Below are 115343 nucleotides of genomic sequence, written 5' to 3' on the forward strand. Positions count from 1 at the left end.
ATACGTAACGATTATACAAAAGGAAGTTTAAACAGAGATGATTTAGACTTAAATCCGTTTAAGCAATTTAATAAATGGATGAAGGAAGCTATAGATGCTCAATGTAATGAACCGACTGCAGTGACTTTGGCTACTGTGGATGAGGTGAATATGCCGAATTGTCGAATCGTTCTTCTAAAGGATGTTTGCGATGATGGTTTTGTGTTTTTTACTAATTATAACAGTACCAAAGGACAAGAGATGAGACATAAAGCCAATGCAGCTTTAAACTTTTTCTGGCCTGAACTGGAACGACAGGTACGTGTTCGTGGGACCATTGAAAAAGTTTCATCGCATAAATCGGATGCTTATTTTCAATCGCGACCACGCGAGAGTCAATTAGGAGCCTGGGCATCTAATCAAAGTGAACCACTTGAGAGTAAAGCGGAATTATTAAGCAATTATTCTGAGTTGGAGCAAAAATACCAAGACAAAAAAATTCCCCGCCCTGACCACTGGGGTGGCTATATAGTAAAAGCATACTCTATTGAGTTTTGGCAAGGGCGATCTAATCGCATGCACGACCGTTTTCAGTATGTTCAAAAGGCTGAAAAATGGGAAATCAATCAGTTAGCTCCGTAACGATTAAGTTAATGCATTAATTAGTCGATCGAATATTATTTTGTTAAGCCATGGAATACGCTTTCCAGATTTTGCTCCTGGCGCGTCATTGTCAGTATCGTTAAATCATTTTCAACCGCATATTTGAAGATGGCTTTTCTGACATCTTCTTTAGCATCAACATTAATTTCAGTTTTAGAAAGTTGGTCGACAGAATGTATACCACTCAATTTCTGAAGTGATTCGATAGTTGGTTCTTTATCAAATTCTACAAAAATGCTTGAATTGCCAGATTTTTGCAAAGCCGATAAATCAGTTGAAGGGTGGTCAACCACTACTTCACCACGGTTAAGAATAATGACGCGTTCGCAGATTGCTTCCACCTCTTGCATGATGTGGGTACTGAGCATAACTGTTTTTTCTTTGCCGATTGATTTAATCAGGTTACGGATTTCAAGTATCTGATTAGGATCGAGTCCCGTGGTTGGTTCATCCAGAATTAGCACTTCAGGATCGTGAATTAATGCCTGTGCCAAACCTACGCGTTGGCGATAGCCTTTTGAGAGGGTTCCTATTTTTTTATTTTGCTCAAGAGTTAAGCCAGTCAACTCAACCATTTCAGCCACCCGCTCTTTTTTATTGGGTAGTTTATACAATTCGGCCACCATTAAAAGGTATTCCTTTACATACATATCCAGGTACAATGGATTATGCTCTGGCAGATAGCCTATCTTTCGTCTAAAAGTATCGGTATAGTCACTATTGTTGATGCCACACACTTCTACTTCGCCAGCCGATTGTGGCAATAAGCCCGAAATAATTTTCATCATGGTTGATTTACCAGCTCCGTTAGGCCCCAGAAAACCTACTATTTCACCTGATGAGATCGTGAAGGACACGCCTTTTAAAGCTTTTTGTTGACCAAATTGTTTGATGACCTCTTTAACTACAATCGACATATTCAATGGTTTTAAAATTCAAAAATATTAAAAAAAGCTATAAGCTGATAGCTACTTGCTGATAGCCTCACGGCAATCGCATTTAAGAAACTCTTTTCTCAACTCAAGTCGTTGAGGCTTCTCCTTTTTGCCTTCAGCCCAAAAAGGGGAGAAAAAGGCCGCCGACTTAATCACTCGTTTACCCATTATGACATCACTACGGGAAAAATATAAAGACTGACAGCTTGGTATCAAATTTTTCTCCCCTCCGTTTATGCCAATGGGTCCCAAACTGCGTTGATTATGTCGGTATAGCGCGAGCAAAACACTTCTTTAAGGGATTGCCATGGCTGATAGCCTCTAAATAAACATTATTCTTTATTTTTGCATTTATTCCTTGAACTTAGAGAACGAGCAATGTCAAAAGAGTATTTGTACTGCGAAGATTTATTCAATTATCATCGTAACCCAACCCGCACGGTGAAAGTGGGTGTTACTGCCATTGGTGGCGATAGCCCCATTCAGATTCAGTCGATGACGACCACCAATTCAATGGATGCCGATGCAACGGCTGCCCAGGTGATGAGCATTTTAGATGAAGGTGCAGATATTGTTCGTATTACTACTCAGGGAAGAAGTGAAGCGCATAACTTGGAAAATGTAAAACGTATTATACGTGAAAAGGGCTACGATGCTCCTTTGGTGGCCGATATCCATTTTAATCCCAATGCTGCTAAAGTAGCGGCTTCCAATGTTGAAAAGGTGCGCATTAATCCTGGTAACTTTGCTGGTGGAGCTAAGAAGTTTAAATTGGATTACACCGATGAACAGTACAATGAAGAGCTTCAGCTGGCCAAAGAAAAGCTGAGTTCATTCCTTGATGTTTGTAAACAATATGGTACGGCTATTCGGGTAGGAACTAACCATGGTTCATTGTCCGATCGTATTATGAGTCGCTTTGGCGACACACCTCAAGGCATGGTGGAGGCTTGTATGGAGTATCTGCGAATGTGCGAAGAGCTTGATTTTAAAGATATCGTGTTGAGCATTAAAGCCAGTAATACGCGTATCATGGTTCATACAGTTCGTCTGCTTGTTGTAGCCATGAAAAAGGAAGGTATGAATTATCCGCTTCACCTCGGGGTAACAGAAGCAGGTAGCGAGGATGAAGGACGCATTAAATCAGCTGTTGGAACTGGAGCTCTATTAGTCGATGGCCTGGGCGATACCATTCGGGTGTCATTAACTGAAGATCCTGAGAAAGAAGTGCCGGTAGCGGACAAATTGGTTAATTATATCAGTGCTCGCAACAGCCATGAAGCTATCAAACCGGTTCAAAAGTTTAATTTCACACCCTTTGAATATAACCGGAGAAAAACCCATAAGGTATTAAATATTGGTGGTGACAATACAGCTGTGGTTATAGCTGATGCCACGGATGAATTCGTAAAAGGAGAAAAGCTAAAGGCCGACTACCAATTCATCGAGTTGCCCGAAGATGTTAAGAATCATTATCAAAATTACCTGATACCCTATGCAGGATGGAAAACCGGTAATACATCGAGTAAAACACATCCGGCTTTAACGGCTGATGAGTTTATACAAACAGAAGAACTGCCTTCGCCGTGCTTCTTATCAATTTGTTATCCTCAATTGAGTGATGAGCTAATTAGCCGGTTAAAAGCTGAAAGAGATGTGGTTATTTTACTACACTCTAATCATATTAATGCGCCGGTTGAGCAACGTGCTTTTGTTTTTAAAATGGATGAAGCAGGCTTGACTCATCCTGTAGTATTGCACAATTGCTATAACGAAGATAAGGCAGAAGATTTTCAGATTAAATCAGCAGCCGACGCCGGCATACTTTTTCTTGATGGTTTGGCCGATGGGCTTTACCTCGAAAACGATGGCCGATTATCTAATGCCGAGATCATAAGCACTGCATTTGAAATATTGCAATCATCGCGCGTACGTTTTACCAAAACAGAGTTTATCTCTTGTCCTGGTTGTGGTCGTACTTTATTTGATTTACAGGAGACAACAAAGCAGGTTAAAGCACGCACATCGCACCTGATAGGTCTTAAAGTAGCCGTGATGGGTTGTGTGGTAAATGGCGTTGGTGAGATGGCCGATGCTGATTATGGCTATATTGGCTCGGGGCCAGCAATAGTAAGCCTATTTAAGAAGCGTGAATTGATAAAACGAAATCTGCCACGTGAAGAAGCTGTTGAAGAGTTAATTAAGCTCATAAAAGAGCATGGCGATTGGGTGGATCCCACCTAGAAATGATTTTTAATCAAAGAAATACGAACAGTCGTGGATTTTTTTGGCCGTTCGGAATGATTTTTTTGCTATGTGTGTCTAATTTTATAAATTGCGTTTCTCAAAAATTAACTAATTGAGTCTAGCCTAAATGAAACGGATATTTCTACTTTTCTTTGCGACGGTTTTAACCATTATGAGCACTCACGCTGGTGAGATGGAGCTGAAAGGGACATTTCAGGGGGAAAACCTGTATGTGAAGAATCCATTTGCCGCTTCTGGTGTGGGTTTCTGTGTTTATGAAGTGACAGTAAACGGACAAACTACCACCGATGAGATAAACTCCAGTGCTTTTGAAATTGACTTAGGTGTATACCAGTTCGTTATTGGTGAAGCGCTTATTGTTGGTATTAAATATAAAGATGGATGTGAACCTAAAGTACTTAATCCTGAAGTGCTAAATCCACGTGCAACATTTGAAATTACCAGTATTAATGTTGATAATGATGAACTAAGCTGGGAAACATCAAAAGAATCAGGTGCTTTACCATTTGTTGTTGAGCAATATCGCTGGAACAAGTGGGTGAAAGTAGGTGAAGTAGAAGGCAAAGGTTCTATTCAGTCAAACAATTATTCTGTGACAGTCAGAAAGCACAGTGGAGAAAACAAGTTCCGTATCAAGCAGATTGATTATCGCAACAAGCCACGTTATTCCGATGAGGTGAAGAGTATTTCAACCAAAGCTGAAGTAACGTTTGGTCCTAATAAAGTAGATGATAAAATAACCTTCTCATCCCCAACTTTGTATGAAATATATGATGAGTATGGTGGTATCGTATTTAAAGGTTATGGAGCAGAGGTTAATGTAGCTGGTATCGAAAAAGGACGCTACTACATTAATTATGACAATAAAATGGAGCGATTCACAAAAAAATAAACTGAATATATCGGTTAAAGAAAGGTGATTCGCTACGAGTCACCTTTTTTTGTATATATTCAGACTTGTCCTAAAATTATTTGAGATGCTATTAATGACTGTTTGAAGTAATGTAATGAAGTGTGGTTGGATGGCCTCTTTTAAAATAAATTTTAATTTGAAGAATGATTTAGTAAGACCGGGAAGCTGAGAGCTTGCTCGAAGATCACCCGGCCGCACTTAATCTTTCAAAAAAGGAAAATGCCATTTTAAAAATAGCCTTGATTTTCTTTGCTTACTTTCTTTCATCAAGGAAAGAAAAGTAAGTTGGGTTTGGGCGAAGCGCCAATATTTTAGGGTAATAATGGTATAAATTGATAGAAAATCAAGTATTTCACTTGCATTTAACCAATGACTTAGCGGTCAATAAAAACAAATCATTAATTTTGCAATCCTGAAATAAAATAGAAATAAAATGGAACAGATTCGTCGAACAAAAATTGTAGAGCTGTTGAAAAGTACCGAATATGGTACTCAGGCCAATGTAAAAGGTTGGGTAAGAACCAAGCGAGGTAATAAACAAGTGAATTTTATTGCTTTAAATGACGGGTCATGCATTCATAATATACAGATAGTGGTTGATGTGCCTAATTTCGATGAGGAAATGTTGAAACGCATTACCACGGGTGCAGCAGTATCCATCAACGGAATAATTACTGAATCTGCAGGAAGCGGGCAAAGCGTTGAGATTCAAGCTAAGGAAATTGAGGTGATGGGCGATTGTGATCCTGAGAAGTATCCGATTCAGCCAAAGAAACATACTTTAGAGTTCTTGCGTGAGAATGCTCACCTTCGCTACAGAACCAATACTTTTGGAGCTATTGCACGTATTCGTCATGCCATGATTTTTGCGGTGCATGAATTCTATACCAAGAAAGGATTTATCAATATTCACACACCAATCATTACAGCGTCTGATGCAGAGGGAGCCGGTGAAATGTTTAAAGTAACCACTTTGGACTATGATAATATGCCACGTACCGAAGAAGGCGCGATTGATTACGCACAAGATTTCTTTGGTAAAGCCACTAACCTGACTGTATCGGGTCAGTTAGAGGGTGAGTTGGCAGCATTAGCCATGGGTGAGATTTACACTTTCGGACCAACATTCCGTGCTGAGAACTCCAATACATCGCGTCACTTGGCTGAGTTCTGGATGATTGAACCTGAGATGGCCTTCTATGACCTGGATGACAACATGGATTTAGCTGAGGAATTCCTGAAGTACCTTATCAAATATGCATTGGATAATTGCATGGATGACCTACAATTCTTAAGCAAGCGTTTGCAGGAGGAAGAGAAGAATAAAAAAGCTGATGAGCGTTCAATGGAGCTGATTGAAAAACTTCAGTTTGTATTAGCGAATGACTTTATCCGCTTGCCATATACTGAGGCTATTGAGGTGTTAAAGAATTCGAAACCAAACAAAAAAGGTAAATTCAAATATCCTATTGATGGGTTCGGAAGTGACTTGCAATCGGAGCACGAGCGTTACTTAGTTGAGAAGCACTATAAAAAGCCAGTGATTTTGACCGATTATCCAAAAGACATCAAAGCTTTCTACATGAAACAGAACGATGATGGTAAAACGGTTCGTGCAATGGACGTATTGTTCCCACAGATTGGTGAGATTATTGGTGGTTCGCAACGTGAAGAAAACTACGATAAGTTAGTAACTCGTATGAAAGAGATGGATGTGCCAGCCGAAGAGATGTGGTGGTATCTTGATACCCGCCGTTTCGGAACTGTTGTACACAGTGGTTTTGGTCTTGGTTTTGAGCGATTAATGTTGTTTGTGACCGGTATGGGTAATATCCGCGACGTCATTCCGTTCCCTCGTGCGCCAAAAACAGCAGAGTTTTAAAAATAGAGATTGATAGATTTAAGACTTAAGACAAAAGATAATGTCTTAAGAAAAAATATAAATGCCGGTTTTCAATGAGAGCCGGCATTTTTTTATCACATACCACTGATTAAAAAACTAACTTTCTAAGTTGATTATTCGTCAAAAAACTGCCCACTCCTATCGGTTTTGATGAATTAATCTTAATTTTGTTGAGGCTCACTCGTTTTGTAGGCAAGCAGTGAAGTTGATACAGGAATGTTAAGATTGAAGCAAGTAGGATGTTAAAACAGAGTTTACAACAAAAGTTACTTCAAAAATTATCGCCTCTTCAAATACAGGTGATTAAGCTGTTGGAAATACCAACCGCTCAGTTGGAGCAGCGTATCAAAAAGGAATTGGAAGAAAATCCGATTTTAGAACTCGAACGCGAACAGCAGGATCCGGATAAGGATGACCAAGATACTCCTGAGCCGGAAACAGAACGAGACGAGTTGTCTATTGATGAGTACATCAATAACGAAGATATCCCTGCGTATAAACTTCAGGCGCGTAACTTCTCAAAGGATGATAAACACGAAGATATTCCGTTTTCAACAGGTGCCACATTTCATGAACATTTAATAGGGCAGCTTGGCTTACGCATACTAACCGATAGACAGCGTAATATTGCCGAGTACATTATTGGTAACGTCGACGAAGACGGTTATTTGCGTCGCGAAGTAGATGAGATAATCGATGATTTAGCTTTTGCTCAGAATATTGAAGTTGATGAGCGAGAGGCCTTGGACGTACTGGAAATAGTTCAGGATTTTGATCCGGCCGGGGTGGCTGCGCGCGACTTGCAAGAGTGTTTGTTATTACAGATTCAGCGTAAAGACCGCTCATTCCCTGATATTGAAAACGCCTTCCAGGTGTTGAAATATCATTTTGATGAGTTCACCCGTAAGCACTACGATAAAATCACCAAGCGCCTTCATATCGATGAAGATGAGTTAAAAGATGCTTTAGCTGAGATTTTGAAGTTAAATCCAAAACCGGGAAGCTCCTATAGCAATCCGATGAGTAAGACGGTACAGCACATTATACCGGACTTTATTCTGGAGATAGAAGATGAGCAGTTTCAGTTGAGTTTGAACAATCGCAATGTGCCCGAGTTACGCATCAGCAATACCTATTCTGATATGTTGGAAGATTACAGTGCCAACAAAAAGAACCAGACGCAGGATAAGAAAGATGCAGTGATGTTTGTGAAGCAAAAGCTCGACTCGGCCAAGTGGTTTATCGATGCCATCAAACAGCGTCAGAACACCTTAATGACGGTGATGAACTCCATCCTTGACTATCAGCACGATTACTTTATCGAAGGTGATGAAACCAGAATGAAGCCAATGATTTTGAAAGATATTGCAGAGCGAACAAATCTTGATATATCAACTATTTCTCGCGTGTCAAACAGTAAATATATTCAAACGCACTTTGGAATTTTTGCCTTAAAATATTTCTTCTCAGAAGGTATGCAAACTGAATCGGGAGAGGAAGTGAGTACGCGCGAGATTAAAAAGATATTGGAAGAATGCATCTCCAATGAGGACAAACGTAAGCCTCTGACTGACGACAAACTGGCTGTCATTCTGAAAGAGAAATCATACAATATTGCACGTCGTACGGTGGCTAAATACCGTGAGCAGTTAAATATCCCTGTCGCCCGATTAAGAAAAGAACTATAAATAACAGCCGGAGTTGAAGAACCCTGAAAAGCATCCTGAGTTGTTCCGCAGGGTGGAGTCGAGGGGGGCAAGGGACAGTTGAAATGTAATACTCCCTGATAACAAATAATCACTTCGACTTCGCTCAGTGAACGAATGTTTTGAATCATACCATGCAGATAGTTTCCAAAGTTTTATCCACCGTTTTTCATCCAATGCTCATTCCTACATTGGGTTTGTTTTTAATATTTAATATGGGAGGACATTTCACCTATCTGCCTATCGACCATCAGCGCGTGGTGTATCTTATTGTCTTCTTGAGCACTTGTGTATTACCTTTAACATTGATGCCGCTTTTTATGCTTTTGGGTGTGATTAAAACCGTGTACATGAAGGAGAGACGAGAGCGCATTATCCCCACAGTTTTTACCGGTTTCTTTTATTTGCTGGGTTTCTTTTTATTAAACCGCATTCCTGTTGTTCCGTCATTTATAAAGGGTTTTATGTTGGCTACCATTATTGCTATTTCTATTGCCCTTGCCATTACATTTTTCTGGAAAATAAGTATGCATATGATTGGTATCGGTGGCTTAACAGGTGCTATTCTGGCACTTTCGCTTCGCTTTGGTATCGATGCCTGGATGATTTTCACTGTAGTTCTTCTTATATCAGGCCTATTAGGAAGTTCGCGTTTGTTCCTTAATGCGCATACGCCTGCTCAAGTGCATACAGGTTATTTGTTAGGTACTGTTGTGGTTTTTTTTGGTGTGCTGCTATAAAATAAAAAATCATATTGTAAACATATTGGCTATTCGTTATTGAATGTTGTAAATTGGAGGTTCTGTAACAATTTGCATGGTTAATCCATGCGAATCCTTAAACGATTACTTATGAGAACAATCAATTTATGGCTTGTATTGGTGTTGATACTGGCAGCTTGCCAACCTAATACAACGGATAAACAAGTTAAAAATGCTGTTTTATGACGAGGCACGAAAGAATGATGAACTGCCTATCGACAACAGCAAGGTTGAACGCCTCGATGTGCGTAACCGCCCAAGCAATATACGTGGTAAAAAAGATTTTACTTATTACGATGACATGATTCGTATTCCTGAAGGCTCGGCCCCTGACCTTAAAAATAAATCATTTGGTATTGCGGCAGAGGTTGTGATACCTAAAGGAGGCGCTGAAGGATTACTGATGACACAGGGTGGACGTTTTGCCGGTTTAGGACTTTTTGTACAAAACAATCGCCTGGTATTCCATTACAATTTAGTTGGTGTAAAACGTTATCAGGTGGTGAGTAATAAAACCCTGACACCAGGTAAGCATGTTTTGGGTGTTGACTTTAAATACGATGGCGGTGGCATTGGTAAAGGTGGTGTTGCTACTTTGACCATTGATGGCAATGTGGTTGGACAAACAAAAATAGACCAAACCATTGGTTATCGTATGTCGTTGGATGAAACGCTTGATATTGGACAAGATACTGGTACACCTGTGTGTGAAGACTATAAAGTACCGTTTGACTTTACAGGCGAACTTAAAAAGGTCAATATAAAAATAACAGAGCTCGATCTTACCCAGGAACAAATAGATGCCTATCGTAAGAAATTGGCCGAACAATCATTGACCTACTAAGATACTTCGTTATTTCATGTGTATGATGGCCGCCTGTCGGGCGGCCATTTTTTTTCGTTACTTACATAATTTGCGCACAACGAAGTAACAAAACAAGTAGCCAGATTAGATTGTTGTATTAGAATGTTATACATTCAACGTTAAATTATCTATGTAATCGTATGTTAAACATGATTCGATTTTATCATGATTCATATATGTCAAATAGTAACTCTATAATTGAAGAAAAATGAAAAAGACTTTTTTATTAATGCTGGTTTGCTTTTTTGCTCTATCGGCAATGGGGCAATCGAAACAACCTAATATTTTAGTAATAATGGTGGACGACGTTGCACCCAACTCATTAAGCTGTTATACCTTGGGGATGCAATACAACACGCCCAATATCGACCGCATCGCTAAAGAAGGCGCGATATTCACTGATCACTATGCACAGCCCAGCTGTACGGCCGGCCGTGCCGCCTTTATTACAGGACAAAAGCCTGTGCGTACCGGACTGACAACAGTGGGACAACCCGGTAATCCGCTGGGGATTAAAAAAGAGGACCCAACATTGGCAGAATTGCTAAAACCACTGGGTTATATGACCGCACAATACGGTAAAAACCATTTGGGCGACCGTAATGAGCACCTTCCAACGGTGCATGGTTTCGACGAATTCTTTGGCAACCTTTATCACTTAAACGTATCGGAAGAAGAGGAACAGGCCGATTATCCTAAAAGTGAAGAATTCTATCAGAAATTTGGACCACGCGGCATTATTGAATCCTATGCGAGTGATGAATTTGATAATACCGAAGACCCGCGCTTTGGTGTAATAGGAAAGCAAAAAGTGAAAGATGTGGGAAAACTGACTTCTGAACGCATGAAGACCTTTGATGAGGAGCTGGTTAAAAAGAGTAAGAAGTTTATGAAACGTGCGAAGAAGGAGGGTAAACCATTTTTTATCTGGCATGCCACCAGCCGTATGCACGTTTATACGCACCTGAAAAAAGAATCGCAAAATCTGGCGACCAAGGTGAGTACTGATATGGATTTATTCGGACATGGTTTGCTGGAACACGATGGTCATGTGGGGCAACTGTTAGATTATCTGAAAGAATTAGGAGTTGATGACAACACGATTGTTATTTACACTACTGACAATGGGCCAGAAGCCGGTTCATGGCCACATGCCGGGGTAACCATGTTTAGAGGCGAAAAAATGACGACTTACGAAGGTGGTGTGCGCGCTCCGTTTATGGTACGTTGGCCAGCCCGAATCCCATCAGGATTGGTTAGAAACGGTATCTCAGCACACGAAGATGTGCTACCGACGCTAATGGCAGCAGTGGGTAATAGCAACATTCATGAAGAGTTGGAGAATGGGAAGAAAGTTGGAGATATGGAGTACAAGGTTTATATCGATGGCTATAACAACCTGGATTACTGGACTGGTAAAACCGATGAGTCGGCCCGCAATCACTTCTTCTATTATTATGAATCCAGTTTAACAGCCATGCGCGTGGGGCCATGGAAAATGCATTTTGCCACCAAAGAACGTTATTTCGATGATATGGTGTTTCATACCATGCCTCAATTATTTAATTTGCGCAAAGATCCGTTCGAGTACTACGACGACATTACTGGTTTTCACCAGATTATGCACAAATCGTGGGTGATGCAGCCTGCTATTAGCTTATTAAACGAACATTTGATGACCTTTAAGGCCTTCCCGCCTCGTCAGGCAGCCGCTTCACTGGATATTAACAAAGCCATTGATAAAATATTGAAATCAGATACAAGACAATAACTAAGTTTTGAACCGTCATACATAAAATGGCTGCCTGTCGGGCGGCCATTTTAGTTATATTCATTCAATACTGCGCACCTTTGGTGCTTGATTCCCATACGTGTTAGCCCCAACGGGGCGTAGTAAAAAAGAGGCCATTCAAGCCCCTTTTCCCGTCTCCGGTCTTCCATCCTTAATTCCTCACCACTACATCCAGCTTTTCAAGCAGCTGTGGTCTGTCGGCCAGTGCCACTTTAGCTATTTGCATATAATCGCTTATCCATTCCGCCAGGGCTTCAATGGCAGCATCACGTTCTACAGTGGCCTGTTGTGCCTCACCTTTCTCGCGTAATACAGAAGAGGCATGATTTTCCAGTTGCTTAATAATTTCTAATTCGGCCGTAAAGTGTTCAGTAGTGCGACCAAATTCAGCCATTTTGGCTAACCAGCTTTCGTTGCCCAATAAGTTGGTGTAGAAGTTGCTCTGCTGCTTAATAATTGTGTTAAACGTTTTGGCTCTTCTGCCATTGAGCTGAAGGGTTACCGTAGCATCCATATCATTTTTAAAGGCTACACGTGCCACACTTATGTTTGCCTGGTAATTTTTCTGGCAAGTCTCAAGGCTAACGCGTTTGTTTTCAAAAGCCTGTGCCAATTCACCTTGTTCCTTGCTAAATCTACTGTTTGCGTTGTTGGCGGCCTCATACAAAGCCTCGCCTTCAGCAAACTTAGCTTCATTGTAACCAAAAGCACCGACAGCTGTGCTAATATCCGCATCATTCTTTGAATTGTTTAGGCGAATTTGTGCCTGATTCAGGATTTTACTAACCTCTTTGTTTGTTGTTAACATGTTTATTTAGGTTTAATTAATGAACCGGTATTATTCCGGCCCTTCTGTTATTTTCTTCTTTGGCTTGTCATATTTTTCATTTGAACCTCGGGGTTTTGTATTATCCCGCAATATTTCGCGTGCGCACCGTTAGGTTTTACATTCTCCCGTTGTTTTTTGCGAATGAACCGCAAAGTTTTACATGTTCCCGCGCAGATTTGCTCGTGTCCCACTTATTTTTCCATAAGAACCAGGGATATTGCAAAACTAATCGGGAAATTATGGTTTCAGGTGGTTACCGGGCTTCCTGTTGCGGTTAGTGAACGTTCATAACCTTTGGTGGTGAATAGTAGTTGTGTCTGAGCTGTAACAGATGGCTTTGCAGATATAATTGTTACGTTATGTCACTGTGCTGCATGGAATCGGTAATGATTAGGAGATTTAATTGGAGAAAATTGTCGAATAAAGCCGTCCGACAAACCCTTTGGGGAGATGGGTAGGTAGTCATAATGGGTTAACTGTTTAAGTTTATTATAAAACAAGTATACAAATATTTTGTTAAAGTATTGGAATTTAGATTGAATTATTTCGAACTTGGGTTACCGAATGAATACGATATGGCAATCTAATTGGTTTTTACTTTAAATACCTTAACATGAGTATTAAAACGCTTTTTACATTTGCAGCATTGGCACTCGTTGTGTCGTGCGCGCCGCCCACTCAAAAAACGGAGGAAGGGCCAACACTTCCTCGTCCCTTATCCGAATTTAATGGTGTATTAGGAAAAACATTTGAAGATTCGAAAGAAGATTATCCGCAGCCATACCGGGCCGCTGAAGGAACACCCAACGTTATACTAGTTTTATTGGATGATGTCGGTTTCGGTCAGCCGGGAACAACTGGAGGGCCTATTCCAACACCAACCATGGATAAATTAGCCGATGAAGGATTAACCTATACCCGTTTTCATACAACAGGTATCTGTAGTCCTACAAGGGCAGCCCTCTTAACCGGTCGTAACCATCATCAAACAGGTTTTGGTACTATTTCCGAACTCTCTACCGGCTATCCGGGCTATCATAGTGTGTGGGGTGCCGATGCTGCGTGTATGGCCGAAGTGCTTCGCCAGAATGGTTACAATACGGCTGCCTGGGGTAAATGGCACAATACACCCGACTGGGAGACCAGCCCCATTGGGCCTTTTAATCGATGGCCTACAGGTTTTGGATTTGAATATTTTTACGGATTTCAGGGTGGTGAAACAAGTCAATGGGAACCGCAGCTATTCCGCAACACCCTGCCTGTTGAACCAGAAAAAACACCTGAGGAAGGTTATCATTTAACCGAAGACCTCACTGAAGATGCCATTGAGTGGATTCAAAGGCAAAAGTCGCTCGACCCCGATAGGCCGTATTTCGTGTATTTTGCCACCGGAGCTGCGCATGCGCCATTGCACGTGCCTCAAAAATGGATTGACAAATTTAAAGGTCAGTTTGACGAAGGATGGGAAGCCATGCGTGAGCATACCTTAGAGCGTCAGATTCAAATGGGCATTGTGCCTCCGGATACAAAGCTGACACCACGTCCCGAATCGATTCCTTCGTGGGATGAGCAAAGCGCGGAAGCCAAAAAATTATATGCCCGCCAGATGGAGGTTTTTGCTGCCTTTTTGGCCCATACCGACCACTATGTTGGTAAACTGGTGGATGCCGCCAGAGCATTGCCCGGAGGCGATAACACTATGGTTATATACATTGCCGGCGATAACGGTTCAAGCGCCGAGGGTAGCCTTACCGGTACGCTTAATAATATGATGACCCAAAACGGATTCCCCGATAACGTTGAGCGACAGCTGGCTGTTTTGGACGAAATAGGCGGTCCTAATCATGAAAACCACTTTGCTGTGGCCTGGGCCTGGGCCGGATGTGCTCCTTTCCAATGGATGAAACGTGTGCCTTCGCACTTTGGAGGAACCCGTAATGGAATGGTCATTTCGTGGCCAGCCGGTATCAAGTCCAAAGGTGAAGTGCGCACGCAGTTCCATCATGCCGTTGATATTGCACCAACGATCTATCAGGCTGCCGGTATTGACATACCAACAAGTGTCAATGGAGTTAAACAAGTGCCAATGGCTGGGGTGAGTATGAACTATACCTTTGAGGATACTAATGCAAAAGATACACGTTCAACACAATATTTCGAAACGGGCGGACACCGCGCCCTTTATCACGATGGATGGGTGGCGGCCTCTTTCCATGGTGTACCGTGGGAGTTAATGGGTTCCATTGGTTTCAAGGATAATAAATGGGAGTTATACAACATTAACGAAGACTTTTCGGAAGCCAACGATTTGGCAGCCAGTGAGCCCGAAAAACTGGAAGAGCTCAAAGCGATATTCGATAAGGAAGCGCAGAAATACAACGTTTATCCGCTTGACGATCGCTTTGCTGAAAGAGCATCCAATCCAAATCGTCCGTCATTAACAAAGGGCAAAACCACTTTTAAGTATATGCCCGGAACAGTGCGTGTCCCTGAAGGTAGTGCCGCGCCGGTGTATATGCGAAGTCATGTACTCACTGCTCATGTTAATTTCAAACCGGGTGACGAAGGCGTGTTGCTTGCTTGTGGCGGAGGCTCGGCAGGTTATACCCTCTTTATTAAGAATAACAAACTGCATTACACCTACAATTTCTTCCACGAATCGCATTATGATGTTTCGTCGTCTACTTTGCCAAAAGGAGCTTTAGAACTCAAAATGGTTTATACCCAGGAATCGAATGAATGGGGCGGTGGAGGAACAGCTGAGTTATTTATCAATGGTAAAAGTGCGGGAAAAGCACAAATAGGAAAACAAGTTCCGGCACGTTTTTCAGCTACAGAAACCCTGGATGTAGGAATGGACTTGGGCTCTGTCGTTAGCAATAAGTACAAAGGGCCTTTTGCATACACCGGTGATTTAAAATATGTGCAGGTGGATTTGAAGTAGAAAAAAGTTCTGCGGGCAACGATTTGCCCGCTTTCTTATTGGGGATAGTATTAAATCGTAGCCATTAGAGGCATGAATCCTTCTAAAGATGAAAGATATGATAAGAAAATCAATGCTATTATACTCTCTGTTATTGTTGATTGGGGGTAATGGGCAGGCACAAAAAGATACGACTAAAGTAACACAGGATGCCAAAAAGGAAAAGAACCTGTCAATAATTCCGCTTCCTGTAATTGGAGCAAATCCTACCAATGGTTTTTTGTATGGTTTTGCACCAGGCGCTAGTTGGTTTATGGGAGATGCCTCTAATACGAGTATATCATCAGGTTTGGGCACGATTGTATATACTACTAATAAACAGTTGTTGCTGACCGCTAAAACCAATGTTTTTTTAAAGGGCGACAGATGGAATCTTTTAGGTGACTGGCGCTATTTTATAACCTCACAGCCCACCTATGGTTTGGGTACGGGACCGAACTCCAATAAAGCAGTATCTGGTGGCATAGAATTTCCAGATGGCGTATTTTCAGATAAAATCGACAAAGCCCAAATGATGGAGTTTAATTATTTCCGTTTTCATCAAACAGCCTTGAAGCGCTACCAGGATTCACGTTTGTTCTTAGGGGTAGGCTATCATCTCGACTATCATAGTGATATACAGGATAATTTACTTGATTTTGATGCCGATCCGCAGGTGTTAACCAGCCATTATATTTACCAAACGTATCATGGTATGCCAATAGACCAATACACTTTATCGGGTTTATCCTTAAATGTGTTATATGATAGTCGTGATAATGCTGTAAACCCTTATAGTGGGCGTTATGCTTTTGCTAACATACGGATTAATCCTAAGTTTATGGGAAGCACAGAAAGCTCATCAATACTTTGGTTGGAATATCGTGATTACATACATGTTAATCCGGAAAGACCCCGCCATATGATAGGTTTTTGGACTTATGGGTGGTTCGTTACATCAGGTAAGGTGCCCTATCTCGACCTGCCAGCTGTTGGCTGGGATCAGTTTGGCCGCTCTGGACGAGCCTACACGCAGGGGCGTTTTCGAGGAGAAGATATTTGGTATGGAGAAGTAGAATATCGTGTGCCACTTCAGCAAAATAAAGAAACGTTTGGCGCTGTCGTCTTTCTCAATGGAACAACAGCTAGTAGTCGAACAAATGATATTGCACTGTTTGAATGGCTTGATTTAGGTTATGGTGCCGGCTTGAGGATCATGATCAACAAAAAGTCGCGCATGAACTTAAACCTTGACTATGCATTTGGCAAATATGGTTCTAGTGGATTTTACCTGGGATTAAACGAAGTTTTTTAAAAGCCGGTGGGTTGATAACCTGGCTAGCTTCCTTCGCCGGTTATACAGTATTCAACTTGTTTATTAAACCGCAATATTCAATGTTGCACAAAGGCACAACAGATATTAATCTTCAGTTTTTAGGCCAGTGATAAGATGGTGGCGTTTATATGGACATTAACACAATAAATAATCCTAATAATTACATTTTATAAAAGTAGAATATGAGAAAATTAGTAATGTTATTATGCGTTTTACTTTTTGCTGCAGCGGTGAGTGCACAAAAAAGTAAAAAACCCAATATTGTTGTAATAATGGGTGACGACATCGGTTTTTGGAATCTCAGTTACAATAACAAAGGCATGATGGGGTATAAAACACCCAATATCGACCGGCTTGCCCATGAAGGGATGCAGTTTACTGATTATTATGCCGAGCAATCGTGCACGGCAGGAAGGTCAGCCTTCATTACCGGACAAATGCCAATCCGAACAGGATTAACCAAAGTAGGTCTTCCGGGTTCAACCCTTGGTATACAGCCTGAAGATCCAACACTGGCTGAATTATTGAAACCTCTTGGGTATGCCACAGGGCAGTTTGGTAAAAATCATTTGGGTGATTTAGATGAGTTTCTACCAACCAATCATGGTTTTGATGAATTCTATGGGAATCTGTATCACTTGAATGCTGAAGAAACACCCGAAGAGCCTGATTATCCTAAAAACCCGGAATTTAAAAAGAATTATGGCCCCAGAGGAGTTATACGAAGCTATGCTGACGGTAAAGTTGAAGATACAGGTCCATTGACCAGCAAACGCATGGAAATGATCGACCAGGAATTTGCTGATGCAGCTATCGATTTTATTGAAAAGAAAGCAAAAGATAAGACACCGTTTTTCTGCTGGTTTAATTCATCACGGATGCATTACAATACACATGTGCCCAAAGAATATGAGGGCAAGTCAGGCCTGAATTTTTACGCCGATGGAATGATGCAACACGATGACCATGTAGGACAAATACTGGATAAACTAGATGAATTGGGAATTAGCAAGAATACGATTGTGATTTATACAACCGATAATGGTCCGCATTTTAATATGTGGCCCGATGGTGCTATTACCCCTTTTCGTGGAGAAAAGAATACAAACTGGGAAGGTGGTTACCGTGTGCCTTGTCTCATTCGTTGGCCGGGTAAAATTGAACCCAATAGTGTCGTTAATGAAATTGTAACCGGAACAGATTGGGTGCCTACAATTATGGCAGCAGTTGGTGAATCCGACATTATTAATAAGTTGAAGAAAGGTTATAAAGGGGTTGACAGAACTTATAATGTGCATTTGGATGGTTATAACTTATTACCTTATTTAACAGGTGAAAAGAAATATGGAAAGGATGAGTACGGGTGGACAACCTGGCCGCGCAGAGAGTTCTACTATTGGAGTGATGATGGAGATTTGGTAGCAATGCGCTACGAAAAATGGAAAATTGTTTTTATGGAGCAACAATCTGAAAAATTTGGAGTTTGGATGTATCCATTCGTAAAACTAAGAATCCCTTTAATATTTGACCTGCGTATGGATCCATTTGAGAAGGCACAGCATAATTCCAATACCTATTACGAATGGCTTGAACATAAAGCTCAGTTTGTTGCGGTTGGAGCGCAAGTGATTGCAGCAAATATGCTAACTACCTTTAAGGATTATCCTCCACGTCAGAAGCCTGCATCTTTTAACCTGGAGCAGGTGATGGAAGGATTTATGAGAGCTTCTGAAGGTAAGTAAGCAGGTGATGAGTGTTTTGAGTTGTGATTAAGTATTTGGCCGTAATAGTTGGTTGAAGCTTAAGAAAAATACAAAATAAAAGCCACCCGTTTGGGTGGCTTTGTTCTTATTGCCATTGAGGATGTTTTTTTAATTCTTTTTCCAGTGTAGCCTTTATGTTTTGTTCGTTGTTAGAGAGCGAATCGAGGCATAGCGGATTTTTTTCCAATCGATCATTGGTGAGATTATAAAAACTACTGTCAGGATAGAGTTTATACTCAAGCGTTCGAATAAATTGGTTTCTGTATTGATTGACATACTTGCCCCATTGCGGATCATAATGAATAAAGGCGGTCTGTCTTGGTTGATAGTCTTCGCCATTTAGTAAAGGGTAAAAACTTTTGCCATCAGACTGAACATCAGTGTCTGTTAGCTCTGCCAGTGTAGGGAAAAAATCACTAAACTCAATCAAATCTTCAAATACAGCTTTCTCTTTTATTTTAGAAGGCCATTTAACAACTAATGGCACATGTGTTCCTGCATCCGTTGTCTTTCCTTTTCCTCCAACGATGACCTCCTTTGCCAAATGCGATTGAATAGTAGGGTGTGTACCATTATCACCTGTGAAAATGACTATGGTGTTGTCATCCAGGTTTAACTCTTCAAGTTTATTAACAATCTTACCAACTATTTTATCGGTATAAGCAACCATATCTTTAAAATAGGTGGTGTCATTTTTATATCTTATTTCCTGATTAGACCACTCAGGCGATTCCGGCGTTGGAACAAATGGATCATGAACCAGAACCATTGGGTAGTAAACAAAAAATGGTTCATCTTTTTTTCTCTCAATAAAATTCAGTACAAAATTGGAGAAAATATCCGGTCCATAGTCATCACGGTTTCTTTCCAGACTTTTTCCGTTTTGTTCAATTAATGGATTTCCATACCTCTCACCTTTATCTCTTGTTTGGGTGAGTTGCCATAAGCAGTATTCTTCAAATCCGAATTTATTGGGGCGTGTGTTATCATTCCAATCGGCAATAGTATCTTGATAGGCTAGTCCGTTTAATTGCCACTTTCCAGCTATGCAGGTGGCGTAACCGGCATCCTGCATCAAATTTCCAAATGTATATTCCGAAAGGTTCAGGTGTCCAAAGAAATCATAGTTTTTGTAGTTGTATTTACCGGTCATTATTTTAACCCTTGAAGGGGTACACAAAGGTTGCGAAACACAGTTTGAGAAGAGGATTCCCTGATTGGCTATTTTGTCAATGTTGGGTGTTTGATACGATGTAGAGCCATAAGCACCAACGCATTCATAACCCATGTCATCAGCCATTATCAGGATAACATTAGGTTTGTTTTTTTCCACATTTGTTGAGCAGGAATAGATGAAGCTAGTCAATAATACCAGTGATATTCTATATAAAGTATTCATTTCTTTTCTTTTTAGCGAGTGACACTTACTGGATTATAATCATCTAAAAATATTAATAAAGATTGAATCTTTATAAAATAAAAAAAGCCATCCGATTGGATGGCTTTCTTATCTTTTGAAAAAGATCGGACTGAATTACTCAGCAGCCGGAGCTTCAGGAGCTTCCTCAGTTCCTTCAGTAGCTTCTTCTTCAGCTTCCTCACCTGCAGCTTCTGCAGCAGCAGCTTTGGCAGCAGCCTCAGCTTCAGCAGCCAATTCAGCTTTCTTAGCAGCAAGAGCTTCTGCTCTTTCAGTGTTGATCTTAGCTTCCTGCTCTAAACGCTCTTTAGTAGCGTCAGCTTTAGCACCTGCTAATTGATCTTTCTTAGCTTGAACCTTACCTTCTTTTTCAGCTAACCAAGCGTTGAAACGCTTCTCAGCTTCTGCCTCATCAAAAGCACCTTTCTTAACACCTTCCAATAAGTGCTTCTTCATCATCACACCTTTGTACGATAAAATCGCACGAGCAGTGTCAGTTGGCTGAGCACCTTTGTCAAGCCATGTAAGAGCTTTGTCAAAGTTTAAATTGATTGTAGCAGGGTTTGTGTTCGGGTTGTAAGAACCAATTCTTTCAATGAACTTACCATCGCGTGGTGATCTGCTATCAGCTACTACAATGTGGTAGTAAGCATACCTTTTACGTCCGTGACGTGCCAGTCTAATTTTTACAGGCATAGTATTCGTTTTAATAATTAAACAATTGCAAAAACTCGTTTTGCGGCTGCAAAGATAGAGCTTTAATTGTTATCTAACAATAGGTTGCATCTTAATATTTCGATTAAATCACTAAAAGAATAACGAATTGTAAATATGCAAAATAATAAACGCAGAGACACAAAGGCACAGAGTTATTCAAGAATGTGTTAAAAAAACTCTGCGTCTCAGCGCCTCTGTGTTGAGTTTTATTTTCTGATACTGTGCTTTTATCCGCCATCAGCAGAAAACAAAGCATTAACATTTTTCTCCTCGGCATTCCCCTTTTAATTCGTTAAATTCGCCAACCGGAACTATATAAGTTCGCTAAATTCGATAATACTGATTCTGAGATGTTTTTAATATTTGATACCGAAACCACCGGATTACCCAAGAAGTGGAAAGCACCATTAACTGACTTTGAAAACTGGCCACGCATGGTTCAGTTGGCCTGGCAAGTGCACGATGTGGAGGGTAATTTCCTGTTTGCCAAAAACCATGTAATCACACCCGATGGATTTGTGGTGCCCGAAGATGTGGTGGCGGTGCATGGTATATCAACCGAAATAGCTCAGGAAAAAGGTATTCCGCTCAAAGAGGCCTTGCTCGATTTTATGGAAGATGTTAAAAACGCGAAGTTTATCATCGGCCATAATGTATCCTTTGACATCAATATTGTTGGTTGCGAATTGCTTCGCAGCGAGATGGATGAAACCGACCTGACGACCGCCCCTGTTATTGATACCATGACGGGCAGTAAAGAGTATTGTGACCTGAAGCGCAAAGGTCAGCTGAAGAATCCAACACTGACCGAACTTCACCTGAAGTTGTTTGGTGTTCCTTTTGCTGAAGCGCACAATGCTGCTGCCGATGTGGAAGCGACTTCGCGTTGTTTCCTGGAGTTGATTCGTGTTGATGGATTAAGTGCAGATCTGCATAAGCTATCGCCTAAACAGATTCAGGCCTTTAAAGCCAATAACCCGACGACCATTCAATTGGTGGGTATCGAATACGAATCCTTTAAAGTGGCGTCGGCTTTTGATGAGGTATCCATTGAAGAGGAAGAGCGGAAATGGGAGGAAGCCAAAAAGAATATTGACCCTCAACCTTTTGTGCACCTGCACGTGCATTCACAATATTCTATTTTAGATGGTGCTGCTAAAACGGCTGATATTGCTGCTAAAGCAAAAGAAGATGGAATGTCAGCTGTGGCCATTACAGACCATGGTAGTATGTTTGGAGCCAAAGAGTTTCATGTGGCCTGTTCAAAAGTGGATATAAAACCCATTATTGGCGTGGAGGCTTATGTGGCTAAGCGAGGTCATTTGCGCAAAGACGATAAAACAGATTCAGGCGGTCATCATATTATTTTACTGGCAAAAAACTATACAGGTTATCAAAACCTGATGAAGTTGACCTCCATAGCGCATACGCATGGTATGTATTACAAGCCGCGTATCGATAAAGATTTATTGGAGCAGTATAGCGAAGGCGTGATTGTGAGCAGTGCCTGCCTGGGCGGTGAAGTGGCTCAACACATTATGGCTGGTAATATTGATAAAGCTAAAGAGACGATTCTTTGGTATAAAGATGTGTTTGGAGAGGATTATTACCTGGAAATCATGCGACACCGCAATAACGATCCACGCCTGCGAGCGGATGTGTATGAAAATCAGGTGAGGGTGAATAAAGTGATTCGTCGATTGGCAGCCGAATTGAGCGTGAAGGTGATTGCCACCAACGACTCGCATTTTATGAATCCCGAAGATGCAGAGGCACACGATGTTCTTGTGTGTTTGAGCACCGGGCGCGATTACGATGATCCGACGCGCATGCGATACACCAAGCAAGAGTGGTTTAAAACCACCGAGGAGATGAACGAGTTGTTTGCCGATGTGCCCGAAGCATTAGCCAATACCGCTGAAATTGCTGATAAGGTTGAAGCATTTAAGTTGGATGCGAACCCTATTATGCCACCTTTTGATATTCCGGAGGAGTTTGGTACAATGGACTCGTATCGCGAGAAATTTAATGAAGCCAAATTAATTGAAGAATTTGGTGAAGACAGATATGAGAAGCTGGGAGGCTATGATAAAGTATTGCCCATTAAACTGGAAAGCGATTACCTTGAACACCTCACCTTTGAAGGTGCTAAAAAGCGTTATCCGGGCGATGAACTAACCGGTGATAAAAAAGAACGTCTGGAGTTCGAGTTAGAAACAATTAAAACCATGGGTTTCCCGGGGTACTTCCTGATAGTTCAGGATTTTATCAACTGGGCCAAAGATAACGGGGTTCTGGTAGGACCCGGTCGTGGTTCGGCTGCCGGTGCTGCAGTGGCCTATTGTGTGGGTATTACGGATGTGGATCCGATTAAATACGATTTGCTGTTTGAGCGATTTCTGAATCCCGACCGTATCTCCATGCCCGATGTCGATATCGATTTTGATGATGATGGACGACAAGAAGTATTGGATTATGTGACACATAAATATGGGCAAAAGAAAGTAGCACACATCTGTACCTTTGGTACGATGGCTACCAAGAGTTCCATCAAGGATGTGGCGCGAGTATTGCGTCTTGATTTGGCTGAAGCCAACCGCCTGGCCAAGATGGTGCCCGAAGCACCTAAGATGAGTTTTAAAAAGGCCTATAAGGAAGAACCGGCCTTGCTTGAAGAAAAAGAATCATCGAATCCGCTTATTGCCCAAACGATTCGGTTTGCCGAGGCTTTAGAGGGATCGGTACGACAAACAGGTGTTCACGCCTGTGGTGTATTGATTGGTAAAAATGCGCTTGACGAGCACGTACCCGTTATGCCAACCAAAGGAGAGGAGCTGCTCACCACCCAATACGATGGTCGTTTTGTAGAAGATATTGGTTTGTTGAAGATGGACTTCCTGGGGCTGAAAACACTATCTATTATTAAAGAAGTGCTGGATAACGTAAAGCTCTCAAAAGGCATTGATGTAGACATCAATAATGTGAACCTTGAAGATGAGGAGACCTTTCAGCTCTTTAGCCGCGGTGAAACAACAGCCATCTTCCAGTTTGAGTCGCCGGGAATGAAAAAACACCTTAAGGCGTTAAAGCCAAACCGTTTCGAAGACCTGGTAGCCATGAACGCCTTGTATCGTCCAGGACCAATGGAATACATCCCTTCTTTTATTGCCCGTAAGCATGGGCGCGAAGAGATAGAATATGATCACCCGATGATGGAGCCCTACCTGAAAGATACCTATGGTATTACTGTTTATCAGGAGCAGGTGATGCTTCAGTCGAGGGCCTTGGGTGGTTTTACCCGTGGTGACTCCGATTCGTTGCGTAAGGCCATGGGTAAGAAGATTATGGCCATGATGGATAAGTTAAAAGAAAAGTTCATCAAAGGCTGTTTGGCCAGTGAAGAGTTTGTGAGTGCTTGTAAAGATGGCAAAACCTCTATTCCCAAACCAGAGGATCTGATTGAGAAAATTTGGAAAGACTGGGAAGCCTTTGCCAGTTATGCCTTCAATAAGTCGCACTCGGTGTGTTATGCCTATATTGCTTATCAAACCGGTTACCTGAAAGCACATTACCCTGCTGAATTTATGGCAGGTGTATTAAGTCGTAACCTGAGCGATATTACCAAGATCACCAACTTCATGGAAGAGTGTAAGAACATGGGGATGGATGTATTGGGACCTGATGTCAATGAATCGTACCGTAAGTTTACGGTAAATAAAGAAGGGGCGATTCGTTTTGGAATGGCGGGTATTAAAGGTGTTGGTGAAGGTGCCGTGGAAGCCATCATTCAGGAACGTGAAAAGAATGGGCCATTTAAAACGGTTTACGATTTCGTGGAGCGGTTACCGCTAACCACCGTTAACAAAAAGAACATTGAAGCGTTGGCCTTTTCCGGAGCTTTCGATACGATGGGCGACTATCATCGTGCACAATTCTTTGGCAAGCACGAAAATGATGATATGAACTTTATTGAGCATCTGATTCGATACGGTAACCGCTATCAGGCCGATAAAGCCTCATCGCAAAACTCGTTGTTTGGTGCCATGGGGGGCGATATTGCCATTAAAACACCTGATATGCCCAATTGTATTGAGTATTCAATCATCGAAAAACTCAATCACGAGAAGGAATACATTGGGATCTATCTGTCAGCTCATCCGCTTGATCAATATAAGTTGGAGATGAATCATTTTATCCACCATCGCTTAAAGCAGTTGGATGATTTGGAGGCCATGAGAGGTCGTGATATTACAGTGGCGGGTAGTGTGGTTAATGTACGTCGCGGAACAACTAAAAAAGGAAACCCGTATGGCATTATGACAATGGAAGATTATACAGGTTCCTTTGAATTCGCCTTTTTTGGGAATGATTTTACAGAATATCTGCCCTATTTGGAAATAGGCTATTTTATTATGGTGAAAGGCCGTGTTCAACCAAGGCGATATAACCAGGAAGAACTGGAGTTCAAAATTAACAATATCAAGTTCCTAAGTGAACTGCGTGATACCATGGTTAACACGGTCACTTTAACGGTGCCGCTAAACGCTATAAAGCAAGAGCTGATTACTGAACTGGCCAACATTCTTCAGAGTAATGAAGGCAATGTAACACTAAAGTTTATGGTTAGGGACCCGGAAACAAAAAATGCGGTGCAGTTTCTGTCAAGGAGCATGCGGGTGGATTTAAACGATGATTTGATAAAATATATAGATGAACATCAGGATATAGAAATGAGTATTGCTTAGTACTTGATGAGAATCAGTTATTATTCTTATTTCTATATATTAAAAAATGTGTATTTTTGAACATGCCCAATTAAAAATATTTAACTTTGGGCAATCACTTTTAAGTTAGGAAGTTAAAATTTTAAATAATAATAAAGTAAAACAGATTTGCTATGTTGATCGAAGTTACTGATGCCAATTTTGAAGAGTTAGTATTAAATTCAGACAAGCCAGTATTGGTTGATTTTTGGGCTGAATGGTGTGGGCCATGTCGTATGGTTACGCCTATTGTTAAAGAATTGGCGGAAGAATATGGTGATAAAGCCGTAATCACAAAAATGGATGTGGACAGTAATCCTGGTACTTCAGTTAAGTTTGGTATTCGTAACATCCCAACCATTTTATTCTTTAAAAATGGTGAAGTAGTTGACAAACAAGTTGGAGCCGTTCCAAAAACTATATTGGCATCAAAAATTGATGCTCTATTATAGTAACAAAATACTTATAATGAGGGCTGTCAAATTTTTGACAGCCTTTTTTTAATCCTTAAATTTAAACTACCCCCTTATTTTAATTTATTATGAAACAATTACATGTATTGATGGCTGTGATGGTTATTGCACTTAGCAGTTGTCAGTTTTTTGGGCCACAAAAAGAAGTGGTAAAAACAGGTTCTAAAAATGCAGATGGAACTTTTATTAAAAAGCGTCATTTCAATGATGATCCACACTCGCCTGTTGAGTGGGAGATATCAATGAAATTTCAGGAAGGTAGCAAATCAGCTATTCGTCATGGTGTTTCAAAGCGCTTTTCAAAGTCCGGAAAGCTGTTGGAAACGATTACTTATAAAGAAAATAAAAAAGATGGTATCCGATTAACCTACCATTCAACAGGTAAAGTATATAAAGAACAGCCGTATATAGATGGGCGGTTAAATGGTATTTGTAAACGCTACGATCGTGATGGTGAGTTAACGGCCGAGTATGAATACAAAAATGGTTTGCCAGGTATTGGTTTGAAGCGATACACCAACCTGGGTAAACTACGTCCCGATCCTGTAATAAAGATTACTAAAAACGATAATATTCGTACAACGGGCACTTACGTTCTAGGTTTGTCTTTGGCAGGTGAAGGAGTAAAAAGCATTAAATCTGTTGAGTATTATGAAGGTCAGCTAATCGAAGGTAAATACTACCACAAAAACTTATCGCCTGCTAAAAAGTTATCATCTAAAAAAGGTGAGATAAGCATTAAGCTTCCTAAGGGTAGTTCTATCAACAAAACGCTTAACATTGTAGCAGTTTGTAAAACAACGGATGGTTTGCAGTTGATTATGCAAAAGCCAGTTAAAGTTGATGCGCGTGGAATATAATTGTTAGTACGATATAAAATGAAAGGCTCGGAATTGATTTTCCGAGCCTTTTTTATTTTCTGACTGTCTAGTCCAATAATCTGTAACGGTTATTTAGGACTAGTCAGACTATTCAATAGTGTTTATCCCATCATCATTCCTACGATTGTGGCCGACATAAGGGAGGCTAATGTACCAGCTAATAATGCTCTGAATCCAAACTTTGAAAGGAATTCTCGTTTGTTTGGAGCTAAACCACCGATTCCTCCAATCTGTATGCCAATGGATGCAAAGTTGGCAAAGCCACAAAGCATATAAGTGGCCATAATCACCGACTTACTATGCATCAGAGCACCGGTCGATTTAAATTCAGCCAGGCTGGTGTATCCAACAAATTCACTGGCAATAATCTTCTCACCCAATAGCTGACCAACTAAAGCAATATCCTGTGAAGGAACACCAATCAGCCACATCAGTGGTGCTAGGCAGTAGCCTAAAATAAATTCAAGATTAAAATGTTCGTACTGGCCGTTGGTCCATTGTGCAATGGAGTCATTTAAAGTAGTCCATTCGCCCACTTTATCAAAACCATAGTTGATAAGCGCAATAAAGGCGAAGAATACCAATAGCATGGCACCAACATTAGCTGCCAGCTTTAAACCTTCAGTTGTTCCGTTACTCATGGCATCCAAAATGTTGCTGCCAATTTTGTCCATCGATATTTTAATCTCCGATTTAATTTCTTCTGTTTGAGGAACCAATACTTTAGAAATAACAATAGCGCCCGGAGCTGCCATAACCGAGGCCGTCAATAAGTGTTTGGCAAACATCAGGCGTTGAACCGGGTCATCGCCGCCCAAAAAACCAATATAAGCTGCCAGTACTCCACCGGCAACTGTTGCCATTCCGCCTACCATCACTAAAAACATTTCCGAGGCATTCATCTTAGGCAAGTAAGCCTTAATCATTAAGGGAGCTTCGGTTTGACCAAGGAAAATATTACCGGCAACGGATAAACTTTCAGCTCCAGATAGTTTAAGTGCTTTGGTTAAGGCCCAAGCCAGTGCCCAAACAATCTTCTGAATAATGCCTAAGTAGAATAGCACACTGGTCAGCGCCGAGAAGAATATAATGGTTGGTAAGATTTGGAATGCAAAAATGTAACCGAATGTAGATGAATCTAAGAGGTCGCCAAGCAGAAATTCACTACCTACTTTTGTAAAATCCAGTACAAGTGTGAATAGCTTACCTAAAAATTCAAAAATGCTTTGTACGAAAGGAATGTAAAGCACGGAAACAGCTAATAATAGCTGGATAGTCAGGCCAATGCCAACCACTTTCCAGGAGATGCCTTTGCGGTTTAAACTAAATAACCAGGCAATGCCAATTAATATGGCCATGCCAAACAGTCCGCGGAGAATTCCCATAAAGTTAAAAGACGTAGCCGTGTTAATTTCTACAACTGCATTATGGTTTTGGGCAAATAAAGTCGTCGTGAATATTAAGCAAATTAATGCCAGAAGATATTTCTTCATAAGGTTTAGGAATTTAAATAAATGATAGTTGGAGTAGAGAACAAACTATTGGTTCTCTCTGCGGTTGATTTCATCTCTGATTTTTGAGGCTTTTTCATAGTCCTCAGCCAGGATGGCTTCCTCCAATAGTTTTTTTAAGTCATCCAATGATTTGGATTGATATTTTGTGCTCTCCTTTTTCTTCGTTTCTGTTTTTTCAATAGGGGTAATAGTATGCCCTTCTTCCTTTTTATCAAAATCAAGTACAATACCTGCTTTTTCTATAATATCATCATAGGTATATATTGGGCAGCCAAAGCGTAAGGCTAAAGCAACAGCATCGGATGTGCGTGAGTCGATGTGAAGCTTCTCATTTTCTCTCTGACAAACTAACTCAGAATAAAAAATGCCTTCTTCCAGTTTGTACACAACTACCTCCTGGATATCAATATTAAATGATTTTGAAAAGTTAAGGAATAAATCGTGTGTTAACGGGCGGGGTGGTTCTAATCCTTCAAGCTTTATGGCGATTGATTGTGCTTCTACTCCTCCAATGATTATTGGAATTCGTCTTTCTCCATCTTCTTCGGCCAAAACCAGAGCGTAAGCGCCTGACTGAGTTTGGCTATACGATAAACCAAGAATGTTTAACTTGATTTTTTTTCTGCTCATAATCGCTGCTTAGATCATTGTCTCTTATGCTTCTGATGCAAGAAATTGCTTCAAAAGAAGAGAGGATTAGTGTTAATAATGCATTGAAACAAATATAGTAATTACTTTTTAACATTTTTAGATAAAGGCTTTTTAATAAGCGATTCATTATCTTTAGAGGGCATAAAAAACTAATTTTCAGCAAAGAGAACGTTTTTTTATTTGTGTTGGAAAGTAATTTTATATACTTTTGCACTCCATTAGAATCTTGTGGGGTAGAAAAAGTGGCTTTTAAAGTAAGTCCACCTCCTGGATAAAACCATAAATAATTGGTGACATGTACGCAATTGTTGATATTGCTGGACAGCAATTCAAAGTAGAGAAAGAAAGAAAAATCTTTGTGCATCGATTGAGTGCCGAGGAAGGTGCTACAGTTGAATTTGAAAAAGTACTTTTAACAGACAACGAAGGAGACGTTAAGATTGGTGCTCCTGTTGTAGAAGGTGCTAAAGTAACTGCGAAAGTTCTATCACACGTTAAAGGTGATAAAGTAATCGTTTTCAAGAAGAAAAGAAGAAAAGGTTACCAGAAGAAGAATGGACATCGTCAGTGCTTCACTCAAATTCAAATTGAAGAAATCGTAGGTTAGTAACTCAAAAAAATTAGAATAAGATGGCACATAAGAAAGGCGTCGGTAGTTCGAAGAACGGTAGAGAGTCGGAAAGTAAACGACTTGGCGTAAAAATTTATGGCGGTCAGGCTGCCAAAGCTGGAAACATCCTTGTAAGACAACGAGGAACACAGCACCATCCAGGTGAGAACGTTGGTATGGGTAAAGACCACACTTTGTTCGCATTGATTAATGGTACTGTTGCTTTCCGCAAGAAAAAAGACAACAAATCTTATGTATCAGTAGTTCCTTTTACTGCTGAATAATAAGATTACTGAAAGCATTATTAAATCTCCTGTTTTTATTACTTTCGTAATGAATTCAGGAGATTTTTTTTACTCGAAAACGAAATAACGGTATGTTGACGTTAAAATTTATACAGGATAACAAAGATTTAGTTGTTGAACGTCTTAAAATCAAGAACTTCGACGCATCAGGGATTGTTAATGCAATCATCGATTTAGATAATAAACGAAAAGCGACTCAGGTTGAAGCAGAATCATTTCAGCAGGAGATGAATGCGCTGTCTAAAGAAATTGGTCAACTATTTAAATCGGGTAAAGCAGAAGAAGCCAACCAGGCTAAGGCTCGCACAGGCGAATTAAAAGATAAGATTAAGGAACTAAATACTTCATTAGATGAGATTACCGCTCAGCTAAATGAGCAGTTGGTTGCATTACCAAACATTCCAAATGAGATTGTTCCTCCCGGGAAAGGTGAAGAAGACAATGTGGAAGTGAAAGCGGGTGGTGCTATGCCACAGCTGGAAGCGAAAGAACCGCATTGGGATCTGATTAAAAAGTACGATCTGATTGATTTTGAATTGGGTACTAAAATCACTGGAGCAGGATTCCCTGTATATAAAGGAAAAGGTGCTCGTTTGCAGCGTGCTTTAATTAATTTCTTCCTGGATGAAGCTGAGAAAGCTGGTTACAGCGAGGTGATTCCGCCGTTAGTGGTGAATGAAGACTCTGGTTTTGGCACTGGTCAGTTACCTGATAAAGAAGGGCAGATGTACCATGTAACAGCTGACAACCTGTATTTAATTCCAACGGCAGAAGTACCGGTAACGAATATTTTCCGAGATGTAATTTTAAAAGCTTCAGAAATGCCGGTGAAGCATTGTGCTTACTCAGCTTGTTTCCGTCGCGAGGCAGGTTCATGGGGAGCTCACGTACGGGGTTTGAATCGCTTACACCAGTTCGATAAGGTAGAGATCGTACAAGTGGCTCATCCTGATCAGTCGTATGAGATTTTGGATAAGATGGTGGCTCATGTACAAACTTTGGTCGAAAAATTAGAATTGCCATGGCGTATCTTGCGTTTATGTGGTGGCGATTTAAGTTTTACATCGGCATTAACATATGACTTTGAGGTGTACTCAGCCGCTCAGGAGCGTTGGTTAGAAGTTAGTTCGGTATCAAATTTTGAGAGTTACCAGGCTAATCGTTTAAAGCTGCGTTACAAAGAAGACGGTGAGAAGAAAGCCCAGTTAGCGCACACTTTAAATGGTAGTGCTTTGGCCTTACCGCGTATTGTTGCAGCTATTTTAGAAAATAACCAAACGCCTGAAGGTATCAAGGTGCCTGAGGTATTGGTTCCTTATTGCGGATTTGATATTATTAAGTAAGATTTACTTTATACTACACCTCGACATCGTTCACCGAGCGGTGTCGGGGTTATTTTTTTTCTACTGACTACAGTTTAAATAATATTATTACTAAATACTTATGTATATATTCAACACCACTTTTATGATTGATGATGCCATTGTTGATGATTGGAAACAGTGGATGAACCGCAACTATGTTCCTACGATGAAGGACTTGGTAAAAAGTATTCGTGTTGAGTTATACGAAGTAATGGCTGTGGTTGAGGAAGGAAACACCAATTTTTCGTGTCAGATGCAGGTAACTAACCCCGCTGATTTGGATACGATTAATAAATATAACGCCATTCTAGTCAATAATGTGAAAGAAAAGTTAGGCGAAAAGTGTCTGACCTTCAGTTCTATCCTTAACGAAGTAAAGCTTGGCTAAGGAGCGCATTATACTCGGTATTGACCCAGGTACTACTGTGATGGGCTACGGTATTATTCGGTGTGTGGGTAATAAAGCTGACATGGTGACAATGGGTGTGCTTGAGCTGCATAAGTACGGAGATCATTACCTGAAGTTGCAAAAGATTTTTGAGCGTGTGGTGCAGTTGGTTGATACCTATCATCCGGATGAGCTGGCTATTGAAGCTCCGTTCTATGGCAAAAACGTTCAGTCGATGTTGAAATTAGGACGAGCACAAGGTGTGGCTATGGCAGCAGCTTTGACGCGTTCTCTGCCTATTTTTGAATATGCTCCGTTACGTATCAAGCAAGCTATAACCGGCAATGGTCGTGCATCAAAAGAGCAAGTGGCTATGTTGCTTCAAAACCTGTTGAAGATTAAAGAACTACCCAAATACCTGGATGCTACCGATGGATTAGCTGCCGCGTATTGCCATTTTCTGCAAAATCAACGCGTGAATATTTCCGGTGGAGCGAAGAGCTGGAAAGAGTTTATGAGTAAAAATCCTGGACGCGTTAAAAAGTAAGCTAAGCAGGATCCACATCTATCTGAAAGGTGACATAACGAAATTCCTGCTGTGCCTGTAAGTTAAAAATAGCTTCGCGCATTAAATCTTTCACTTTGGCTGGCGATGCTTTCTTCTCCATCTTAATTAAAATCTTCTTAATAAACAGGTTTTGAATCCGGTTGATAACCGGTGCCTGAGGACCTAATACACGATTGCCAAAAATTACTCGTAGTTGCTCGGCCAGGAGGTGTGAAGCTTTGTTTGTTACCCGCTGATCTTTGTGCTTAACGGTGATGTTAATCAGGCGGTAAAAAGGTGGATATTTAAACAGTTGACGTTCTTCCAGCTGACCATTGTAATGATTGCTGAAGTTATGGTTGATGACATCCATAATAACCGGATGTTTAGGATTAGAAGTTTGTAACACCACTAAACCTCGCTTGTTTTTACGACCGGCACGGCCACTTACTTGTGTCATTAGTTGGTAGCTGCGCTCAAAAGCCCTGAAGTCGGGATAATTCAACATGTTATCGGCATTGAGGATACCAACCACGCTTACATTATCAAAGTCGAGCCCTTTGGATATCATTTGTGTACCAATAAGGATGTGCACTTCGCCCTCTTCAAATTTCTTGATTATTTTATCGTAACCCGACTTGCTGCGTGTCGTGTCTAAATCCATTCGCGCCACCTTATGGTCTGGATAAAGCAGGCTCATTTCTTCCTCAATCTTTTCTGTGCCAAAGCCACGCGTCTCAATGGCCGGACTATGACAAGCCGGACAAACAGTAGGCAACTGCATGGCGTGGTTGCAATAATGGCAAACCAACTGGTTGAGGTGCTTATGATAGGTCATGGACACATCGCAGTTAACGCATTTGACTACATGAGCGCATTGTCCGCATTCGATAAAGGGACTAAATCCACGACGGTTTTGAAACAAGATGACTTGTTCACCTTTTAGTAAAGCGTTATCAATCTTCTCTAGAAGAACCGGCGAGAAATGTGAATTCATCTGCTTCTTTCGCTTGGCTTCACGCACGTCTACAGCAATTACTTCAGGCATCTCAATGCCTTCGTAGCGTTGAGTTAATTCTACCAATGCATACTTTCCTTGTTGTGCATTGTAATACGATTCGATAGAAGGCGTGGCTGTCCCCAGAAGTGTTTTAGCTCCAAAGAAATTGCCCAACACAATAGCCGCATCGCGTGCATGATACCTAGGTGCCGGGTCAAACTGTTTATAGGTATTTTCGTGTTCCTCATCAACAATGATCAGTCCCAGGTTGGAGAAGGGCAAAAACACCGAAGAGCGAACACCTACAATCAATTGGTAATCTTTTTGTTGCAATAGGTTATTCCATACTTCAACACGTTCGGCATCGGCAAATTTACTGTGGTAAATACCCATTTTATTGCCAAAATGCTTTTGCAGGCGTGAAGTAATTTGCGTGGTTAAGGCAATTTCGGGCAAAAGATATAGCACCTGTTTGCCTTGCTGGAGCTGCTCTTCAATCAAATGAATATAAATCTCAGTTTTTCCACCTGAAGTGACACCATGTAGTAACGTGACGTCATGTGTTTCAAAGCCCGTTTTTATTTCATCAAAAGCAGTTTGCTGAACCTCACTTAGGGCATTTGCTATTTGTACTTCTTTATCGTCTAAATCAAGTCGATCGATGGCACGTACCTGTTCGAGCAGTATATTTTTTTTACATAACTCTTTAATGGCAGGCTGGCTGGCATTGGCATTTTTTAGTAATTGGGTTTTGCCAACCGATTGGTTCGTTATGGCACCTGTTAAGCCACCCACCTGCGACAATAAGGTCATCAGTAACTCTTGCTGCCTGGGGGCTCTCGACAACTTATCAAAAACCTGCTGAAGTGCCTCTTCCGACTGACAATCAGGGTGAAGAGAAATGACCTTCTCAGTTTTGGCTTTATAACTTTCTTTTAAATGCTCATTGACAAAAACGGCGTTATACTCCAATAAGCGTTTTACAACAGGCAAGCTATTTTTTAAACCGCTTGATTGATTAATGTCGTTGATGGAGCATACCTTTTTGCCGGCAATGATATCGAGTACTTTGTTTTCTCGATCTGAAAGTGGAAATTCGGCTTCAAAATCGGCATTGTAGATAATGCGTGTTTCGCTTTCCATTTTCAAGCCCGATGGCAAAGCTGCTTTGTACACTTCGCCTAAAGTGCATTGGTAGTAATCAGCCAGCCAATTCCAGAACATGAGTTGATAAGCATTCACCACTGGTTTATCATCTAAAACTGAGATGATATCCTTCGTTTCGTATTCTTCAGGCTGGTTATGATGTAGTTGGCACACAATGCCCGAGTACACCTTCTTCTTTCCAAAAGGTACTGCTACACGCTTTCCAATACTTGACAGATGTGTTAAATCATCAGGCACAGCATAGGTAAACAGCCTGGGCAGAGGCACAGGTAAAATGATATCGGCAAAAAGAGGCTTGTTACTCATTCATGAAATTTGAATGTGTAAAGATAAAAATTAGAAATCAGAGAAAAGACAAAAGATTCAAGATGGCGAAGGTTTTATTAGTATCTATGTTTTTATCAAGATAAAACTAGACGTTTTGTTAACTTCGTCTTTTTAATGGATGAATGATGCTAAAACTAACCACTTTACTAGACAATAAGCAACATAAAAAACAGCTACTTTGCGAACATGGTTTGTCGTTCTTGCTGCAAACAGATAATCATACAATTCTTTTTGATACCGGGCAAACAGATAAGTTTATTGTTAATGCTCAAAAACTTGGCATTGATTTAGCTGAGGTAGACTATGTGGTACTAAGTCATGGGCATTATGATCATACTGGCGGTTTAATCGATTTTTTTGAATATAACTCAACAGCCAAAGTCATTATTCACAATAAGGCTTTCAAGCAACGCTTTTCTCGTTCATCAGCAATGATTAAAGAGAATGGTATTCGTTGGCGAGATCAATATGAAAAGTTTGCTTCCCGGTTTATTTTGTTGGATGAAGATTATCAACTCACTGATGATATATGGATTTTAAGTGATATCAAACCCCAAGCAGATTTTGAAGTGGTGAACGAACGTTTGGTTGTTAAAGAGAACGAACAATTTATTCCGGATACTTTTACTGATGAGTTGATATTGGTTGCTAAAACCAACAATAAACCTGCTGTTTTATGTGGTTGTGCGCATACAGGTATTGTTAATATTTTGCACCAGGTAAAAGAGCGGCTACAGTTTAGTTCGTTTTCAGTAGTGGCTGGTGGCTTGCACTTAAACGGAGCCAATGAGCAGCAAGTTGAACATGTCATTAGTGGTTTGTCGGCATTTGAAGTTGAGCAATGGGCTTTAAATCATTGTACCGGCGATTGTGCTTTTGAATTATTTGAAAAAGCATATTCTGAGAGAGTTACATATGCTGGAGCAGGATTGGTGTTAAGCATGTAGGGGCTTCCATCACGAATTTTATATCATTGAGCAATAAATTAAACCTTTCTGTCAAAACTTCTTACACAAGTCAAATACTGTTAAATATATTTTACTTATCTTACTTGTAAAATACTTTTAACCATGCTCGTAAAAACCTTTGGCTCTGCTGTTAGTGGCATAGATGCCTATACTATAACCATTGAAGTAAATATCTCAAAAGGTATTCGTTTTTATTTGGTTGGCTTGCCCGATAATGCCGTGAAAGAGAGTCAGCAACGCATAGAGTCGGCTTTAAAGGTGAGTAACTATAAATGGCCGGGGCATAAGATTGTTATCAATATGGCACCTGCTGATATACGCAAAGAAGGCGCTGCCTACGATTTACCTTTAGCCATTGGGATATTGGCTGCCTCTTCACAAATCGTTAATCATAAACTCAAGGATTACATCATTATGGGCGAATTATCGCTCGATGGCAGTCTGCAAGCTATCAAAGGCGTGCTGCCAATGGCATTGCGAGCCAAAGAAGAAGGTTTTAAGGGCTGTGTCTTACCACTTGAAAATGCCCGCGAAGCAGCTGTTGTGAAAGGGATTGATATTTTTGGCTTTGAAAACATCACGCAAGTCATTCGTTTTTTGGAAGATGATGATTCTTTTGAGCCGGTTAAAGTAGATACCGATCAGGAATTTGAAAGAGGCATACAAGCCGTTGATTTTGATTTTTCGGAAGTAAAAGGACAGGAGAGTGTCAAGCGTTCGCTTGAGATTGCAGCCGCCGGTGGTCACAACCTGATTATGATTGGCCCGCCCGGTGCAGGAAAATCGATGTTGGCCAAACGGCTGGCCAGTATACTACCTCCTTTAACACTGGATGAAGCCCTTGAAACCACTAAGATTCATTCGGTAGCTGGTAAAACAGGAAACGAAACCGCCTTGATTACGCAACGTCCTTTCCGAAGTCCTCATCACACTATTAGCGATGTCGCCCTCGTTGGGGGTGGCTCTTTCCCGCAGCCAGGCGAAATATCATTGGCGCACAATGGGGTGTTGTTTCTGGATGAATTACCGGAGTTTAAACGAACTGTATTAGAAGTGATGCGCCAGCCATTAGAAGATCGTCGTATCAGTATTTCGCGAGCTCGCTTTACCATCGATTATCCGGCCAGTTTTATGCTGGTATCGTCGATGAATCCTTGTCCGTGTGGCTATTTTAATCATCCTGATAAGAAATGTGTGTGCAGCCCTGGTGTTGTGCAAAAATATTTAAGTAAGATATCGGGACCGTTACTAGACCGCATCGATTTGCACATCGAAGTGGTGCCCGTACCCTTTAACAAACTGGCCGAGGCACCGCCTTCGGAGAATAGTATTTCGGTGAGAGAGCGGGTGATAAAAGCGCGTAAAACACAAAACCAGCGCTTTAATGGTGATGATAAAGTGCATTGCAATGCCCAAATGAGCAGTCGTTTGCTGGCCAAACATGCCACACCCGATGAGGCTGGTATGAATATATTAAAGACAGCCATGGAGAAGCTGGATTTATCGGCCAGGGCCTACGACCGTATCCTGAAAGTATCGCGTACCATTGCCGATTTGGAAGATTGTGAAACAGTTCAGGCACACCATGTAGCCGAAGCTGTTCAATACCGTAGTTTAGATAGAAGTAATTGGGGGGCGTAGTCTTTACCCAGACATCATGAACGAATAACTAATCGGGAATATTTGTGCAAAACGTCGGGACTATTTTTAAATGGCCTCGACGTTTTACCTTTTTCTTAGAGTCTGCGCTAGCGGGGTTTCTCTATATCATGTATGTTTTAATCACTGTCTTTAGAAAGTGGATAACTGTCTAATAATAAAAAAGAAAGGGTGATTTAATTAAGCCTTCGAAACGATTTTAAAAAACATAGGGAAGATTTTGCAAAAACGTCGTTACGTTTTACTAAAAACATGCTTACGTTTTTGTGAAAACATAAGCACGTTTTTTAAGCCTTATCGTTATGCCAAAGATATCAAACATATAATCCTATCTTTGCTATAGTAAATGCTCAGGTTTATAGTTGCAACAATCATCGAAGTATGCTAAAACATTCTTTTACTTCGTGTTGTTGTATAACTAATCCAAAATCAACTAAAAAGGAACGTATGACATCGAATAGCTTAATGGATCCTATCGGTCGCCTGATGGGCCTAAGATATAAATCGCATCCCTGGCATGGGGTTGACATTGGCGACAAATGCCCGGAGATACTAACGTGTTTTATTGAGGTAGTACCAACGGATACCATTAAATACGAAGTGGATAAAGAAAGCGGTTACCTGCGTATTGATCGTCCTCAGAAATACTCCAACGTGGTGCCGGCGCCTTATGGTTTTATTCCGCAAACCTATTGCGGTAAGCTGGTTGGGAAATACTGTGCCGAAAAATCGGGTAAAAAAGACATAATTGGTGATGGCGACCCATTGGATATTCTGGTTCTGACCGAAAAGGATATTCCGCACGGCGATGTGTTGGCACAGGCTATTCCTATTGGCGGTTTCCGCATGTTGGATGGTAATCAGGCCGACGATAAAATTATATCGGTGCTGAAGAATGATGTGGTGTATGGCGAATACAAGGATATCAATGACATGCCAGAAATGGTGATTAAGCGATTAAAGCACTATTTTCTGACTTATAAAGATATGCCGGGTTTAAGCAATGATTCGGAGATTACACACGTGTATGGTGCCGAAGAAGCCAAGGAAGTGATTAAACTGTCGATTAAAGATTACGAGAATCGTTTTGAGGGTTTGCGTAAAGCTTTATCGACTTACTAAGCATATGCTGCTGAATCCCCCTCTCCCTTCGGGTTTCTCCCCCTAGGGAGAATGGTAAAGTGTCTGAATTTTTATTCGACTAATATTGAAAGTTTTTGGTCTAGAATTTTAGTTCAAAAATATGCTCACTACCCTCTTGCTGATAACTGATGGAGATGCCGGAAATATCGCAGATGCGTTTAACGATAGAAAGGCCAATGCCCAACGATTGCGGGTGTTGGCTGTTTTTTTGAAAGCGGCCAAAGAGTTTCTCAGGCTCGTATGTTACTGCCAAACCACTGTTGCTGATTTTCAGTGAGTTGTTATCGATTAACACTTTGATGAAGCCATTCTTAATATTGTGTCGGATGGCATTTTTAAGCAGGTTAAGTATTAAGGTATGCGCCAGCGACATATTCATTGTTGAACTGAGCTGACTTCTTGAAATAATGTCAACTTTCAAATCTGCTTCATCAATGAGTGGTTCTAAATTCTCCAGCTGTTTGCGAATGAGTTCATTGAAGTTAACCATTTCGGCATCGGCAAAGACACGGTTATCCAGTTTGGCCAGAAATATTAAGGCCTGATTGGTTTTCGACAGTCGATTGGTTGTTTCGATTAAGCCGGCAATGGTTTTAATCTGCTCTTCCGTTAAGTTATCGGCTTGTATCAGTTCATCCAGTTTGGCGTTGATGATGGCTAAAGGTGTCTGCAATTCATGCGATGTGTTGCCCGTGTATTCTTTCAGACGGATATAATCTTCCTTAATCTTTTTATCCATCGCATTAAATACCTCATTCAGCTGCTCAAACTCATCTATGTCTGAGGTCATCAGGTCTAAGCGATTGTCTTTGTTAACATCAAAGGCTTTTAGCTTGTTGATGGTGTCGTAAAAAACTGACAGCGAATATTTAGTGGAAGCACGGTTAACCAGGTATAGAATTAAAAAGAAAATAACCGGAAAAACCGTTAACATCAGTGTAAACTTCATCACCATTAAGTCCGACGGCGCCGTAGAACGTACGATAGTGTAGCGAATGGTTTGTTTATCAGTTGGTTTTAAATAGGTTAGTTTTCGATAAAACTCATAGTTAGAAGTTGTTTTATCCTGGATAATGGTATCAGTAAAAGCATGCTGGGTTTTATTAATCTGAATCTGTAAAGTATCAATGCTGACATCGGCATAGGTAAGACATGAATTATTGTGATGATCAACCTGACTTTGTGCTTCTAACAGCTCGTTGTTAAACATTTTATTAACCGCAAAACGGATAAAATAATAACCGCCCAGACTTCCGATAAAAAAGAAGAAAATACTGGCTGAGATAAAATTAAGTCCGGTTTTGGTTAGTAATTTCATGTTTGTGTCTTCCGTTTTGTGTTCCCAGTTTGGATTTTCTGTTTTGAGTTTATTAGTTCTAATGAACTAGCGACCTAATGCTCTAATACGCTATTGAACCCATTATGCATCCGTAAATTTATAGCCCACACCATACACGTTTTTGATGTAATCGTTGCAGCCGGCTTTAATCAGTTTCTTGCGCAAGTTTTTGATGTGCGAATAAATTAAATCATCGGTAAAACCATAGTCCATAAAGTCTTTCGACATGTGCTCGCCAATACCTGTTTTGGTTAGAACACGGTTTTTGTTAGCAATAAAATACACTAATAAGTCAAATTCTTTTTTAGTAAGGTCTAAAGGTGTATTGTTAATCTTCACCAGAAGTTCGCTTGGTGTTATTTCCAGCTCATTGAACACAATGTTCTCTTCTCCTTTAAAATGGACACGGCGCACCAGCGATTTTAAGCGGGCATTCAACTCTGCCATTTGGAATGGCTTGGTCAGGTAATCATCAGCTCCAAGTTCCAGTCCTTCTATTTTGTTTTCTAAACTATCGCGCGCCGAAAGAATAATGACGCCTGTTTGCATGCCTTCGTTTTTTACCTTTTTAACGACTTCAAGACCATTGCCATCGGGCAGGTTGAGGTCGAGAATGATAATGTCGAAGAGGTTATCAACCAGGTAAAGTGCGGAAGCCAAATCGCCAGCCACCTCACACGTATGACCTTCAGAAATGATAAAATGCTGAACGCTTTGTGCCAGTTGAGGTTCGTCTTCTACAATTAGTATTTTCATTTTTTTAAGCTCGAAGACCGAAGACCGAAGTCCGAAGTCGGGATTCAGAATCTAAATAGCATACCTGATAATGTTCATTGCCATTGAAATCATAATCATAGCGCACGCAATACCAAAATAAAGAAAATTCTTTTTAAAGATAAGCTTAGGTGTATGATTACTTTTGGCGAATATCCAACCAATATGACTAATAACTAAGGTAAACACCATCAGGATGAAGTGCTCAACCGCCCAGAATCGTCCTTTTACCATTTGGTTTTGATACACGTTCATCTCTCCGCTGGCAAATTCAATCATATACATAACAAACAAAATGGTACCCAGAATAAATTGTAGATATAGCAACATGGTGGCTATAAATGGCAGTTGTACCTCCCACTTTGTCAACTTGAATTTACCCAATAAACCGCCAATAGCCCGAATAAGAATAATACCAGTGAGGATGCAGGCAACAACACTGGTTACTATGTGTAATATCAAAATCAGTTCTCTCATTCGATAATTTGCTTTGCAATTTCAGTTGCTTGCTTAATGCGATCGGCCATGCCAATGCCATCGCGCAGGTTGCCGGCAACGATTAATCCAGGATATTGTTGTTGAACTTCGTCAATGGCTTTGTAGCGCTCACCTGTGTTGGCTCCATACTGAGGAATGGCGTATGAGTAACGCTTTATCTTCACCATGGATGGATTGAATTCAGGCACTTTCATCAGGGTGGTAAATTCTTTTTCTAAGACTTGCATCAGCACCTCGTCGTTTAAATCGCACAGTGCTTCGTTGCGGATACCTCCCATGAAAATGGTCAGCAAAGCACCGTCTTTAGGTGCACGGCCCTTAAAAAGTGATGACATAAACAAGACACCCAATAAATCCCTCTTTTCCTTATGCGGAATGAGTCCGCCAAAACCATCTAATGGTCGGCCTTTCCATTTATCAAAACCCAAGGAAACTTCGACGACTCTTGCATATTTAAGATTCGTCAGGTGATTCATTTGTGCTTGTTCAATAAAGGGCAATGTTTCTTCAAGGCCCACCGAGCCAAAGGTGGTTACTACCTTTTCTGCTGTAATAACTTCTGTTTTTCCTTCTTTAGAATAGGATATTTTGAAGCCATTCTCCACTGCGTCAACACTTACATCGTTCGCGCCAAAATTGAAATTTTCTTCGCCAGAACTTTCCAACAGAGCCTTTGTCAAGCCGCTTAATCCACCTTCGATGGAAAAAACCGCGCGGTCGGTTCGCTTCTCCAGTTCTGTTTTGGGCTCTTTAGCTTTCTTGCGGGCACCACCAATAAAACTGCCATATTTTTGTTCCAGGTTATAGAGTTTAGGCAAAGCATAGCGCGTAACCAGTTGAGCGGGATCGCCGGCATAAATGCCGAGTATAAAAGGATCGATGGCATAATCTAAAAAGCTATACCCCATACGGCGCTTCACCAGTTCGGCTAATGTCTCATCCGGGTTGTCGCCTTTCTTTCGGAAGGGTTCGCCTAATATTCTGAATTTATCTTTTAATTTGAAAAGAGGTGTTGTGATGGCTGATATTGGACTGTGAGGCAATGCATTCCATTCACCATCTTTCAGCACATAACGAATCTTCACCAGGTCATTGCCTTTTTCCACTTTAATGGCATCGCCCAGTTCATCAAACAAAGCGACTACTTCAGGATGTGAAATAACCCCGGAGTTGGGGCCAGATTCAAATACGAATCCATTTTCTGATTGTGTATGAACAACCCCTCCAGGGCGTTCCAGTTTCTCAATAACCCTAAAGCGAATGCCCTTTTTGTTGAGATGATGTGCCAGTGTTAAACCCGTTACACCAGCTCCTAATATAACAACCGGATAGTGTTCTTTATTCATTGACGACCCGTTTTAAAGTTTCGATAAATAATGGATGAGCCACCGGAATCTCTACCCTGGAAATGTGTTCGATGCGCATATCTTTTTTATAGATGTCCACCAACTTTATATTGAGGTCATAGACTGTTTCGAGACATTCGGTGGTGAAGCTGACAGGAATAAGCACAACCTTCTTCTCACCTGAAGTGACCAGTTCTTCCAGATGATCATCTGTGTCTGGTCCAACCCATTTTACCGGCCCCACGCGCGATTGGAAAGCGACTTCATAAGGGCGATTCATCAAATCGGCCAGTCTTTTAGCCATATGACGGACGGTATCGGGGTATTTGTCGCCCCGTTTAACTCCATACATAGGTATGGCATGGGCAGTAAACAGCAGAAGAGGGTTTTCCACACCTTCTTTCGCAATGTGTTCTTCAATTAGTGTTTTCCAGTATTCCAGAAAAGTTGGATGATTACTATAATCGCATATTTCGCGGTATGAGACCCCCAGCTTGTTTTTAACTGCTTTTTGTACATCGGAGAAAACCGATGTGGTTGTGGTATCGCTTGCCTGAGGGTACATGGTCAGGACATCAATTCGCTCAATGCCATCGTTTATCATCTGCTGAACCACATCGCCAATAAAAGGAGGAGTATATGAATAGGCTGTGTAAACAGGTAGTTTGGAACTTTTAGCCAGTGCTTTACCTGTTGCTTCGGTGTGCTTGATAATGGGTGTTCCTCCAATCAGCTGGTATTTTTCCCACGAAGCAGGATGACGTTTTTTAGCGATCATATTGGCCACAAACTGCCTTAAACCTGCTGGTAAAGGAAGTATGTATTTATCGCTAAACATATTTTTAAGAAACACACGCATTTCACTCAAGGACTGAGGTCCGCCCATATTCACTAATAAAATCCCCTTCATATAAACTGTGCGAATTAGTTATTCTTTTCTATCAAAAGATGTAACACAATATAGGCAGAAAGGTTGAGAAAACCGCAATAGAGGGCGACTTATAAGTATTTAATGTAACCCAGTTGCAGAGCTTGCAATATTGTTAAATTCTACTATGAACTGAACTTTATCAACCAAAAAAGAGATTAACAGGATGAAGTGTTAATCTCTCATTTTTGTGTCAAATATTTACCCTAAGTAGTAATTATCAGTTTTTTTTCTTAAAATGTGAAACTTAGCTCTAATTCAAATAGTTCTAAATCAAGTTCTATTTGTTGGCCCGGATCCATTGGATTAATACCAGTTAAAGCATTGGATGGCGCATAGGTAACAGCCAGGTTCAAAGCATTGTCTTTGTTGCCAACTTGTTTGGTTGCACCTAATGTAAAATGCTGATTATTCACCATTGGGGCCATAATATTAAAGTATACTTCAGAATCACGCACTGGCTCCTCGGTAAATGCGTAACCAGCTCTTAATGCCAGGGACTCATTCAACTGGTATTCGGTACCAAATTTAAATACTGTCATATCTTCCCAGCCAAAACCAGCACCATTATCGGCGCCTAATGCTCCCGTTGATGCAAAAGGATTGCTTAACGATTTAATTTCGCTATAGTTAATTTGCTGAACATCGAACAAAGCTCTCCAATTGTCAGTAATAGCGTAGTTAACACCAATGGTCCATGTGGAAGGAGCATCCATACTGCCTTGTTCAGCTAATAAGCCCTTATAGTTATCAAACTCACTTGTGAACGCCCGGGTCTGATAGGTAGCACCTAAGTGAAAACCCTCAAAAAGTTCGCCGAGGTAACCAATTTTAGCGCCGATACCAATACTTAAGTCAGAGCCATTGCCCGATACATTTTTGGGGGACGAGGACAGTGCACTAAATGAGTTTAAACCATTGATTTCGAATAACTGGCTTACGATCATGGCAGAGATCCCAAACGAATGCTTTTCATTTATTTTATAGGAGTAAGTAGGGTCGATGTAAACCTGATAATAAGTGATGTTTGTAGTTTTGCTACTCGCGTCACCAAATGTTTGAGTTGGATATTCACACGACAATCCGTTGCCATGAACTGATACGCCAAAAGCACTTTTCTCATTCAATTGCCAATTGGCACCGAGATTAGGGATAAACAATATTTTAACATCGCTCTCTATTTTTCCCGGAGCTAGGGGTAATGTCCCTGCTGCGCCACTGGGGGCACTAACCTTGTAGCTTGTTGTTGGAAACAAAAGTGTGGCCGACACATTAAATTGTTTGCCCAGATAAGCTCGCCCTGCCGGGTTATTACCAATTAATGACGTCTTGTAATAGGCCACACCGGCGCCGCCCATGCCTTTGCTAGTGGTGCCGAATCCAATGAAATAATAACCATTTGTTGCATTTACTGATATGGACAGGATGCTAATTAGCATTAAGGTTAGTAATTTTACTTTATTCATAGTATTTGCTTCTGTTTAGTTTATTGCAAATAATACAATAAACATAAATAATAAATATATTTAATTAAGATAACAGAATCTCTCTACGTATTATTTGATATATAGTTAGAGTTTTGATGCTTTATTTTTGTTTTTTATTTGTGTAAATAGAGTTAGTAGTAAACGAAATTATTTTAATTAACTCTTATTAAGTCACCTAGAATTGTAACTTGATATTTATGCTAGTGATAAATTATTCGCTTTAAAGATAGACTTATTGCCAGGTTATAAGGACTAAAAAAGCTCTCACAATAAATGGAGAGCTTTAAAACATCTATTAAAAAATAATTCTTTTAGACAGTTTTTGAATATTGTCCTTTGCCTTTTTTCAAAGCGGGGTCAAAAGCCATTGCAATGTTTCTAATCACATAACGGCCTTGACCAATAACAGTAAAGGCATCGTTTTCAATGGTCAGTAATTCATCGTCGATAAAAGACTGTACTTTCTCTTCAGCAAACTCAACAGCTGCATACACATCATCAATGGCTACTGAAAAGTCTTTGGCAATTTGCTTGAAATCGGCGTAATAATTACACATCAATTCGTTTATCACCTGGCGAACAATCTGTTCTTTCTGATTGAGTCGGTAACCGCGAACCACGGCTCTGCCATCAGCTTCCACCCGTTCCATGTACTTCTTGATGGTTTTCTCGTTCTGGCTGTAGGCATTAAACAACTGGCTAATGCTTGATGTGCCAAAACCATAGACCTGACCGGTGGTTTCGCGGGTGCAATAGCCCTGGAAATTACGGTGCAGTTTCTTTTCTGCCAGCGCAATGGCAAACTCATCGTCAGGTCGGGCAAAGTGATCCATACCGATGGCTACATAGCCGGCTTCGATGGCCATGTTATAGGCATCTTCCAGCATTGAAATCTTTTCATCAGGCGTAGGTAAACCGTACTGTTCCAGCATGCGCTGACGGCTGATGACTTGTGGAATATGTGCATATGAGAAGGTTACCAGTCTGTCCGGATTAGCGTCCAATGCTTCTGCTACCGTTTCTTTAAAGCTTTCACGTGTCTGGAACGGCAGGCCATAGACCAAATCAAGGTTGATGCCTGAGAAACCAATTTTCTTCAGGTACGCAATCATGTCTTTGACAGGCACTTTTGCCGGACGTCGATTGATGGCTGTCAGTACTTCTTTTTTAAAGTCCTGAATACCCAGACTAATACGGTTAAAACCCATGTCACGCAACTGATCCACCATATCATAGTCGAGGTAGGCCGGGCTACATTCCATGGCCATCTCGTATTCATCGGCAAAATTGAAGTTAGCCTTAATGGTATCGGTGACTTTACGTATTAAGTCGGCCGATATGGCATTTGGTGTTCCTCCGCCCCAGTGAACCTGGGTGAGTTGACGGTCTTTCGAAACATCCTTTGATACCAGTTCAATTTCTTTAATGAGTACATCAATGTATTTCTCTATGGTGCTTTGTCCCATGCCTGTGTAGGTGGTACATCCGCAAAAGGTACACAACTGTGGACAAAAGGGGATGTGGACATACACTGATACATTTTCAGGCTTCTCGCCATTTGATAGAATCACACTCTCCTTGTAATTCTCATTCCCATACTCCTCGTGGAAAAACGTTGCCGGTGGATAACTTGTATATCGTGGACCTGCTATATTGTATTTTTCCAGCAGATTTCTATCAAATTGTAACATCTCTTTTAATGATTAATTGTTAGTGATTAATGATTAGTGCTTCTATAGGTAAACAACAGTTAATGCGTTTTGCTCATTACTCATTAACCATTTATCACTAATCATTAATAATTACTTTCTTCCCCAATCAACTGATTTCACCCAGTCAATCACAAACTTCACATTTTCAACAGGTAAGTCGGGTAAGATGCCATGGCCCAGGTTGAAAATCCACTTTTGGTTATTGCGACCAAATGGCAGGTATTTCTCATTCAGTACTTTCTCAATCTCTGCTTGTGAAGCGTATAACAGGCGCGGGTCTAGATTGCCTTGCAAACCTACTTCCGGGTCAACAATCTCGCGGGCATGGTTCAGGTTCATGCGCCAGTCGATGCCTACAAAATCAGCGACATCTTTGTTGATTTCTTTGATGCCGTTGCCCAAATCTTTTGGGAAGTAGATGGTTGGTACACCCTTATCGCGCACTGCGTTTAATATCTTTTTAGAGGCTGGCAAGAATAGCTCCAGGTACAAATCCTCAGGCAACAAGCCTCCATAGGTTTCGAATAACTGGAAAGCTTCAACACCATGTTCCACCTGTGTTAATGCATATTCGATGGATACTTCAGCGAGAGCATCAATAATTTTCTCACTGGTTTTTCTGTCTTTATACAGAAATTCGGTGGCATTCTTGAAGGTAATGTCACGCACATTATCGCGGAACATAAAACAGAATGTGGTCAATAAACCACCACAGAAGCCAATCAAAGGCTTACCCTCAGGTCGTGTTTCAATAATTTTGTCGATGGCAGCATACACATGTGATAACTTACTCATGTCTTTATTGAGCTGCTTCACCGGGTCGTCGAAGGTATGCAGAGGAGCGCCAAATTCAGGACCTGCTTTTGTAAACTTTAGTTTCATACCCAGGGCTTCGGGTACCACCAAAATGTCAGAAAACAAAATAGCCGCATCAACGCCCAAATCATAAATTGGCATCAATGTGACTTCGGCTGCGAGCTTGGGGTCTTCCATTAACTCTGAGAAGGAATAATTCTCTTTGAGTGCTCTGTAGTTTGGTAACACGCGACCTGCCTGGCGCATAAACCACACCGGAGGACGCTCGGTATTTTTACCGTGTATTGTATCTAGAAAAATGTTATTCATAACAAAAAAAGTATCAAGTATTAAGATATCAGTATCAAGACGATTTACAGCTTGGGTGTAGCCTATTGGTAATCATCTTGTGTATTGATACTTATGTCTATTTTATAGCTTCTAACGCTTTACGATTTCCTTTTATCAGCTTCTCCAAATCTTCCTCGGTGTGCGCCATCGAAATAAACAGGCACTCAAACTGTGAGGGGGCGATGTACAAGCCATTTTCAACTGCATTTTTGAAATACTCGGCATATTTACCGGTATCCGAAGTCATGGCTTCGTCGAAGGACGTCACTTGCTTAGCCTCTGTAAAGAATGCGGTCATCATTGAACCCACGCGGTTTAAGACCACATTCAGGCCTAGCTCTTCGGCGTTTAGGCGGAAACCCGCTTCTACAAAAGCAGCTTTCTTTTCCAAATCTTCGTAGGCGTTTGGCGTTTCATCCAACTTCTTGAGAGCCGTTAAACCAGCTGCCATTGCTAATGGGTTACCCGACAAGGTACCAGCTTGGTAAACAGGGCCGATAGGAGCCAGAATGTCCATAATTTCTTTACGACCGCCGTAGGCACCAACGGGCAGACCTCCACCAATGATTTTACCCATGGTTGTTAAGTCAGGCATCACACCAAAGTATTCCTGTGCACCTCCTTTAGCCAGACGGAAACCGGTGATGACTTCGTCGAAAATCAATAAGGCACCATGCTTTTCTGTTAGTTCTTTTAAGCCTTGTAAGAAGCCTTCAGCCGGGGGTACTACGCCCATATTACCGGCAACCGGTTCAACAATAACGGCTGCTATTTGCTCCGGATGCTTATCAAACAATTGACATACAGAGTCCAGGTTGTTGTAATCGGCGGTTAAAGTATCTTTGGCAGTGCTTTTCGTTACACCTGGACTATCGGGCAAGCCAAGTGTAATGGCACCTGAACCTGCTTTAATTAAAAAACTATCACCATGTCCGTGGTAGCAACCGGCAAACTTAATTATTAACTCGCGCTTAGTATATCCACGCGCCAGACGGATGGCACTCATGGTGGCTTCCGTACCGGAATTCACCATACGAACTTTCTCCACCGAAGGCACCATCTTAACGATTTGTTCTGCCATCTCGGTTTCTATCTGAGTGGGCGCACCATAACTCGTTCCATTGGCTGCCGCCTCTGCTACAGCTTTCAAAACATCATCATGTGCATGGCCTAAAATAAGTGGCCCCCATGAGGCAACAAAGTCAGTATATTCGTTACCATCAATATCCCAGATGGTGGTTCCTTTGGCTTTCTTTACAAAAATGGGGTCGATACCTACACTTTTAAAGGCACGTACCGGTGAGTTAACGCCTCCGGGAATTACTTCCTGTGCTTGTTTAAAGGCGTTTTTACTATTGTTGTTATTCATTGTTTTTTAGATGTAAGATTTAAGACAAAAGACTCAAGACAAAAAGAAGCTAGAGGCTAATAGCTAGCTTCTGGTCTCTTTCTGTTACTTCTGTCCGTTTAAAATATCGGCCGCATCCAATGCATGATAGGTAATGATGATGTCGGCACCAGCTCGTTTTATCGATAGCAATACCTCCATCATAACGCGGTCTTCATCAATCCAATCGTTGGCACCGGCTGCTTTCACCATGCTAAACTCGCCACTCACGTTGTAAGCTGCTGTAGGCATTTCAAATTCAGTCTTGGTGCGATAGATAATGTCTAAATAACTGAGTGCAGGCTTAACCATCACCATGTCGGCACCTTCTTCAATGTCGGCAGCAATTTCGCGCATGGCTTCGTCGCTGTTGGCCGGATTCATCTGGTAGGTGCTACGATCGCCAAACTGGGGTGCGCTTTCTGCAGCCTCGCGGAAAGGACCATAAAAACCTGATGCATATTTAGCAGCATATGACATGATAGGAATTTTTTCAAAATCAGCTAAGTCCAATGCTTCGCGGATACGCAATACTCTTCCATCCATCATATCACTGGGTGCAATAACATCGGCACCGGCTTCGGCTAATGACACCGATTGGTCAGCTAATGTTTTTAGCGTACTGTCGTTGTCTACATCGCCGTCGATAATGGTTCCGCAATGTCCGTGCGTCGTGTATTCGCAGTTACATACATCGGCGATGATCAGGATATCATCAATCTCGGCTTTAATGGCGCGAATAGCTTTTTGTACAATACCATTGTGCTGGCAGGCTACATGACCGTGCTCGTCCTTGCTTTCAGGAATGCCGAAAAGCAAAACACTTTTCACGCCTTTTGATACGGCCAGTTTGCATTCTTCAACCAAAACGTCGACTGACATCTGGTAATTACCAGGCATTGAACTAATAGGATTTTTAACGCCTTTGCCAGGACAAACAAATAATGGGTAAACCAAATCTTCAACACGTAAGTGCGTTTCGGTTACCATGTTGCGTAATATCTTGTTGTATCTTAATCTTCTGAGACGGGTATCAGGAAATGCCATAGTATTATTTTTTATTAACGATATTGAGGTTTTAATTGTAATTTAATTTCTTGCCAAAGCCCTTCGTAAGTAGATAAACGAGCAATAACTGCCGGTACTATTTCTCTCTTACGCATGGATTTTGTGGTGGCCGGTCCAATGGAAGCAAAGCCTACTTCGCTGTGTAGGTATTCTCCATATAAGTTCATAAAGCCGGTGAAGCATGATGGACTGGTACAGACAACCAACATCGGTTTTTGTGACTTAAGTAGCTCGACGGTTTTTTCGTTTTGCTTATCTGCTATAATGGTTCGATATACATTGTAACGTTTATAGTCGCATACATTTTTCAGTCCATCAGCCAATGTGTTTTCAGCCAGTTCACCAAGCATACCTACCCATTTTTCGCCTGGACGAACATGTGCTTGCTGTAATTCTTTAACCAAGTCAGATGCTGTTCGTCCGCCTGACACCCACCAGGGTTTCATTCCATGTTTTTCAAGTACCTGGGCTGTTTTTTTGCCAATGCATATAAAGCTTTTGTCAAGTACATCAGCAGGCTTAACCTGTTGAAAAAAGTATTCAACGCCCCGTTTGCTGGTAAATATTATTCGTCGGCTTTGATACAAATGTTTTTTGCATTCATCTTCAAGCGTGACTTGCTCGGTATCAATCATTGGGTCACATATCACCTCTACACCTTCACTCATCAACCCATTGTACAATAAATCATCATTACCAATCGGGTGGGTCAGCACAACTGTTGTTTGTCGCGAATAAGGATCCATGCTACTGATTATTTAATGTCCTAACTTTTTCAAGAATTTCAACTCCACCCGACTGGGCGATTTGTTGAGCCAATTTACGACCAATTTCTTCAGCATCACAAGCTTTTCCACTCAATTCTGCACGTAATTCTTTTGTGCCATCAGGCATGGCCACCAAGCCAAGCAAGTGAAGCTGTTCATCCTCAACTTTAGCATAGGCACCAATTGGTATCTGGCAGCCTCCTTCCAGTTCATTAAGGAAACTCCGTTCGGCTGTTATTTGTTGGTAACTGGTTTCGCAATGCAGTTTTTTTACGATAGCATCAATTGTTGCATCGTTTTCTCTTATTTCGATGGCAATAGCCCCTTGACCGCAAGCTGAAACAAAATAATCAGCTTCAAATAATTGGGTGATTATCTCGTTGTATCCTAGGCGAATCAATCCGGCACCAGCCATCACCATGGCATCGCAGTGACCATTGTTCATCTTATTAAGACGAGTATCCACATTACCACGGATATCGACTACCTTCACCTTTGGATTAAGTCGATGCACTTGCGCTTTACGACGAAGGCTTGAAGTGGCTACAGTATGTTCCTCAGTCATGTCTTCCAGCGCAAGGCCGTCTTTACTCACCCAGGCATCTTTATATTCGGCTCGTTTAAGAATAGCTCCTAACTGAGCACCTTCCGGGAAGATGGTAGGTAAATCCTTTAAACTATGGACACACATATCCACTTCATTGGCAAACAGGGCGTGTTCCAATTCTTTTGTAAACAAGCCTTTGTCGCCTATTTTCGATAGCGCAACATCCAGTATTTTATCTCCTTTTGTTGAGATAATGACTGTTTCAAATGATTTATCAGGAAATGCTTCTTCAAGCTTCGATTTAACCAGGTTGGCTTGATAAAGGGCGAGTTTACTTCCTCGTGTTCCTATGCGGATAGTGGATTTATTCATATATAATTCTGGAGCTGTGAAATAAAAATACAGATGAAAAACATCTGTATAATTCTCTATGAGTTAAAGTTAAAAAATTCTTCGAGTATTTTAACTTTTTCTGAATCACGACCATCATTTGTCACTTCTTTCATCTGCTTTATTAACATGCGTGTTAACTTAGCACTAAGGTGGTCGCCGTACTCATTTATTTTTTGAGACGCTTCAGCATCATCTTTTACTTTCTTATAGTTTTTAGCTTCAAGTGCATGAACGTCTTTAAAAGTAGATGTGATAGCACCAATGGCAGAACTCATGCGGCGAATGTTTAACCAATCATCAAACTCAGCCAGCACCTCTTCAATAATAGCCTCAGCTTCTTGTAGCTTGCCTTTGCGTTTTTCGAAATTGGTCTTAACCACTTCTTCCAGGTGGTCTAAGTCATATATGCAAACGTTATCCACGTTCTTTGCTTCTGGTTCTACGTTGCGAGGACTGCACAAGTCAAGAATCATCAATGGCTTGTTGCTTCTCTTCTGCATCACCTCTTCCAACATTTCTTTGGTTAGCAAGGCTCGCGATGAGCCTGTAGTGTATGTTACCATATCAACGGCTAACAACTGCTCAATATGTGATTCAAATGGGAATGCAACACCATGTACGCGGTCGGCCAACTGCTCTGCTTTACCTAATGTGCGGTTGGTAATCCAGTTGTTGATGCATCCTTTTTTCGACAAGTTTAGCGCAACAATGGTTCCTGTTTCGCCGGCACCTACAGTTAAAGCTTTAATATTTGGGAAATCACCTAATTTATTGCTGGCTAATTCTACTGCTGCCGAGCTTACAGATACGGCTCCTTTGTTAAGCGCAGTTTTTGTTCTTACCAATTTACCAGCTTCAAAGGCCTTATGAACCATGCGTGTTAACTCAGGCCCAACTAAAGCGGTGTTGTCCACCCACGAAAAAGCTTCTTTTAATTGCGACACAATTTGGTATTCGCCCAATATTAATGAATCCAAACCTGTAGCGACTCTGAACAAATGGCGGGCACATTCTAAACCTTTGTGTGAATAAAGGTATTTTTTAACACTTTGGTCTTTCTTGAAATAGGAGATATAGGCGGTGGTTACTTCGTCAATATACTTGTTAGTGTTGGCAATAAGTGCTGAGTTAGCTTCAAAATATAATTCGGTACGATTACAAGTGCTCAGTGCCATAATGCCTTCCACATCGCACTTTTGATTGAGGTATTCGTATAGTCCGTTAATCTCTTCCTTTGTGATAACGAGTTGTTCGCGAATCTCGAGCAAAGCAGTTTGATGACTAATTCCAATTAAACCAACCATATTTCAATTCAGAATTACTTGTTCATTTGTTAGCGAAAGCTACTCCTGGCAGCTTATGAATCAAAAGTAAGATACAAATCTGTAGCAAATCTGAAGAAATGACAATTTTGGTAACTGACTACTTGTTTAGAATGTTTTTAGATAAAATCGATTTTGTTTTTGGGACGGATTATGCTTTGATAGTACTCGATTTTCGACACATTTCGCTTATAAAACGTGATAATGAGTGCGGCGCATTTGTTGGCAGCAGGTGCGATTCTCCGTTTTTAAGATGTAGCTCAATAAGGTTGAATCCCGAAAATAAAAATGATTTAAAATAACGATGGCGAAACCACTTATTGGGAGGAAGGTTATCCATAACTTTGCAGTTAGCAACATCAGTAATAGCATAACGTCCTATTACTATGCCAATACCAATCGAATATTCGATCCATTCTTCGTCAACAATAACGGTAAACCGGAAAAAAAGTAACAAAAGTGAAAAGGTAAACACACTGATGGGTAATAGGAATTGCCTTCCAAAATTAAGACTTAAGAAGAGAAACAGGAAGGAGGCCAGGACAAAGGAAAGCCAACAGATTTTTACAGTTTTAAACATAATGGTCTTATTAAAAGCACTCGCAATTTCATGCTTTTTACAGCTATTGTCAATATGTTAACTATTTAATTAATTGACCTGATGCCTCGATGATGCGCACAAAACCGTCAACACCAAGCATATCGCCATCGGCAATTACTTTAGCCTGGTTGTAGAATGGTTCCCGTTCAGTCAATTTTTCTGTAATGTATGCTATCAGTTCATCGCCGCTTTTACCGGCTACTAATGGGCGAACTTGTTTTGGGCTGCTTAAACGATTGGCCAGGGTGTTAACCGATAATTTAATGTAAATGGTTAAGCCATGCTTGTTCATTACCTGCATATTATCAAAATAGCAAGGAGCACCACCACCTGTGGCAATGATGGTTTTCTCTTTGTGTACCACTTCTGAAACCATTTTTCGTTCTGCTTCACGAAAGGCGGTTTCACCATTTTCGGCAAAAAACTGCTTGATAGTGGTTTGGTAGCGCATTTCAAAATAGTCATCCAGGTCGATAAAATCCCAGCCAAGCTCCGTTTTTAGTCGCCTGCCTAATGTGGATTTTCCACTTCCCATAAATCCAATTAAGAAAATGCGCTTTATCTCCATCGTCAATTATTCGAAAAGTGACATTTGGTTTTTATCATCTTCTTCGAGATGTTCACCCGTTTCTGTTTCTAAACTCTCTGGTTTTGGCTCTTCTTTAATGATGGGTTCCAGCTCATGAATCTTAGAAACCTGGTATGTCGTCAAGCGTTTACCTTTAGCTTTGAGACTTTTTACACCGATGAACTCAGCGACTTCAACAATCAGTTTTTCACGAAGTTTGTCTTCACCTCCAAATTTCACCTCCAAACGTGGATAATCGACATGCATCACCTTAACCATTCGTGATTTGGGATTATCACCAATAAACGATTGTTTTTTGTTTGAGTTCTCAAACTGGAATCGCTTGATGTAGTAAAAATCCTGATCGGCATCAAAGTAAACGGCTGACCACACAATATCGTTTCTAAACTTTTCGATTAAGAAGATATTGTCTTCGTAATGGTTGCTTAAGTCGTAGGTTGTCAGGTAATATTGTCCATCTTTAGTGATGACCAAAACCTGGTCGCCACCGTGGAACTCGCCCAGGAATTGACCACGTCCATCGGCATTTAGGCGCAAGGTTTCGTGTTCAAACCAAATTTTTCGTCCTCCCAATGTCGATTCGCCTTTCTTTTTCAACGAGATGGATTTAACCTCATATTTTGTGAGGATATTCCCCATAGCAGCCCGACCTTTAATGGCTAAATCGCCCAGGTTGACATCGAAAACAAGGTTGCGAATACGTGCTTTGGGGCGAAGTACTACTTTTAATATTTCCGATTCACCATTGGGGTTGGCGCTGAAATACATCAACTTAGAACCTGGTGTCTCTTTGGTGATATGGTATTCTTTGTCGCGGGTAACACCCGTTACAGCAAAGCGTTTCATGTACACATTACCGGCTTTTCCATCGCGATAAACAGCATTATAAATAGTGCGTTTATCATTTTTCTTAAACACGGCAATATGAATGATATCCTTACCAACGAAGGCTTTGTCCGATACTTTTGTGATGGTGTATTTTCCATCTTTGTAGAAGATGATAATGTCATCAATATCAGAACAGTCACAAACAAATTCATCTTTTCGTAAAGAGGTTCCAATAAATCCATCTTCACGATTGATGTAAAGTTTTTCGTTCTTAACAACTACCTTGGTCGCTTCAATGTTAGCAAAACTTCTAATCTCTGTTTTACGCGGGAAATTCTTGCCAAATTGTTTCTTGATGCGTTTATAATAATCAATCGCATAGGTAATCAGATTGGCTAGATGATACGCGATCTGCTCCATTTCCTCTTCAAGTGAGGCAATGTATTCATCCGCTTTTTTCGCATCAAACTTAGAGATACGAATCATTCGTATTTGCGTTAACTTAACGATGTCTTCGCGGGTTACTTCGCGCCTTAGCAGTTGCTTAAATGGTTCCAGGCCATGGTCGATGGTTTGAACAACCGCTTCCATGGTCTCGCAATCCTCCATGCGCTGGTAAATCTTATTCTCGATAAAGATGCGCTCTAACGATGACATGTGCCAGGCTTCTTCCAGTTCGCTTTTGCGTATTTCCAGCTCGCGCTTCAAAAGCTTAACTGTGTTGTCTGTGTTTTCTTTCAGAATTTCACTTACACCAATGAAGTAAGGCTTGTTATCCTGAATCACACAGGCATTGGGTGAAATCGATACTTCGCAGTCGGTAAAAGCATACAAAGCATCAATCATTTTATCTGGCGATGAACCGGCTGGCAGGTATATCAGAATCTCTACATTCTCCGCCGTGTTATCATCAATCTTTTTAATCTTAATTTTTCCTTTATCGTTGGCTTTCAGAATCGATTCAATCAACGACGTCGTATTCTTGCCATAAGGAATATCGGAGATCATTAAGGTCTTGCTGTCAACCTTGCTGATTTTAGCGCGTACCTTAACCGCTCCACCTCTTAATCCATCGTTGTAGCGCGAGACATCAATCATACCTCCCGTCGGAAAGTCGGGGAATATCTCAAACGGTTTCTCTTGCAGGTATAAGATGGAAGCATCAATTAACTCATTGAAGTTGTGAGGCAGTAGCTTTGATGCCAGACCCACCGCGATACCTTCAACACCTTGTGCCAAGAGTAGTGGAAACTTAACCGGAAGTGTTATTGGCTCGTTGTTACGGCCATCGTAACTCAATTTCCATTCTGTTGTTTTGGGGTTAAACACCACCTCTTGCGCAAACTTAGTTAAGCGTGCTTCAATATAACGCGGAGCTGCTGCGCTATCGCCAGTGTAAACGTTACCCCAGTTACCCTGGCAATCAATTAATAAATCTTTTTGCCCCAGCTGCACCAGTGCGTCACCAATGGAAGCGTCGCCGTGGGGGTGAAACTGCATGGTGTTACCAATGATGTTGGCCACTTTGTTGTATCGTCCATCATCCATACGGCGCATGGAGTGAAGGATACGACGCTGCACAGGTTTTAATCCATCGTTAATGTGCGGCACCGCGCGTTCCAGAATCACGTATGAGGCATAATCAAGGAACCACTCGCGGTACATACCCGGCAAATGGCTGATAGTAGTCGAGTCAGCATCCCACAGGTGCTGCTCTTCTTTATGCTGATTTTCTGATGATTCCGAAGGTGTTTCCTCCGGCAGATTTGGGGTGTTAGTATCGTCGAAACTCATTCTTCCTTAATTATTTATTCTTGGGTAACAAGGTCTTCTTCAATTACCAGGTTATCAATAATGAAATTCTGTCGGTCGGGTGTGTTCTTACCCATGTAGAACTCTAACAAATCTTTAACTGGCACATCTTTCTTTAAGCGCACAGGCTCTAGACGAATATCTTTACCGATGAAGTGCTTAAACTCATCCGGCGAAATTTCACCCAATCCTTTAAATCGGGTTATCTCCGGTTTTGGTCCACATTTTTTAATAGCTGAAAATTTCTCTTCATCGGAGTAGCAATAGAATGTTTTCTTTTTATTGCGAACACGGAAAAGAGGTGTTTGCAAAATATATAAGTGGCCGTTCTTCACCAACTCAGGGAAGAACTGCAAAAAGAAAGTCAGCAATAGCAGGCGAATGTGCATCCCGTCAACATCAGCATCGGTGGCGATAATCACATGGTTGTAACGCAAGGTTTCTAAACCATCTTCAATATCCAGAGCAGCCTGAAGTAAGTTAAATTCTTCATTTTCGTACACCACTTTGCGGGTTAAGCCATAGCTGTTCAGTGGTTTACCTTTTAAGCTAAAGACTGCTTGCGAGTTAACATTACGTGCTTTGGTAATGGAGCCACTGGCCGAGTCTCCCTCGGTAATGAAAATAGAGCTATTGCCGTTTTCATCATTTTTAATATCGGTATAGTGGATGCGGCAATCACGTAATTTCTTATTGTGCAGGCTCACTTTTTTAGCCCGTTCACGAGCCAGTTTTTTAATGCCCGAAATGGCTTTGCGCTCTTTCTCCGACTCCAGAATTTTCTTTTGCAGCGCTTCGGCTATCGGTGCATTTTTATGCAGGAAGTTATCCAGATGTTCCGTTACAAAATCGAGTATGAAGTTACGCACCGATGGACCATTAGGACCAATGTCTTTTGAACCAAGCTTTGTTTTTGTTTGTGATTCGAAGACTGGTTCTTCTACTTTAATACTGACAGCAGCAATGATGCCGGTTCTGATATCCGAAACATCAAAACTCTTGTTGTAAAAATCACGAATGGTTTTTACATAAGCTTCGCGAAAAGCCACTAAGTGCGTTCCACCTTGTGTGGTGTGCTGTCCGTTTACAAAGGTGTAATAATCTTCGCCATACTGGTTGCCGTGCGTGATGGCAATCTCCAGGTCTTCGCCTTCCAAATGAATAATTGGATACAAACCTTCGGCATCCATGTTTTCATTCAGCAGGTCGAGTAATCCGTTTTTACTCTGGAAGGTCTTGCCATTATATACAATGGCCAATCCTTTGTTGAGGTAAGTATAGTTACGAAGAAGTGTTTCTATATATTCGTCTCTAAACTGATAATTTTCAAATATTTCGCTATCAGGAGTAAAGGCGATGTAAGTTCCGTTTTTATCCGTTGTCGTGCTTAGTTCATGGTCGGTTACCACTTCGCCACGACTAAACTCTACCAACTTGGTTTCGCCTTCGCGATAGGCCTGAACTGTAAAATTTGTACTTAAAGCGTTGACGGCTTTGATACCAACTCCATTCAGTCCAACTGATTTTTTAAATGCTTTGGAGTCGTATTTAGCACCGGTATTCATTTTCGATGCCACATCAATCACTTTTCCAAGTGGAATACCACGACCGTAATCACGCACGGTCACACGTCCTTCCTGCACGGTTACTTCAATCTTTTTACCGTTGCCCATCATAAACTCATCGATGGAGTTATCCATTACTTCTTTGAGTAACACATAAATACCATCATCGGCAAAAGTTCCATCTCCCAGCTTACCAATGTACATACCCGGACGTCGGCGGATGTGCTCTTTCCAGTCCAGTGTTCGGATCGCATCTTCGGAATAGTTCTGTGTATTTTGACTACTCATACTTAAAAATCAACTAAATATTCGGAAAAGTGAAGGCTTCCTTCTTGTGGAAAACCATCCAAATATAATTAAAACAAGGATTGTTTCGTAATTTCTTTATTAACAATCGCAGTTCAAAAAGTCTTTAAAGCCTTATGTTTTCACTTGGTATCAGTCCCATTTTCTCCATCAACCAGGTTGCATTATGACTTTCGGTAATGCCTGTTCGGAGTTTATAATCAAAACTTAATCCTTCGTCATTGAAGCTTACTTCAAAGCAGTTGTTGAAAACTTGTCCATCGGTTTGCTTCGCTAATTCTCCCAGCTCTAAATCGTGTGTGGCCACAAGGCCCGTTCCATTGTGATTTAATAATTGCTTGATTAATGCCATTGAGCCCTGGTACTTATCCAGCGAGTTGGTGCCTTTTAAAATTTCATCCAATATGAAAAATAGTTCGCCCTCTTCTTTTAAACACTCTAAAATCATTTGCAATCGACTGAGTTCGGCAAAGAAATAGGATTCGTGTTTGAGTAAATTGTCGATGGCCCGCATGTTGGTGATAAAGGGCAGTGGTTTGTATTGGAATGTATTGGCCGCCACCACACTGCCGTTTCCTGCCAGTACCAGCGCCACCCCAACGGTGCGCAGGAAGGTGCTTTTGCCGGCCATGTTGGCTCCGGTTACCACACAGATGCGCTGCTGTTTGCTGAAAGAGAAGTCATTGCTGATGCGTTCTTCGCCAGGAATTAAAGGGTGACCTAATTCAGATGCTTTAAAAATTATTGTATCGGAGGTGGTGGGATAAACGAAATGTGGATGATTGTAGGCAAAAGTGGCCAGGCTGTTTAGCGCTTCCACTTCATGAAGCGTCTCCAGCCATTGGTGTAGTTGATGCCCATATTTATCGCACCACGATTGCAGGCGAATGCAAATCAATAAATCCCATAATAAAAAACCATTGAGAACGACTCCTAATAACATATTCAAGCGTTGGTCGAAGCGTTTGATATGCCCGGCTAGCTGTGAGGTGATTTCACTGGCAGTCTTGCCTTCGCTTTTGAGTTGGCTTTGGAGCGACACCAGGTAATCGGCTTGCCAATCGCCCTCTTCGACATGCTTAATTATCTGCGAATAACGTTGCAGATAATTGCCCAGTGATGCTACTTCGCTGTGTACCTTATTAATCTTTTTTAGGCGGGTTCCAACAATGGTTAGGCCTACAAAAAACAGGTAAGCAATGATTTCACTGTTGATGATGCCAAACGATATTAGAAGGATGGAGATGCCTACAGCTGCCAAAAATAGGGCGATAATTATTTTACCTGATTGGGTGATGAAGTTTAAGTCAGGCTGCTGGTTCAAATCGAGTTGACGATTCTTTTTATTGCTTTCAGCCACCAAGGCGCCTAAAGCATAAAAATGTTGCCTGAACTCATTTTGCCTGGCTAGTTCTTTAATGGCGGTTTGTTTCGATTGGATATCATCCGATGAAAGCGAAATGTTTTTGAGTTTGTAAGCTAATTGCTTTAGTCCCCCAAGGGTGGAAGTGCGGTTGATGAACTGAAATAAGGAACCTTTGCCAAATAAATCGAGGTCATGGGCATAGTTGTGCTCTGGTTCAATGAATTGTGCGCCATCTTCTTCATTCAGCCATTGTTGTGAATGCCGGTTGAGTTCTTTTGATAATAAATCGAGGCGATGGCCAATATAAGCTCTGGCTGAGCTGATTTTGTTAGCGCGCCATATCAACCATAAAAAGCATGAGAAACACAGGGTAAAGTTGAAAAAGAATTCACTTGACCAGTGTGTAAAAAAAGTAAAAGGAAAGGCAAAAGCACACACAAATGCAATCAGGCGAAGCCAGGCATTTAATACGAATTGCTTTTTTAATTGATCGGCTTTCTGTTGCCAGTCGGTTTTGCTTTGCTGATATTCTTTCTGAAGTTCCTTTATTCGTTGGCGGCCATCAATTGCTCCCATATCATATCTTTCAGTTCGGTGATGCCTTTATTGGCAACCGAAGATATAAAAATAGAAGGCAGATCGGGTAAATCTTTTTCAATTTCCTCCATCAGTTCATCATCCAGCATGTCAGCTTTTGAGATGGCCAGCATGCGACCTTTGTCCAGTAATTCCGGATTATACTGTTTCAACTCGTTCAGTAAAATCTGGTACTCCTTTTTTATGTCTTCAGCGTCGGCTGGTACTAAAAACAGAAGAATGGAATTGCGCTCGATGTGTCGCAGAAAACGAATTCCCAGTCCTTTACCTTCGCTGGCACCTTCAATGATACCAGGGATATCGGCCATGGCAAATGACTGGTGGTCACGATAAGAAACGATGCCCAGGTTAGGAACCAATGTTGTAAAAGGATAATCAGCGATTTCAGGTTTGGCAGCCGACATAACCGACAATAATGTTGATTTACCGGCATTGGGAAAGCCTACCAAACCAACATCGGCCAAGACTTTAAGTTCTAAAATGGCTGCCATTTCAATGCCATCTTCACCCGGCTGCGCATAGCGGGGCGTTTGGTTGGTAGCTGATTTAAAATTCCAGTTGCCCAGTCCTCCACGTCCACCTTTTACCAGGATGATTTCCTGGTTGTGCTCAGTGATTTCGCAAAGCACTTCACCTGTTTCGGCATCTTTGGCAATGGTTCCCAATGGCACTTCAATAATGCGGTCTTCGCCATCGGCACCTGTCGAACGTTGCTTGCTGCCATTTTCGCCATGCCCGGCAAAGACGTGGCGTTTGTATTTCAGGTGTAATAAAGTCCAGGTATTGCGGTTGCCACGCACAATAATGTGTCCACCACGACCGCCATCGCCACCATCAGGTCCGCCCATGGCAACAAATTTTTCGCGTCGCAAGTGCGTTGATCCTGCACCTCCTTTACCAGAGCGGCAGAATATTTTTACGTAATCAACAAAGTTTGAACTTGCCATACCTAAATCTTTATAACACAATAAGCCACGGCAAAAACTTACCGTGGCTCTAATATCGTCAATTTATACTACTTCAGACTATTTAATACTTCAGAAATACGACCAAAAATATCGTCAATATTTCCAACGCCCTTGATTGGTTTGTATAAGCGCTTCTTTCTGTAGAACTCAATCACCGGTAGTGTTTGTTCTTCATAAACCTCTAAGCGCTTTTTGATGGTTTCCATATTATCGTCTGAGCGATCTTCTGTCTCTGCACGTTTCAATAGGCGAGCCATTAGCTCATCTTTTTCTACCTCAAGATTTAGTAAAACAGACACTTTTGTGCCGTGCTCTTTCATAATCTCGATAAGTGCTTCAGCCTGAGCTACTGTTCGTGGAAAGCCATCGAAGATAATGCCTTTGTCAATCGGCAATTTTTCCAAAAAAGCATCTAACATATCGATAATGGTTTCGTCAGGAACCAACTCGCCTTTATCAATATAGCTTTTAGCAATTACACCTTCGTGCGTGTTATTATGAATAGCTCTTCTACATAACTCCCCGGTAGAAACATGAGCTAAATTAAATTTTTCTGCAATTAATTTGCTTTGCGTACCCTTTCCAGAACCGGGTGCGCCAAAGATGACAACATTGAGCATGTTTATTACTCCTTAAAAATGAATAAATAGATGTTATTCTACTACTGTATATATGTCTTTCAGATTTCTTCCGTATCCGTCGTAATCTAAACCGTAACCCACGATAAAATCGTTTGGAATGTCCATGCCGACGTAATCCAATTTTACATCACGTTTGCAGGCATCAGGTTTAAACAACATGGTTGCTACTTTAACATCTGCAGGGCCCATTTGTTTTACTTGTTCCACAGTGTTGATGATGGTTAAGCCTGTATCAACAATGTCTTCCAATAATACAATGGTACGACCGGCGATGTCTTCATTCAAACCAATTAGTTCTTTTACTTTTCCTGTAGAACCAGTTCCTGAGTAGGATGATAACTTTACAAAACTGATTTCACAAGGAATGGTCAGGCGCTTCATTAGGTCAGATGCGAACATAAACGAGCCATTCAACACACATACCATTAAAGGATTTTTTCCTTCAAGGTCTTTATTCATCTGTTCAGCCACTTTATCAACCGCCTTTAAAAGCTTTTCTTCAGGGATTGATAACTCAAATTCTCTATCTAACAACTTAACTCGGCTCATTGTTTCTTTTTTTATTTTGGTTTGAAAAATACCAATTGCTTATGTTATCAGCTGAAATAAAGATGATTACATTTGCAAATTATTCAATAATTAAATAAAAATCTGGATTTTAAGCTGCAAAAGTATAAAAAATAAAGATAACCACATGATTATAATGCTTTCTTAACTATTTTTGTGGCGGGAAAAAATTAACGAAAGGTTCTTGCAGAGAATTTCATAACTAAAATAAATTAATGACTATGCAACCAAAAGTTAGTATTATTATGGGTAGCACGTCTGATCTTCCTGTGATGAAGAAGGCGGCTGATTTTTTAAATGATCTGAAGATTCCGTTCGAAATTAATGCTTTATCAGCACACAGAACACCTGCCCAGGTTGAGACTTTTGCTAAAAGTGCAGAAGATCGTGGTGTTAAAGTAATTATTGCAGCGGCTGGTATGGCTGCTCATCTTCCAGGCGTAATTGCTTCAATGGTTAAAATTCCCGTGATTGGTGTGCCTATCAACGCGAGCCTTGATGGCATGGATGCCTTGTTGTCAATTGCTCAGATGCCTCCAGGAATTCCTGTGGCAACGGTTGGTATTAACGGCGCTCAGAATGCTGGTATTTTAGCAGCTCAAATGATTGCTACCGGTGATGCTGAGATTTCAGAAAAGCTGGCTGCTTTTAAAGAAAGCTTGAAAGATAAGATTGTTAAGGCTAACGAAGAGCTAAAAGAAGTTAAGTACGAGTACAAAACAAATTAATATTGTATTCCAGGATAAAAAAGAAGAGCTTGCCACGGCAAGCTCTTCTTTTTTATATTTCATACTTTCTTATTTCTTTACCAGTAACCAAACATCGTCGCGGCCTTCGTTGTTACGAGCTGTGCGCAGTTCAGCATAAGCTTCATTGCGATCGTAAAACGATTTGTAGGCTACTTTGTAAAACTCACCATTGGGGCCACCTGGTCGTTCAATCACTTTGGCATCAAATCCATCAGCTACGAGTTTAGCTTTGAATATTTCAGCATTTTGCTGCTTTTCGAAGCTGCCGGCAATTAAAAAGTATTTGTCGGCTGGCTTAGGAGGTTCGGGTTGTACCTCTTTTACCTCGGGTGTTTTTACTTCTTGTTTAACTGTATCTTTTTCAACTTTTTTCTGAACCACTGCTGTTTTAACAGGTTTTTGTGGTTTTTTAGCTGGTTTATCTTTACAGCCAACCGCCATTAACAAAGCAGTAATGGCAAGAAGTGTTGTTAATTTCCTCATAAAAGCTAGTTTGCGTTTTATTAATGAGCAGCAAATGCTCAACTACTTATTGCAAGCATAAATGTAAGGAAATTGAATTGTCCTAGCAATTTTTATGACAAGTATGTTGCTTAAACAACATACTTGTAGCCTACACCTTTGATGGTTTTAATATGGTCTTGCCCGATTTTCTCTCGCAGTTTGCGGATGTGAACATCAATCGTGCGGTCGCCTACAATAATGTTATCGCCCCACACCGAGTTGTATATTTCATCGCGCGTAAATACTTTTTCGGGCTTAGAAGCTAGCAGCACCAATAATTCGAATTCTTTCTTTGGCAGAATCAATTCTTCACCGGCATTAATGATCAGGTATCTTTCACGGTCGATAACCAAATCACCGATTTTAATGATGTTGGTTTCTTCCGGCTCGGCCACGACACCTTCTGAACGGTATCGTTTCAACAAAGCCTTTGCACGCGAAATGAGTACTTTAGGCTTAACAGGCTTGGTGATGTAGTCGTCGGCACCTGCCTCAAAACCGGCTATTTGCGAATAGTCTTCGCCGCGAGCTGTTAGAAAAGCGACAATTGAATTTTTAAGGGCTGGTATCTTTTTAATTTCTTCACATGTTTCGATGCCATCCATTTCGGGCATCATCACATCCAGGATAATTAGCTCCGGCACCTCGGCCTGGGCAATGCCTATGGCTTCCTGTCCGTTAGAGGCGGTTAATACCTGGAAGCCTTCTTTTTTCATGTTGTAACTTATAAACTCCAGAATGTCAGGCTCGTCATCGACTAAAAGAACTTTGTAATTTTCTACATTCATTATAAAAAGTTTTACGCGAAAGTAAGTAATGAGATTAACAAATAGTTTCGTATAGGTTATAGTTGCATTAATTAAATGTTAAGTGGCCTTTTCGAGAGTAAATGAAAAAACAGTGCCTTGTCCCAAAGTACTTCGAACATTAATGCGCTGACCGTGTGCCTCAATCAGATGTTTTACAATGGCTAAGCCAAGACCTGTACCACCTTGCTCACGACTTCGGCTTTTGTCGGCACGATAAAAACGCTCAAATATACGGGGAAGACTATCTTCGGCTATTCCAATACCTGTATCCTTAACTTCCACCAAAAGGCGGTTATCCATGTTAAAAAAGCTGATTTCGGTTTTACCACCGTCTTTGCCATAATTAATTGAGTTGACTACTAAATTACTAACAACTTGAAAGATACGTTGTTTATCAGCGATGACAAAATGTTGCTGACCAGCACCTTCGCCATATTGTAATTTTATATTTCTTTTATTAGCTCTTATCTCTTGTAATTCAATAACATCGTCGGTGAGCTGACGCAGGTCAAATGTTTCGGGATGCAGTTGCAATTCGCCCGCTTCTAATTTGGAGATAGCCTCCAGATCTTCGATGATTGAGATCATGCGGTCGATACTTTTCTCGGTGCGGGTTAAGTAGCGCATGTTGATATTGGGGTCTTCAATGCCGCCATCGAGCAAGGTCAATATATAACCTTGTATATTAAAGATGGGTGTTTTTAACTCGTGCGAAACATTACCCAAATATTCTTTGCGGTACTTCTCCATCTTCTTCAGCTCTTCAATTTCAACCGTGCGGTCGTGCATCCAGGTTACCACCTCACGGTTGACAGTCGATAATATGTCGTCGGAATTACTGTTTGGCAGTTGTATTTGCTCTTGGTTTTCGTGCCCGTAAATGGTCTGATATAATGGCTTAATTTTACTGTAAATAAAGGAATTGATAAAGTAATTGACCAGTGCAAATGATACGGCAAAAAAAACGGGAACCGATATGGCTAACGAGTAGTATAAATTGGGACTGTAATAGTTGACGCCAAAAAAGATAAAAGCTAATACCAAAAAGCCGATGGCCACAAAACCGGCTATTTTTTGTGGTTCTAATGATTTCATAATTGTAATGCTTTAAATTGCTTTTTTGCTCATTTGCTTAATTGTTAATCGGGTTTGGACTATTAAATTACATTAACAGATAGACAAATCAGCCATTAAACAAAAAAAGTTGCTCTCTGGCAAACAAAGTTATTGTATTTATTGCCTTATCATCCAAATTATTGGATTATTGCATATGTTAAGACATTGTTAAGCACATATTTCGTTACATGACTGATATTAGATACATTTGTATACCTTCCTTAATTAAGGATAGTAACATAAACTTAACATTGGCTTACTCGTTACACGGTCGCATCCGCGTATCTTTGGCATAATCAAAAGGATAATATGACGTTTATTTGGATAGCAGTTATTTTATTAGGAGTATTGGCTGTTGTGGATTTGGTAGTAGGTGTTTCTAATGACGCCGTTAATTTTTTAAATGCTGCAATTGGCTCGCGCGCAGCCCGGCGTAAGTTAGTTTATTGGGTGGCAGCTATTGGTTTGCTGATAGGCTCAATGTTGTCGGTCAATATGATGGAGGTCGCGCGTAAAGGCGTTATTTATCCTTCGAGTTTTACATTTATTGAAATAATTGTGGTGTTCGTGGCTGTTATGCTGGTCGATATTATTCTGATTGACGGTTTTAATACGCTCGGCTTTCCTACGTCTACGACTATAGCTATCGTTTTTGAATTACTTGGTGGCGCTATGGCGTTATCTATTATAAAAAATAGAGAGGCCCGCATCGACGGTTTGGAAATCGATCAGATGATTAATACCGATAAGGCGTTTATAATACTGGCCGGAATACTGTTATCTATTTTTCTGGCTTTTGTTGTTGGTATAGTGGTGCAGTTTGTAACACGGGTCATCTTTAGCTTTAATTATCATCGACGCTTTAAATATCTTTTTGCTTTGGTAGGCGGTTTTGCCATTACTGCCATTGTATTTATGATTTTTAAAAAAGGAATGGGCGATACCAGCATCTTTCATTCTTATGCCTGGTTCGAACCTGTGGTACGGTTGCAGGCTGAGATTTTGTTCGGTGTCTTTGCTTTATCCACCTTTGTATTTCTCTTTTTAGGTTTATCATTTAATGTGGATATCCCCAGGGTGGTCGTGCTGTTCGGTACTTTTGCGCTTGCCATGTCTTTTGCTGCTAATGACTTAGTTAATTTTATAGGTATTCCATTAACCGCTGTTGAGAGTTTTAAAACTTTTCTGGCTTCTGGCTCCTTGGCACCTGACGAATTTTCGATGGGCTTCATAAGTAATAATGTGATTCGAAAAGATGTGTTTAGCGATTATGTCTATACGATTATATTTACGCTATCTGCCGTTGTGATGACGATCACGCTTTTTAAATCGAAAAAAGCCCGGAGTGTAACCGAAACGGAAGTGTATTTAGGGCGTCAGTCGAGTGGTTACGAAAGGTTTGAACCATCTTATTTATCGAGGGTTGTGGTTCGTAATTTTTTACATATACATAGTCTGGCTGTAGGCATTTTGCCCAAAAAGGTTGTTAACTTTTTCGACCGACGTTATAAAAAGGCAGAAAATGTTGAGGGAGCAACAGTCGATGGAGTTATTTATTTTGATACGGTACGGGCATCTGTTAACCTGGTAGTTGCCAGTATTCTTATTTCACTTGGTACTTATATGCGGTTTCCTTTATCAACCACTTTTGTGGTTTTTATGGTGGCAATGGGAACCTCATTGGCTGATCAGGCCTGGGGACGTGAAAGTGCCGTTTATCGTGTGTCGGGTGTGTTATCTATCTTAGGCGGATGGTTTTTTACGGCTTGCATGGCCTTTATTGGCGCCTTTATATTTACCTACTTAATATGGTATGGAAGCTGGGTGGCTACAATATTACTGGCAGGTACAGTGGTAACCACATTAATATTAACTAAGAAATACCATTCGCGAAAACAGGAAGAAAAACGCATGCTCAAAGAAGAGTTTCAGGATGAAATTGATAATAACCTCGATCACCTAAAAGAATCGGGTAGTGAGCAGATTCGTCGTCATCTTCAGGAAGCTTCCAAAGTATTCTATCTAAGTCTGCAAGGTTTTATCGATGAAGATATTCGTCAGTTGCACGAAGCCCATAACAAAGCCCAGTTGCTCGATAAATATACGCGCAGCAGTAAATCAAAGTTTTTCTATGCCTATGCCAGGGTGACGGAAGAGGGCATTGATTCGGGGCATTATTTTGTGCAGGCATTTGATTACCTGACTGAATTAGTTGGTTGCCTGACAAATATTACCCAACCTTTATTTGAGCATATTGAAAACCAGCATAAGGGGATGACCAAATCGCAACGGAATGACCTGCAAGAGTTATTGGAAGAAATGTCGGGGTACTTTAATCACATCATTCATGTTGAAAAAGAACAGAAGTTTGAACTGGTGAATGAGATGATTAGTAAGCAAAATTTCCTCATTAGTTTTCAGGACAGCATCCGGCGTAACCAGATTAAACGCATTCAAAAGGGCGAGGGACGCACGCGTGTTAGTATTTTGTTTATGGATGTGCTGGCTGAGACAAAAAATGTGCTCTTGTATTCCATTAATTGCTTAAAAGCACACCGCGATTTTATAATATCCTCGCGATCAAATAACTAGTTCAATGTTAAGTTTTGCTTTGAGGCTTGATATTTTGTCGTTTTTAGCAATAAAAATTAACGATTTTATTCTGTAATCAGCCTCAAAACGGCTTAATGTTAAGCGTCTGTTAATCGTATCTTAATAGCTTTTCAGGATTTCTTCTATCCGCATCACTTTTAAGCTTGTAAGTGACACAAAATGAGCGGCTAAAGTCTAATTTGCACTTAACATACATTTAAAGTTCAATTAATTATCTCTTATCAGGCATCCTATGACCTTGCCATACATTTGCTCTCGAAATATTTGAATTATTGCGAGGAAAAAATGAAAAAACAAGTATTAGGAATTGTAATTCTATGTCTTGTAAGTCTTACACAGGGATTTGCACAAACAGGGATTCTTAAAGGGAAAATAACCGACAGAAAAACAGGAGAAGAGCTCATCGGAGCTGCTATTGTTATTGAAGGAACCACTACCGGTACTACTACCGATTTTATGGGTGACTATACAATGCCTCCTCTGGAACCAGGTACTTACACCATCCGTTGCCAGTACATTTCATACGAAGCGCAGGTAAAGGAAGGTGTTGTTATTAAAGACGGTGAAGAAACTGTTTTAGACTTTTTAATGGGTGAATCGGAATTAGATATTGCCGAAGTACAAGTGGTAGCTAAAGCTAACCGCGAATCGGAGAATTTTTTGATGTTGGAGCAGAAGAAGGCAGCTATTGCGGTTGAAAGTATTGGTGCTGCTCAGTTATCAGCTCAAGGTGTTGGTGATGCAGCAGCTGCTGTTACAAAAGTTTCTGGTATTGTGAAGCAAGAGGGATCGCAATCGCTGAATGTGCGAGGTTTGGGTGACCGTTATAATACAACTACTTATAATGGCTTGCCGTTGCCATCGAATAACTCAGAGCTTAAAAATATCGACTTAGGTTTATTTAGCACTGATGTTATTTCTCACATTAACATTGAGAAAACATACTCGGTACCATTATATGGTGATTTTGGTGGCGCTAACATTAATATTGTATCGAAGCGGTTGACTGGTGATTCATTCCTTACTTTGAGTGTAAAGGGATCACAAAACTCAAGTTTATTCGATTTAGATAATTTTTATCTAAATGATGGACCAAGCAAAACAGGTTTCTCTACTACAGATTTGCCTGACATTGATGCTATCAAAAATAAAGAAGCATATGGGTTCGAAAAATCATGGAATCCCGTTGAAAGCAGTGTTGTACCTGCTATTGGTTTGGGGATTTCAGGCGGTAAGTCATTTAAAATAAATGAAGTATCGAAGTTGAATACATTCTTTACGTTTTCATTTGATAACGACAGAACTTATACTGAAAAAATTGAACGCGTTGTAAATGCAGGAGGTAATGCCTGGGATGATTTAGAGGGTGATGAGTATAACTACTCAACTCAAACAAGCGGGATGATTAATCTGAATTATTCGCGTCCAAATACTGAGATTTATTTTAACAGCTTACTACTTAATTCATCGGAACAGGAGCTAACGACTATGGCTGGTCACATTCGTGATGTAAATGATGACCCAAATGTTCCGGGATTAAAGCGTCGTGGTGATTTTCAACGAAACTTTGTGTTGGTAAATCAGTTGCTTGGTGAGCACAAGCTAAACGAAACAACAAATCTGGATTGGGGGGTAGCTTATAATTACGTTTGGAACAGTGTACCAGACCGTATTGAAAATACTTACTTATTCTATTACGAGGATACCAATTTAGGTGAGTTAGATACGGAAGCAGTAGGTCGTAATTATCGCTATGCTCAGGAGTTTGATGATAACGAAATTGCAGCGAACCTTTCTATTTCAAAGCAGTTTGGTGAAGCACTAACTGATGATGCTGACTACCGTAGCAAGGTAACTGCGGGTTATTCAGGTCGTATGAAAGTAAGAAATTTCGAAAACTACCAGTTTAACCACCAGGTGCTTGGTGCAGGTACAATGGTTAATATCGATGAGGTTGATAATTTCTTCAATGAACAGAACTTTATAGATGGCTTATTCCGAATTGATACACCAACAGCCGGAGATGAAAATGGTGAACAAAAATATGGTGAGAGCTATGAGGGTAAAGTGAATATTCACTCGGGTTTCTTGATGTATGAGTATAATGTATCGCCTAAGTTCCTTGTTCTGGCTGGTGTACGCGCCGAAAGTGTGTTTCAGGAAATGAAAACACGTTCGCGTCAGAATATTTCGGGTCGTACTGAAACAATTGACTTCAATGAGTTTAAGGTATTGCCAAGCTTATCGATGAAATATGCCGCAACGCAGAAGTCTAACTTTCGTTTTGCAGCTTCACAAACCTATACACTACCTCAGTTACAGGAGATGCCGTTTATTGCCTTTGCCGGTTTAACGGATGTGATTTGGGGTAACCCATGGTTAAAGCCATCAACGGTTTATAATGCGGATTTAAAGTGGGAATTCTTCCCTAAAAACGGTGAAGCATTAAGTGCAACTGTTTTTGGGAAGTATATCAACGAGCCAATCAATAAATTCACTATTGCCGGTACATTTAACGAGTTTGTGAATGCCAACACAGGTGATGCAGCTCATGTATATGGTATTGAGATAGATGCCAAGAAAGATCTTATCAACTTCAGTACAGACGAGCAGATTAGAAAGGTTTATGCAACTGGTAATATTACATTAATGGCCTCTGAAACTGATATTGATGCTGATAAGATTAGAACCGAAACAAACTACAACTTCAACGCCAACTTTAATAAAGAAACATCAGAATTACAAGGTGCAGCTCCTTTATTGGCTAATGTAACCATTGGTTATAAGAAGAAGTGGGACGAGAATAATAAAACGATTAACGTAGCAGGTGTTTATAACTATACATCAGAGCGCTTGTACTCAATTGGACACTCGAATATGGGCGATCAGGTTGACCAGGCGGTTAACACTTTCGATTTTATCGTGAAAACTAATTTCAACAGGTTTGGTGTTGATTTCTCAGCTAAAAACTTATTGAATCCAAATATTGAACGCATACAGGAAAATATGGATGGCGACCATTTAGTTCGCCAGTATAAACTAGGAACAACTTTCAGTTTATCACTAAAGTACAATTTCTAATAAGACTATATTTAACTTAACATTTTAAAAGATGAAAAAGCTATCTTTTTTCTTTCTATCATTAATGGTGCTTGTTTTAGCAAGCTGTAACGATGACGATGATCCGGTAAACCCAATTGATCCGGATAACATTGCCGGAACAATTACGAAAGATGTTGAATTTGATGCAGCTACTGCTTACAAATTAGACGGTGCCTTAATTGTTGCAGAAGGTGGTTCATTAACTATTCCTGCAGGAACAAAGATTACTGCTAAAGGAGGAAGTACTTCTTACATTGCAGTTGCTCAAGGAGGTAAGATTTTTGTTGAAGGTACTGCTAGCAACCCTGTTGTAATGACTTCTGATGTATCAGAAGCTGGAAGCTGGGGTGGTTTAGTAATATGTGGTAAAGCGCCTGTTAATACTGGTGATGGAGGTGTTTCTGAGGTTGGTAATCTTCCTTATGGTGGATCGGATGCTTCTGATAACTCTGGTTCTATTGAGTACTTACGTGTTGAGTATACTGGTTATGTATTTACAAACGAAAAACAATTTAACGGTGTCTCTTTTTTCGGAGTAGGTGCTGGTACAACTATTGATTATGTATCTTCATACATGGGTAACGATGATGGTATCGAGTTCTTTGGTGGTACAGTGAATGCTGATCACTTAGTATCTATCGGTTCTAACGATGATGGTATTGATTTCGCTGACGGATGGTCAGGTACAGGTAACTACTGGTATTCATTGAACTCTGCTAAATCTGGCATCGAAGGTTCTAACAATGGTACTGACGGTGCGGCTACACCAATGACGACTGCTACTATCAACAACATCACAGTTTACGGAATGGGTGAAAAGCCATGGTTCCTAAAAGAAGGTGCTGGTTCACAAACCATTGATAACATCGTAATAGGTGGTTTGGTAGCAGGTAAAGGTCAGGAGTATTTCTATGCTTCTAGTTCCGATACTGACTTTGACGCATCAAAAATCACTATCACGAAAGCTAAATTTGTTGATATGGGTATTGGTAACACTGTAAAAGCTGTTGAAGGAGTATCCATTACTGAAGACGAAACGGCAACAGGTGCCGGTAACGGCATTGACATGCCTACATGGGCTGACGGATGGGCTGCTCCAGGAGCTGTTAAACCAATGGATCCTTCAACTAATATTGCAGGCGAATACTCCGATGACCAAGTATTAGCCGCTGGTAAAACTTATACTTTAAATGGTGCCATGGTTATTAAAGAAGGCGGTTCTTTAACTATTGAAGCAGGTGCTACTATTATTGCTAAAGCTGCATCAACCACATATATTGCAATTTCACAAGGTGCTAAAATCTTTGTTGAAGGTACAGAAGATGCTCCGGTTGTAATGACTTGCGAAGAAAAAGTAGCTGGTAAATGGGGTGGTCTAGTAGTTTGTGGTAAAGCACCAATCAATACTGGAGCAGGTAGTATTTCAGAAGTTGGAAACCTTCCATATGGTGGTGATGTGACTGATGATGATTCAGGCTCTATCGAGTATCTACGTGTAGAGTATACAGGTTATGTATTTACAGATGAAAAGCAGTTTAACGGCGTTTCTTTCTTCGGAGTAGGTTCTAAAACTAAAGTAAGCTATCTTTCTTCATACATGGGTAACGATGATGGTATTGAGTTCTTCGGAGGAACAGTAAATGCTGATCACCTTGTTTCTATTGGCTCTAACGATGATGGTATTGACTTTGCTGACGGATGGTCAGGAACTGGTAACTATTGGTATGCATATGATTCAGCTAAGTCTGGTATCGAAGGTTCTAACAACGGTACTGATGGTGCAGCTACTCCAATGACAACTGCAACCATTAACAATGTTACAGTTTACAAAATGGGTGAAAAGCCTTGGTTCCTAAAAGAAGGTGCTGGTAAGCAAACTATCGATAATGTTGTTATTGGAGGTTTGGTTGCAGCAAAAGAACAAGCTTACTTCTATACTTCTAGCGATGATACAGATGCAACTGCTCGCATTGCTGCAAATGATATCAAAATTACTAATGCAAAATTTGTTGATGTATCAGCTAATCAGCCAAAAGCAGTGGATGGATTAACATTCACAGAAAACGCTGATGCTACAGGTGCTGGTAACGGTAAAGACATGCCAGATTGGGCTGCTATGTGGGCACAGCCAGCTGAGTAATCGAAGGGATTAGGATTAACAATATATATGAGCGGCAGGATTTTTCCTGCCGCTTTTTTTTAACTTGTCATCTACGGATGTCATCTATATGGGCAGTTTAATTGTAAAGATGACATCCGTTCTCATGGAAGTAATGGTTTATAAATGCGAGCTATCCAAACCATCAAACCTTATGTGTCCAAGATGTTTGGGGTAATGGTTCCAGGTTACTATAGGAACTCATTCGTTTTTCAATCGTTTGCAGAAATAGTTTAGGTTTAGATGAATGTGCTATTAAGCTGACTATCTGCATGTAACTATTTCATTCTCTTGCTATTTCGTTCTGGTCTCAGTAATTTGCATGCCATATAGTTAACTAACAAACACCAGCATGAAGCAATTTGCATTATTATTGCTGACTTTTTATCTACTAAGTTGTCAGCAAGAGCCAAGCGTCATTTATCAAGGCGATACCTTTTCATTATATAGTGACAAAGTCATTCAGGGTGAATACACAGCGCAGGTACACTCACCAACACATATCACTTCCGATTATCAAAGTCCTGCCAATGCTACCTTTCCTAATTTTATAGAGTTTAAGTTTGCCATCAATGGTAAGGATAATGAGCTGCCAATTGGTGTCAATCATACTTTTTTACTTCAGGCCAATGATGATGGCACCATTCAATTACCAACACTAACCTTTGGTAAGCGCCATGCCGATGAGGTATCTGCTACACCAAGCGGAAGCATCGAACCTAATACTCCTTTGGTGATTAAAGTGGACGCCAGTGCCATAGTTAAATCGCTAAAAGAGAATGGTTACTACGAAACTTACAATGGTCAAAAAATTTACAAAGAGGACTACAATGGTATTTATATAGCCGGTAACCTGGCGCCTCTTGGCTGGGATTTTGATAATTTAAATGGCCGTGTCGATCGTCAATTGAAAGATGATAACAATGACGGTATATTCGAGATTACCTTATCGTTGAACCCATACAACCCTGATGATTTTACAGCCAAAGAGTGGACACTTCAACACGATATTAGTGCTTATCCGCAACTATACTCATCAACATCATTAGTTGATGCTTTATACAATTTAGCGTTGGATGAAACCGAGATGAACATTGAAGCCGATGGTACGTTCAGAACGGGTGAAGAATGGCCGGGAGTGTGGACGCGCGATGTGAGTTACTCTATTTTATTAGCTTATGCCTATACCAATACCGAGGTGGCTAAAACCAGCCTGATGCGCAAAGTGAAGAACGAGCGTATTATTCAGGATACAGGAACAGGTGGCGCCTGGCCGGTATCGTCGGATCGCACTACATGGACATTAGCCGCGTGGGAAATCTATAAAGTAACTGGTGACCAACAATGGCTGGAAACTATCTATCCAATTATAAAAAACTCCGTTGAAGATGATTTGCAAACACTAAAAGATGACCGCTCAGCCTTAATAAAAGGCGAATCGTCGTTTCTGGATTGGAGAAAGCAAACCTATCCAGTTTGGATGAATGGTGTTGATATTTTTGAATCGCGCTGCCTGGGAACCAATGCAGTGCATGCTCAAACATACACCATATTAGCTGAGATGGCTCAATTGATGGGAGATGATGCATCGAGATATCAACACGAAGCACAGGAAGTTATAGTCGCTATAAATAAAGAATTATGGATGGACGATAAGGGCTACTATGCGCAATATTTATATGGACGAAATGAACTCTTGCTGTCTCCGCGCAGTGAAGCATTAGGAGAAGCTTTCACGGTTTTATTTGATATTGCAAATGATAATCGTGCTAAGCAGGTCGTAACCAATACACCGGTTGTTGATTATGGTGTGCCATGTATTTACCCGCAAATACCAGAAATACCACCTTATCACAACAACGGCATCTGGCCTTTTGTACAAGCATATTGGAATTGGGCTTGTGCCAAAGCGGGTAATGCGTCAGCCCTGGAACAAGGCTTAGCAAGCATGCATCGTGCAGCAGCTTTATTTTTGACGAATAAAGAAAACATGGTCGCCGATAATGGCGATTTCAGAGATACGGAGGTTAACTCCAATCGTCAGTTGTGGAGCGTGGCTGGTTATCTAAGTTCGGTGTATAGGATTTTTGCCGGTATGCAGTTTGAGTTAGATGGCCTGTATCTTAAGCCTTTTATTCCTAAAGCATATGGTACTCAGTTAAGATTAACCAACTTTAAATACCGCGATGCCACATTGGATATAACTATTAATGGCAATGGTTCGCATATTAAGTCCTTTACTATTGATGGGCAACAGGCAGAACCAGTGGTTGATAAGAGTTTAACCGGGCACCATGTTATTGAGATTATTCTGGAGCAAACACAGCAATTGAGTAGTGAGAAGAAAGCAGTAGCTAATGCCTTTTCATTAAAAACTCCCCGGTTAACGGCTAATCGCAATAAGTTAAACTGGAATCAGGTTGAAGAAGCAACCAGTTATGAGGTTTATAACAACGGCGTATTAGTTACCACTACCTCTAATACTGAATATATTGTTGAGCCTGGTGAGGTATATCAAGAGTTGGCCATTAAAGCTGTTTCTGATACTAACGAATCATTTTTAAGTAATGTAATAGCCATTTTACCTGATAATGCCATAACAATAGACGCATCTAAACTTGGTGAAAAGGCTACTATAATGGCCAAGGGCTTTAATGGTAAAGGCTATATCGAACTATCGAAAAAAGCCAATACATCCATCAACGCAACTATTACTATACATCAAGCTGGTAGCTACCTGATTCAAGCTCGCTACAGCAATGGTTCAGGTCCCGATAATACAGATAATAGGTGCGCTATCCGCACACTGTTTGTTAATAGCAATAAAGCCGGTGTGATGGTGATGCCACAGCGTGGTAAAGATGAGTGGTCGAACTGGGGATACACCAATTTGATTAAAGCGAATCTTAATAAAGGAACGAATAAGCTAAGTATCCAATTCAAAGATTATAACGCGAATATGAATGGCGAGGTGAATTCCGCTTTGTTGGATGAGATTAGAGTTATTCCTGTGGAGTAATGATAACCCCTCTCCCTTCAGCTTTCTCCCCTGGTAGAGAATTAGCGTGGCTCCCAAAATCTTCCCCTTGGGGAGGTACCTGAAAGGCGATGGGGGATGATACGTTACTTCAAGTATTGGAAATAACCGAATAATTGAACGACAGCACACTGTTCAAGACAGGAGGCTGAAGTATTTTTGAAAAAATCAAAATACAATACACCATGCACACAAAATTATTAGCCATTTTACTGTTAGCCATTGGGCTTATGGGCTGTAAGCAAAATAAAATATTACAATCGCCCGATGGTCAGATTCTGACAACCATTCAGTTGATTAATGGCAAGTTATCATACCAGGTGATGAAGGGTGAGGAGTTGGTAATACAAACATCTTCTTTAGGATTTAAGCTAAAAGAACATGGCGATTTAGTTGATGGTTTTACATTGCTCGACAGAAGCAGGGCAGAAATGAATGAGTCATGGACTGCTGTTTGGGGGCCTCGTAAAAAGATGGTGAATCACTATAATGAGGCACGATTGGCTTTAAAGCATGAACCAACGAATATACTAATGAATGTTGTTTTTAGGGCATTTAACGATGGTGTGGCATTCCGTTACGAATTTCCGGAGCAGGAAGGCTTGAATGAGTTCATTATAATGGATGAGTTAAGCGAATTTGCTATGGTTGGTAATCCAACTACCTGGTGGATAATGGCTGATTTCGATAGCTACGAAAAACTTTATAACGAAACGCCTCTTTCAAAGGCAGAGTGGGTTAATACGCCCGTTACCATGCGCACCAATTCAGGTTTGCATATCTCATTGCATGAAGCAGCTTTGACCAATTATAGTGGCATGACATTAAAACAGATTGGTAAAGGCAAGAAAAACACCTATGTTTCACACTTGGTGCCTTGGGCCGATGGTGCTAAAGTAAAAACAAAGGCCGGCATGCACACACCCTGGCGAACGATTACCATTGCTGATAATGCAGCTGCTTTGGTGGAATCGGATATGATTATAAACCTGAATGAACCTTGTAAGATTGAAGATACCTCTTGGATTGAACCAATGAAGTACATGGGTATTTGGTGGGGCATGCACATTGGTACCGAAACCTGGACAGAAGGTAAGCGTCATGGAGCCACAACAGAAAATACCATGCGTTATATTGACTTTGCTGCCGATAATAATGTACAAGGACTCGTTGTTGAAGGCTGGAATGCTGGCTGGGACAAATGGGGAGCTAAAGATGCCTTCGATCATGTAACACCGGCAGCCGACTATGATTTGAAGAAAGTGGCTGCTTACGCCAAAGAAAAGGGAGTGGAGCTGATTATGCATCACGAAACGGGTGGCGATGCTGTTGGTTATGAGGCTTTGATGGATTCGGCTTATGCTTTGTGTGAGCATCTGGGCATTAAAGCGCTTAAGACGGGCTACGCAGGTGGTATCTATCCGCGCGGTGAGCACCATCATGGTCAGTACATGGTGGAGCATTACCAAAAAGTAGTCACCACTGCAGCTCAATACGGCATCATGATTAATGCCCATGAACCGATTAAAGCAACGGGTAAACGACGTACCTGGCCTAATATGATGACACGTGAAGGCGTTCGAGGTATGGAGTGGAACGGATGGAGCGATGGTAATCCACCATCACATACAGTAACTATTCCGTTTACACGTATGCTGGGAGGTCCGGTTGATTATACCCCAGGTACTTTTGATATCCTGCTAAAGAATTTTGAAGATGAACGTGTTCCCTGGAACTGTGATGATATCAGCCAGACACGAACACACACAACCTTAGCAAAGCAATTGGCTCTATTCGTTATACTATATAGCCCCATGCAGATGGCCAGTGATTTAGTGGATAACTATATCAATCATCCGGCCTTTGCCTTTATTGCCAATGCCAACATTGATTACGATGAAACAAGGGTGTTGAATGCTGAGGTGGGGCAATACATCACCACTGCACGTCGAACAGGAAATAATTGGTTAGTTGGTTCGGCTACCAACGAGAAAGCACGAGACATTAGTATTATGCTTGATTTTCTCGATAAAGATAAAACTTACGAAGCAACAATATATGCCGATAAAGAAGGTTGCGATTGGTTGAATAATCCGGAACAATACACCATTACCAAACAAACCGTGAAGCATGGCGATAAAATCACCATGAGGTTAGCAGCCGGTGGTGGGCAGGCGTTAAGTATTACTGCTAAGTAGTGGTTAAATAAAACAGTGTAGGATGCTATTTTAATTGCATGTTGTAATTGAGATAGCATCCTTTTTATTTTACTATTTTTACGCTCATAATTAACCTCAATACACTACAATGGACGTAAAAATAGAAGCTGGATGGAAACAGGTATTGCAGCCTGAGTTTGATAAGGATTACTTTAAAGAGCTGACCGAATTTGTTCGCTCAGAATACCAAAGTAAAACCATTTATCCTCCTGCCTCACAAATATTCAATGCTTTTGATTTATGTCCGTTTGAAAATACCAAGGTGGTGATTTTAGGGCAAGACCCTTATCATGGTCCCAACCAGGCGCATGGCTTGTGTTTTTCAGTTAATAGAGGCATTAAGATGCCACCTTCACTGGTAAATATTTACAAAGAGCTGCACACTGATGTAGGTATTGATATACCCGATCATGGTAACCTGGAGCATTGGGCCAAACAAGGCGTATTACTTTTAAACGCTACACTTACCGTTGTGGCACACAATGCCGGCTCGCATCAAAAACAGGGCTGGGAGCAATTTACCGATGCCGTGATAAAAACCGTTGCCGATCAATCGGAGAATGTGGTGTTTGTATTGTGGGGAGCCTATGCACAGAAAAAGGCACAACTGATTGATAGCAACAAGCACCTGGTGCTTAAGTCGGTTCATCCTTCTCCCTTATCTGCTCATCGAGGATTTTTCGGGACTAAACATTTTAGCAAGGCCAACGAGTATTTGGTAGCGAATGGGAAAGAGGCGATAGGTTGGTAGTTAATTAGGAGCAATTCGATTAGATGTGAGACTGTGAGAGATGAGTAGTGAGCGATTTACGTCTTGTTTAAAAATCACTGTGTATTTTATAAAATAACAGGATGCGATCTTTATTACCATCATGCAAATAAAGATCGCATCCTGCTTTATTCTTATCAACCAGCTTTTTATTCAATAATCAATTGCTTTTTAACAACTTTGTCGTTATAAATGAGATGCACAAAGTAAAGACCTGGTTTCAAACTAGAAATATCAATCTGATTTTTCTTGCCTTTCAGTTTTTGTTTTTTAACCAATCCTTTACGCTCACTCCATATTTGTATTTCGTATGACTCCGGCACTACAGTTAATTCACTGGAGGTACTCATCATATTTACAATGGTTTCTGACTTTACTTCACTAATTGTTATGTTTAAAGTTTCAGATGCTGGGTTTGGGGATATTTCCATACTCAATGGAAAGCCACCACTATTTGGGGTAAGCGTATTAATCATAATATCTTCACCGCATGTATTTGAAGCTATAGCCATGGCACCTATAAATCCACTTGAGCTTGTCATAATACTGCAAGTGTTACCATTATCTACATAATAGGCCGAAGAAGGCGTTACATCCCAGCTAATATTAGCAGTAAAATCATGGCTGTATGCTTCAAAAGTTACAACTGTTCCAACGTTCTCTTTAACCACTTCACCATATTCAACTTCTTCACCAAATTCATTATATCTGTAAATGTCAGGTTCTCCTGCCCAAACTAACTTCGGGTTTAAATCAGCACTTGTTGAATAACTATCTGTTATTGTGGCATTGATTGTTGCTCTTCCTGTTATTTGGTCTGCTTTGAATGTACAAGGGTTAGAACCCTGAACCGATACTCTTGTTAGTAATGAATTCCAAGTGATGGAATAGCCTGGTAATAAGTTGTTAATTGAATAGGAGTAGGCACCTGTGCATAATAATGCACTTCCTGTAATTCTAGGTAGTGTAGCAGTTGTAACAGTGGCTTTATCACTTACTTCAGAAGAGCCAGCACTGTTTTTTGCATACACATAGAAATCATATGTTTCGTCCGGACTTAAGCCTGGAATAGTAAATGATGTTGTAGTGACATTATTACCAACCGTAGTTGTTTCTCCATTGTAATACATATTAACATCATAGCTTGTTGCACCTGCCGATGCATTCCATGAAAGCTTTACATTTGTATATTTAATATCTGAGAAAGATAAGCCTGTTACTTTAGCTGGTGGTGTTGAGACATTTTCTGAGGCGCTTTGAGAATTACCTGCCATATCAACCGCTGTAACACTTAGCGTATAAGAAGTATTTGGTGAAGCATTAAAATCATAACTACTTCCACCTGTTGCTGCAATTGTTTTTGAACTGGACCCTAGCTTAAGTACATAGTGTTTAATGCCTCCAATACCGGCACTTGTATTGTTTGTGGTGTAAGTATTCGACATATTATCCCAACTGCTCCATCCGTAAACATGAACAGTTTTACTGGTAGTGTAGTACGAAAAGGTTGGTGTATCAGGCTTTGAACTATCAACAATAATATACTGGTCATTTCCACTAAAAGGAACGGTGTTATTGTTGCTATCTATGCCATCAAAAACTAAAGGGAGTGTATAAACATTTTCGGTAGTACCACTCGGCACAGTAATAGTAAACTGAAAAGTGCCCGTTTGCGACGGTTGAATGGCCATGCTTTCTGTTGAAAAACTCATCCAGTCTTGTACATTGCCCATGGCGTATTTTCTAATGGAAACTGTATAGCCAACCGAACGGCCGTTCGTCACCTTTACCTCAAAGGTTTTTGTAGCTCCCGGTTTTAAAGGAACGATATAGTCGCCATGGTTTTCGGTAGATTCTACAGTTACTATAAAGTCTTGTGCAATGCTATTTGTACTTACCAATATCAGGAATAAAAGGATTGAAATTTGTATTAGGTTTTTCATTTCGTTTGTTTTTAAATTATTTTTTTACACACCTTATGGAATTTCCATTTTTCATTGAATTGAACCCTTTTAGAGCATTTGTGCCCCAGCAAAAAAGTTGAATCTGGGCTGCGACTTGGAGACTGCCTTGTCCGCTTGTCCACCACCCAGGTAGTCTATTAGTATATTCCAGTCTTCGGGCGTTGCCACGCGCCAGCCTTTGGGTGCAATGTTGCGGCTGTCGGCTACGGCATACCAGTTATAGAGGCGGCCATAGGTAGCTATGGTGTCCAGGTCCTCGGTGTTATTGTAGTTGCAATAGGCCGCTACTGCCTGTATACTCCACTTGTCGTTGTCGGTAATATTGGGTAGGGCATCGCCATTGCGAAAACGGGTAACACGAAGGTTTTCGGCCATACAGGTTTGCTTACCAATCTTAATGGTTTTGTATACATTGCCATCAATATCGTTTACTGTTCCGTATTTCTTGTCCGGGTTAAAAATGGCTGTGCTGTGCCCGTTTAGTTCGTTGTCGGGTGGCGGGTCGCTGTTTTTATCGCACCCTAAGCTAAGTAGCAATAGAGGGAGTAAGGTTAATAGTGTTTTTCTTTTCATCTGTTTCATTCTCAGGTGATTTTAGGGGTTAATAAATATAAGATTAATTGATTATTCTTAAGTTGCGTAATCGGATGCGATCTTTATTATCAAGATAGGTGTTAAGATCGCATCCTGTTTTACATTCTGTGAATCACTATAGCTATCAGCTAATAACCAGGGGCTAAACTACTCCTCTTCCTCCACCTTCATGCCGGCACGTAGGTCAACAATAACGCGTGCTGCCAGGTAAGTGTTATACACCTTTGGCTGGCTGGTTTTTAGTAGCTCCATCAACTTGTCAATTTTGTTACGCAATAAGTCGTTGGCTTCCAGCATCAGGCTATTCAGCTCTTTAGTTGCTTGCGAGCGGGTTACAATGGCCGAGCGAGGCGATGCAATAAGTGCCGAAAAATCGTCAATCTCTTTTTTTAGCTGCGTTACATCTTCTACTGTTTGGCCAAAGTCGGCCAAAACATCACCTAGTTGCACAGCCTCATTATATACATTTTGGCAGGTAGTTCTTACTTTTTCGTCGGGCATGCGTTCCAATTGCGAGGCCGATACAGCACACCTGGCTTGCAGGTCGGGCATGTCGTTCACTTGGGCATATACATACATGGTAGCAGCCAGCTTCACCGTCGCGTCTATCATTTCGGCTTCTTCTTTGAGTTTTAGCTGTCGGGCACCTGTGGTATTGCCTTGCTGTATCTGGTGTACAGCTTCAATTCTGGCTACCAGCTCATTAAAATTAACGATAAAGCCTTCAAGGGCTTTAATCAGATTAAGCTCAGTTGGGTAAGTACCAAACACGTTTTTTACAGCCATAAACATGGCCATTTTGTTGCGTTGTTTTGCATTCATAGTTTATCAATTTTGTTTGATTAAAATGAGCCTCACTAATGAGTACTCATTAGTTAATTGCAGAAAATGAGAAACGTAATAAGTTTTTTAGAGCTTATTTTTTATTGTTATGACGAATCATTTAATATTTTATGTAAACATATAAATTTCTTTGATGTATATCCCAATTGTCAATCTAGTTAAAATAACAATATATATAATATGAAGTTAATTACTTGTATTTTGTAAGCAAAACAGATGAGTATAACCAACAAGCATTTAGGTATGCAATAATGCCAATAGGGTATGTTACCCGTTCAATAGGGTATGTAAGAGTGTCAATGCCATTTGAAAGGCCGTTAGTTGCGTATGTGGGGTATGTCAGCACGATATGTATGACAGTCAGAGTCGATTGCAAGCATGACAGAAGCGTATGTAAAGCCGACAGATTGGAGTGTAACAGGTGCAGCACGTAATTCAGCAAATGAAAGTATCTTATGTAAGGTCGTCTATAGTGTATGTAAATAATACCGAGGGCTATGTATGTTCAGCAGCATGATATGTAAGCGCGTCAGCAGCCTTTGCATATAAGGTATTATTTGATGTGTCCTTTTATAGCTAACTGTGCTTTAAGTGAATGATAGAACTATTTTCCACTTTAACAGTTCGACGATTCGACAAATAAACAATTCATCAAATATAAAACGCCCCCTGTTGTACCATTACCAACCAGAGGGCGTCTACTACTAACTACACCAAATATTTTTTAAGACTTAAGATACCAGACTAAAGACGCAAGATTCGCTTATTTTCATCTTCCGTCTTTCGTCCGCGGTCTTCTGTCTTCCGTCTTTATTTCACAATCACTTCATCAGAAAACAACCAGGCTTTACCACCTGCTGCAGGATGCCAGGCAGGGCATAGGCCTACGTTCTCAGCAACAATGCGTACATAACGGGCTTTTACCGGTTCAAATTCTGCAGGATATTGAACGATTTCATTCACATCACTTTCGGTGATGCCAGGCTCAAATGAGGCTACCTCATTAAATGATTTTCCATCCGCCGATACCTCGTAGCGCACTTTCTTAGGACCAAATACCCATGATAGTGGTGCATTTTTATAACGCGAGTTGATATGGCTGATTTCTGTTGCTTCACCCATATCAATGATCAGGTCAATCGGTTTCTCTTCAACACCCACTTCCACACCTAGGAAGCCGTTGGTTAAACCATATTTACCACCACCATCGTATTGTGGGGCATGTGCATATTTCAATTGATAAGGCTTGCCAAATGCTTTGTGGAAAATGATTTCTTTCTCCGAAACAAAAGTAGTGCTGCCATCTTCTTTAAACTGGCAGGCTTTTATGTGTGCATCTTCGGCTAAAACAAATGAACCGGTATAAACAGTGCTTTGCTTTGTTGGTTTGCTGCCATCTTTTGTATAGTAGATGGTATTGGGGCGCTCCGACACAAACTCAAGCGTGGCTGATTTATTTTCATAATCAGGCTCTACATTAATGCGCACATGGTAAGAGATGTCGCCGGGTTGGATGCCTTGTTTTTCCAATGTTGGAATGGCCTTGTTAACACGGGCATAAAAGTCGTCCCACTCTCGAATAGCCGGGCTCCAGGCTACTTCAGCTATAGCAAATACACGCGGAAACAGGTTATATTCGATATGTTTGAATTTAGGCATGTACTCGCTCCACATGTTGGCCTGTACACCAATGACGTGGTGTCGTTTATCGGGCGATATATCCGTTGGAATTGATGGGAAGGTATAGACATCGCGCAGTGTACTGATACCCGGGTGCCCCGGTGATGTGCTTAAATGATTCTGGGTATGGTTAAAATAGTAAGGGAACATCGGTGTCATCACCACATCATGACCGGCCTCGGCAGCTTTAACACCACCGGCTACACCACGCCACGACATAACGGCTGCGCTTTGTGCCAGTCCACCATCCAATATCTCATCCCATCCAATCAGACGACGATTGTGTTTGTTCAGGAATTTCTCAATGCGATGCACAAAATAGCTTTGTAACTCATGTTCGTCATGAGCACCTTCTTCTTTCATGCGCTTGCGGCAATCGGGGCAGGCCAGCCAGGTGTCTTTGGGTGTTTCGTCGCCTCCGATGTGGATAAACTCACCCGGAAACAGTTCCATCGTTTCGGTTAGTACATCTTCGAGAAACTGAAATGTTGACTCTTTACCAGCACAATACACTCCAGCTGAAACGCCAGCTTGTTCCCATATTTCCAGTTCACCGGCATTGTCGCAGTAATACTCTGGATAAGCAACAAGAGCAGCAGCCGAATGCCCCGGTAATTCTATCTCAGGCACAATAGTAATGTTACGTTCTGAGGCATAAGCTACTATCTCTCTTACTTCTGTTTGTGTATAATAACCACCGTATGATTCGGTGTTTTTGGTGTTTAAACCTTTCTCCTGATTAGCTGTGAAACCCACATTCTTGCGCCAGGCTCCAATTTCAGTTAATTTAGGATATTTCTTTATCTCCAAACGCCAGCCCTGATCATCAACCAAATGCCAGTGAAAAGTATTGAGCTTGTTCATGGCCATGTAGTCGAGGAATTGCTTTATTTCCTCTACGCTAAAAAAGTGACGCGAAACATCAAAGTGCATGCCTCGCCAGGCAAAACGCGGATAATCGGTAATCGTCAATTTTGGTATTGACACTTTACCGTTATTAAGGGTTAACAATTGACGCAATGTCTGTGCTCCATATAACAATCCACTTTTTTCTGTTGCCTCAATCAAAACGCCTTTATCAACTGTCAGACGATAACCTTCAGTAGGAATCGTATTGTCTTGTACCAGCTTAAAACGAATCATACCTTCTTCAGCTATTGGCAACTCCAGGCCTTTTTCGCGTGACAATTGTTTGTTTAGCAGTTGAATAATAAATGCATCATCCGATGATACACTTAATATCTCTGCTTCAGTCTCAAAATGGCCACCTTGTTGCTGTACCTCAGCCGGATAAGGAATCAGATTAAGCATTACTTCTTCGTTGTTGTTTGAGCATGATATAGCCAAAATGGCTATAAACACTGCGATCAGTAGTTTAACTCTCATTTGAATTTTAAGATTTAAAGACACAAGACATAAGACACTAGATTTTTTTATATCTATGGTCTTTAATCGTATGTCTGCATATTACCATTTATCAATTTCTTCTTTCAAGATAGCCCAGTGCTCGTCAGTCAATTCATAAGGTGTGAAAATACATACGCCTGCTGCGCCACCTTTTTTCGATGCCTGAATACCCATTCGGAAATCTTCCGGTGTTTCAAAGGCCGGCATGTACAGTCCGCTATAAAGAGGAGCTCGTCCATTAAGTGCTGCAACACCTTCCACACACGATTGCTCAATCCAGTCAATACCTTCGCGGTAAAAACTCTGGTAATTCATTGGATAATAAGCATCCAGGGCCCATTTGTCCCATTCCTGGCGCACCAGCTTTTTTGAGATGGTTGGTGTTGGAAAAACAGCTGCGTTAATTTTATTACCCTTGGCATGAACCGCTTTTGTTAGTTCGGCAACTGTCTCAGTAACCATATCATATCGAAACTGACGCCATTTATCATTGTCGGGTGCTGCATCGCCAAAGGTTGAAGCATCTTCACCAGTTTCTTTCTTGTAGCGTTCGATACAGTCATCGCAGTAGCAAAAGTCAAATTCGGCGTATTCCTTATCCATAACCAAACCATACACATCCCAAAGATCGCGTGCTAAAATCACATCGGAATGGCGAATATAGTCCAGGTGTACACCATCAATATTGGGAACTTCGGCTAAGTCTTCAACCACTTTTGTCAGATACGCTCTAACTACCGGCTTGGTAGGACACAACCACTTGTAGTAATCAACAAAAGGCTGATGCTCGGCTGTTGAACGACCATCACGGCTTACAGTATACCAATCGGCATGTTCGCTTAATAATTTATCATCATAACGGCGCAAAATGGTTTGCCAGGCATGTAATTCTAATCCATGTTTGTGTGCCAACTCAACCGCTGCAGCATATTTCTCCAATGAGGTTTGATACATCACGCCATCAATGCCCGTTTCTTTAAGCTTGATAAACATCTTTTCCAGTTCTTCGGTGCCTTCGTTTTTGCCTTCACCCATCCACACAAAATGTTTGGCCGATGATTCTTCTTTGGCAGGCTGGCAAGCCGATAAACTGATTATTGTGAATAATACGATTAAACCGATTAGTTTATTAATTAGCTTCATAACAATACTTTTTAGAGGTTATATGCTCTAAGGTCAGCCTTTTATTTTAAAGTCCGAAATATAGAAAGCCTGTATGGTGCCGAATTGAAATCTTGTTACAGATAATTGAACAAATGTGCCATATCTTTTTTCTTTTCATGACACCAAAGTTGTATAGAGAAGATGCATAAAACAGAAAATACTGATGTATTGATAGTTGGTCAGGGATTGGCTGGCACGATGCTTTCGTATCATTTATTGAAACAAAACATTACTCATAAGGTGATTGATGTACCAAAAATTGGACATGCTTCACGTGTGGCCGCCGGATTAATTAACCCTATTGTAGTGAAGCGAGTGACGAAAACCTGGCAAGCTGAATTGTTTTATCCTTATGCTTACCAGTTGTACCAAGAGTTAGAGGTGAAGCTGAAGACTAAATTTTATTACCCGATGAGCATTAGCAAACTCTACGGTAAGGATGATCACCAGTTCTGGCAATATCGTAACGCAAAAGAACAGTTGGATGATTATATCTCAGTTGTTTCAAGGTATGATTTGCCTGAGGATATTAAACAGCCGTATGGCTATGGCACAATTAAAACTTGTGCACGCCTGGATATGGCCACTATGCTTGATGCTTATCGCCAGTTCTTGATTAAGGAAGACATACTGATAGAGGCAGATTTTAATGATGATGATCTGGTGCTTTCTAATGAAGGTGTTGGTTGGAACGGCTTAAAAGCCAAACACATTATTTTTTGTCGCGGCGCTTTTGATGAACATAGTCGCTTTTTTAAATATTTGAAATGGAATAATACCAAAGGGGAATTACTCGAGGCTGAAGTTGAAGGGCTGGAATTAGATACCATTATTAGCAAAGGCATATTTGTGATGCCGATTGGTCAACAGCATTTTAAAATTGGGGCGACTTATGCACACCATTGGAGTGATCTGATTCCGACTGATGAGAAACGAAGAGAACTATTAGATAAATGGAAGCGAATTTCAGACTCGTCACTCACGATCAAGGAACAATTAACGGGTATCCGCCCAACTTTGGCCGACCGGCGACCAGTTACGGCTTTTCTGGATGCTACACCACAACTTGGAATATTTAATGGTTTAGGATCGCGTGGAGGTTTAATGGCGCCTTACCTGGCAATGGAGATGGCTAAGAATATAACTTGAAGCGGTCTGTTTATGCTATGCGGAATCATTTTATAAATATATAATTGGATGAAGTTTCTTTATTAAGTATTTTTAAGTCTTAAAATGGAGTCCAGAAACCAATAAACGGGGCGTAACCGAAAAGCCAAACGAGTAGGAGATAAGCGCACTTTTATATGAATACAGATTGTCCGAATGTTGAAAAATGCCCCATTTTTAACGGTATCCTTAAAGACCGAAAAATGACAACTAAGTCATATCAGATACAGTACTGTAATGGAGGAGAATTAAAGTATTCAAAATGCAAACGTTTTGAAACAAAAGTAAAATATGGCGTTTGTCCTCCTGACTTATTGCCAAATTCAGCTATGACATTAGAACAAATAGCCGAAAAATACGGCTTAACGCTTAATTCTTAAGAAAGATTACCCATCTACATTGACCATTTAAACTCAATGGGTTTAAATGGTATCTATGGGAATTAGTCAATACCTTCTTCAGATTCCTCTATTTTCCCATTAAACACAAAGTTGATGCCCAATCGGGCATTTACATATTTAGCCGTTGATGGTTTAAACATCGAAGTGAGGTTATCGGTGACTGCATACAACTGAAATGCCCTCAAGTTAAAAGCCATTCCTGCTCCCAAATTGGCGGGAGCGTTTTTCATATATGAATAGGAGAGAACACCTGACAAGGTTCGGCCAGCCTGCAGCCCTGTAGCCAAAGTGATTTGCGGTACCAGCTTTTTATCCACCCAATAGTTTTTGGATACAAAACCAAAGTTAAGCCAATGCTTAAACTGATAGTCGGCCGATACGTTAAAGCTTCCCATTAAACCGGTGGTGTAGCTTCCTCCTTCATCGCTAAAGCGAAAGGTGTCTTCAAAATCATCAACAATATCCTCAAGGTACTCCTGGTCGCCGGCATCGCCGGTAAGCTCCTCCGATACATCAATACCTGTGTACTCAAATACGCCATTGGTATAGAAGCGCGATGTTTCATCCTTCCATTTGATGTACCCAATATCGTTAATGGCAGCGCCCAATAAAAGTTTATCCGTTAGTTGATAGGTGGCGCCAATATCGAAGCCGAATCCCGAATTTTTAGTGCTGACCAGTTGATTACTAAAGCTATCGAATTGTACATCGTCCACATAGCCAGCATCGTCATAACTGATTTCTAATGGCATATTGGTTCTGAAAGCGGCATCGGCTGCTATTCGCATATATCCATTATCCAAAGTTTGAATATCCAGGTTCATGTATTCCGACTCCATGCTGGCAACGCCCATCAGGTATTTAATTCTCAAGCCCAAGGTTAGTTTGTCAGTTATTGGTTTCGATGCTCCAATTGCAATCTCGTTATAATCAATGCCATTGACATATAAGTCAGATAACGAATGATTGATGGGTATTTCTTCTTCGTAGTTCCAGTTACCGTATCGCAAATCCATTAAGGCCTGCGGATAATTAACTTTTGCTTTAAGCTTATGGTTGATGTCAAAAGTGAAAAACCAGTCCTTAAACGCGAAACCAAAACCGATAATCTGAATGGATGCCTCGGTGGCAAAAATATTGTTATCCTGCATTTGGTCGGCTGCATAGTCCAGATCAATAATCAAAGAATCGGCCTGAAGACCTGTGCCTTGGCGGATAATGTCGTCCCAGGCAAAGCCCGAATTGGAACCATTGATTTGAACGCTGCCCAAAGCTGGCATCGCCAGGTACCATTTTTTCACCGGACGAAAAGCAGCGTTTAACTGCGTGGATTGCGGAATGCCTTTGGTGAACATCAGGGAGTTGTCCTGCCCTGAGGCAACAATGGTGCAGAGTGTTATTATTGCAGTTAGGTATATGTGTTTGGTAATTTTCATAGTGCTAAAAGGGCTTAGTTGTTCAATTGGCCTTTAATCGTAAAATCAACAGAAAGCGAATTGTTGGTTAAAATTACTACCGGCTGTCTATCTTCATAATTGACAGAACGTAGTTTAAAACGCACAATCAATTTATCAGCTTCTGAGAGTTCGCTGATTTGATTGTCAGTTAAATTAACTTGCGAAAATCGTTCTGTAACCTTGGTGGCAATTCCGTCGCTATTAACCTCGGCAGGATTAAGGATGATTGCTTTAATGGTTTCGCGCACCTGTTTGCCTTCTTCGTTATATATATCAATAAAAGCTTCTGCCTCAAAGGGGAAACTACTGATGCCTTTTACATCAAGTCTTGCCTTTACAAAGTCCTGAACAAAATCGATATCGCTAATATCAATGGTGTCTGTGGTGATGGAAGCATTTAATAAAAATTCAGCAGGTATTTCAATCATATAACCAAAATAGACGCTACTACTATTATCCAGCTCAACTTCTTCAGTAAGGGCATAGCCGGGATGAAGAATTAGATCAGCAGAGTAATTAACTAAATCGGGGATGCCCGAGAAGAACTCTTTGAGATTGGAGTTTTTATCTAAAGAAATAGTGTCTGAAACAGATGTAACATTTTCAGGTGCAGGTGGCACAATAATATTGTCAAATATGGTTAGTTGCATGCCATCTACACTTCCCCCTTCTGCAGTAAATACTGGCATAATCAGCCCTGCAAAAGGAGTGGAGTTGGTAACCAGTAGTTTTAAATCAGGTTTGATAAATTCGATGCCGTCTGACATTTCTTCCAAAATATCGAAGTCAAACTCGAATGATCCTCTGTCAAAACGGGTGATGATTTCGGTTAAGGTGCCTTTGATATAATCGAAATTGTACTTTTCCATTGATACAGATAGCGTACCTATTTGTAAAGCATTGAAGCGTAAACCTTCATTTATGCTTCTAAAAGTGAGTGTAGTCGGAAGTTTTCCATCGACCAATTCAAAAGAGTCATTTTCATGAAATTGTATGACAGGCGTATCATTATCTACCGTCATTTCAATGGTTTTTCCTCCTTGCTCAGCGTTAACTGTAGGAAAAAAAACACGCACATATAAGGGTGTGGCGAAATCTGTACCACTTACATGTAGCTCATAACTTAGCTTCATTTTACTAATGCTGCCATTGTCGACTTCAATTGGAATGTTAACATCGTCGATGGTGTGTTCAGCACCATCATTTAAAAATAGAAACGGTATTGGAATGTCAGCCGATTTAACTTCTACTTGATAGATGTCATCTAAGTCAATATAACGAACCGAATCTTTATCCTGATAGAGCATAATCCGCTCGAAACCTTGTTCATCGGTGTAGTATTTGACGTAATCAGCACTCTCGGAAAAAATATCAGCCATGGTGACCGATGCATTGACGAGCGGCAAAGCGAGGCCGGTATCTAATTCAATTTCGCCCGATAATTTATCGGTGTTGAAATCATCGCCGATGCACGAAAATAGGGTAATGCTCAATAGAGCAACTACAAGTTTCTTCATATTAATAGGTTTCGTTATTAGCTTGTACAACACATAAATTTAAGGATGGTTTTGTTTAATGTAAACAAAAAACGGCTCTTACTTTTAGTAAGAACCGTTTGTATTGGTGTTTATCTATTGGTTATTCTTCCTCAACTACAATGAGTTCGTCTTCTGTTTGTTGTTTCTTTTTACGACCGTTAAATACAAAGTTTATACCTAATCGGGCATTGACATATTTAGCTTTGTCAGGAACAATTAATGAGTTCAGGTTATCTGTGGCAGCATAAATCTGGAATGCTCCTAGCTTTAAAGCAATGCCTGTACCAAAGTTAGCAGGTGCATTTTTCATTAGCGAATAGGTGAAAACTGTTGACAATGCTTTACCCGGGTTAAGGCCGACGGCTAATGTTGTTTCGGGCACTGTTTTGCCATCAACAAAGTAGGATTTGTAGATAGCACCCAAATCCAACCATTCTTTTGGTTGATACTGAGCGGTGACATTAAAGCTTCCCATAATATTGGTTTTGTAGCTCGATTCATCGCTGCTGAATTTAAATGAATCTTCAAAATCATCGGCTAAATCTTCCAGGTAATCCACATCATCATCATCACCTGTGATAGTTTGAGAAATATCAACACCATTGTATTCAAAAGTGCCGTTTGAGAAGAATCGATTGGTGTTGCTTTTCCAGTTGATAAAACCAATATCGTTAACAGCTGCACCAAAGGTCCATTTTTCGTTGAGTTGGTATGTTAACCCGGCATCAAAACCAAAACCGCGGTTATCGCCCATAAGTATGTCTGCCACATCAGCATCGTCATCGGTGCTAATATCATCAATGTAGCCATCTTCGTCTAAATCAACCACTAATGGGTACGATGTGCGGATAGCAGCATCAGAGGTCATGAGCATGCGGCCATCTTCAAAAGTTTCGATGCCTACGTTAAATTTTTCCGTTTCAGCATTGGCTACACCAATAAGGTACTTAATGCGTGCACCAAAGGTTAATTTCTCGGTGATAGGGTGTGAAATGCCTAATGCCACCTCATGGTAATCCATGGTATTTATAAATAAATCCGACAAGCTATGGTTGATGGGTACATCCTGGTCATAGTTGTAATTACCGTAGCGTAAATCAAGCAATGATTCTGGGTAGTTCATTTTCGCTTTTAGTCGATGGTTAACGTCGAAGGTAATAAAGGCCTTTTTTATGCGAAAGCCAAAACCAACAATTTGGACCGATGCTTCGGTAGCAAATAAGTTATTCGCTTGCATGTTTTCGGCCAGATTATCAAGGTCTATAACCAATGAATCGGCTTGCAAGCCTGTGCCACTACGGATTACATCCGACCATGAAAAACCAGTGTTACTGCCGTTGATTTTTACGGAACCTAAAGCTGGTAATGCAAAATAACCGCCTTTAACCGGGCGAAATGCAGGATTGATTTGAGTGGTTTGCGGCACTCCTTTTAATAACATAAAAGCATTGTCCTGAGCTTGAGTCAATATTGATGCACAGAACAAAATGATGGCAATATATATATGTTTCATCGTATAGTTTCTTTAAATAGTTGGATTAGTTGTTTTGAACAATTTTGCCTTTAATACCAAGCTGAATCGTCAGTTCATGGCTTTTTAAGAAAACAACCGATGTTCCATTTTCGTAGTCACTTGTTTGAAGCGAGGCTTTAATACGTATCTCTTCTGATTGGTTCAGATTCTTGATTTGTGCATCTGTTAGGTCAATCACCTCGGTATGGCTTACTTTTTCAGTTACTAAACCTTCGCTGTTAACACTTGCTGCTTTTATGATATTGACTTCAATAAGTTCAAGTACTTGCTGTGTTTCCTCATCGTAGAACTCCAGGTCGGCCTTTGCCGCTAGTGGAAATCCGTTTTCTGAAGTAAAGACTAATCGTGCGTTGGTAATGTCTTCAATCACATCAATATCATCCAATTCTACCACTTCCTCGTCAAGCATCGCATCAAGTTTCAGGTCAAGTGGCACTTCAACACCATAGCCAACATAAATGCGGTCATCTTCATATAGCTCAATTTCGTCGGCATTTGTAGCGCCCGGATTTAGAACCAGATCACCTTCGTAAATGAGGTTGGTTGGTGTTTTAGCGATAAAATCAATAACACCGGAGTTATTGCGATTTAACTCATATTTATATCTGATTTTGTCTTCGCCTTGGGGACAAGCTGGAAGTTCAATTGCTGGAGAACTTAAGGAGGTTGTTCCGCCATCTTCCAATTGACCTGTTAAATCAGGTACGATAAGACCTTTAAATGGTGTTGCATTATCAAATATAAGCGACAAGCGAGGGTCTTTAAATTCCACATCACCTGGGATGTCTTCTAAGATATCAAAGTCAAGATCATAAGTGTTTCTTTCCATCTTAACGGCGTTTTCGGCCATGGTACCTTTAATATACTTCAGTACAAAATCGCCCATACTAATTGAAATGTAGCCTGTTGCATTTTGATAATAAGCGGCTGTATACTTCGGTCTGATTGAGATATTGACCGGAAGTTGATTGTTGGCTAATTCAAAATGATCACCCTCAAAATTCTGTGATGAGGTTTGGTAGTTATTCAATTCCAGTTCAATCGTTTTACCCACTCCGTCATTGGCCGATGGAAAAGCAAGGGTTAAAATGACAGGCTCTTGCATGTTACTGGCCGAAGCAGAAATGGTGTAGTCCATTTCTACAGCTTTTACTGTTGCATCAGGAATAGTGAAAGCAATGGTGTTGCTCACTTCAATTTGCTTTTGCTCATTAAAAACATAATAGTTGAAGGGAAGATTACTTAACGAAGCATCCGAGACTCTGAAAAAGTCATTAATGCCAACATATTCAGCTGAATCCTTCTCACTAAAAAAAATGATGTTATCATCTTCATACTTTATCATATCGGTTTGATCCGATAGAATATCACCCATTGTAACGGTTGTGTGTGCCAGCGGAAGAATAATTCCACTTGTTAGGTTAACATCATCCACAATTAAATCGGTGTCAAATTCATCACCAATACAGCCTGCCAGCAATGATAGCGAAAGCAAGCTCACCCAAATTTTTTTCATGTCCTTTTTTTATTTCAATGCCCGAGGAACAAAACAAGCACATCACAAAAACGACTGTTTTAGTGTCTGGTAAATGTTGAAAAAGATTGTTTCTCGCCCGTTCCCACCAAGCTGAATATTATATTTGGGAATAACGTAAGGAGTGAGCTAAGGTTTCAGCAATTGATGCCGATTTGATTTAAGTTTTTGTGATTTTTCTCACCCACAATGGGTATGTGCTCTAAGTGTCAGAATTTCTTGCGTATATGATGGAAGGTGTTGTAAATGGCGAAAAGTGGCTTTTACACGAATACAGGTTTTTACTTGATTAATAACCCGAGTTCGATTTAAATTTCAGAAATTTTACGTCGAACTTGGGTTAATACAAAAAAAAGAGCCGGAATATTCCGACTCTGTTGTATGATTGTTGATACAATTTAATCGAACATGCTACGCATGCGACTAAAAAAACCTTCTCCACTGCCTTGTTGTGGTTCAAAGCTCTCAGCCCCCTGGAATTTCTCAACTATTTTACGTTCTTCCTTTGTAATTTCTTTCGGAATGAAAACCTGTATGTGAACCAATAAATCACCTTTTCCGTAACTATTAACTTCCGGTAATCCTTTTCCGCGGAGGCGTAAGATTTTACCTGGTTGCGTTCCGGCTTCTACTTTAACTTTAACAGCACCATCAACAGTTGGTATCTCGGCTGTTTTACCAAGGATAGCATCCGGTATACTGATGTTTAAACTGTAAATAAGGTTGTTACCATCGCGAACCAATTCAGGGTGTTTTTCTTCTTCAATTAACACCAGCAAGTCACCATTGATACCTCCCCGGCGAGCGGCATTTCCTTTACCCGAAACAGATAACTGCATGCCTTCTTCAACACCAGCAGGAATATTCAAGCTGATAATTTCCTCATCACGCATAATCCCTTCGCCAGCACAATGCTTACACTTGTTAGTGATGATTTTTCCTTCGCCACCACATGTAGGACAGGTTGATGCTGTTTGCATTTGTCCTAATATAGTGTTAGAAATGCGTGTTACCTGACCACTACCATGACACGTTGAACAGGTGCTATATGATGAACCGTTTTCGGCACCTGAGCCACTACAGTGTTTACATTCAACGTATTTTTTAACTTTAATCTTTTTCTCAGCACCGTTGGCAATTTCACTGAGGTTAAGTTTTACTTTTACACGAAGGTTAGAGCCTTTGTTAACACGACGGCCACCTCGTGAAGAACCACCAAAGCCTCCAAAACCGCCGAATCCGCCACCAAAGATATCGCCAAAGTGAGAGAAGATATCATCCATTGACATACCTCCACCACCGAAGCCACCTCCTGCAGCACCGCCTACTCCAGCGTGTCCATATTGATCGTAACGCTGACGTTTTTCGTCGCTCGAAAGCACTTCATAAGCCTCAGCGGCTTCTTTAAACTTTTCTTCAGCTGCTTTGTCGCCCTGGTTTTTGTCCGGGTGATATTTAATGGCCTTTTTACGATAGGCTTTCTTTATTTCTTCTTTTGAAGCACCTTTAGATACTTCCAGCACTTCATAATAATCTCTTTTCGACATAGCTCAGCCTATTTATTCGCCAACAACAACTTTAGAAAAACGCACTACTTTTTCGTGCAGTGTATACCCCTTTTCAATGCAGTCAATTACTTTACCTTTCATCTCCTCAGCAGGAGCGGGTATTTTAGTCACTGCTTCGTGCAGGTCCGTATCAAATTCTTTATCTTTTGCTTCAATTTCTTTCATGCCTTGTTGGCCAAGAAAATCGTTGAATTTAGTATGGATAAGCTTCATACCTTGCTTCAATGCCTCCACATCTTTTGCATCATCCATGTGAGCCATGGCTCGGTCAAAATCATCAATGACAGGCAGCAGGGCTAGTAAAATGCTTTCGCCAGCTGTCTTGGTTAGTTCCATCTTCTCTTTTAAAGTACGACGGCGGTAATTGTCATATTCAGCACTCAGGCGAAGGTATTTATCGTTAATCTCACTCAGCTTATCGGCTGTCTTTTCTTCTTCAGTCTGCTCCCGAGTTTCTTCATTAACTTCTTCTTGCTGCTCTTCGTTTGTCACTGTTTCTTCATTAACTTCTTCTTGCTGCTCTTCGTTTGTCACTGTTTCTTCATTCATTTCGTTAATATCGTCAGCAGCTTGTGTATCCATGGCTTTTTCTTTCGCTTTCTCCTTTTTCGATGACTTCTTATCCATTATATCTTACTTTTATTATTTTCTTCCTTGAACCAAGTGTTTTTGACTTGATTTTCCAGCTGCAAATTTACAATTATTCTGCCATTTTATTTTGCATGGACAAAATGACAGTTTTTCATTAGATATGTATTGACATAAAGCCATAGCATGACAAAAGGCACTAACCTATATGGAGAAAGTGCCTTTTTGCCATTTAAATATGTTCAAATCTATTTAATCAACCCTTGCAGAGTGGCTTTTAGATTTTGCCCGCGCAGGTTTTTAGCAATGATAACCCCATCTTTATCAATCAAAAAGTTCATAGGAATACCGTTGACTCCATACATGGCTGCGGCTCTACTGTTCCAACCGGCTAAATCACTTACATGATAGGGCCAGCTCAACTGATCGTCTTCAATCGCATGCTTCCAGGCTGCCTGCTTTTTATCCAGTGAGACACTGTAAATAGTAAAGCCCTTACCTCCTTTAAATTCCATATCTTTAAATGAGTTATAGGTGTCAACAACATATGGGTTTTCGCGTCGGCATGGTGGGCACCAGCTGGCCCAAAAGTCGATTAATACTAACTGACCTCGTAAAGACTCCAGTTCAATGGCTTTTCCTTCAGGATTGCGCAGTTTAATGTTAGGCGCTATATCGCCAATATTAGTACCTTTTTTTTGTCCCAATACTGTTACAGCGTTAAGCAGCATAAATAGGATAAGCACCCCAAAAGGGTATTTATTCAATTGTTTCATAAATAAAAGTTGGGTGTTTAAATCGCAGAAAGAAAGGCTAGCGATTTTTCAATCGTTGAATACTCGACGTCTTTATTAACTATACGTCCCTCACCGTCAATAAGAATATTAATCGGCTCTTTGATGTTGTACATCTTGCTAATGCTACCGTTAGCACCCATGAAATTGCAGATGTGCATAAATCCCATGGTTTCGTCTTGCTCAATGGCAAGGTTTAGTGGAGCTTTAAAGCGGTCAAGCGATATACTTACTACTACAAACTCTTGCCCATTGTGGAAATTCTGAGTCTGATAAGTTTCGTGTAATGCATTCAAGTAGTAATTATTCATGCGTGACTGCGCATCGTAGGACGCCCAGAAATTAAGAAGAACCATTTTTCCTTGAAGATCCTTCAGATTAAACGGCGTACCATCGATAAGCTCAGTTTGAAAAACCGGCGCTTTATTTCCGGCTTCCAAGCCAACTGTAGGCTTCTGATTGTCAGTGTTAAATGACAAAAAGAATAAGCTCACAGTTATAGTAGCTAATATTAATTTTAGCTGCTTCATGATACATTAATTGAATTAAATTTCGTGTAAAGTTTCAGAAAAATAAACGAGGTATTTTTTCTTTTTAGATGAACATGCAGTTTTATGTGATGAAGTGTGTGATTTCTATGTGCAAAGGTAAATTGACATATCGCGATAGCCAATTAATAAACACTTGTATTTGTAGAATCTATTTTTATATTAGTCAGTGTAATTTTGTAATTAACAGATATGCAGATAGATGCAATGGTAAGTTGCGAGTATAATTTTTTAGAATAGTTCTAAATAGGCTAACTTTAAGCCGATTGGTTGCACAAAAAATGTTAAGAGAACTTAAATTCTTTTGATTCGAGCGCCTAGTTTCTGAAGCCTAATATCAATGTTTTGATAGCCGCGATCGATTTGCTCAATGTTTTGAATGGTACTTTTCCCCTGAGCGGATAACGCTGCTATTAGCAAAGCAACTCCGGCGCGTATATCCGGCGATGTTAAATTGGCACCTCTTAGTGCATTTTCTTTGTTTAAACCAATCACAGTAGCACGGTGTGGATCACAAAGAATGATACGTGCACCCATGTCAATCAATTTATCGACAAAGAATAAACGGCTTTCAAACATTTTTTGATGAATAAGCACACTACCTTTAGCTTGAGTTGCAACCACCAAAAATACACTCAGTAAATCAGGTGTTAATCCTGGCCATGGTGCATCGGCAATGGTCATTATTGAACCATCGATAAAGGTGTCAATTTCGTAGCTTTCCTGTGCTGGAATATGAATATCGTCGCCAACGACCTCCAGTTTAATACCCATGCGCTGAAACATCATTGGAATAATACCTAAATGCTCAAAACCAACATTTTTAATGGTTATTTCAGAGCTGGTCATAGCGGCCATACCAATAAAACTACCCACCTCAATCATATCTGGTAGAATTGTGTGCGTGCATGCGTTCAACTCCTTGACACCTTCAATGGTTAATAAGTTGGAGCCTACTCCTGTGATTTTGGCGCCCATGGCAATCAGCATTTTGGATAGCTGTTGCAAATAGGGTTCGCAAGCTGCATTATATATCGTGGTTGTTCCCGGTGTTAGCACGGCTGCCATTAATATGTTGGCTGTTCCTGTAACTGATGCTTCGTCAAGCAACATATAGCAACCTTTCATCTCTGATGCTTCAACCGTATAAAAGATGTCTTCCGCATCGAAATTGAAGCGAGCCCCCAATTTTTCAAACCCGATAAAGTGTGTATCCAAACGGCGACGGCCAATTTTGTCACCTCCTGGTTTAGGAAAATAAGCTTTCCCAAATCGTGCTAACAAAGGCCCCATTATCATTATTGAACCACGTAATGACGATGCTCTTTTCTTGAATGCTTTGGTTTGAAGAAATTCCAAATTCACATTGGCAGCTGTAAACTCACAGGTGTTGCGATCAATGCGATTAATAACAACACTCATTTCACCTAATAAATCTATTAGGTTGTTAACGTCAACAATGTCGGGTATGTTATTAATAGTGACTTTTTCAGAAGTCAGTAATACAGCACAGATCACCTGTAAAGCTTCGTTTTTAGCTCCCTGAGGTGTAATTTCTCCTTTCAGGCGATGACCGCCTTCTATTTCAAAGCAATTCATTACGATAAGTTTAGGGTAATTTTTTATTACTTCTTCTTTGGTTTGTTTTGCGGACGCTTTTTGCGAGCATTACGATTTTGGTGCTGTTCCTTAAACTCAGTTAGTTTGGTTCCTTCTTCAGCAATGAGTTTGCCTTTTGATAATTTTTTTAAATCATCAAAAATACGATCGTCGGTCACAGAGTCTTTATTCCATATGAACAACGACTTTTTCATGTGGTTGCAAATCATCACAATGAGATGTTTACGCTCGGTTTCATCTTCAAGTAGGATGGCTTGTTCAATCATTTTTTCAACCAACTCACCAAAGTGCATGTAGCTGATTTTGCTGTTACGATAAGGTATTTTATCTGGTCGTTTGGTTAATGTTTCTTTAGCCAGCAACTCATAAGGGTAGTCTATGTCTAACTGAAAATCAGACATAATGGCTAAATGATCCCACAATTTGTGTTTGAAGTCATTCACATCACGCAAGTGAGGAAACATATTTCCCATGATGCCAATAATAGTCTTCGCACACTTTGTTCTTTCTTCCCGATCCTCGATGGTAACCGCATGGTCAACCATCTTTTGAATATGACGGCCATATTCAGGCAGAATCAAATTTTTTCGATTAGAATTGTAATCCATCAATTGGTATTAAAATCTTACTTTTTTATCCTTCAAACGGTGGTATGTTCTACGGAATTTTCTTTAATAATTCCTTTCGGAGTAGTGTTACTTTGTTGTTTATTAGCGCAGTAACTGAATGCCACAAAACTAACTCAAAATTTTTAGTTTGGCAAATTTGAGTAATAATTGTTTCTGCCCGGCGTTAACGAATTTTACTGTTGCTTTTGTGTTAGGGGCAACTCCCTCAATACTAAGAACCTCACCTTGCCCAAAGCGTTCGTGCTCTACACGCATGCCGGCTTCCAAACCATTGGTGTTGGAGGCTTTGAAATTTATTTTAGGTTTTGCCTGCCCCGTTTCCGATGTATAATTCATGCGGATGCGTGGTTTAAGGCCCGACGTTGGCTGATTAATGCCGGTTTTACGAAATGCCGGTTGTGGCCGTTCATTACCAACAAAATCTTCAGGATTAATATCGAGGTAAGACTGGTCTATATCGCCTATAAAACGGCTGGGTTTACTAAATGTTAGTTCACCATATTTATAGCGTGATCGGGCAAAGGAGATAGTTGCATTGTTCTCAGCCCTGGTTACGGCTACATAGAATAAGCGACGTTCTTCCTCCAGATTTTTTTCACTATCGGTTGATTGAGTGGCCGGGAAAAGGCCTTCTTCCACACCAACAATGTAAACGTTTTTAAATTCCAGTCCTTTGGCCGAGTGTATGGTCATCAGCGTTACCTTATTAATATCATCGGCTTTTTCATTATCCTGGTCGGTTAAAAGCGCTACATCTTCCAGGAAGTTAACTAAATTGGCCGGTTCGCCTTCTTCTTGTTTGGTTTCGGTAAACTCTTTAATACCATTTAGTAATTCGTCGATGTTGTCGATTCGCCCCTGACCTTCGATGGATTTATCGTTGTGCAGGTCTTTCATAATACCACTTGCCGATGCAATCTCGGCCGCCAGCTCATAGGCCGAGAGGTTTTCGAGCTGTGCTTTAAACTGTGCAATTAATGCTATAAAATTGGCGAGTTTCTTTTGTGTTCCGGCATTGATGCCAATTTGTGCGATATTTGGATTAATCAAAATATTCCAAATACTTTGATCGCTCGAATCGGCAGCAGCTGTTATTTTATCCATGGTGGTTTTACCAATGCCACGTGCCGGATAATTGATGACACGTTTCAGAGCTTCCTGATCCGATGGATTAATTGTTAAACGGAAATAGGCCAGCAGGTCTTTTATCTCTTTGCGCTGATAGAATGACAGGCCGCCATAAATTTTGTAGGGTAAATTCTTTTTCCGTAAGGCTTCCTCAAATACCCTCGATTGCGCATTGGTTCTGTATAAAATGGCAAAGTCTTTATACTCAAGGTGCTCTTTCATGCGCTTCTCAAAAATGTCGTTGGTGATTAAAAAGCCCTCTTCAACATCGGAATAAGCTTTTAATACACGGACCGGATTACCCTCGTCATTGGCCGAGAATACATTTTTCTGAATCTGGCCTTTATTCTTCTCGATAATGCTGTTGGCCGCATTGACTATGTTTTGTGATGAGCGGTAATTCTGCTCCAGCTTAAACAGTTTGTAACCCGGATAATCGTTTCTGAAATTAAGGATGTTTTCAATTTTGGCTCCGCGGAAACTATATATACTCTGCGCATCATCACCCACCACACAGATGTTCTTATGCTTTTCGGCCAGTTTCTTAATAATCAGGTACTGCGAGTAGTTAGTATCCTGGTACTCATCAACCATAATGTAATCAAACTGATCCTGGTATTTTTTCAGTACATCCGGAAAGTCGCGAAATAAGATGTTGGTATTCAGTAATAAATCATCAAAGTCCATTACGCCCGATTTATAGCACTCCTTCATGTAGCGTGCGTAAATCTCATAAATCATTGGCATTTGCGAGGCTTTATCATTGGCGGTTCGGTTTACATCGCGAGCGTACACTACGGGAGTTACTAAATCATTTTTAGCTGCTGAAATGCGCGAAAGAACACTGCCTGGCTTATAGGCCTTTTCGTTCAGTTTCATTTTTTTAACGATGCTCTTAATCAGGTTTTTGGAGTCCTGAGTGTCGTAAATGGTAAACGATGAAGGATAGCCCAGGTGTTTGGATTCGTAACGAAGGATACGGGCAAAAATAGAGTGAAAGGTACCCATCCACAAGCTGCCGGCAATGTGCTGACCAACGACAGAGCCAATGCGCTCTTTCATTTCTTTGGCAGCTTTATTGGTAAAGGTTAAAGCCAAAACGCGGTAAGGTTTAACGCCTTCGCTCAAAAGGTGAGCAATGCGAAACGTCAATACACGTGTTTTTCCCGAGCCCGCTCCCGCAATAACCAACGATGGCCCTTCTGTTTCAACAACGGCATTGCGCTGAGCCTCATTTAATCCCTCTAAATATTCCTGCACGATATACTTGATTTATAATTGATGAACTTCCTTTTGCAAAAATAAACGTTCATTTGAATACAACGAATTCAGACGTAATAATATTATGCTTTTTATCGTTTGAAGATTTATATATAGCTTTGAAAAAGAGAATTAGTTTAAAAGTAGAAGGCAGAAGTTGATACTCTGTAAGCTCTTGATTGTTTTTGTAAGATGGTAAAATTAAGCTCGATGAGTCGTTTCTTAACCCTGATAATTTTGTTGATAATCACATTCACTTCGGTGAATGCGCAAATTACTTCCAATGCTTTTTATACCGAACCAACAGAGTATGGTGGAGGTGTAGTAAACGATCCTATTTTCTTTTATGAGGACATGGCAGGCTCCGAGTTGACAGCACCAGCCGGAAGCGCTTATCAGTGGTATCAATACTCGACTGTTTTAAATGCCTTTGAGTTAATAGCTGGCGAAACAGGGTCTATTATTAATGGTATTAGTGAAGGAGGCTATCAGGTTGAAGTGACGGCTTCAGATGGGAACAAAGCCAATTATTATTGTTGGAATTTTGTTCCGCAAATGCAAATAGATTCAGTGGGTGTACCTTTTGCTGACTGTAGTAATCTGCGAGTGACAGCTTATACTAAAAATAAATCATTGACGTATTACAGGCATAAAAGTGACCATAGCGAACTGATGGTTGATTACGGGTTTAATTGGATATCGACGCCTGCCGGACCTGTTAGTGATGAAAATGAATACTCCAGATTTATTAAAGCTCCAACAGAAGATACCAATTATTCGGTGGAAGTGGGCAGTAAATTTTCAGATGGTATAACACCCGTTAATGCCGATTACTCTTATTCAGCCATTGCTGTAGAAGCCAAGTTCACCTTTGAAACAGAAGGAACGGCCGAGAATGAGGCGACTGAAGGTTCGGCGCCAATGGTAGTTAGATTTACAGACGAATCGTTAGGCAAGATAACAGACTGGGAATGGACCTTTGGAGATGCAGGAAAAGACTTTGTGTCCGATCCTATATTTACCTTTCAGAAATTCACTGATGGAGGTTATCCGGTGGTGCTTTATGTGCGCAACAGTGAATCGGAATGCGAAAGTGAAACGGATCCTGAAGTGTTTACGGTCAATGAAATGGTGGTTAGAGCTCCCAATGCTTTTACGCCTTTTAGTAGTCCAACTCAAAATGATGAGTTTAGAGTGCTGTACCGGTCGGTTAATAAATTTACCATGGTTATTTATAACCGTTGGGGACGCAAAGTGTATTCATCCAGTAATCCCGATGAAGGGTGGAATGGGAAGATAGGAAGTCAGAAAGCCGAACCTGGTGTCTATTTCTATAAAATTAAGGCCGAAGGTTACAATAAAGGAGAAACACTTGAGTTGGAAGGAGCTGTTCATTTGATTGTGACGAACAATTAAAAAAGATTCTCGTTCAAAGCTTCATTATAAAATTGACCACTATCGCCACAGGTTATAGTGCAAATTCAAAAGAAACTTTTTTAGATATCGTAAATACTCTTCGTTTTAGGTTTTTCTTTGCGGAGTTGTTCGTAATGGTATTTGCGCTGAGCTTCCGTAAACTGTGGGATAAAGCTCTCGCCTGGTGATGGTGAAGGCGATAAACGTAATTTCTGACCTGGGTCTAGCACAAAATAAGCCGGCAAGGCTCTGATGCGATAATCAAGGGCTACCTTTGGCATGGCGGCATAATGCAGAAAGTCCCAGCGGTACTTATTGTCTTTAACCAATTTCTCTGCAGCTGTTGGGTCTTCATCCATAATGATTGTAACAAGCGTTAGCTTACGGCGCAGCTCTCTGTCCTTGGATAAAATATCTAATAATTGAAGCTCCTCTTTACAAGTGTGGTTGCTGGTGTGCATAAAATTAAGGTACACAAATTTACCTTCATAATCACTTAACGAACGCTCTTTGCCATCGAGGCGGTAGAGGGTAAATTGTGGAGCTGCTGAGCCTGGGCGCAACCAGGTTACTTTCCTATGCAGGCTTTTAGCAAAATCTTTAATGTTAAGCGTACTTCCTTGTTCATGCGCTTGCTTAAACAGTTCTATTATTTGCTCCTGATCATATCTACCCGAATAAAAAGCTTCATAGAGGCCTTTTAACAACACAAATTCTGCTATTTCCGGATTAGTAAATAAGGTATCTTTCCTAAATACGGTTGATAAGCTGTCGAAAGAGGTCGTTTTTGTATAGGCATCGCGCAATGCATCTCCTTGTTTGGATGAAAAATATGATGTGAAGAAGCTTTTAAACAATGTGTTGAACGAACGTTGAAAAGAAGGCATTGAGAAGTTAAGCGAGTCACCTTTCATGGTGAAATACATGGCTTTACGTTTGTTGCGTTTGTAAGCCAAGGTTAATAATTCACCATACGCATATTGCTTGTATTTAACGAAATAGGGGTGGATAGAGTGAAACAAACTGTCCGTTTGATCTATTATTTCCTGAGCTTTGCGTATATCTCCTCTTGAAAAGACATTAACAGCATTGGCATTGTATTGCTGCGAAAAATAGGAATCAAAATCAGTTATCATACGATTAAGTCCCTGGGCTTCTTCATTGGCAATGCCCAGCTCAATACTTTCAGGGATGAAATACGGATTAAAGCGTTCGGCATCTGTGCGTGGCTGAAAAGGAGGAAGTATCAACTCGTAGGTTTGACCCGGTTCAAGATAGATGCTTCCTTCGTACTTGCCCATGTTAATGGTGGCATAGGTAATGGAGGATATCTCGATGCTTTGTTCAAATGAGCCGTCGTCGGAAACACTAATGACCATCAGGTCAGATAACTCACCAGAAATAGGATTTTCAATTTTCTGCATAACCAGGCTGAAATCAGCATACTCAGGAGCATTTCCTTTAATGGTTACCCATTGAGGTGGCTGTTGGGCCAGCATCACAGTTGTTATAAACAGAAATATGGCGAATAATCCTACGCGCATCTACAGAAAATTTTGAATGTTTTTTTGAATGGCTTCTGGTAAAAACTGGCCGGCATTGCCACCATGTTTTACAATATCGCGGATGATTGAGCTGTTAACAGGCGTGTGCTCTGGTGTTGTTAATAAGAATACCGAATCAATACCGCTCATGGCTTTATTTACTTGTGCAATAGCTCTTTCGTACTCGAAGTCGGCAGCTGTTCTGATGCCGCGTAAAATATGCGTACAGCCAATTTCTTTTGCAAAATCCACTGTTAGACCTTCGTATTTCTCAACACTGATACGCTCATCATCAACAAACACATCACGAATCCATTGCATGCGATCGTCAAGCGGAAAGAAATCGCGTTTATTTGAATTATAGCCAACGGCAATAATGATTTTATCAAAGAGGCTTAATCCTCGTCGCACAACATCTTCGTGTCCAACAGTAAACGGATCAAATGAACCTGGAAAAATAGCTGTTTTCATTTCGTTGTTTTAGTATCGGCCACCATTACTGAGAAACCGGTTGGTTTATAGTACAGCAAGGGTAACCGACGATTGGCTTAAGGCAGTTTTATTTACTAAACACTGCAGGTAAGCTTAAGTTGTCTTGAATACGCTTTTCTAGCTTACAAAATAAGGCGTAAAATTTGAGAAAACATAGCCTCTATTGTAAGATGTCATGTTATTTATTTACCAAAACTTTATTTTGCCTGCTGCAAAGGCCGACATGCGCAATAGTATTAAACCATGACTGAAACGTGAAATGTTGGTGTCACCATATTTGCGTTCGCGGTATCGAATGGGTAAATCAACAATTTTAAGATTCAGTTTATAAGCGCCAAATAACAGGTCGAAATCGCCAAATGGGTCGAAATCACCAAAGAATGAACGGTTCTCAGCCAATTTCAGATAATCGGTTCTGAACATCACTTTGGTGCCACAAAGCGTGTCTTTAATGGGGCGCTCCAAAATCCAGCTAAACAAGCGCGAGAAGAAATGGTTGCCAATGTTGTTTAGTGTTCGCATGGCATTTTTCTCCATTGGATAAACCAAACGAACACCATTAATAAATTCACCTTTACCTCGTGTGATAGCATTATAGAATTTTGGTAAATCTTCGGGAGGAACGGTTAAGTCGGCATCCAAAATCATCAGGATATCACCTTCGGCAGCAGCATAACCTTTACGAACGGCATCGCCTTTACCTTTGCCATCCTGCTGCATGATTTTAATGCGATGCGTCTCTTTATATTTTTCAGCCATCTGCTGAATGGTGTCCCAGGTGTCGTCTGTTGAGTTACCTTCCACAAATATAAGCTCGGTGAATTGCCCCATTGGGGGCGTACGCAAAATGGCAGCCTCAATGTTGCCACTTTCATTACGGGCCGGCACAACCACCGAAACCGAATATCGCTCATCTACTTCCTCCTGTTTTAAACGTGGTGGAAACGGGCGCGCAAAAACAAATTGATTGAGGCCAAATATCTGGAAAAACGGTAAGCGCGACACAAATCGATTCATCAGCCACGAAACGAATGGTATGCGATAGGGCATCAGCATGCTTCTGTTTTTCTTATAAGCGTCAAAATCGGCCAGATAAAGCAGGTTGGCAATATCGCCGGTTGATAGCCAGTTTTGTTCGGGTGTTCGTTTTTTAATGTGCAAAAACTCTGCAAAACGGATGATGGGTTCCCAGATGCGGTTGTAATAGGTGACGATGATGCGCGTTTGTTCGTGACACACCTTTTTGAGCTCTTTAAACACGTGCTCAATATCATCAATAACACCAATCAGGTTCGATAAAATGATAACATCGTATTTCTCATTGAGGGTAATGTTTTCGGCTTCCATCAGTTCGAAACGAATGTCAGGAAACTGCTCTTTAGCCTGATTGAGGATAGGTTCGCAGAAATCAATACCTGTTTTAGATTTTCCCTTTATGGCAGCCAGCAATTCGCCCGAACCACAACCTATTTCTAATACCGAGCTTTCTTTGTGTATGTAATAGTTGCAATAGCGAGTAATGGAGTCCCAATAATATGAACGTCGTTGACGATATTTTACCCAGTTTTTAGCCCTTGATTCAAAATAGGCTCTTCGCTCCTCGTTAACCTTCATCTTAATTTGTTTCCTGATTTGTTGTTTCCTTTGTTACAGCAGCACTATAGTCTACCCTGAATAAATAAGCTGGCTCCACCTTGCCAATCTGATGTTGTAACTTAAATACAGTTGGGTACTTTTTTGATATAATGTAGAGATATCGTTGTATTGTATTGATGGTTTGGCCATTGTTGACAAGTGGATTTTTGCGCAAACTGGCCATAATTACATGTGTGACCTTTCTGTCTTTTAATCGTTGTAATAGCTGATCCGGGTCATCGGTATCAAAACGGTAGATGCCATAAAACTTTTTACCATTGGCATAAATGCGTGCCATATTAGGCTTGCGTACAGCCACCATGGTGTTTCCCGGTAGTTTCTCACCTGTATATTCAGCCATAGACAGGTAGTTTTTCCAGTCATCGGTATAGCCTTCGTATAAATCCCCTTTAAGGTTTTTGCGTAAGGTCAGCAGATCGATTTTTGAGAATGATTGGGCAGAGGTACTAACAATACTGATGGCAACAAGGCCAAAAAACAGGTAATGCAGCAATTTGCTTTTTTGCGTTCGGCAGAATTCCCATAATCCATATAGAACAATCAGTACCATAAATGGAAAGAAAGGAATGATTAAGCGATACTGATCCCACAGCTTTTGAAGGACAACAAAGGTGATGCCCAGCATTATCACCAGGTAAATGGCTACAAACAACATGTATTTGTTGTTTTTAAAAGCTTTGAATGTGCCCAAGGCAAAAAGTCCGTAAAGTAGTATCGTTAAAAGGCCAATGGTTGAGTTTTTTGTCATTGCCCGTAAACCAGTCATCTTTAAAAAGTGCTTCGACAGGTAAAGGTTTGAATTATCGATAAAACGAGTGATAAAACCACCTATTGTCTCTTTGCCTTTGTCCAGCTGGTAGGGGTGCTTGTATATCAGTGTTGTTGCTTGTCCACTATCAATAATTGATGTTTCCCAGATGGCACTCTTTAAAATGAGGAACAATCCGAGCATTAGAATAAAACTGCCTGTGATTAAACCAGCGTCTTTGTATCTTTTGTTGATAAGGAAGAACAGAACCACTGCTATTAAAGTGCCAAGGCCAATGGTTCGGGTTAAGTACGATGCCAGGATTAATGCACTCAGTACTAAAACTCTTTTCCAGTTTGTTTGGCCTGATTCATCATCATGAAGTTGAAAGACGATGGCAAAAACAGGAATCTGAAGCAACAGAAATAATGCTTCGCTATAGGTTTGGCTGGTAAAGTAAATGAAATAACTGCTTGCCGAAATAATCAGTAAAGTAGCAAATAAGAGCGTGTAAGCAATTTTGTCTTTAAAACTTCGGTAGATGAGCCATAGACTTATCAGCATTAAAACAAAAGAAGTCACTTTTAATAGGCCTAGTTTGATGCCAGATAAAGCAACAAAAAGGGATAAAAACATGGGGTACAAAGGCCCCTGAAACGAAGGATAGCTGCCATCGTTAATAAAGTTAACAGCTCGGATGATATAGGTACTGTCGTCGCCACCTTCACTAACTCTCAGGTTGAATAAAAGCAGTGAAAACAAGGTGAAGACACCCAAAATAGTCCCGATAATAACAAACTGGTGTTTCTGACTCCAGTTTTCAACTTTATCAAATAAATTGAAGTTGGGTTGGTTGCTAGGCTTTGCCATTCCTTTAAATGTCTTTTTTATGAGACGTGTTAACAAACAAAACATTACTCAAATCGCCATATTCAATGAGCGTGTCCGGATTTTCTTTAACTACATCTGGTCGGAAACCAACAATAGCTAAATCGGCATCTGTGCTATGACTCTTGATAACCTCCTGGGTTGTTTGTTCGCCGGTCATTGGTAAAAAGCGCACATTAGAAGATGAGATTGGTAGTCGACCTTCCTGGATGAGCTCTAACAAACGCTTACGTTGTTTTTCAACCTGGCTCTCAGGGAAAGTAGCATAAATTTTAATGACCGCGTTGCGCCATTCGGGATGGCCCGAAATAATGTAAGCCATCAGGATCATCAGGTTAGCATTGCGGAAGTCTAAAGCGCTAATCCATACATGAATATCGCGTTTATAACCAAAGCCTTTGTATGATGAATTAAGCACACAAACATCAAAGCCGGTTGCTTCAAATAACTGGTAATTATCCAATGCATGCTTCAGTGATTCGGGGTTGCTGCGCGAAAATTCGAACAATATCAGGTTATTTCCTTTGCCGCTAATGCCAGATAATTGAATAACCTGAGCAATAGCAGAAGTATAAGACGGACTGATGATGGTATCAAGATATAAACGGCTTTTACTACCTTCTGATTGATGAATCAAACGTTTTAAGACACTTTGCGATTCAACATGTGTTTCTTTGTTTAAAAAGCCTTTAATAAAATGGATGTAGGTGCCAAAGCCGTGTTTGTAACACACCCATCGTAACAAATCAAAGGCAGCCTGACGCTTGAAAGAATCTTCTGACACACAAATGGCAAATGGTCGCCAGTGAGCTTCTTGCTCATCTTTATTGGCGCGTTGTATGAAAATCTGTATCTGGCGGCTTAACTGGAAAATAACACCTTTGAATAACTTCTCAAGCCCTTGTCGATCGGGATTGGCAACGGTGATGAAATAATAGGTGACGGCCATCATTAATGTGGCCAGTGCAGCGTATGTCCATTTCATCTGGAACATTAGCCAGAATGAAAGGATGGCACCAATCAACGAGAAATACCATTTATTGTATTTGAAAGTTGGTCGATAGGATGGATCGGCTGCGAAATGCTCTAAAAATGAAATCAAACAGATAAAACCGTAGGTAATCATAAAGAACATCGAAATAATCTCTGCCACAAAGTTGACGTCACCAATAATGATAAAGAAGAAGGCGATAAAGATGGTGATAACACTGCCGTTTATCGGTTCATTATCAGCCTCACGCCCTTTGGCAATCCAGTTGTTGAAGTTGTCAAAGGGCAAAATGCAGTCGAAACCAATGGCTTGCAATGTGCGTGGAGCTACCAGCAACGAACCAATGGCTGATGACAAACAGGCTGCCGCCAGTCCGATTGGGATGATTGGCCCCCAGGCAGATACTTTAGCCATAATCAACTGGTCGTTCTGCATATCTTCGGGGGTAGCCGATGACGCCAGCTTAAAAGCTACAATGATATAAATGACCATGCCAACAATGGTAGCCATCAAGGTACCTTTTGGTATGGCTTTTTTCGGGTCTTTTAAATCACCTGATAAACCCAGGCCAGCTGCAATGCCGGTAAATGCCGGGAAGATAATGGTGAACACCACAAAGAACCCATCGCCATTGGGAATGGTGTTGTTAAATGATAGCTCAATACCTTCGGATACTGGTTTTCCCATCAGGAAAAAGATGATGGAAACAAATAGTAGTGCTACCACACCGTACAATGCTTTCATGCCAATATTCGCCCCACGTAGTATCACAACTACAGAAAGAATAGACATTAAAGTTAAGGTGACCATCTTTTTGAAAACCAGAGGATCGACCTCGAATGGTAAGTAAGGAATCAATGGGTCAAACGCTTCGCCAAATGCAATAATATAGAAAGCCACACTAACTGCCTGCGATAAAAATAAGGCCAAACCAATAGCGCCACCAATATTTAAACCAAACGAACGGGAAATGATGTAATAGGCTCCTCCTCCTTGAACGCGTTGATTAGTGGCAATTTCGGCAACGGCCAACGCTGTAGGTACGGTAACTACGTGACCAATAACAATTATAGCTATCAATCCGCCCAGACCCACATTGGCCAAGGCATAGCCAAATCGCAAAAATAAAATAGCACCTAAAATAGTAGAAATGGCTGTCATAAAAACGGCCATAGCACCAAAACCGGCATTGGGATTCGTTAGTGTTTTTCGCATATGCTATCTGTATCAAGTCAAACAAACCTAATATTTTTAATTGTTTTGCACAAAAAAGAGCTTTACATCTTAAGCTTGGAAACAGTTTAGGGGTATAAATAACTAATGACTCACTGTTCTTCCAATAAGTTATTTTGAAACTCACTAAATAAAGTAATGATTGGCAACAATTCCATTGATATTCTTAATTTTGCAGGGTTTAACATATAACGTCATCGTCATTATGAAGGATTCTTCGCCATCATTAGGCCTGAGTAAGCAGGTCATTATCGGTATTCAATTTTTATTTGTGGCATTTGGGGCCACGGTTTTAGTTCCATTATTAGTAGGCATCAACCCGTCTATTGCTCTTTTCTCGGCGGGTGTTGGAACACTTATTTTTCACCTGATAACAAAAGGTAAAGTGCCAGTATTCTTAGGTAGTAGTTTTGCATTTATAGCACCTATTACTTTAGCTACTGAGAAATTTGGCTGGGCAGGTACGCTTTCTGGTTTAGTTGCTGTGGGTGTTGTATATACAGTAATGTCATTTTTAATTAAATGGCGAGGCGTTGGTTTTATCAAGCAAATCTTCCCATCAGTAGTTGTAGGGCCTGTTATTATGGTCATTGGTTTGTCGTTGGCATCGGTAGGTGTTGATATGGCTAAAGGTAATTGGATTATCTCAGGAGTATCGTTGTTAGCGGCCATTATAGCAGTGGTTTATTTTAAAGGCTTGTTACGATTAATTCCGGTGTTTGTTGGAATCATCGTTGGTTACCTGTTGTCATTGGCAATGGGAGTGGTTGATTTTTCACCTATTAAAGAGGCGGCCTGGTTTGCATTACCAGAGTTTACAGTGCCTGAATTTAACTGGCAGGCCATTTTATTTATGATTCCGGTTGCTATTGCACCATTGATTGAGCATGTTGGAGATATTTATGCTGTGGGTGCTGTGGCCGAAAAAGATTTTATAAAAGAGCCGGGCTTGAACAGAACCATGTTGGGTGATGGTGTGGCAACTGCATTTGCTGGTTTGGTGGGTAGTGTGCCTAACACCACTTATTCAGAAGTAACCGGCGCCATTGAGCTAACAAAAGTGACCGACCCAAAAGTATTGCGTATTACAGCTATTTCGGCTATCGTATTTTCAGTTGTTGGTAAAGTAAGCGGCTTTTTAAAGTCGATACCTACCGAGGTGCTGGGAGGCATTATGCTATTGTTGTTTGGTATGATTGCCAGTGTTGGTATTAAAACATTAACGGAGTCGAAAGCTAATTTTCACAAAACCCGTAACATGGTTATTGTATCGGTTATTTTAACCGTGGGTATTGGTGGAGCATCCATTGAACTTGGTTCATTCTCATTGGCTGGCATTGGTTTAGCTTCGGTGGTAGGGGTTATCTTAAACCTGATTCTTCCTGGAAAGTCAAAACCAGTTAAAATGAAAAAGGATAAAAGTAATTAGTCAGTAGAAGGTGCTTAGCACCTGTGAGACGGTTGTCAAAAGCTGATATTAACAATAAAATATAACGACCTGACAGGAGTTACTCTTGTCAGGTTTTTATTTGTCATCAACCCTGATCAGCATAGGAGGATTCTTCCCCTTGGGGAAGTGCCGTAAGGCGATGGGGGACCCCCTGCAGCCGAAATCCTTTCGAGTAGTTTTATTTACAGGAACGCGAGAGGTACGATAGCTATTGTACTCGCGCTCCCGTAAAAGGCCTGACTGGCCTGCGCTCTGTCAAAACTCCGTTTTGATTGTGGGAAAACGATGAACAGCGTATAGAGCAACTCTGGTTTGGGAGAAGCACCAATGTTATCTTCCTTCTGCATTGCTCAAAAGCAATAAAAGTCCATTAGATTAATCTACAAAAATATTATTGATACTTGGGCAGATGTGGTGTGTGAGCTTTGCTAGTGATAGGATATTAATGGTATGTGTTGATGGATAAATAAATAGTATGGGAATGAAAGCGTGATGAAGTTGTTGGTAAGTAGTTGATTTGTGTTGTTATTTAACTATATTCGATTGGTGAAACTGTGGAGTTCTTGAAGCTATAAGACGAATATGGACAAAGCAACACATGCATGATTGTGTGTATTTTAAATATTAAACAACTTAACCTAATCTTACCATGAAACTGATAAACGTTATAAAAAGAGGTATTAATTTTTTTGTTATCTCAATATTTTTGATGGCATTTCAATGTGAGGATGAAAATGAAGATTTCTTAAAATATGATGCTTATAAAGTAAGCATAACCCCATCATCATCTTTTTCAGTGGATGATACCGTTTGGGTGAAGGCAATAGTATCTTCAAAAGTTTACGATTTATCCATAAACGATTCAGTATTTAATGAGTATCCTCAAAGTGATTATTTTTCAGTCTATAAGCTGGTTGAGCCTGACGAGGCCTCGAACTGTAAAGGGGCTGTTGATAAATTTGAGTTGATTTTTGATAAAGGTGAATTTTCCTTCTTTTCATGCGAAAATGCAGACTTGGTTGCCATGCCAGCTCTAGAATTTAATGATTCGTTCTATGTTTACAGGGTAGGTCTAAGGCCATTGTATGTTGGGGATTATGTGATTAGTTGGCGTAATGCGATAATACAGAATGCGGATAGAAATGAATTTATTATCAATGATTATCCAATTGCAGATTTTCCTAATCAAATAGGTTTTAACAGTTGTGGTGAAATAACTTGGAGAGTTTTAAATGAATCAGAACGTGAATATTATTTTAGGGTTGAATAACTCTCGCTCATCGTAATTTGTAATTGCACCGAAACGAA

86 protein-coding genes (1 of these 86 cut by a window edge) are annotated in these 115343 nt (G+C 40.6%); 34 read left to right on the plus strand and 52 right to left on the minus strand.

The genetic code is table 11. From position 1 onward, the window contains the following. Positions 1-621 carry the 3' portion of a pyridoxamine 5'-phosphate oxidase gene (gene pdxH, locus J1N10_RS04770; RefSeq protein WP_262325532.1) on the plus strand. It extends 18 nt beyond the left edge of the window, so the window shows 621 of its 639 coding nt (coding positions 19-639); its start codon lies off the left edge, out of view; the stop codon is at positions 619-621. A gap of 35 nt (positions 622-656) precedes the next feature. Here the strand turns inward: pdxH and gldA are convergent, their stop codons facing one another. Then, on the minus strand, positions 657-1559 hold the full coding sequence (gene gldA, locus J1N10_RS04775; RefSeq protein WP_262325533.1) for a gliding motility-associated ABC transporter ATP-binding subunit GldA: 903 nt from the start codon (positions 1557-1559) through the stop codon (positions 657-659). A 396-nt stretch (positions 1560-1955) separates the two neighbouring features. Between gldA and ispG the strand changes: the two genes are divergently transcribed. The 7 genes from ispG (at position 1956) to J1N10_RS04810 (ending at position 11764) form a co-directional block, all read left to right on the plus strand. Continuing rightward, the gene (gene ispG / locus J1N10_RS04780) at positions 1956-3821 is read left to right on the plus strand and encodes a (E)-4-hydroxy-3-methylbut-2-enyl-diphosphate synthase (RefSeq protein ID WP_262325534.1); all 1866 of its coding nucleotides are present in this window, start codon (positions 1956-1958) and stop codon (positions 3819-3821) included. Positions 3822-3951: 130 nt separating this feature from the next. Further along, positions 3952-4737 carry a hypothetical protein gene (locus tag J1N10_RS04785; protein WP_262325535.1) on the plus strand — a complete coding sequence of 262 codons (786 nt, stop codon included), beginning with the start codon at positions 3952-3954 and terminating at the stop codon, positions 4735-4737. A 454-nt stretch (positions 4738-5191) separates the two neighbouring features. After that, a complete protein-coding gene (asnS, locus tag J1N10_RS04790; protein ID WP_262325536.1) occupies positions 5192-6640 on the plus strand; it encodes an asparagine--tRNA ligase in 1449 nt (482 codons plus the stop codon). Positions 6641-6900: 260 nt separating this feature from the next. Beyond that, on the plus strand, positions 6901-8349 hold the full coding sequence (rpoN, locus tag J1N10_RS04795; protein ID WP_262325537.1) for an RNA polymerase factor sigma-54: 1449 nt from the start codon (positions 6901-6903) through the stop codon (positions 8347-8349). 152 nt (positions 8350-8501) lie between these two features. Next, a complete protein-coding gene (locus J1N10_RS04800; RefSeq protein ID WP_262325538.1) occupies positions 8502-9107 on the plus strand; it encodes a PAP2 family protein in 606 nt (201 codons plus the stop codon). A gap of 193 nt (positions 9108-9300) precedes the next feature. Then, complete coding sequence (locus tag J1N10_RS04805) at positions 9301-9972, plus strand: LamG domain-containing protein (protein ID WP_262325539.1); 672 nt, start codon at positions 9301-9303, stop codon at positions 9970-9972. A 229-nt stretch (positions 9973-10201) separates the two neighbouring features. Then, on the plus strand, positions 10202-11764 hold the full coding sequence (locus J1N10_RS04810; protein WP_262325540.1) for an arylsulfatase: 1563 nt from the start codon (positions 10202-10204) through the stop codon (positions 11762-11764). Between the two features lie 172 nt (positions 11765-11936). Here J1N10_RS04810 and J1N10_RS04815 read toward each other — a convergent pair whose 3' ends face one another. Then, on the minus strand, positions 11937-12593 hold the full coding sequence (locus tag J1N10_RS04815) for a hypothetical protein (RefSeq protein ID WP_262325541.1): 657 nt from the start codon (positions 12591-12593) through the stop codon (positions 11937-11939). A 634-nt stretch (positions 12594-13227) separates the two neighbouring features. Here J1N10_RS04815 and J1N10_RS04820 point away from each other — a divergent pair. The 3 genes from J1N10_RS04820 (at position 13228) to J1N10_RS04830 (ending at position 18654) form a co-directional block, all read left to right on the plus strand. Then, entirely contained in the window at positions 13228-15558 is a 2331-nt protein-coding gene (locus J1N10_RS04820) for an arylsulfatase (RefSeq protein ID WP_262325542.1), read from the plus strand. 97 nt (positions 15559-15655) lie between these two features. Next, positions 15656-16891 (plus strand): outer membrane protein assembly factor, encoded by a 1236-nt coding sequence (locus J1N10_RS04825; protein WP_262325543.1) that lies wholly within the window; start codon positions 15656-15658, stop codon positions 16889-16891. Positions 16892-17094: 203 nt separating this feature from the next. Then, positions 17095-18654, plus strand: coding sequence for an arylsulfatase (locus J1N10_RS04830; protein WP_262325544.1), 1560 nt, complete (start codon positions 17095-17097; stop codon positions 18652-18654). A 106-nt stretch (positions 18655-18760) separates the two neighbouring features. Here the strand turns inward: J1N10_RS04830 and J1N10_RS04835 are convergent, their stop codons facing one another. Then, positions 18761-20074 carry a sulfatase-like hydrolase/transferase gene (locus tag J1N10_RS04835; RefSeq protein ID WP_262325545.1) on the minus strand — a complete coding sequence of 438 codons (1314 nt, stop codon included), beginning with the start codon at positions 20072-20074 and terminating at the stop codon, positions 18761-18763. A 135-nt stretch (positions 20075-20209) separates the two neighbouring features. Further along, positions 20210-20788 (minus strand): 30S ribosomal protein S16, encoded by a 579-nt coding sequence (locus J1N10_RS04840; protein ID WP_262325546.1) that lies wholly within the window; start codon positions 20786-20788, stop codon positions 20210-20212. A gap of 371 nt (positions 20789-21159) precedes the next feature. Here J1N10_RS04840 and dnaE point away from each other — a divergent pair, with 371 nt between their 5' ends. From dnaE to J1N10_RS04855, 3 genes are all read left to right on the plus strand, one after another. Beyond that, a complete protein-coding gene (gene dnaE, locus J1N10_RS04845) occupies positions 21160-25554 on the plus strand; it encodes a DNA polymerase III subunit alpha (protein ID WP_262325547.1) in 4395 nt (1464 codons plus the stop codon). 152 nt (positions 25555-25706) lie between these two features. Continuing rightward, complete coding sequence (gene trxA / locus J1N10_RS04850) at positions 25707-26024, plus strand: thioredoxin (RefSeq protein ID WP_262325548.1); 318 nt, start codon at positions 25707-25709, stop codon at positions 26022-26024. 89 nt (positions 26025-26113) lie between these two features. Beyond that, positions 26114-26905, plus strand: coding sequence for a toxin-antitoxin system YwqK family antitoxin (locus J1N10_RS04855; RefSeq protein WP_262325549.1), 792 nt, complete (start codon positions 26114-26116; stop codon positions 26903-26905). Positions 26906-27027: 122 nt separating this feature from the next. On the opposite strand, the gene J1N10_RS04860 is transcribed toward J1N10_RS04855, so the two are convergent. Both J1N10_RS04860 and J1N10_RS04865 read right to left on the minus strand, forming a co-directional pair. Next, on the minus strand, positions 27028-28419 hold the full coding sequence (locus J1N10_RS04860; protein ID WP_262325550.1) for a NupC/NupG family nucleoside CNT transporter: 1392 nt from the start codon (positions 28417-28419) through the stop codon (positions 27028-27030). A gap of 45 nt (positions 28420-28464) precedes the next feature. Continuing rightward, positions 28465-29070, minus strand: coding sequence for a bifunctional nuclease family protein (locus J1N10_RS04865; protein ID WP_262325551.1), 606 nt, complete (start codon positions 29068-29070; stop codon positions 28465-28467). Positions 29071-29386: 316 nt separating this feature from the next. Between J1N10_RS04865 and rplU the strand changes: the two genes are divergently transcribed. The 5 genes from rplU to ruvC all read left to right on the plus strand — a co-directional run bounded on the left by rplU (position 29387) and on the right by ruvC (position 32305). Then, on the plus strand, positions 29387-29698 hold the full coding sequence (gene rplU / locus J1N10_RS04870) for a 50S ribosomal protein L21 (protein WP_262325552.1): 312 nt from the start codon (positions 29387-29389) through the stop codon (positions 29696-29698). Between the two features lie 23 nt (positions 29699-29721). Beyond that, complete coding sequence (rpmA, locus tag J1N10_RS04875; protein ID WP_262325553.1) at positions 29722-29985, plus strand: 50S ribosomal protein L27; 264 nt, start codon at positions 29722-29724, stop codon at positions 29983-29985. Between the two features lie 92 nt (positions 29986-30077). Then, positions 30078-31349, plus strand: coding sequence for a serine--tRNA ligase (gene serS, locus J1N10_RS04880; protein ID WP_262325554.1), 1272 nt, complete (start codon positions 30078-30080; stop codon positions 31347-31349). A 100-nt stretch (positions 31350-31449) separates the two neighbouring features. Then, positions 31450-31758 carry a DUF4286 family protein gene (locus tag J1N10_RS04885; RefSeq protein WP_262325555.1) on the plus strand — a complete coding sequence of 103 codons (309 nt, stop codon included), beginning with the start codon at positions 31450-31452 and terminating at the stop codon, positions 31756-31758. After that, entirely contained in the window at positions 31751-32305 is a 555-nt protein-coding gene (gene ruvC, locus J1N10_RS04890; RefSeq protein ID WP_262325556.1) for a crossover junction endodeoxyribonuclease RuvC, read from the plus strand. Before J1N10_RS04885 ends, ruvC begins: the two co-directional genes overlap by 8 nt. Before the next feature lies 1 nt (position 32306). On the opposite strand, the gene priA is transcribed toward ruvC, so the two are convergent. Further along, the gene (priA, locus tag J1N10_RS04895) at positions 32307-34778 is read right to left on the minus strand and encodes a replication restart helicase PriA (RefSeq protein WP_262325557.1); all 2472 of its coding nucleotides are present in this window, start codon (positions 34776-34778) and stop codon (positions 32307-32309) included. 143 nt (positions 34779-34921) lie between these two features. Here priA and J1N10_RS04900 point away from each other — a divergent pair, with 143 nt between their 5' ends. The 3 genes from J1N10_RS04900 (at position 34922) to J1N10_RS04910 (ending at position 38548) form a co-directional block, all read left to right on the plus strand. Then, positions 34922-35746: an MBL fold metallo-hydrolase gene (locus J1N10_RS04900; protein WP_262325558.1), complete on the plus strand. Its 825-nt coding sequence runs from the start codon at positions 34922-34924 to the stop codon at positions 35744-35746. A 123-nt stretch (positions 35747-35869) separates the two neighbouring features. Beyond that, positions 35870-37408, plus strand: coding sequence for a YifB family Mg chelatase-like AAA ATPase (locus tag J1N10_RS04905; protein WP_262325559.1), 1539 nt, complete (start codon positions 35870-35872; stop codon positions 37406-37408). A gap of 465 nt (positions 37409-37873) precedes the next feature. Then, the gene (locus tag J1N10_RS04910) at positions 37874-38548 is read left to right on the plus strand and encodes an inorganic pyrophosphatase (RefSeq protein WP_262325560.1); all 675 of its coding nucleotides are present in this window, start codon (positions 37874-37876) and stop codon (positions 38546-38548) included. Between the two features lie 100 nt (positions 38549-38648). On the opposite strand, the gene J1N10_RS04915 is transcribed toward J1N10_RS04910, so the two are convergent. The 21 genes from J1N10_RS04915 to hpt form a co-directional block, all read right to left on the minus strand. After that, entirely contained in the window at positions 38649-39887 is a 1239-nt protein-coding gene (locus J1N10_RS04915) for a sensor histidine kinase (RefSeq protein WP_262325561.1), read from the minus strand. 102 nt (positions 39888-39989) lie between these two features. Further along, entirely contained in the window at positions 39990-40664 is a 675-nt protein-coding gene (locus J1N10_RS04920) for a response regulator transcription factor (RefSeq protein ID WP_262325562.1), read from the minus strand. Positions 40665-40715: 51 nt separating this feature from the next. After that, complete coding sequence (locus tag J1N10_RS04925) at positions 40716-41159, minus strand: hypothetical protein (RefSeq protein WP_262325563.1); 444 nt, start codon at positions 41157-41159, stop codon at positions 40716-40718. After that, positions 41156-42526 carry a protoporphyrinogen oxidase gene (gene hemG / locus J1N10_RS04930; protein ID WP_262325564.1) on the minus strand — a complete coding sequence of 457 codons (1371 nt, stop codon included), beginning with the start codon at positions 42524-42526 and terminating at the stop codon, positions 41156-41158. Before hemG ends, J1N10_RS04925 begins: the two co-directional genes overlap by 4 nt. Further along, complete coding sequence (gene hemH, locus J1N10_RS04935) at positions 42519-43436, minus strand: ferrochelatase (RefSeq protein WP_262325565.1); 918 nt, start codon at positions 43434-43436, stop codon at positions 42519-42521. Before hemH ends, hemG begins: the two co-directional genes overlap by 8 nt. A gap of 251 nt (positions 43437-43687) precedes the next feature. After that, on the minus strand, positions 43688-44920 hold the full coding sequence (locus J1N10_RS04940) for an OmpP1/FadL family transporter (RefSeq protein ID WP_262325566.1): 1233 nt from the start codon (positions 44918-44920) through the stop codon (positions 43688-43690). Positions 44921-45252: 332 nt separating this feature from the next. After that, positions 45253-46632: an oxygen-independent coproporphyrinogen III oxidase gene (gene hemN, locus J1N10_RS04945; protein ID WP_262325567.1), complete on the minus strand. Its 1380-nt coding sequence runs from the start codon at positions 46630-46632 to the stop codon at positions 45253-45255. A 111-nt stretch (positions 46633-46743) separates the two neighbouring features. Continuing rightward, entirely contained in the window at positions 46744-47778 is a 1035-nt protein-coding gene (hemE, locus tag J1N10_RS04950; RefSeq protein WP_262325568.1) for a uroporphyrinogen decarboxylase, read from the minus strand. Between the two features lie 97 nt (positions 47779-47875). Then, positions 47876-49168, minus strand: a complete 1293-nt coding sequence (hemL, locus tag J1N10_RS04955; RefSeq protein ID WP_262325569.1) for a glutamate-1-semialdehyde 2,1-aminomutase — start codon at positions 49166-49168, stop codon at positions 47876-47878. 84 nt (positions 49169-49252) lie between these two features. Next, on the minus strand, positions 49253-50233 hold the full coding sequence (hemB, locus tag J1N10_RS04960; protein WP_262325570.1) for a porphobilinogen synthase: 981 nt from the start codon (positions 50231-50233) through the stop codon (positions 49253-49255). A 14-nt stretch (positions 50234-50247) separates the two neighbouring features. Next, positions 50248-51000 carry a uroporphyrinogen-III synthase gene (locus J1N10_RS04965; RefSeq protein WP_262325571.1) on the minus strand — a complete coding sequence of 251 codons (753 nt, stop codon included), beginning with the start codon at positions 50998-51000 and terminating at the stop codon, positions 50248-50250. 1 nt (position 51001) lies between these two features. Beyond that, the gene (gene hemC, locus J1N10_RS04970) at positions 51002-51940 is read right to left on the minus strand and encodes a hydroxymethylbilane synthase (RefSeq protein ID WP_262325572.1); all 939 of its coding nucleotides are present in this window, start codon (positions 51938-51940) and stop codon (positions 51002-51004) included. A 56-nt stretch (positions 51941-51996) separates the two neighbouring features. Continuing rightward, positions 51997-53265, minus strand: coding sequence for a glutamyl-tRNA reductase (hemA, locus tag J1N10_RS04975; RefSeq protein ID WP_262325573.1), 1269 nt, complete (start codon positions 53263-53265; stop codon positions 51997-51999). A 169-nt stretch (positions 53266-53434) separates the two neighbouring features. Beyond that, complete coding sequence (locus J1N10_RS04980) at positions 53435-53863, minus strand: hypothetical protein (RefSeq protein ID WP_262325574.1); 429 nt, start codon at positions 53861-53863, stop codon at positions 53435-53437. Positions 53864-53924: 61 nt separating this feature from the next. Then, complete coding sequence (locus J1N10_RS04985) at positions 53925-54452, minus strand: shikimate kinase (RefSeq protein ID WP_262325575.1); 528 nt, start codon at positions 54450-54452, stop codon at positions 53925-53927. Positions 54453-54458: 6 nt separating this feature from the next. Next, positions 54459-57095: a DNA gyrase/topoisomerase IV subunit A gene (locus J1N10_RS04990; protein WP_262325576.1), complete on the minus strand. Its 2637-nt coding sequence runs from the start codon at positions 57093-57095 to the stop codon at positions 54459-54461. Between the two features lie 14 nt (positions 57096-57109). Continuing rightward, positions 57110-58966 (minus strand): DNA topoisomerase IV subunit B, encoded by a 1857-nt coding sequence (locus tag J1N10_RS04995; RefSeq protein WP_262325577.1) that lies wholly within the window; start codon positions 58964-58966, stop codon positions 57110-57112. A gap of 124 nt (positions 58967-59090) precedes the next feature. Beyond that, the gene (locus tag J1N10_RS05000) at positions 59091-60926 is read right to left on the minus strand and encodes a MutS-related protein (RefSeq protein WP_262325578.1); all 1836 of its coding nucleotides are present in this window, start codon (positions 60924-60926) and stop codon (positions 59091-59093) included. Further along, positions 60896-61894, minus strand: a complete 999-nt coding sequence (obgE, locus tag J1N10_RS05005; RefSeq protein WP_262325579.1) for a GTPase ObgE — start codon at positions 61892-61894, stop codon at positions 60896-60898. The genes J1N10_RS05000 and obgE overlap by 31 nt, the downstream gene beginning before the upstream one ends. 68 nt (positions 61895-61962) lie before the next feature. Then, the gene (locus tag J1N10_RS05010) at positions 61963-62535 is read right to left on the minus strand and encodes an adenylate kinase (protein WP_262325580.1); all 573 of its coding nucleotides are present in this window, start codon (positions 62533-62535) and stop codon (positions 61963-61965) included. Positions 62536-62568: 33 nt separating this feature from the next. Continuing rightward, positions 62569-63105: a hypoxanthine phosphoribosyltransferase gene (gene hpt / locus J1N10_RS05015; RefSeq protein ID WP_262325581.1), complete on the minus strand. Its 537-nt coding sequence runs from the start codon at positions 63103-63105 to the stop codon at positions 62569-62571. Between the two features lie 239 nt (positions 63106-63344). Here hpt and purE point away from each other — a divergent pair, with 239 nt between their 5' ends. After that, positions 63345-63851 carry a 5-(carboxyamino)imidazole ribonucleotide mutase gene (purE, locus tag J1N10_RS05020; RefSeq protein WP_262325582.1) on the plus strand — a complete coding sequence of 169 codons (507 nt, stop codon included), beginning with the start codon at positions 63345-63347 and terminating at the stop codon, positions 63849-63851. A gap of 69 nt (positions 63852-63920) precedes the next feature. Here the strand turns inward: purE and J1N10_RS05025 are convergent, their stop codons facing one another. The 3 genes from J1N10_RS05025 to J1N10_RS05035 form a co-directional block, all read right to left on the minus strand. Then, positions 63921-64355: an SPOR domain-containing protein gene (locus J1N10_RS05025; RefSeq protein ID WP_262325583.1), complete on the minus strand. Its 435-nt coding sequence runs from the start codon at positions 64353-64355 to the stop codon at positions 63921-63923. A 110-nt stretch (positions 64356-64465) separates the two neighbouring features. Further along, complete coding sequence (locus J1N10_RS05030; protein ID WP_262325584.1) at positions 64466-65164, minus strand: response regulator transcription factor; 699 nt, start codon at positions 65162-65164, stop codon at positions 64466-64468. Positions 65165-65242: 78 nt separating this feature from the next. Next, positions 65243-66280 carry a sensor histidine kinase gene (locus J1N10_RS05035; RefSeq protein WP_262325585.1) on the minus strand — a complete coding sequence of 346 codons (1038 nt, stop codon included), beginning with the start codon at positions 66278-66280 and terminating at the stop codon, positions 65243-65245. Between the two features lie 330 nt (positions 66281-66610). Here J1N10_RS05035 and J1N10_RS05040 point away from each other — a divergent pair, with 330 nt between their 5' ends. The 6 genes from J1N10_RS05040 (at position 66611) to ung (ending at position 80181) form a co-directional block, all read left to right on the plus strand. After that, positions 66611-68893: an inorganic phosphate transporter gene (locus tag J1N10_RS05040; protein WP_262325586.1), complete on the plus strand. Its 2283-nt coding sequence runs from the start codon at positions 66611-66613 to the stop codon at positions 68891-68893. Between the two features lie 306 nt (positions 68894-69199). Then, positions 69200-71995 (plus strand): TonB-dependent receptor domain-containing protein, encoded by a 2796-nt coding sequence (locus J1N10_RS05045; RefSeq protein ID WP_262325587.1) that lies wholly within the window; start codon positions 69200-69202, stop codon positions 71993-71995. A gap of 31 nt (positions 71996-72026) precedes the next feature. After that, a complete protein-coding gene (locus J1N10_RS05050) occupies positions 72027-74156 on the plus strand; it encodes a hypothetical protein (RefSeq protein WP_262325588.1) in 2130 nt (709 codons plus the stop codon). A 370-nt stretch (positions 74157-74526) separates the two neighbouring features. Further along, positions 74527-77193 carry an alpha-L-rhamnosidase-related protein gene (locus J1N10_RS05055; protein ID WP_262325589.1) on the plus strand — a complete coding sequence of 889 codons (2667 nt, stop codon included), beginning with the start codon at positions 74527-74529 and terminating at the stop codon, positions 77191-77193. A gap of 203 nt (positions 77194-77396) precedes the next feature. Then, positions 77397-79409, plus strand: a complete 2013-nt coding sequence (locus J1N10_RS05060) for a glycoside hydrolase family 97 protein (protein WP_262325590.1) — start codon at positions 77397-77399, stop codon at positions 79407-79409. Positions 79410-79518: 109 nt separating this feature from the next. Beyond that, positions 79519-80181 carry a uracil-DNA glycosylase gene (gene ung, locus J1N10_RS05065; RefSeq protein ID WP_262325591.1) on the plus strand — a complete coding sequence of 221 codons (663 nt, stop codon included), beginning with the start codon at positions 79519-79521 and terminating at the stop codon, positions 80179-80181. A 167-nt stretch (positions 80182-80348) separates the two neighbouring features. Here the strand turns inward: ung and J1N10_RS05070 are convergent, their stop codons facing one another. The 5 genes from J1N10_RS05070 to J1N10_RS05090 form a co-directional block, all read right to left on the minus strand. Then, positions 80349-82142, minus strand: a complete 1794-nt coding sequence (locus J1N10_RS05070) for a fibronectin type III domain-containing protein (RefSeq protein WP_262325592.1) — start codon at positions 82140-82142, stop codon at positions 80349-80351. A 69-nt stretch (positions 82143-82211) separates the two neighbouring features. After that, positions 82212-82745, minus strand: a complete 534-nt coding sequence (locus tag J1N10_RS05075) for a fibrobacter succinogenes major paralogous domain-containing protein (RefSeq protein ID WP_262325593.1) — start codon at positions 82743-82745, stop codon at positions 82212-82214. A gap of 159 nt (positions 82746-82904) precedes the next feature. Then, entirely contained in the window at positions 82905-83579 is a 675-nt protein-coding gene (locus J1N10_RS05080) for a hypothetical protein (RefSeq protein WP_262325594.1), read from the minus strand. A gap of 831 nt (positions 83580-84410) precedes the next feature. Then, complete coding sequence (locus J1N10_RS05085; protein ID WP_262325595.1) at positions 84411-86666, minus strand: glycoside hydrolase family 20 protein; 2256 nt, start codon at positions 86664-86666, stop codon at positions 84411-84413. Positions 86667-86747: 81 nt separating this feature from the next. Beyond that, positions 86748-87830 carry a family 10 glycosylhydrolase gene (locus J1N10_RS05090; protein WP_262325596.1) on the minus strand — a complete coding sequence of 361 codons (1083 nt, stop codon included), beginning with the start codon at positions 87828-87830 and terminating at the stop codon, positions 86748-86750. Between the two features lie 162 nt (positions 87831-87992). Here J1N10_RS05090 and J1N10_RS05095 point away from each other — a divergent pair, with 162 nt between their 5' ends. Together J1N10_RS05095 and J1N10_RS05100 are read left to right on the plus strand one after the other, a co-directional pair. Further along, on the plus strand, positions 87993-89000 hold the full coding sequence (locus tag J1N10_RS05095) for an NAD(P)/FAD-dependent oxidoreductase (RefSeq protein WP_262325597.1): 1008 nt from the start codon (positions 87993-87995) through the stop codon (positions 88998-89000). Between the two features lie 221 nt (positions 89001-89221). Next, positions 89222-89398 carry a hypothetical protein gene (locus tag J1N10_RS05100; RefSeq protein WP_262325598.1) on the plus strand — a complete coding sequence of 59 codons (177 nt, stop codon included), beginning with the start codon at positions 89222-89224 and terminating at the stop codon, positions 89396-89398. Between the two features lie 62 nt (positions 89399-89460). Here the strand turns inward: J1N10_RS05100 and J1N10_RS05105 are convergent, their stop codons facing one another. The 11 genes from J1N10_RS05105 to J1N10_RS05155 all read right to left on the minus strand — a co-directional run bounded on the left by J1N10_RS05105 (position 89461) and on the right by J1N10_RS05155 (position 103617). Further along, positions 89461-90855, minus strand: a complete 1395-nt coding sequence (locus J1N10_RS05105) for a DUF5723 family protein (RefSeq protein ID WP_262325599.1) — start codon at positions 90853-90855, stop codon at positions 89461-89463. Between the two features lie 14 nt (positions 90856-90869). Further along, positions 90870-92393 carry a hypothetical protein gene (locus J1N10_RS05110; protein WP_262325600.1) on the minus strand — a complete coding sequence of 508 codons (1524 nt, stop codon included), beginning with the start codon at positions 92391-92393 and terminating at the stop codon, positions 90870-90872. 121 nt (positions 92394-92514) lie between these two features. Continuing rightward, positions 92515-93927, minus strand: coding sequence for a DUF5723 family protein (locus J1N10_RS05115; protein WP_262325601.1), 1413 nt, complete (start codon positions 93925-93927; stop codon positions 92515-92517). Between the two features lie 25 nt (positions 93928-93952). Continuing rightward, a complete protein-coding gene (locus J1N10_RS05120) occupies positions 93953-95464 on the minus strand; it encodes a hypothetical protein (protein ID WP_262325602.1) in 1512 nt (503 codons plus the stop codon). Positions 95465-95880: 416 nt separating this feature from the next. Beyond that, the gene (gene dnaJ / locus J1N10_RS05125; protein WP_262325603.1) at positions 95881-97029 is read right to left on the minus strand and encodes a molecular chaperone DnaJ; all 1149 of its coding nucleotides are present in this window, start codon (positions 97027-97029) and stop codon (positions 95881-95883) included. 12 nt (positions 97030-97041) lie between these two features. Beyond that, entirely contained in the window at positions 97042-97677 is a 636-nt protein-coding gene (locus tag J1N10_RS05130; protein WP_262325604.1) for a nucleotide exchange factor GrpE, read from the minus strand. A gap of 209 nt (positions 97678-97886) precedes the next feature. Beyond that, entirely contained in the window at positions 97887-98414 is a 528-nt protein-coding gene (locus J1N10_RS05135; protein ID WP_262325605.1) for a peroxiredoxin family protein, read from the minus strand. Between the two features lie 17 nt (positions 98415-98431). Continuing rightward, positions 98432-98962, minus strand: a complete 531-nt coding sequence (locus J1N10_RS05140) for a TlpA family protein disulfide reductase (RefSeq protein WP_262325606.1) — start codon at positions 98960-98962, stop codon at positions 98432-98434. Positions 98963-99274: 312 nt separating this feature from the next. Beyond that, on the minus strand, positions 99275-100579 hold the full coding sequence (gene murA / locus J1N10_RS05145) for a UDP-N-acetylglucosamine 1-carboxyvinyltransferase (RefSeq protein ID WP_262325607.1): 1305 nt from the start codon (positions 100577-100579) through the stop codon (positions 99275-99277). A 26-nt stretch (positions 100580-100605) separates the two neighbouring features. Then, positions 100606-101208, minus strand: coding sequence for a DUF4290 domain-containing protein (locus J1N10_RS05150; RefSeq protein ID WP_262325608.1), 603 nt, complete (start codon positions 101206-101208; stop codon positions 100606-100608). 129 nt (positions 101209-101337) lie between these two features. Beyond that, positions 101338-103617, minus strand: coding sequence for an ATP-dependent helicase (locus J1N10_RS05155; RefSeq protein ID WP_262325609.1), 2280 nt, complete (start codon positions 103615-103617; stop codon positions 101338-101340). 210 nt (positions 103618-103827) lie between these two features. Between J1N10_RS05155 and J1N10_RS05160 the strand changes: the two genes are divergently transcribed. Continuing rightward, a complete protein-coding gene (locus J1N10_RS05160) occupies positions 103828-105033 on the plus strand; it encodes a T9SS type B sorting domain-containing protein (RefSeq protein WP_262325610.1) in 1206 nt (401 codons plus the stop codon). A gap of 80 nt (positions 105034-105113) precedes the next feature. Here J1N10_RS05160 and J1N10_RS05165 read toward each other — a convergent pair whose 3' ends face one another. The 5 genes from J1N10_RS05165 to J1N10_RS05185 form a co-directional block, all read right to left on the minus strand. After that, positions 105114-106577, minus strand: coding sequence for a TlpA family protein disulfide reductase (locus tag J1N10_RS05165; RefSeq protein WP_262325611.1), 1464 nt, complete (start codon positions 106575-106577; stop codon positions 105114-105116). Further along, entirely contained in the window at positions 106578-107048 is a 471-nt protein-coding gene (gene coaD, locus J1N10_RS05170; RefSeq protein WP_262325612.1) for a pantetheine-phosphate adenylyltransferase, read from the minus strand. A gap of 207 nt (positions 107049-107255) precedes the next feature. Further along, positions 107256-108683 carry a bifunctional class I SAM-dependent methyltransferase/glycosyltransferase family 2 protein gene (locus J1N10_RS05175; RefSeq protein ID WP_262325613.1) on the minus strand — a complete coding sequence of 476 codons (1428 nt, stop codon included), beginning with the start codon at positions 108681-108683 and terminating at the stop codon, positions 107256-107258. 1 nt (position 108684) lies between these two features. After that, entirely contained in the window at positions 108685-110343 is a 1659-nt protein-coding gene (locus J1N10_RS05180; RefSeq protein ID WP_262325614.1) for a hypothetical protein, read from the minus strand. Positions 110344-110347: 4 nt separating this feature from the next. Then, positions 110348-112567 (minus strand): amino acid permease, encoded by a 2220-nt coding sequence (locus tag J1N10_RS05185; RefSeq protein WP_262325615.1) that lies wholly within the window; start codon positions 112565-112567, stop codon positions 110348-110350. Between the two features lie 223 nt (positions 112568-112790). Here J1N10_RS05185 and J1N10_RS05190 point away from each other — a divergent pair, with 223 nt between their 5' ends. Next, positions 112791-114014, plus strand: coding sequence for a uracil-xanthine permease family protein (locus J1N10_RS05190; RefSeq protein WP_262325616.1), 1224 nt, complete (start codon positions 112791-112793; stop codon positions 114012-114014). A 670-nt stretch (positions 114015-114684) separates the two neighbouring features. Further along, positions 114685-115305: a hypothetical protein gene (locus J1N10_RS05195; RefSeq protein WP_262325617.1), complete on the plus strand. Its 621-nt coding sequence runs from the start codon at positions 114685-114687 to the stop codon at positions 115303-115305. Positions 115306-115343 lie beyond the last annotated feature (38 nt).

The organism is Carboxylicivirga litoralis (assembly GCF_025499605.1).
GTDB classification, from domain to species: Bacteria; Bacteroidota; Bacteroidia; order Bacteroidales; family Marinilabiliaceae; genus Carboxylicivirga; species Carboxylicivirga litoralis.

Coding starts and splice junctions, on each gene's coding strand:
- ung (WP_262325591.1), top strand. CDS start 79,519: ATGGACGTAAAAATAGAAGCTGGATGGAAACAGGTATTGCAGCCTGAG.
- J1N10_RS05030 (WP_262325584.1), bottom strand. CDS start 65,164: ATGAATGTAGAAAATTACAAAGTTCTTTTAGTCGATGACGAGCCTGAC.
- J1N10_RS04830 (WP_262325544.1), top strand. CDS start 17,095: ATGAGAAAATTAGTAATGTTATTATGCGTTTTACTTTTTGCTGCAGCG.
- hemN (WP_262325567.1), bottom strand. CDS start 46,632: ATGTTACAATTTGATAGAAATCTGCTGGAAAAATACAATATAGCAGGT.
- J1N10_RS05160 (WP_262325610.1), top strand. CDS start 103,828: ATGAGTCGTTTCTTAACCCTGATAATTTTGTTGATAATCACATTCACT.
- J1N10_RS04985 (WP_262325575.1), bottom strand. CDS start 54,452: ATGGAGATAAAGCGCATTTTCTTAATTGGATTTATGGGAAGTGGAAAA.
- J1N10_RS04915 (WP_262325561.1), bottom strand. CDS start 39,887: ATGAAATTACTAACCAAAACCGGACTTAATTTTATCTCAGCCAGTATT.
- obgE (WP_262325579.1), bottom strand. CDS start 61,894: ATGGCAAGTTCAAACTTTGTTGATTACGTAAAAATATTCTGCCGCTCT.
- J1N10_RS04995 (WP_262325577.1), bottom strand. CDS start 58,966: ATGAGTAGTCAAAATACACAGAACTATTCCGAAGATGCGATCCGAACA.
- J1N10_RS04840 (WP_262325546.1), bottom strand. CDS start 20,788: ATGCCTGTAAAAATTAGACTGGCACGTCACGGACGTAAAAGGTATGCT.
- J1N10_RS04800 (WP_262325538.1), top strand. CDS start 8,502: ATGCAGATAGTTTCCAAAGTTTTATCCACCGTTTTTCATCCAATGCTC.
- hemG (WP_262325564.1), bottom strand. CDS start 42,526: ATGAATAAAGAACACTATCCGGTTGTTATATTAGGAGCTGGTGTAACG.
- J1N10_RS04860 (WP_262325550.1), bottom strand. CDS start 28,419: ATGAAGAAATATCTTCTGGCATTAATTTGCTTAATATTCACGACGACT.
- J1N10_RS05000 (WP_262325578.1), bottom strand. CDS start 60,926: ATGGGAGCAATTGATGGCCGCCAACGAATAAAGGAACTTCAGAAAGAA.
- J1N10_RS05055 (WP_262325589.1), top strand. CDS start 74,527: ATGAAGCAATTTGCATTATTATTGCTGACTTTTTATCTACTAAGTTGT.
- J1N10_RS04990 (WP_262325576.1), bottom strand. CDS start 57,095: ATGAGTTTCGACGATACTAACACCCCAAATCTGCCGGAGGAAACACCT.
- J1N10_RS04900 (WP_262325558.1), top strand. CDS start 34,922: ATGATGCTAAAACTAACCACTTTACTAGACAATAAGCAACATAAAAAA.
- J1N10_RS05035 (WP_262325585.1), bottom strand. CDS start 66,280: ATGAAATCATTAGAACCACAAAAAATAGCCGGTTTTGTGGCCATCGGC.
- J1N10_RS04825 (WP_262325543.1), top strand. CDS start 15,656: ATGATAAGAAAATCAATGCTATTATACTCTCTGTTATTGTTGATTGGG.
- rpoN (WP_262325537.1), top strand. CDS start 6,901: ATGTTAAAACAGAGTTTACAACAAAAGTTACTTCAAAAATTATCGCCT.
- J1N10_RS04815 (WP_262325541.1), bottom strand. CDS start 12,593: ATGTTAACAACAAACAAAGAGGTTAGTAAAATCCTGAATCAGGCACAA.
- J1N10_RS05095 (WP_262325597.1), top strand. CDS start 87,993: ATGCATAAAACAGAAAATACTGATGTATTGATAGTTGGTCAGGGATTG.
- J1N10_RS04810 (WP_262325540.1), top strand. CDS start 10,202: ATGAAAAAGACTTTTTTATTAATGCTGGTTTGCTTTTTTGCTCTATCG.
- rplU (WP_262325552.1), top strand. CDS start 29,387: ATGTACGCAATTGTTGATATTGCTGGACAGCAATTCAAAGTAGAGAAA.
- J1N10_RS05090 (WP_262325596.1), bottom strand. CDS start 87,830: ATGAAGCTAATTAATAAACTAATCGGTTTAATCGTATTATTCACAATA.
- J1N10_RS04855 (WP_262325549.1), top strand. CDS start 26,114: ATGAAACAATTACATGTATTGATGGCTGTGATGGTTATTGCACTTAGC.
- J1N10_RS05135 (WP_262325605.1), bottom strand. CDS start 98,414: ATGAAACAATTGAATAAATACCCTTTTGGGGTGCTTATCCTATTTATG.
- J1N10_RS05010 (WP_262325580.1), bottom strand. CDS start 62,535: ATGCTCAATGTTGTCATCTTTGGCGCACCCGGTTCTGGAAAGGGTACG.
- J1N10_RS05140 (WP_262325606.1), bottom strand. CDS start 98,962: ATGAAGCAGCTAAAATTAATATTAGCTACTATAACTGTGAGCTTATTC.
- J1N10_RS05075 (WP_262325593.1), bottom strand. CDS start 82,745: ATGAAACAGATGAAAAGAAAAACACTATTAACCTTACTCCCTCTATTG.
- J1N10_RS04820 (WP_262325542.1), top strand. CDS start 13,228: ATGAGTATTAAAACGCTTTTTACATTTGCAGCATTGGCACTCGTTGTG.
- dnaJ (WP_262325603.1), bottom strand. CDS start 97,029: ATGTCGAAAAGAGATTATTATGAAGTGCTGGAAGTATCTAAAGGTGCT.
- J1N10_RS04905 (WP_262325559.1), top strand. CDS start 35,870: ATGCTCGTAAAAACCTTTGGCTCTGCTGTTAGTGGCATAGATGCCTAT.
- J1N10_RS05190 (WP_262325616.1), top strand. CDS start 112,791: ATGAAGGATTCTTCGCCATCATTAGGCCTGAGTAAGCAGGTCATTATC.
- hpt (WP_262325581.1), bottom strand. CDS start 63,105: ATGAGCCGAGTTAAGTTGTTAGATAGAGAATTTGAGTTATCAATCCCT.
- dnaE (WP_262325547.1), top strand. CDS start 21,160: ATGTTTTTAATATTTGATACCGAAACCACCGGATTACCCAAGAAGTGG.
- J1N10_RS04940 (WP_262325566.1), bottom strand. CDS start 44,920: ATGAATAAAGTAAAATTACTAACCTTAATGCTAATTAGCATCCTGTCC.
- J1N10_RS04920 (WP_262325562.1), bottom strand. CDS start 40,664: ATGAAAATACTAATTGTAGAAGACGAACCTCAACTGGCACAAAGCGTT.
- hemB (WP_262325570.1), bottom strand. CDS start 50,233: ATGGCATTTCCTGATACCCGTCTCAGAAGATTAAGATACAACAAGATA.
- J1N10_RS05110 (WP_262325600.1), bottom strand. CDS start 92,393: ATGAAGAAACTTGTAGTTGCTCTATTGAGCATTACCCTATTTTCGTGC.
- priA (WP_262325557.1), bottom strand. CDS start 34,778: ATGAGTAACAAGCCTCTTTTTGCCGATATCATTTTACCTGTGCCTCTG.
- J1N10_RS05050 (WP_262325588.1), top strand. CDS start 72,027: ATGAAAAAGCTATCTTTTTTCTTTCTATCATTAATGGTGCTTGTTTTA.
- J1N10_RS04865 (WP_262325551.1), bottom strand. CDS start 29,070: ATGAGCAGAAAAAAAATCAAGTTAAACATTCTTGGTTTATCGTATAGC.
- J1N10_RS05105 (WP_262325599.1), bottom strand. CDS start 90,855: ATGAAAATTACCAAACACATATACCTAACTGCAATAATAACACTCTGC.
- J1N10_RS05150 (WP_262325608.1), bottom strand. CDS start 101,208: ATGGATTACAATTCTAATCGAAAAAATTTGATTCTGCCTGAATATGGC.
- J1N10_RS05175 (WP_262325613.1), bottom strand. CDS start 108,683: ATGAAGGTTAACGAGGAGCGAAGAGCCTATTTTGAATCAAGGGCTAAA.
- J1N10_RS05120 (WP_262325602.1), bottom strand. CDS start 95,464: ATGAAAAAAATTTGGGTGAGCTTGCTTTCGCTATCATTGCTGGCAGGC.
- asnS (WP_262325536.1), top strand. CDS start 5,192: ATGGAACAGATTCGTCGAACAAAAATTGTAGAGCTGTTGAAAAGTACC.
- J1N10_RS05040 (WP_262325586.1), top strand. CDS start 66,611: ATGACGTTTATTTGGATAGCAGTTATTTTATTAGGAGTATTGGCTGTT.
- J1N10_RS04980 (WP_262325574.1), bottom strand. CDS start 53,863: ATGTTTAAAACTGTAAAAATCTGTTGGCTTTCCTTTGTCCTGGCCTCC.
- J1N10_RS04965 (WP_262325571.1), bottom strand. CDS start 51,000: ATGGATCCTTATTCGCGACAAACAACAGTTGTGCTGACCCACCCGATT.
- trxA (WP_262325548.1), top strand. CDS start 25,707: ATGTTGATCGAAGTTACTGATGCCAATTTTGAAGAGTTAGTATTAAAT.
- J1N10_RS05130 (WP_262325604.1), bottom strand. CDS start 97,677: ATGGATAAGAAGTCATCGAAAAAGGAGAAAGCGAAAGAAAAAGCCATG.
- hemL (WP_262325569.1), bottom strand. CDS start 49,168: ATGAATAACAACAATAGTAAAAACGCCTTTAAACAAGCACAGGAAGTA.
- J1N10_RS05195 (WP_262325617.1), top strand. CDS start 114,685: ATGAAACTGATAAACGTTATAAAAAGAGGTATTAATTTTTTTGTTATC.
- gldA (WP_262325533.1), bottom strand. CDS start 1,559: ATGTCGATTGTAGTTAAAGAGGTCATCAAACAATTTGGTCAACAAAAA.
- J1N10_RS04785 (WP_262325535.1), top strand. CDS start 3,952: ATGAAACGGATATTTCTACTTTTCTTTGCGACGGTTTTAACCATTATG.
- hemA (WP_262325573.1), bottom strand. CDS start 53,265: ATGGTTGGTTTAATTGGAATTAGTCATCAAACTGCTTTGCTCGAGATT.
- J1N10_RS04835 (WP_262325545.1), bottom strand. CDS start 20,074: ATGAATACTTTATATAGAATATCACTGGTATTATTGACTAGCTTCATC.
- coaD (WP_262325612.1), bottom strand. CDS start 107,048: ATGAAAACAGCTATTTTTCCAGGTTCATTTGATCCGTTTACTGTTGGA.
- purE (WP_262325582.1), top strand. CDS start 63,345: ATGCAACCAAAAGTTAGTATTATTATGGGTAGCACGTCTGATCTTCCT.
- murA (WP_262325607.1), bottom strand. CDS start 100,579: ATGAATTGCTTTGAAATAGAAGGCGGTCATCGCCTGAAAGGAGAAATT.
- serS (WP_262325554.1), top strand. CDS start 30,078: ATGTTGACGTTAAAATTTATACAGGATAACAAAGATTTAGTTGTTGAA.
- J1N10_RS04910 (WP_262325560.1), top strand. CDS start 37,874: ATGACATCGAATAGCTTAATGGATCCTATCGGTCGCCTGATGGGCCTA.
- ispG (WP_262325534.1), top strand. CDS start 1,956: ATGTCAAAAGAGTATTTGTACTGCGAAGATTTATTCAATTATCATCGT.
- rpmA (WP_262325553.1), top strand. CDS start 29,722: ATGGCACATAAGAAAGGCGTCGGTAGTTCGAAGAACGGTAGAGAGTCG.
- J1N10_RS05070 (WP_262325592.1), bottom strand. CDS start 82,142: ATGAAAAACCTAATACAAATTTCAATCCTTTTATTCCTGATATTGGTA.
- J1N10_RS05185 (WP_262325615.1), bottom strand. CDS start 112,567: ATGCGAAAAACACTAACGAATCCCAATGCCGGTTTTGGTGCTATGGCC.
- J1N10_RS05100 (WP_262325598.1), top strand. CDS start 89,222: ATGACAACTAAGTCATATCAGATACAGTACTGTAATGGAGGAGAATTA.
- hemH (WP_262325565.1), bottom strand. CDS start 43,436: ATGAAGGGGATTTTATTAGTGAATATGGGCGGACCTCAGTCCTTGAGT.
- J1N10_RS05180 (WP_262325614.1), bottom strand. CDS start 110,343: ATGGCAAAGCCTAGCAACCAACCCAACTTCAATTTATTTGATAAAGTT.
- J1N10_RS05085 (WP_262325595.1), bottom strand. CDS start 86,666: ATGAGAGTTAAACTACTGATCGCAGTGTTTATAGCCATTTTGGCTATA.
- J1N10_RS05080 (WP_262325594.1), bottom strand. CDS start 83,579: ATGAATGCAAAACAACGCAACAAAATGGCCATGTTTATGGCTGTAAAA.
- J1N10_RS05165 (WP_262325611.1), bottom strand. CDS start 106,577: ATGCGCGTAGGATTATTCGCCATATTTCTGTTTATAACAACTGTGATG.
- J1N10_RS05045 (WP_262325587.1), top strand. CDS start 69,200: ATGAAAAAACAAGTATTAGGAATTGTAATTCTATGTCTTGTAAGTCTT.
- hemE (WP_262325568.1), bottom strand. CDS start 47,778: ATGAATAACATTTTTCTAGATACAATACACGGTAAAAATACCGAGCGT.
- J1N10_RS05025 (WP_262325583.1), bottom strand. CDS start 64,355: ATGAGGAAATTAACAACACTTCTTGCCATTACTGCTTTGTTAATGGCG.
- J1N10_RS05115 (WP_262325601.1), bottom strand. CDS start 93,927: ATGAAACATATATATATTGCCATCATTTTGTTCTGTGCATCAATATTG.
- J1N10_RS05060 (WP_262325590.1), top strand. CDS start 77,397: ATGCACACAAAATTATTAGCCATTTTACTGTTAGCCATTGGGCTTATG.
- J1N10_RS04805 (WP_262325539.1), top strand. CDS start 9,301: ATGCTGTTTTATGACGAGGCACGAAAGAATGATGAACTGCCTATCGAC.
- hemC (WP_262325572.1), bottom strand. CDS start 51,940: ATGAATAAATCCACTATCCGCATAGGAACACGAGGAAGTAAACTCGCC.
- J1N10_RS04925 (WP_262325563.1), bottom strand. CDS start 41,159: ATGAGAGAACTGATTTTGATATTACACATAGTAACCAGTGTTGTTGCC.
- J1N10_RS04885 (WP_262325555.1), top strand. CDS start 31,450: ATGTATATATTCAACACCACTTTTATGATTGATGATGCCATTGTTGAT.